Annotated in this window: 115 protein-coding genes and 1 tRNA gene (2 of these 116 running past the window's edge); 84 read left to right on the forward strand and 32 right to left on the reverse strand. The window is 56.6% G+C overall.

The features are described 5' to 3' along the window. The 7 genes from hrpA to EY643_RS07350 all read left to right on the forward strand — a co-directional run. On the forward strand, positions 1–2,065 hold the 3' portion of the coding sequence (gene hrpA / locus EY643_RS07320; protein ID WP_152661585.1) for an ATP-dependent RNA helicase HrpA. It extends 1,676 nt beyond the left edge of the window; the window shows 2,065 of its 3,741 coding nt (coding positions 1,677–3,741); its start codon lies off the left edge, out of view; it ends in the stop codon at positions 2,063–2,065. A gap of 154 nt (positions 2,066–2,219) precedes the next feature. Then, complete coding sequence (locus EY643_RS07325; RefSeq protein WP_152661586.1) at positions 2,220–2,603, forward strand: HvfA family oxazolone/thioamide-modified RiPP metallophore; 384 nt, start codon at positions 2,220–2,222, stop codon at positions 2,601–2,603. A 56-nt stretch (positions 2,604–2,659) separates the two neighbouring features. Further along, positions 2,660–3,454 (forward strand): HvfB family MNIO-type RiPP peptide maturase, encoded by a 795-nt coding sequence (locus tag EY643_RS07330; RefSeq protein WP_476729743.1) that lies wholly within the window; start codon positions 2,660–2,662, stop codon positions 3,452–3,454. Then, the gene (locus EY643_RS07335) at positions 3,451–4,206 is read left to right on the forward strand and encodes an HvfC family RiPP maturation protein (protein WP_152661588.1); all 756 of its coding nucleotides are present in this window, start codon (positions 3,451–3,453) and stop codon (positions 4,204–4,206) included. Before EY643_RS07330 ends, EY643_RS07335 begins: the two co-directional genes overlap by 4 nt. A 60-nt stretch (positions 4,207–4,266) precedes the next feature. Next, positions 4,267–4,989: an MlaA family lipoprotein gene (locus EY643_RS07340; RefSeq protein ID WP_240732853.1), complete on the forward strand. Its 723-nt coding sequence runs from the start codon at positions 4,267–4,269 to the stop codon at positions 4,987–4,989. A 79-nt stretch (positions 4,990–5,068) separates the two neighbouring features. Beyond that, on the forward strand, positions 5,069–6,283 hold the full coding sequence (locus EY643_RS07345; RefSeq protein ID WP_240732854.1) for a PP2C family protein-serine/threonine phosphatase: 1,215 nt from the start codon (positions 5,069–5,071) through the stop codon (positions 6,281–6,283). 1 nt (position 6,284) lies between these two features. Next, a complete protein-coding gene (locus EY643_RS07350) occupies positions 6,285–6,764 on the forward strand; it encodes an STAS domain-containing protein (RefSeq protein WP_152661589.1) in 480 nt (159 codons plus the stop codon). Here EY643_RS07350 and EY643_RS07355 read toward each other — a convergent pair whose 3' ends face one another. Both EY643_RS07355 and EY643_RS07360 read right to left on the reverse strand, forming a co-directional pair. After that, entirely contained in the window at positions 6,765–8,801 is a 2,037-nt protein-coding gene (locus EY643_RS07355; RefSeq protein ID WP_170287315.1) for a TonB-dependent receptor, read from the reverse strand. It lies immediately after the preceding gene. A gap of 6 nt (positions 8,802–8,807) precedes the next feature. Beyond that, positions 8,808–9,236 carry a group II truncated hemoglobin gene (locus tag EY643_RS07360; protein ID WP_152661590.1) on the reverse strand — a complete coding sequence of 143 codons (429 nt, stop codon included), beginning with the start codon at positions 9,234–9,236 and terminating at the stop codon, positions 8,808–8,810. A gap of 93 nt (positions 9,237–9,329) precedes the next feature. Between EY643_RS07360 and EY643_RS07365 the strand changes: the two genes are divergently transcribed. From EY643_RS07365 to EY643_RS07390, 6 genes are all read left to right on the forward strand, one after another. Further along, positions 9,330–10,019: a DUF6498-containing protein gene (locus tag EY643_RS07365; protein ID WP_152661591.1), complete on the forward strand. Its 690-nt coding sequence runs from the start codon at positions 9,330–9,332 to the stop codon at positions 10,017–10,019. 54 nt (positions 10,020–10,073) lie between these two features. After that, on the forward strand, positions 10,074–11,177 hold the full coding sequence (locus tag EY643_RS07370) for a phosphoribosylaminoimidazolesuccinocarboxamide synthase (protein ID WP_152661592.1): 1,104 nt from the start codon (positions 10,074–10,076) through the stop codon (positions 11,175–11,177). Between the two features lie 16 nt (positions 11,178–11,193). After that, complete coding sequence (locus tag EY643_RS07375) at positions 11,194–11,943, forward strand: sulfite exporter TauE/SafE family protein (RefSeq protein WP_152661593.1); 750 nt, start codon at positions 11,194–11,196, stop codon at positions 11,941–11,943. 114 nt (positions 11,944–12,057) lie between these two features. Then, entirely contained in the window at positions 12,058–12,864 is an 807-nt protein-coding gene (locus tag EY643_RS07380; RefSeq protein ID WP_170287316.1) for an enoyl-CoA hydratase-related protein, read from the forward strand. Between the two features lie 80 nt (positions 12,865–12,944). After that, positions 12,945–13,349, forward strand: coding sequence for a protein tyrosine phosphatase family protein (locus EY643_RS07385; RefSeq protein WP_152661595.1), 405 nt, complete (start codon positions 12,945–12,947; stop codon positions 13,347–13,349). Between the two features lie 12 nt (positions 13,350–13,361). Further along, the gene (locus EY643_RS07390; RefSeq protein WP_152661596.1) at positions 13,362–13,859 is read left to right on the forward strand and encodes a cyclic nucleotide-binding domain-containing protein; all 498 of its coding nucleotides are present in this window, start codon (positions 13,362–13,364) and stop codon (positions 13,857–13,859) included. Between the two features lies 1 nt (position 13,860). On the opposite strand, the gene EY643_RS07395 is transcribed toward EY643_RS07390, so the two are convergent. Beyond that, a complete protein-coding gene (locus tag EY643_RS07395) occupies positions 13,861–15,819 on the reverse strand; it encodes a DUF3604 domain-containing protein (RefSeq protein ID WP_152661597.1) in 1,959 nt (652 codons plus the stop codon). A gap of 102 nt (positions 15,820–15,921) precedes the next feature. Next, positions 15,922–18,198 (reverse strand): TonB-dependent receptor, encoded by a 2,277-nt coding sequence (locus EY643_RS07400; protein WP_152661598.1) that lies wholly within the window; start codon positions 18,196–18,198, stop codon positions 15,922–15,924. A gap of 93 nt (positions 18,199–18,291) precedes the next feature. On the opposite strand from EY643_RS07400, the gene EY643_RS07405 reads away from it, so the two are divergent. Together EY643_RS07405 and EY643_RS07410 are read left to right on the forward strand one after the other, a co-directional pair. Beyond that, positions 18,292–19,005: an NUDIX hydrolase gene (locus tag EY643_RS07405; protein ID WP_152661599.1), complete on the forward strand. Its 714-nt coding sequence runs from the start codon at positions 18,292–18,294 to the stop codon at positions 19,003–19,005. Position 19,006: 1 nt separating this feature from the next. Then, the gene (locus tag EY643_RS07410) at positions 19,007–19,657 is read left to right on the forward strand and encodes a cytochrome b/b6 domain-containing protein (protein WP_152661600.1); all 651 of its coding nucleotides are present in this window, start codon (positions 19,007–19,009) and stop codon (positions 19,655–19,657) included. A 21-nt stretch (positions 19,658–19,678) separates the two neighbouring features. On the opposite strand, the gene EY643_RS07415 is transcribed toward EY643_RS07410, so the two are convergent. Beyond that, positions 19,679–20,158 (reverse strand): c-type cytochrome, encoded by a 480-nt coding sequence (locus EY643_RS07415; protein ID WP_152661601.1) that lies wholly within the window; start codon positions 20,156–20,158, stop codon positions 19,679–19,681. Positions 20,159–20,354: 196 nt separating this feature from the next. Here EY643_RS07415 and EY643_RS07420 point away from each other — a divergent pair, with 196 nt between their 5' ends. Together EY643_RS07420 and EY643_RS07425 are read left to right on the forward strand one after the other, a co-directional pair. Next, positions 20,355–22,070: an FAD-dependent oxidoreductase gene (locus EY643_RS07420; RefSeq protein WP_152661602.1), complete on the forward strand. Its 1,716-nt coding sequence runs from the start codon at positions 20,355–20,357 to the stop codon at positions 22,068–22,070. A 116-nt stretch (positions 22,071–22,186) separates the two neighbouring features. Beyond that, a complete protein-coding gene (locus EY643_RS07425; RefSeq protein ID WP_152661603.1) occupies positions 22,187–22,900 on the forward strand; it encodes a formyl transferase in 714 nt (237 codons plus the stop codon). On the opposite strand, the gene EY643_RS07430 is transcribed toward EY643_RS07425, so the two are convergent. After that, entirely contained in the window at positions 22,894–23,814 is a 921-nt protein-coding gene (locus EY643_RS07430) for a hypothetical protein (RefSeq protein WP_152661604.1), read from the reverse strand. The two genes, EY643_RS07425 and EY643_RS07430, sit on opposite strands and share 7 nt — an antisense overlap. Before the next feature lie 108 nt (positions 23,815–23,922). Beyond that, positions 23,923–24,008: transfer RNA gene (locus tag EY643_RS07435), tRNA-Leu, on the reverse strand. Positions 24,009–24,185: 177 nt separating this feature from the next. Here EY643_RS07435 and EY643_RS07440 point away from each other — a divergent pair. Genes EY643_RS07440 through EY643_RS07470 form a run of 7 tightly spaced genes read left to right on the forward strand, consistent with a single transcriptional unit; the run spans position 24,186 to position 28,339 of the window. Then, positions 24,186–24,461: a hypothetical protein gene (locus tag EY643_RS07440; RefSeq protein ID WP_205743172.1), complete on the forward strand. Its 276-nt coding sequence runs from the start codon at positions 24,186–24,188 to the stop codon at positions 24,459–24,461. Positions 24,462–24,518: 57 nt separating this feature from the next. Continuing rightward, the gene (gene queA / locus EY643_RS07445) at positions 24,519–25,583 is read left to right on the forward strand and encodes a tRNA preQ1(34) S-adenosylmethionine ribosyltransferase-isomerase QueA (protein WP_152661605.1); all 1,065 of its coding nucleotides are present in this window, start codon (positions 24,519–24,521) and stop codon (positions 25,581–25,583) included. A 14-nt stretch (positions 25,584–25,597) separates the two neighbouring features. Beyond that, a complete protein-coding gene (tgt, locus tag EY643_RS07450) occupies positions 25,598–26,701 on the forward strand; it encodes a tRNA guanosine(34) transglycosylase Tgt (protein WP_205743213.1) in 1,104 nt (367 codons plus the stop codon). After that, on the forward strand, positions 26,702–27,019 hold the full coding sequence (locus tag EY643_RS07455) for a YqfO family protein (RefSeq protein ID WP_152661607.1): 318 nt from the start codon (positions 26,702–26,704) through the stop codon (positions 27,017–27,019). A gap of 2 nt (positions 27,020–27,021) precedes the next feature. Continuing rightward, positions 27,022–27,627: an NUDIX hydrolase gene (locus EY643_RS07460; protein WP_240732894.1), complete on the forward strand. Its 606-nt coding sequence runs from the start codon at positions 27,022–27,024 to the stop codon at positions 27,625–27,627. Continuing rightward, entirely contained in the window at positions 27,624–28,148 is a 525-nt protein-coding gene (locus tag EY643_RS07465; protein WP_152661609.1) for a gamma carbonic anhydrase family protein, read from the forward strand. The genes EY643_RS07460 and EY643_RS07465 overlap by 4 nt, the downstream gene beginning before the upstream one ends. Next, positions 28,145–28,339, forward strand: a complete 195-nt coding sequence (locus tag EY643_RS07470; protein WP_152661610.1) for a DUF1289 domain-containing protein — start codon at positions 28,145–28,147, stop codon at positions 28,337–28,339. Before EY643_RS07465 ends, EY643_RS07470 begins: the two co-directional genes overlap by 4 nt. On the opposite strand, the gene EY643_RS07475 is transcribed toward EY643_RS07470, so the two are convergent. Further along, entirely contained in the window at positions 28,336–29,613 is a 1,278-nt protein-coding gene (locus EY643_RS07475) for an HlyC/CorC family transporter (protein ID WP_152661611.1), read from the reverse strand. The two genes, EY643_RS07470 and EY643_RS07475, sit on opposite strands and share 4 nt — an antisense overlap. Positions 29,614–29,683: 70 nt before the next feature. Continuing rightward, positions 29,684–30,487, reverse strand: a complete 804-nt coding sequence (locus EY643_RS07480; RefSeq protein ID WP_152661612.1) for a cytochrome C assembly family protein — start codon at positions 30,485–30,487, stop codon at positions 29,684–29,686. Positions 30,488–30,621: 134 nt separating this feature from the next. Between EY643_RS07480 and ffh the strand changes: the two genes are divergently transcribed. The 11 genes from ffh to recJ all read left to right on the forward strand — a co-directional run bounded on the left by ffh (position 30,622) and on the right by recJ (position 41,861). Next, positions 30,622–32,022, forward strand: a complete 1,401-nt coding sequence (gene ffh / locus EY643_RS07485) for a signal recognition particle protein (protein WP_152661613.1) — start codon at positions 30,622–30,624, stop codon at positions 32,020–32,022. Positions 32,023–32,196: 174 nt separating this feature from the next. Further along, complete coding sequence (gene rpsP, locus EY643_RS07490) at positions 32,197–32,460, forward strand: 30S ribosomal protein S16 (protein WP_152661614.1); 264 nt, start codon at positions 32,197–32,199, stop codon at positions 32,458–32,460. 13 nt (positions 32,461–32,473) lie between these two features. After that, positions 32,474–33,037, forward strand: a complete 564-nt coding sequence (gene rimM / locus EY643_RS07495) for a ribosome maturation factor RimM (protein WP_152661615.1) — start codon at positions 32,474–32,476, stop codon at positions 33,035–33,037. Positions 33,038–33,048: 11 nt separating this feature from the next. Beyond that, the gene (trmD, locus tag EY643_RS07500) at positions 33,049–33,786 is read left to right on the forward strand and encodes a tRNA (guanosine(37)-N1)-methyltransferase TrmD (RefSeq protein ID WP_152661616.1); all 738 of its coding nucleotides are present in this window, start codon (positions 33,049–33,051) and stop codon (positions 33,784–33,786) included. A gap of 60 nt (positions 33,787–33,846) precedes the next feature. Then, a complete protein-coding gene (rplS, locus tag EY643_RS07505; RefSeq protein WP_152661617.1) occupies positions 33,847–34,200 on the forward strand; it encodes a 50S ribosomal protein L19 in 354 nt (117 codons plus the stop codon). A gap of 82 nt (positions 34,201–34,282) precedes the next feature. Continuing rightward, a complete protein-coding gene (gene xerD, locus EY643_RS07510; protein ID WP_152661618.1) occupies positions 34,283–35,188 on the forward strand; it encodes a site-specific tyrosine recombinase XerD in 906 nt (301 codons plus the stop codon). An 86-nt stretch (positions 35,189–35,274) separates the two neighbouring features. Then, complete coding sequence (locus tag EY643_RS07515) at positions 35,275–36,024, forward strand: DsbC family protein (RefSeq protein WP_152661619.1); 750 nt, start codon at positions 35,275–35,277, stop codon at positions 36,022–36,024. A 161-nt stretch (positions 36,025–36,185) separates the two neighbouring features. Next, on the forward strand, positions 36,186–37,376 hold the full coding sequence (gene alaC, locus EY643_RS07520; protein WP_152661620.1) for an alanine transaminase: 1,191 nt from the start codon (positions 36,186–36,188) through the stop codon (positions 37,374–37,376). Between the two features lie 31 nt (positions 37,377–37,407). Beyond that, positions 37,408–38,718 (forward strand): homoserine dehydrogenase, encoded by a 1,311-nt coding sequence (locus EY643_RS07525; RefSeq protein ID WP_152661621.1) that lies wholly within the window; start codon positions 37,408–37,410, stop codon positions 38,716–38,718. A 10-nt stretch (positions 38,719–38,728) separates the two neighbouring features. Further along, positions 38,729–40,126: a threonine synthase gene (thrC, locus tag EY643_RS07530; RefSeq protein WP_152661622.1), complete on the forward strand. Its 1,398-nt coding sequence runs from the start codon at positions 38,729–38,731 to the stop codon at positions 40,124–40,126. 7 nt (positions 40,127–40,133) lie between these two features. Further along, on the forward strand, positions 40,134–41,861 hold the full coding sequence (gene recJ / locus EY643_RS07535) for a single-stranded-DNA-specific exonuclease RecJ (protein ID WP_205743173.1): 1,728 nt from the start codon (positions 40,134–40,136) through the stop codon (positions 41,859–41,861). A gap of 60 nt (positions 41,862–41,921) precedes the next feature. Here the strand turns inward: recJ and EY643_RS07540 are convergent, their stop codons facing one another. Further along, complete coding sequence (locus tag EY643_RS07540; protein WP_152661623.1) at positions 41,922–43,235, reverse strand: aminotransferase; 1,314 nt, start codon at positions 43,233–43,235, stop codon at positions 41,922–41,924. A 195-nt stretch (positions 43,236–43,430) separates the two neighbouring features. Here EY643_RS07540 and cueR point away from each other — a divergent pair, with 195 nt between their 5' ends. Continuing rightward, positions 43,431–43,832: a Cu(I)-responsive transcriptional regulator gene (cueR, locus tag EY643_RS07545; protein WP_152661624.1), complete on the forward strand. Its 402-nt coding sequence runs from the start codon at positions 43,431–43,433 to the stop codon at positions 43,830–43,832. Continuing rightward, positions 43,829–44,941, forward strand: coding sequence for a permease (locus tag EY643_RS07550; RefSeq protein ID WP_152661625.1), 1,113 nt, complete (start codon positions 43,829–43,831; stop codon positions 44,939–44,941). The genes cueR and EY643_RS07550 overlap by 4 nt, the downstream gene beginning before the upstream one ends. Here EY643_RS07550 and EY643_RS07555 read toward each other — a convergent pair. Beyond that, complete coding sequence (locus EY643_RS07555) at positions 44,938–45,600, reverse strand: RluA family pseudouridine synthase (protein ID WP_152661626.1); 663 nt, start codon at positions 45,598–45,600, stop codon at positions 44,938–44,940. The genes EY643_RS07550 and EY643_RS07555 overlap by 4 nt on opposite strands. A gap of 29 nt (positions 45,601–45,629) precedes the next feature. On the opposite strand from EY643_RS07555, the gene EY643_RS07560 reads away from it, so the two are divergent. The 16 genes from EY643_RS07560 (at position 45,630) to EY643_RS07635 (ending at position 61,053) form a co-directional block, all read left to right on the forward strand. Further along, positions 45,630–46,286 (forward strand): class I SAM-dependent methyltransferase, encoded by a 657-nt coding sequence (locus EY643_RS07560; RefSeq protein ID WP_152661627.1) that lies wholly within the window; start codon positions 45,630–45,632, stop codon positions 46,284–46,286. A gap of 50 nt (positions 46,287–46,336) precedes the next feature. Further along, positions 46,337–47,284, forward strand: coding sequence for an acetyl-CoA carboxylase carboxyltransferase subunit alpha (locus tag EY643_RS07565; RefSeq protein WP_152661628.1), 948 nt, complete (start codon positions 46,337–46,339; stop codon positions 47,282–47,284). 15 nt (positions 47,285–47,299) lie between these two features. Then, entirely contained in the window at positions 47,300–48,664 is a 1,365-nt protein-coding gene (tilS, locus tag EY643_RS07570; RefSeq protein ID WP_152661629.1) for a tRNA lysidine(34) synthetase TilS, read from the forward strand. A gap of 119 nt (positions 48,665–48,783) precedes the next feature. Then, complete coding sequence (locus tag EY643_RS07575) at positions 48,784–50,427, forward strand: CTP synthase (RefSeq protein WP_152661630.1); 1,644 nt, start codon at positions 48,784–48,786, stop codon at positions 50,425–50,427. A 30-nt stretch (positions 50,428–50,457) separates the two neighbouring features. Beyond that, positions 50,458–51,309: a 3-deoxy-8-phosphooctulonate synthase gene (gene kdsA, locus EY643_RS07580; protein ID WP_152661631.1), complete on the forward strand. Its 852-nt coding sequence runs from the start codon at positions 50,458–50,460 to the stop codon at positions 51,307–51,309. Between the two features lie 20 nt (positions 51,310–51,329). Then, entirely contained in the window at positions 51,330–52,616 is a 1,287-nt protein-coding gene (gene eno / locus EY643_RS07585; protein WP_152661632.1) for a phosphopyruvate hydratase, read from the forward strand. 14 nt (positions 52,617–52,630) lie between these two features. Next, the gene (locus tag EY643_RS07590; protein ID WP_152661633.1) at positions 52,631–52,909 is read left to right on the forward strand and encodes an FtsB family cell division protein; all 279 of its coding nucleotides are present in this window, start codon (positions 52,631–52,633) and stop codon (positions 52,907–52,909) included. 3 nt (positions 52,910–52,912) lie between these two features. Next, positions 52,913–53,626 (forward strand): 2-C-methyl-D-erythritol 4-phosphate cytidylyltransferase, encoded by a 714-nt coding sequence (gene ispD / locus EY643_RS07595; RefSeq protein WP_240732855.1) that lies wholly within the window; start codon positions 52,913–52,915, stop codon positions 53,624–53,626. Then, complete coding sequence (gene ispF / locus EY643_RS07600; RefSeq protein WP_152661634.1) at positions 53,623–54,102, forward strand: 2-C-methyl-D-erythritol 2,4-cyclodiphosphate synthase; 480 nt, start codon at positions 53,623–53,625, stop codon at positions 54,100–54,102. Before ispD ends, ispF begins: the two co-directional genes overlap by 4 nt. Further along, complete coding sequence (gene truD / locus EY643_RS07605; RefSeq protein WP_152661635.1) at positions 54,099–55,109, forward strand: tRNA pseudouridine(13) synthase TruD; 1,011 nt, start codon at positions 54,099–54,101, stop codon at positions 55,107–55,109. Before ispF ends, truD begins: the two co-directional genes overlap by 4 nt. An 80-nt stretch (positions 55,110–55,189) precedes the next feature. Next, complete coding sequence (locus tag EY643_RS07610) at positions 55,190–55,822, forward strand: protein-L-isoaspartate(D-aspartate) O-methyltransferase (protein WP_420841651.1); 633 nt, start codon at positions 55,190–55,192, stop codon at positions 55,820–55,822. 2 nt (positions 55,823–55,824) lie between these two features. Beyond that, entirely contained in the window at positions 55,825–56,754 is a 930-nt protein-coding gene (locus tag EY643_RS07615; RefSeq protein ID WP_152661637.1) for a DUF368 domain-containing protein, read from the forward strand. Between the two features lie 18 nt (positions 56,755–56,772). Next, on the forward strand, positions 56,773–57,603 hold the full coding sequence (locus tag EY643_RS07620; protein ID WP_152661638.1) for a peptidoglycan DD-metalloendopeptidase family protein: 831 nt from the start codon (positions 56,773–56,775) through the stop codon (positions 57,601–57,603). 214 nt (positions 57,604–57,817) lie between these two features. Continuing rightward, positions 57,818–58,819 carry an RNA polymerase sigma factor RpoS gene (gene rpoS / locus EY643_RS07625; protein ID WP_152661639.1) on the forward strand — a complete coding sequence of 334 codons (1,002 nt, stop codon included), beginning with the start codon at positions 57,818–57,820 and terminating at the stop codon, positions 58,817–58,819. 167 nt (positions 58,820–58,986) lie between these two features. Next, complete coding sequence (locus EY643_RS07630) at positions 58,987–60,714, forward strand: FAD-dependent oxidoreductase (protein ID WP_170287317.1); 1,728 nt, start codon at positions 58,987–58,989, stop codon at positions 60,712–60,714. Between the two features lie 93 nt (positions 60,715–60,807). Next, complete coding sequence (locus tag EY643_RS07635) at positions 60,808–61,053, forward strand: HP1242/YdcH family protein (protein ID WP_152661641.1); 246 nt, start codon at positions 60,808–60,810, stop codon at positions 61,051–61,053. On the opposite strand, the gene EY643_RS07640 is transcribed toward EY643_RS07635, so the two are convergent. Both EY643_RS07640 and EY643_RS07645 read right to left on the reverse strand, forming a co-directional pair. Next, on the reverse strand, positions 61,050–62,450 hold the full coding sequence (locus EY643_RS07640; protein ID WP_240732856.1) for a sodium/proline symporter: 1,401 nt from the start codon (positions 62,448–62,450) through the stop codon (positions 61,050–61,052). The two genes, EY643_RS07635 and EY643_RS07640, sit on opposite strands and share 4 nt — an antisense overlap. Positions 62,451–62,459: 9 nt before the next feature. Continuing rightward, positions 62,460–63,575 (reverse strand): hypothetical protein, encoded by a 1,116-nt coding sequence (locus EY643_RS07645; protein ID WP_205743174.1) that lies wholly within the window; start codon positions 63,573–63,575, stop codon positions 62,460–62,462. 123 nt (positions 63,576–63,698) lie between these two features. Here EY643_RS07645 and EY643_RS07650 point away from each other — a divergent pair, with 123 nt between their 5' ends. After that, positions 63,699–64,049, forward strand: a complete 351-nt coding sequence (locus EY643_RS07650; RefSeq protein ID WP_152661642.1) for a YciI family protein — start codon at positions 63,699–63,701, stop codon at positions 64,047–64,049. A gap of 35 nt (positions 64,050–64,084) precedes the next feature. Here EY643_RS07650 and EY643_RS07655 read toward each other — a convergent pair whose 3' ends face one another. Next, on the reverse strand, positions 64,085–64,765 hold the full coding sequence (locus EY643_RS07655; protein WP_152661643.1) for a hypothetical protein: 681 nt from the start codon (positions 64,763–64,765) through the stop codon (positions 64,085–64,087). Between the two features lie 94 nt (positions 64,766–64,859). Further along, entirely contained in the window at positions 64,860–65,549 is a 690-nt protein-coding gene (locus tag EY643_RS07660) for a Crp/Fnr family transcriptional regulator (protein WP_152661644.1), read from the reverse strand. 202 nt (positions 65,550–65,751) lie between these two features. Between EY643_RS07660 and EY643_RS07665 the strand changes: the two genes are divergently transcribed. Genes EY643_RS07665 through EY643_RS07705 form a run of 9 tightly spaced genes read left to right on the forward strand, consistent with a single transcriptional unit; the run spans position 65,752 to position 73,395 of the window. Then, a complete protein-coding gene (locus tag EY643_RS07665) occupies positions 65,752–66,675 on the forward strand; it encodes a DUF1838 family protein (RefSeq protein ID WP_205743175.1) in 924 nt (307 codons plus the stop codon). Positions 66,676–66,677: 2 nt separating this feature from the next. Next, a complete protein-coding gene (locus tag EY643_RS07670) occupies positions 66,678–66,989 on the forward strand; it encodes a DUF1330 domain-containing protein (protein WP_152661645.1) in 312 nt (103 codons plus the stop codon). Then, a complete protein-coding gene (locus EY643_RS07675) occupies positions 66,986–67,465 on the forward strand; it encodes a VOC family protein (protein ID WP_152661646.1) in 480 nt (159 codons plus the stop codon). Before EY643_RS07670 ends, EY643_RS07675 begins: the two co-directional genes overlap by 4 nt. 11 nt (positions 67,466–67,476) lie before the next feature. Continuing rightward, positions 67,477–68,523: an NADP-dependent oxidoreductase gene (locus EY643_RS07680; protein WP_152661647.1), complete on the forward strand. Its 1,047-nt coding sequence runs from the start codon at positions 67,477–67,479 to the stop codon at positions 68,521–68,523. Further along, the gene (locus tag EY643_RS07685; protein WP_170287318.1) at positions 68,520–68,975 is read left to right on the forward strand and encodes a VOC family protein; all 456 of its coding nucleotides are present in this window, start codon (positions 68,520–68,522) and stop codon (positions 68,973–68,975) included. The genes EY643_RS07680 and EY643_RS07685 overlap by 4 nt, the downstream gene beginning before the upstream one ends. Positions 68,976–68,983: 8 nt before the next feature. Then, positions 68,984–70,315 (forward strand): MFS transporter, encoded by a 1,332-nt coding sequence (locus EY643_RS07690; protein WP_152661649.1) that lies wholly within the window; start codon positions 68,984–68,986, stop codon positions 70,313–70,315. Continuing rightward, positions 70,312–71,130 (forward strand): alpha/beta fold hydrolase, encoded by an 819-nt coding sequence (locus EY643_RS07695; protein ID WP_152661650.1) that lies wholly within the window; start codon positions 70,312–70,314, stop codon positions 71,128–71,130. The genes EY643_RS07690 and EY643_RS07695 overlap by 4 nt, the downstream gene beginning before the upstream one ends. Further along, on the forward strand, positions 71,123–72,166 hold the full coding sequence (locus EY643_RS07700; RefSeq protein WP_205743176.1) for a nitrilase-related carbon-nitrogen hydrolase: 1,044 nt from the start codon (positions 71,123–71,125) through the stop codon (positions 72,164–72,166). The genes EY643_RS07695 and EY643_RS07700 overlap by 8 nt, the downstream gene beginning before the upstream one ends. A 14-nt stretch (positions 72,167–72,180) precedes the next feature. Then, a complete protein-coding gene (locus tag EY643_RS07705) occupies positions 72,181–73,395 on the forward strand; it encodes an MFS transporter (protein ID WP_152661651.1) in 1,215 nt (404 codons plus the stop codon). A gap of 1 nt (position 73,396) precedes the next feature. Here EY643_RS07705 and EY643_RS07710 read toward each other — a convergent pair whose 3' ends face one another. After that, on the reverse strand, positions 73,397–73,753 hold the full coding sequence (locus EY643_RS07710; RefSeq protein ID WP_152661652.1) for a GFA family protein: 357 nt from the start codon (positions 73,751–73,753) through the stop codon (positions 73,397–73,399). Between the two features lie 396 nt (positions 73,754–74,149). Here EY643_RS07710 and EY643_RS07715 point away from each other — a divergent pair, with 396 nt between their 5' ends. Next, on the forward strand, positions 74,150–75,082 hold the full coding sequence (locus tag EY643_RS07715) for a serine hydrolase domain-containing protein (protein ID WP_205743178.1): 933 nt from the start codon (positions 74,150–74,152) through the stop codon (positions 75,080–75,082). A gap of 100 nt (positions 75,083–75,182) precedes the next feature. On the opposite strand, the gene EY643_RS07720 is transcribed toward EY643_RS07715, so the two are convergent. Beyond that, the gene (locus EY643_RS07720) at positions 75,183–75,455 is read right to left on the reverse strand and encodes a hypothetical protein (RefSeq protein WP_152661654.1); all 273 of its coding nucleotides are present in this window, start codon (positions 75,453–75,455) and stop codon (positions 75,183–75,185) included. 459 nt (positions 75,456–75,914) lie between these two features. Further along, positions 75,915–76,817, reverse strand: coding sequence for a beta-keto acid cleavage family enzyme (locus EY643_RS07725; protein WP_152661655.1), 903 nt, complete (start codon positions 76,815–76,817; stop codon positions 75,915–75,917). 209 nt (positions 76,818–77,026) lie between these two features. Here EY643_RS07725 and EY643_RS07730 point away from each other — a divergent pair, with 209 nt between their 5' ends. From EY643_RS07730 to EY643_RS07760, 8 genes are all read left to right on the forward strand, one after another. Continuing rightward, positions 77,027–77,485, forward strand: a complete 459-nt coding sequence (locus EY643_RS07730) for a hypothetical protein (RefSeq protein WP_152661656.1) — start codon at positions 77,027–77,029, stop codon at positions 77,483–77,485. A 68-nt stretch (positions 77,486–77,553) separates the two neighbouring features. Then, positions 77,554–77,925, forward strand: a complete 372-nt coding sequence (locus EY643_RS07735; RefSeq protein WP_152661657.1) for a hypothetical protein — start codon at positions 77,554–77,556, stop codon at positions 77,923–77,925. A gap of 195 nt (positions 77,926–78,120) precedes the next feature. Continuing rightward, entirely contained in the window at positions 78,121–79,377 is a 1,257-nt protein-coding gene (locus tag EY643_RS07740; protein WP_152661658.1) for a dipeptidase, read from the forward strand. 310 nt (positions 79,378–79,687) lie between these two features. Then, positions 79,688–81,193 (forward strand): hypothetical protein, encoded by a 1,506-nt coding sequence (locus EY643_RS07745; protein WP_152661659.1) that lies wholly within the window; start codon positions 79,688–79,690, stop codon positions 81,191–81,193. Positions 81,194–82,549: 1,356 nt separating this feature from the next. Next, positions 82,550–83,551 (forward strand): hypothetical protein, encoded by a 1,002-nt coding sequence (locus EY643_RS07750; RefSeq protein WP_240732857.1) that lies wholly within the window; start codon positions 82,550–82,552, stop codon positions 83,549–83,551. Positions 83,552–83,691: 140 nt separating this feature from the next. Next, positions 83,692–84,186 carry a lactoylglutathione lyase family protein gene (locus tag EY643_RS07755; RefSeq protein WP_152661660.1) on the forward strand — a complete coding sequence of 165 codons (495 nt, stop codon included), beginning with the start codon at positions 83,692–83,694 and terminating at the stop codon, positions 84,184–84,186. 122 nt (positions 84,187–84,308) lie between these two features. After that, positions 84,309–84,548 (forward strand): DUF6868 family protein, encoded by a 240-nt coding sequence (locus EY643_RS19885; protein ID WP_420841653.1) that lies wholly within the window; start codon positions 84,309–84,311, stop codon positions 84,546–84,548. A 45-nt stretch (positions 84,549–84,593) separates the two neighbouring features. Further along, positions 84,594–85,205 (forward strand): MarC family protein, encoded by a 612-nt coding sequence (locus EY643_RS07760; protein WP_152661661.1) that lies wholly within the window; start codon positions 84,594–84,596, stop codon positions 85,203–85,205. 1 nt (position 85,206) lies between these two features. Here EY643_RS07760 and EY643_RS07765 read toward each other — a convergent pair whose 3' ends face one another. Further along, positions 85,207–86,631: an aldehyde dehydrogenase family protein gene (locus EY643_RS07765; protein ID WP_152661662.1), complete on the reverse strand. Its 1,425-nt coding sequence runs from the start codon at positions 86,629–86,631 to the stop codon at positions 85,207–85,209. A gap of 151 nt (positions 86,632–86,782) precedes the next feature. Between EY643_RS07765 and EY643_RS07770 the strand changes: the two genes are divergently transcribed. The 7 genes from EY643_RS07770 to EY643_RS07800 all read left to right on the forward strand — a co-directional run bounded on the left by EY643_RS07770 (position 86,783) and on the right by EY643_RS07800 (position 95,425). Beyond that, the gene (locus EY643_RS07770) at positions 86,783–87,772 is read left to right on the forward strand and encodes a chromophore lyase CpcT/CpeT (protein WP_152661663.1); all 990 of its coding nucleotides are present in this window, start codon (positions 86,783–86,785) and stop codon (positions 87,770–87,772) included. Positions 87,773–87,777: 5 nt separating this feature from the next. After that, the gene (locus EY643_RS07775) at positions 87,778–89,340 is read left to right on the forward strand and encodes an FAD-binding oxidoreductase (RefSeq protein ID WP_152661664.1); all 1,563 of its coding nucleotides are present in this window, start codon (positions 87,778–87,780) and stop codon (positions 89,338–89,340) included. Positions 89,341–89,342: 2 nt separating this feature from the next. Further along, entirely contained in the window at positions 89,343–90,164 is an 822-nt protein-coding gene (locus EY643_RS07780) for an alpha/beta fold hydrolase (RefSeq protein WP_205743179.1), read from the forward strand. 3 nt (positions 90,165–90,167) lie between these two features. Then, positions 90,168–91,160 (forward strand): NADP-dependent oxidoreductase, encoded by a 993-nt coding sequence (locus EY643_RS07785; protein ID WP_152661665.1) that lies wholly within the window; start codon positions 90,168–90,170, stop codon positions 91,158–91,160. A 27-nt stretch (positions 91,161–91,187) separates the two neighbouring features. Then, a complete protein-coding gene (locus EY643_RS07790; protein ID WP_152661666.1) occupies positions 91,188–92,393 on the forward strand; it encodes a CaiB/BaiF CoA transferase family protein in 1,206 nt (401 codons plus the stop codon). After that, on the forward strand, positions 92,386–93,297 hold the full coding sequence (locus tag EY643_RS07795) for a hydroxymethylglutaryl-CoA lyase (protein ID WP_152661667.1): 912 nt from the start codon (positions 92,386–92,388) through the stop codon (positions 93,295–93,297). The genes EY643_RS07790 and EY643_RS07795 overlap by 8 nt, the downstream gene beginning before the upstream one ends. A 76-nt stretch (positions 93,298–93,373) precedes the next feature. After that, entirely contained in the window at positions 93,374–95,425 is a 2,052-nt protein-coding gene (locus EY643_RS07800) for a S9 family peptidase (protein WP_240732858.1), read from the forward strand. Between the two features lie 5 nt (positions 95,426–95,430). On the opposite strand, the gene EY643_RS07805 is transcribed toward EY643_RS07800, so the two are convergent. The 8 genes from EY643_RS07805 to EY643_RS07840 form a co-directional block, all read right to left on the reverse strand. Next, complete coding sequence (locus EY643_RS07805) at positions 95,431–96,273, reverse strand: TauD/TfdA dioxygenase family protein (RefSeq protein WP_152661668.1); 843 nt, start codon at positions 96,271–96,273, stop codon at positions 95,431–95,433. Between the two features lie 64 nt (positions 96,274–96,337). After that, the gene (locus EY643_RS07810) at positions 96,338–97,222 is read right to left on the reverse strand and encodes an FAD:protein FMN transferase (RefSeq protein ID WP_152661669.1); all 885 of its coding nucleotides are present in this window, start codon (positions 97,220–97,222) and stop codon (positions 96,338–96,340) included. A 3-nt stretch (positions 97,223–97,225) separates the two neighbouring features. Beyond that, on the reverse strand, positions 97,226–98,383 hold the full coding sequence (locus tag EY643_RS07815) for a DUF3570 domain-containing protein (protein ID WP_240732859.1): 1,158 nt from the start codon (positions 98,381–98,383) through the stop codon (positions 97,226–97,228). Next, the gene (locus EY643_RS19770; protein ID WP_152661670.1) at positions 98,383–98,589 is read right to left on the reverse strand and encodes a DUF4266 domain-containing protein; all 207 of its coding nucleotides are present in this window, start codon (positions 98,587–98,589) and stop codon (positions 98,383–98,385) included. Before EY643_RS19770 ends, EY643_RS07815 begins: the two co-directional genes overlap by 1 nt. Then, positions 98,586–99,086, reverse strand: coding sequence for a TlpA family protein disulfide reductase (locus EY643_RS07825; protein ID WP_152661671.1), 501 nt, complete (start codon positions 99,084–99,086; stop codon positions 98,586–98,588). Before EY643_RS07825 ends, EY643_RS19770 begins: the two co-directional genes overlap by 4 nt. Continuing rightward, positions 99,083–101,404, reverse strand: coding sequence for a monooxygenase (locus EY643_RS07830; protein WP_170287320.1), 2,322 nt, complete (start codon positions 101,402–101,404; stop codon positions 99,083–99,085). The genes EY643_RS07825 and EY643_RS07830 overlap by 4 nt, the downstream gene beginning before the upstream one ends. Before the next feature lie 211 nt (positions 101,405–101,615). Next, complete coding sequence (locus tag EY643_RS07835; protein WP_170287321.1) at positions 101,616–102,518, reverse strand: TIGR03620 family F420-dependent LLM class oxidoreductase; 903 nt, start codon at positions 102,516–102,518, stop codon at positions 101,616–101,618. 42 nt (positions 102,519–102,560) lie between these two features. Continuing rightward, a complete protein-coding gene (locus tag EY643_RS07840; RefSeq protein ID WP_152661674.1) occupies positions 102,561–104,366 on the reverse strand; it encodes an acyl-CoA dehydrogenase in 1,806 nt (601 codons plus the stop codon). Positions 104,367–104,462: 96 nt separating this feature from the next. On the opposite strand from EY643_RS07840, the gene EY643_RS07845 reads away from it, so the two are divergent. Beyond that, a complete protein-coding gene (locus EY643_RS07845; protein WP_153240960.1) occupies positions 104,463–105,284 on the forward strand; it encodes a helix-turn-helix domain-containing protein in 822 nt (273 codons plus the stop codon). Between the two features lie 27 nt (positions 105,285–105,311). Here EY643_RS07845 and EY643_RS07850 read toward each other — a convergent pair whose 3' ends face one another. Then, positions 105,312–105,755, reverse strand: a complete 444-nt coding sequence (locus tag EY643_RS07850) for an acyl-CoA thioesterase (RefSeq protein ID WP_170287322.1) — start codon at positions 105,753–105,755, stop codon at positions 105,312–105,314. Positions 105,756–105,863: 108 nt separating this feature from the next. Here EY643_RS07850 and EY643_RS07855 point away from each other — a divergent pair, with 108 nt between their 5' ends. The 4 genes from EY643_RS07855 (at position 105,864) to EY643_RS07870 (ending at position 110,986) form a co-directional block, all read left to right on the forward strand. Beyond that, positions 105,864–106,643, forward strand: coding sequence for an SDR family NAD(P)-dependent oxidoreductase (locus EY643_RS07855; protein WP_152661676.1), 780 nt, complete (start codon positions 105,864–105,866; stop codon positions 106,641–106,643). A 98-nt stretch (positions 106,644–106,741) separates the two neighbouring features. Continuing rightward, positions 106,742–108,622, forward strand: coding sequence for a DUF3604 domain-containing protein (locus EY643_RS07860; protein ID WP_152661677.1), 1,881 nt, complete (start codon positions 106,742–106,744; stop codon positions 108,620–108,622). Positions 108,623–108,700: 78 nt separating this feature from the next. After that, the gene (gene purU / locus EY643_RS07865; RefSeq protein WP_152661678.1) at positions 108,701–109,570 is read left to right on the forward strand and encodes a formyltetrahydrofolate deformylase; all 870 of its coding nucleotides are present in this window, start codon (positions 108,701–108,703) and stop codon (positions 109,568–109,570) included. A gap of 12 nt (positions 109,571–109,582) precedes the next feature. Next, positions 109,583–110,986, forward strand: coding sequence for an MBL fold metallo-hydrolase RNA specificity domain-containing protein (locus EY643_RS07870; RefSeq protein ID WP_152661679.1), 1,404 nt, complete (start codon positions 109,583–109,585; stop codon positions 110,984–110,986). A 12-nt stretch (positions 110,987–110,998) separates the two neighbouring features. Here EY643_RS07870 and EY643_RS07875 read toward each other — a convergent pair whose 3' ends face one another. The 4 genes in view from EY643_RS07875 to EY643_RS07890 are tightly spaced (at most 12 nt apart) and all read right to left on the reverse strand, a layout consistent with a single transcriptional unit that may run on beyond the window. After that, positions 110,999–111,664: an SDR family oxidoreductase gene (locus tag EY643_RS07875; RefSeq protein WP_152661680.1), complete on the reverse strand. Its 666-nt coding sequence runs from the start codon at positions 111,662–111,664 to the stop codon at positions 110,999–111,001. Between the two features lie 12 nt (positions 111,665–111,676). Further along, on the reverse strand, positions 111,677–113,413 hold the full coding sequence (locus tag EY643_RS07880; RefSeq protein ID WP_152661681.1) for an aromatic amino acid hydroxylase: 1,737 nt from the start codon (positions 113,411–113,413) through the stop codon (positions 111,677–111,679). A gap of 7 nt (positions 113,414–113,420) precedes the next feature. Further along, positions 113,421–114,059, reverse strand: a complete 639-nt coding sequence (gene maiA / locus EY643_RS07885; RefSeq protein WP_152661682.1) for a maleylacetoacetate isomerase — start codon at positions 114,057–114,059, stop codon at positions 113,421–113,423. A 4-nt stretch (positions 114,060–114,063) separates the two neighbouring features. Further along, positions 114,064–114,793, reverse strand: partial view of a fumarylacetoacetate hydrolase family protein gene (locus EY643_RS07890; RefSeq protein WP_152661683.1) — the 3' portion only. It continues 263 nt past the right edge of the window; the window shows 730 of its 993 coding nt (coding positions 264–993); its start codon lies beyond the right edge, outside the window; it ends in the stop codon at positions 114,064–114,066.

Genomic DNA, 114,793 nt, shown 5'->3' on the forward strand with positions numbered 1-114,793 from the left:
CCAGGGTGTTCATCGCGCTCTGCTGGCGGGGCTGCTAGGCAATATTGCTCAGCATCAGGAAGACAGGGAATACCTGGGCGCGCGCAATCGCAAGTTGCAGATATTCCCCGGTTCGGGTTTGTCGCGCAAACGCCCCAAGTGGATTGTGGCTGCGGAAATCGTGGAGACTAGCAAGGTTTTTGCTCGCACAGTGGCGGCTATCGATCCCCTCTGGGTGGTGGACATCAATCCCGCGCTGCTCAAGTATCATTACTACCAACCGCGCTGGCAGTCGCGCAGCGGGAGGGTGATGGCTTCGGAACGGCTCACTTTGTATGGGCTCACAATCGCGGATAAGCGCTCGGTGCATTATGGCCCGCTCGCTCCAGATGAATCTCGCGAGCTGCTTATTCGCGATGGCCTGGTGGCAGGCAAGTACCGCCAACATCCGGCATTTCTCAAGCACAACCTGCGTCTGGCACGTGAGGTAGAGGAACTGGAATCACGCACTCGTCGCCGCGACATCCTGGTGGATGAAGAAGTGATCTTTGAGTTTTACAACGAGCGCCTTCCGGACAACGCCTATACTGCCGGGCGATTGCAGTCATGGCTGAAGAAATCTCCGGAGAGAGGCGAGAGCCTGAAGCTCGCACGCGAACAATTACTGGCGCGCGACCCGGGCGGCGAGCTGGAAGACCAGTTTCCCTCGACCTTGACCTGGAACGATATGGAGTTCGCGCTCAGCTACCAGTTTGAGCCTGGCAAGGAAGCGGACGGTGTTTCGGTCACTGTGCCGGTCGCACTGCTCAATCGAGTGCCGCGGTTCCGCTTCGACTGGCTTGTTCCGGGGCTGTTGCGGGAAAAATGTATCGCCCTGGTGAAAAGCCTGCCCAAGGAGCAACGCAAGCGACTGGTGCCAGCCCCGGATTATGTCGACCGGGCACTGGCAGATCTTGTGCCGGATGACAGCGATCTGCTGATGGCACTGTCTCGCGCGATGGGACGTCTGGGTAATGTGCGTCTGGAACCGGCGGACTGGGCGGCGGAAAAGCTCGACGACTACTACAGGATGAATATCCGGGTAGTCGATGCCCAGGGGAAAATGTTGGCGCAGGGCCGCGAGCTGCAGTCCTTGATCAGCCGCTTCCGCGACGACACCCGCCAGAGTGTCGGCAAGGCAGAGACCGACTCGCCAGCGCGTATTGGACTCAAGCGCTGGGATTTTGGCGATGTCCCGCGCGAGTGGCGTTTCCGCCAGGCAGGGCAGGATATTGTGTCGTATCCGGCGCTTGTATCCGAGGGCGACAGTGCAGCGATCGAGCTGTGCGACTACCCGGCAGTGGCGCAGCAAAAGCACCGGCGTGGGGTGTTGCAGATGCTGCGTTTGCACAGCGCACAGCAGGTGAAGTATGTTCGCAAGCAATCGCTGCGCGGCAATGAATTCAACCTGGTGCTGGCGGGAGCGGGGCTGGACCGCGCGGCTCTGGCCGATGACCTGGTGGACGCAGCTTTTGCTCAAGCCATGTCCCTGGACAGTGACTTGCCCTATGGCGAGAGTGACTTCCAGGCGCGACTCAATCAGGGTAAGGGCGACGTCATCAGTCGAGCCAATGAAATCGAGGCGTCGTTACTGGCCGCTTTGAAGCCGTTGGCTGCGGCTCGGGCGAAGCTATCGTCAATCCCTACCGAGCGTTGGCCGGAGATCCGCAAGGATATCGATAGCCAGATGAAAGCACTGTTGGCCCCTGGCTTTCTGCGCGACACACCCGGCAGTTGGCTAAATCAGTATCCGCGCTATATGAAGGCGCTGCTCAACCGGGTTGAAAGGCTAAGCGGTCAGGTGGCGAAAGATCAGAAATATTGTGCCCTTATGGCGGATCTCACCGAGCCACTGACAGCGACTATGGCAATCAGGGAAGGCCTGCTTCAGGCCTGCCCGGCGGCTATGCAGTATCGATTTATGCTGGAGGAGTTTCGGGTATCTCTGTTCGCCCAGCACTTGGGAACGCGTCAGGCCGTGTCCGAGAAGCGTCTAGCTCAGCAGTGGGCGGAGGTGAAAAACTGGCTGGAAAACAACCCCCAGTGATCTATGGTTAGTGATGACTTGCAAAAAAAATGTAACAGGAATGAAACTTCCGCGTTCAAGCCAAGTCATAATCAGCACGCCACGGTGTGATAGGTGATATCGGTCTCCCTGGCGGCAACATTAAAATACTTGGATTACCACAGGGAAAATAACCATGTCACAGATTAAAAAACCTCTTGCAGCTGCTCTGGGCGCCGCGTTTCTGGCAACTGCGATCTCACCTCTGGCATCGGCCGAGGTGAACCCTTTCGCTTCTACCCAATTGAGCGGTGGCTATGACCTCGCGAGTTTTGACAAGCACAGCGAAGGCAAGTGCGGTGAAGGCAAGTGCGGTGGTGAAAAAGCCGAAGGCGAAGGCAAGTGCGGCGAAGGCAAGTGTGGCGGCGAGAAAAAAGCCGGTCATGAAGGCAAATGCGGCGAAGGCAAATGCGGTGGCGAAAAAGCTGCTGGCGAAGGTAAGTGCGGCGAAGGCAAATGCGGCGGCGACAAGAAGGCGTCCGGCGAAGGCAAATGCGGCGAAGGTAAGTGCGGCGGCTAATGCCATCGCAAGCAACAGAGTTCCGCGGTGCGGGACTCGGACTGAGGCGGGCCCTGTTGGGTCCGCTTTTGTCTATGGAGCAGGATTCGGTTGACTTCCTCGAAGTGGCACCGGAAAACTGGATCGGAGTAGGGGGCCGCTATGGCCGTCAGTTCCGCCAGATGGCTGAGCGCTATCCCGTGGTGTTGCACGGGCTCTCGCTTGATATCGGTGGTCCGGATGCCCTGGATACTGATCTGGTGACAGCTGTGCGCGGCCTGATGAATGAAATAGACGTGCCTCTCTACAGCGAGCACCTCACCTACTGCGCCGCCGAGGGGCATCTCTACGATTTACTGCCCATCCCCTTTACCGAGGAAGCGGTGCACTATGTCGCAGGCCGTGTGCGCCAGGTACAAGATATTTTGGGTGAACCCATCGCCCTGGAGAATGCCTCCTACTACGCCCAGCCCCACCGGGACATGAGCGAGGCCGAATTTATTCGCGCAGTTCTGGAAGAGAGTGGCTGCGACTTGTTGCTGGATGTAAACAACATTTACGTCAACAGCATCAACCACAATTACGATCCGATTCAATTTCTCGATTCATTGCCCCTGGAAAGGGCGCGCTACATTCATGTGGCGGGCCACTTCGACGAGGCGGATGACCTCAAGGTCGACACCCATGGAGCAGATGTGATTGATCCTGTCTGGGGCTTGTTGGCTGATGCCTACCGGCGTGTCGGGCCCTTGCCAACGTTGTTGGAACGCGATTTCAACCTTCCGCCTATCGCCGAGTTGCTGGCCGAGGTGGAGCGCGTGCGGGATACCCAACGAGAGAGTGGCTCGGCCCCTGAGGCGATCAGCGCATGACGACATCGACGCTGCGCCAGAGCCAGTTGCGCATGGCGAGTTACTTACGTGATCCGGAGAATGCGCCGGCGCCTGAGCAGGTCGAAGAGCGTCGCCTGAAAGTCTATCGCGACCTCATCTTCAACAATGTAGAGGGCTTTATCAGCGGCGGCTTTCCGGTGCTGCACAGCTTATACAGCGAACAGGATTGGGAGGGGCTGGTTCGCGGCTTCCTCGATGGGCATCGTTGCAGTTCTCCCTACTTTCTGGAAATTAGCCAGGAATTCATCCAATACCTGATGAATGAACATACCGCCAGACCCTGTGACCCTCCGTTTGTGGCTGAACTCGCCCACTACGAATGGGCAGAGTTGGCGCTGGATGTGGCTGAAGAGGAGCTGCCACCGCGAGTGGAAGTGGGTGACCTGGGCTCAGCCATGCTCATGCTTTCCCCGCTGGCCTGGGTGTTGGCCTATCAGTACCCTGTGCACCAGATCGGCCCTGGTTTTCAGCCGGAGGCCGCAGCCGAGCCCAGCTACCTTGTGGTGTACCGCAGCCGGGAAGATGAAGTGAAGTTCATTGAACTCAACGCTGCGACGGCGCGGCTACTGGAATTGATTCGCGACAACGAGCGAGAGCCTGCGAGCGCGGTTATCGGGCAGTTGGCTGGAGAGTTAGGTATGCCATTGGAAAATTTGCGCCAATTTGCACTCGATCAATTACAGCAGTTTGTGCACAGTGACGTGATTTTGGTCGCAGCTGGAGACATCTGATTTGCTTCCGTCCAAAGCCGGGCGTACCATTCTGCCTCATCGCCTAGAATTTTATTCATTATGAAACCCGCATATAGCCTGCTGTTGGCGCTGGTGCTTATGCTACCTCTCGCGTCGCTGGGCCAGGAAAAAGAGAAGAATATCGATCCTCTGGAATCGATAAACAGGCCTCTTTTCGCCATTAATAACACCCTTGATAAGTACCTGATGCGCCCGGTGGCGGTGGGGTATGACTGGGTAATGCCGACCTTCGCGAAACGAGGTGTGGGCAACATGTTTGCCAACATGTATGACTTCAACTCCGCGATTAACGGTGTCTTGCAGGGGCGATTCGCCGGCGCTGCCCAGGGTGGCGGCCGTTTTCTGATCAATAGCACCGTGGGTCTTGTGGGGCTGTTCGATGTGGCTACGCCCATGGGCATCTCTCCCTACCGCACAGATTTCGGTCACACGCTGGCAATCTGGGGGGTGGAGCAGGGCCCCTATGTGATGGTGCCATTCTTCGGCCCGCGCACCTTCCGCAGCGGTACCGGTACTATCGTCGACACCTACACGTCAGTGCCTACCTATATCGACAATGTGCCTCTGCGTAACTCGCTCTGGGCACTGGAACTTGTGGATGGCCGGGCACGCCTCCTGGCCGCGGACGAACTGCTTACCGGCGACCCCTATATCTTTGTTCGCGACGCCTATATCCAATCCCGACGGGCTTTCGTCAACGACGGTGTGGTAGAGGACAATTTCTCCGACTTCGGCAGCGAAGAAGACTGGGAAGAATTCTGACGGCCGCTCGATCCAGCGCGTCGAAAACTGTGAAATCCTGCCAAAACTGGTCTGTTGCCTGTCCCCGGTGATGGGCGTAGTGTCCACAGCAATCTCACGTAAAAAAGTCCACATGGAATCCTCCGGAACCGCCCTAGTCGTAGACCACGATGAAACCCGCGTCACCGCCCTCGCCACCCTGGTGAAAGAGTTGGGTTTTGAGCCTGTCGTTCATACCACCGCAGTTGGCGCGCGCGAGTTTCTCCACCAGCGGCCAGACCTGGATGTGATTGTTTGCGAACTGGACATGGAGGGGCTTACCTGGGATACAGCTCGTCGCTCACTCCCCGAGTTAGACGTGCAGATCCCTATTATCCTGATTAGCGACGAGGCCCGCGCGGATGCCATGATGACGGCCCTGCGCTGGGGCGCGAGTGATTTTTTTGTTCGCCCGCTGGATGATATCGAGGCCTTGGAACGGTCGTTGGGACGCTGTCGGCGGCAACGCCAGGTGCGCCGTGAACTGGAACAGTCTCGCCATAGCCTGGAGGCGGCCAATACCGAGCTGCGCGGCACCATCAAGGTGCTCGAACAGGACCAGCAGGCCGGGCGCCAGGTGCAGATGCGCATGCTGCCTTCTACCCCGATGGTGCTTGGCGACTACGTTTTCAGCCATACGGTGATTCCTTCACTCTATCTGAGCGGTGATTTCACTGACTATTTCACCGTGGGTGACCGGCATGTTACGTTTTTCATGGCGGACGTTTCCGGCCATGGCAGTTCCTCCGCGTTTGCCACTGTGCTGCTGAAGAATCTCTTTGCACGAAAGCGCTCAGATTTGCTGCGCAAAAATGATGAGACAATTTACAGCCCCGTAGCGATGCTGAAGCGGGCCAATCTTGAGCTCATGGATCTGGAAGTCGGCAAGTTCGCTACCATGGTGGTCGGCGTGATCGACACTGAGGCGAATACCCTTCGCTACAGCGTGGCAGGGCATCTGCCTCAGCCTGTACTGGTTTGCAGGGAAGGGGCCAGGTATCTGCGCGGCGAGGGCTCCGCGGTGGGTATTATGGAAGACGCTCACTACGAGGAACACCTGATCGATCTTCCCGATAGCTTTATGCTGGCCTTGTTTTCTGACGGTATTCTCGAGATCCTGCCACCGAAGAATCTGATCGAAAAAGAGAAATACTTTATCGGCGTCTTTGAGGAGACCGCCGACTCACCGGAAGAACTGGTAACACGCCTCGGCCTGGATCGGGTGGAAACCGCCCCCGATGACATCGCAGCCCTGTTTATCAGCAAGCGCGACTGAGATGGACGGAAGAATTCTCGCAGCCAGCCACGACGGTGCATATGTGATTCGTATGACCGGCGATGTGCGCTTGACCCTGTGCACCACCATCGATGAGTACTTCCAGAAAATGTTTGCCGACCCCGGCTTTACCAGTGTCTGGGTTGACCTGTGTGAGGCAGAGGGTATCGACAGTACGACTCTGGGTTTGCTCGCTAAACTCGCCATCAAAGTGCAGGATAAGTACGGTTTTCAACCCGCGATTTTTTCCTGCGAACCCGGCATCAACCGTCTGCTAAAGAGTATGGGGTTTCAGCGCCTGTTTGACCTGCGCGAGGAGTCCTGTGCCAGCCCGGAGAACATTCACGAGATTCCCCAGGTAACAGGGAGTGAAGACTCGGTGAAAGACAAGGTGATTGAAGCGCACCGTGTCCTCATGGGCCTTTCTGAAGAGAATCAGGCCAGGTTCAAAGACCTCATCGTTGCCCTCGAACGAGGCTGATTATAGCAAGCTGAAACTAAGCTCGGCGTAGATACCTCGCGGTTCTCCCACGAAATAGCGATAGCTGCCGAAGCCGAAATCGGCCCGTTCAGCGTAATCCTCATCCAGAACGTTAGTCATGCGCAGGGCGCCTGACCATCTGTCGTCGAAGCGCGAAGTCACACGTAAGTTCACCAGCTGATGGCCATCGTACTTGTGCTCATTATCAGGTTCCAGATAGTGCGAGCCCAGATAGATCCACTCCATTTCAGCGGTGCTGTCGTCACTAAAGTGCCACCCAAGGCGGGCACTGCCGGTGTGACGCGGCGCTGTATCTATGTCATTGCCCTTGATATCGCCACTGGAACCGATCAGTTCGCTAGCGCTGTCGTAGCGGTGGCGAGCGTAGGACGCTGCACCGTTGAAATACCAGTTTTCAGCGAAGGCGTAGTCCAGTGATACTTCCACGCCCTGGTGTTCGGTGCTGGCTCCGCTCACGTTCTGGCGGTCTGCATCCTGGAAAATCACATCATCTTTTGCCATGTGATACACAGAAGCGCTGTACTCGAGCTTCTCGAAAGCGATACCGCGCAGGCCAATTTCTATACTGTCGAGTTCTTCCTGATCGAGATCCGCAACTTGCTGGCCCGATTGCAGGCGATAGAGCTCGTTGGCCTGAGGCGCGCGGAAACCCCTGGCGAGGCGCAGATAGGCGCTGTGATCGTCGCGCCACTGGTAATTAGCCCCTGCATTTAATGACAGGCCGGTGAAGTCATCGTCGCGGTCAGCGGGGCGGTAGAAGCGGCAGGCGCTTGCCTCCGGGGCACAAGCAGAGCCGTCTCCCGTGCGATTGTCATAGTCATAGCCGTTGTATTCCAGGCGCGCACCGGCAGAAAGTTCGAGGCGTCCCTGAGTCCAGCTACCCTGGCTGAACAGCGCTGCGGTGAGTGCGTCTACCTGGTAGTCATAATGTACCCCAGCGGGCTGATTAGGGCTGAATTCTTCAGCCTGGGTTTCCTTGAGCCACCCGTCGGTGTAGTCCAGATCAACCCCGTATGCCCAGCGCCAGCGGTCGAAATCGCTGTGCACGGCAGCCTGTAGGCCGAGGCTGGTATGGCCGTTTTCCTCTCCCGGCTGCCAGGGCAGGAAGTGCATCAGGAATTCCATCTCGTTGTCGCGCAGGTAAGGGGTGAGTGTCAGGGTGCTGTTCGCGTCCAGCACTTTGCTCATCCGACTGTACGCGCGCAGTGAGCGTGCATCCCTGTAGGCTTCGGGATTGGGGTTGGTGTCCTTGAGATCCTCGTCCTCATAGGCTTTGTAGCCAGTGATGAACCCCGCCGTTTCCTGATTCAGGTTGGCGTAGTCAATGACTGTGGTGATATTCCAATCCTGACCACTGTAGTCATCTCGCAAGCTGAGCTTCTGTTGGTCGAAACCTGAGTCGTCTTTGTAGCCGCCGTCGCTGGTGCCGTTGAAGCTGACACCGACACGGTGCGCTCCAAACCCGCCAGCGTAGCGGTACTTGCCGCGATAGTAGTCGTGCGGCCCGGCCTCCAGGCTGACGTTGTGTTCGTCTTCCGTCGGTGCTTTGCTGAGTATGTTGATCACGCCGTGCATGGCATTGGAGCCAAAGAGCGCGGTGCCGGGCCCCTTGATCACTTCGATCGCGCCGGCTTGTTCAGTGTTGGCATCGAACAGCTGGTTTACATTGCAGAAACCCGGGGCACGCAGCCCGATATTGTCTGCAGCCATATAGAACGCGCCGCAGCTGCCCGCGCCGGTGAGTACCGGAGAACGCAGTGATGTGAGGCTTTCCTGACCGTTGCCACGGCTGATCCAGGCGCCTGGGACACGTTGCATTAACTCGTTGATGTGGACCTGGCCGGTGAGCGCGATAGAGTCACTGTCGATTTTGTCCCAGCTGAGCGGCAGCAGTGCCGCCGGCTCTTCGATGCGTGTTGCTGTGACCAGTACCTGTTCTTCGACGAGTTCCTGAGCGCTCCCAAGGGCGGGCATGCAGAGCAGCGCAACTGCGAGCCGCGGTAAGTGGTTTTTCATAGGATCTCAGTGTGAAGCAATAATATTGGGATCAGAGGCCGCGGCTGCCGGGCCCTCGCGGTTGCGCACGGCGTCTGCCACGCGAAACATCGGTTCTTTGAGCATTTGCGTCAGCGCTTCCGAGGCCCCGGTGCGCTCTAGTGCCAGGTCCATACAGTGCAACCATTGGTCTCGTTCTTCCGGCCCGATATGGTAGGGCTCGTGCGGGTCTGTCATGCAGACAGTGCCGTGTTTGTCGGCATAGAGCGGTGGCCCGCCCATCCAGCCAATCAGATACTCAGCGAGTTTTTCCTTCATCGGTGCCAGGTCTGCGGCGTGCATGGCGCGCAGGCTGGCCAGTTCTGGTAACTCATCCATGATGTCGTAAAAGGCGCCGGTAAGTTCGCGGATGCCGGGTTCTCCCATGATCTGGAATGGGGTTTGAGCTTGGTTCATTGTGGTTCTTCCTTCCGGGCCGTGGAAAGCATGGCCCTTGTTGCGCTATTTTAACCCGTACCACGGCACTGTGTTAGACCCCTCGGAGCATAGATGAGCCTGTTTGAATCAGAGAATGATTACTATTTTGGACGGCGCCGGCAAATCAGCCTTATAGCGCTTGTTCTTGTGAACTTGCTGCCGCTGGCCGGCGTTCTCTGGTTTTCCTGGGATGCGGCGGCTTTGATGCTGCTCTATTGGGCAGAGAATCTCATTCTGGGTTTCTACACCTTGAGTAAAATGCTGGTGGTTTCACCTGTTGGCGGTTTGTTCAGCGGTACGTTTTTTCTGATTCACTATGGCGGGTTCTGTGGTGTTCACGGGATGTTTATTCTGCTGTTCATGTTCGAAGGCGATTTTTCGCCGTTTCCTGGCAACGCCGAAACATGGCCCCTGTTCTTTGTGTTCCCCCAGATTCTGTTCAATGTGACTCGCGAGGTGTTTGCCATCGCGCCGGCCCAGTGGGTGTTGGCATTTACAGCGCTCTTTATCAGTCATGGCATTTCTTTTGTGTTCAACTTCCTGATGGGCCCCGAGCGAGAGTTGGCGAACACCAAAGCCCTGATGGGCGAGCCATACGGCCGTATCGTGGTATTGCATATTGCCATCATTGTCGGTGGTATGGGCACAATGGCACTGGGTGAACCCCTGCTAATGTTGTTGGTTCTGGTGGGTTTGAAACTGGCCATGGATGTCGGCTTACACCTGAGAACCCATCGCAAGGCCTCGCCGCATCCGGTTTAGCTCTGGTAGAATTGCAGCCCGCAGTAACTTTCATATAACGGGTGGATATACGTCTTGAGTCTCGCTCAATCAGTCATGGCTGTTAACAACGATCTTCCGATTCGCACAGGCGCGCCCGTGCATAGCGGCAAGGTTCGCTCCGTGTATTGGCTCACCGCTGACGACAGTGCTCGGCTTGTCAGCGAGCGCAGCTACGATGTGCCTGCAGATGCACCACTGGCCATTATGGTTATCTCTGACCGTATCTCTGCCTTCGATTGCATCTGGCAGGGCGAGGGCGGTATGGCTGGCGTGCCCGGCAAGGGCGCGGCGTTGAATGCGATTTCCAACCATTGGTTTGAGTGCTTCCGACAACAGGGCTTGGCAGACAGCCACATTCTCGAAATTCCCCATCCGCTGGTCTGGATCGTGCAAAAGGCCAGACCGGTGATGATTGAAGCCATCGCTCGTCAGTACATTACTGGCTCTATGTGGCGTTCCTATGCCAATGGTGAGCGCGAGTTTTGCGGAATCCAAATTCCCGATGGTCTGGAGAAAGACCAGAAATTGCCAGAGTTGCTGATCACGCCCTCGACCAAGGGGATCCTCGAGGGTATTCCAGGTGTGCCCGCTGTGGACGATGTGAATATCACGCGCGCCGATATTGAGCGGAATTTCGAGGCGTTCAATCTGCGTTCTGCCGCAGACGTCGATCTCTATGAGAAGTTGCTGACAGAGGGTTTCAACTTGATCAGCGCCAAGCTGGCGGCCCTTGATCAGATCTTCGTCGACACCAAGTTTGAGTTTGGCTATGTCACTGACAAGGCAGGGAACGAGAAGCTGATCTACATGGATGAAGTGGGCACGCCTGATTCATCTCGTATCTGGGACGGCCCGGCGCAACGTGAGGGGCGAGTGGTCGAAAATTCCAAGGAAGGCTTCCGTCAATTGCTGCTTAATCACTTCTCCGATCCGGATATTCTACTTAACAAGGACCGTATGCCGGAGCGTATTGCGCTGGCTGCCGACAACGAGTTGCCGGCAGACGTGCTGATGCAGGTGTCTGCAACCTATACTGGGATTGCCGAGAAAATCGTGGGCCAGCCCATCGAGATTTCTGCCAATCCCAAAGCTGAAATTATCAGCGTTCTGCGCGACGAGTTTGGCCTGATCGAATGATCCTGACACTGTTGCGATGCTGACCGACCCCACTTTCTATCTGGTCAGCATTCCGGCAGTGCTGCTTTACGGAATTTCCAAGGGCGGCTTTGGTGGGTCCGTTGCCGTACTATCGGTGCCCCTGATGGCACTGCTTATGCCGCCGACCCAGGCCGCCGCAATCATGCTGCCTATTCTCGTGGTCATGGATTTTCTCGTGGTGCGCACCTACTGGGGGCATTTCGACCGGCAGGCACTGAAGTTGCTCCTGCCTGGCGCTATTGTCGGAATATTGCTCGGCTACCTCACCGCGGATGCCATGAATGACGACTACATGAGAATCATGGTTGGGGGGATATCGCTGGTCTTTGGGCTGCAGAGTCTCGTTGCCTTGAAAACCGGTGTCCAGCGGGGCCACAACGCGATTGCTGGCAGCCTGTTCGGCTCTGTCGCTGGTTTCACCAGTTTCAGCATTCATGCCGGCGGCCCGCCCTTTACCATGTACTTGATGCCCAAGGGTTTGCACCCTCTGCTTTTTGCTGGAACCGCAGGGATTTTTTTCGCCGTGGTCAATGTAGTGAAGCTTGTTCCCTATGCCTATCTCGGGCAGTTTAGCAGTGACAACCTCCTGTATTCGCTGGTGTTGGTGCCGTTGGCGCCGTTGGGCGTGCGGGTCGGGCACTATCTCGTCAAACGCTCAGAGCCCGGCCTGTACTATCGCGTGATCAGCTTCTTTCTGCTTGTGGTCGGCGGCAAGCTTTTGTGGGAAGGCATTACCGGCCTTTAGGCCATTTGGCGCAGAGTACTTTTTCTCAAGGGCAGAAGAATTGGCCCCGTTAGGCATGGCGCGGCACTCACTCTGGGCCTAATGTGTGTTGCAACTGACGTCAGGAACACCACCATGAGCGCTATTCTTTTCGAGAAACGCGGCCATCAGGCCTGGATCACACTCAATCGCCCCGAGGCAAAAAACACCCTTAACGGCGAGGCCTTCGTCGGCCTGGCAGATGCCTGGGACGAGGTGCGCGCAGATGACAATATACGTGTTGCGGTGGTTACCGCAGCAGGCGAGCAGGACTTTTGCTGCGGCGGCGATCTCGGTGATGTCATTCCTTTGTGGACAGGTACCCGCGAAGCGGCAACGCCTCTGGAGGAACGGCTCAAAAATGATCCGCTCATTTCGGATAAGGTCATGCTCAAGGGTGAACCGCTGTATAAACCGGTGATTTCTGCGATTAACGGCCGAGCTCTCGGTGGCGGTACCGAACTTGTTCAAGCGACGGATATTCGGCTTGCTGCCGATCACGCGCAGTTCGGCCTACCCGAGCCCAAGTTGGGTATCGTCCCAGGTGCCGGTTCCATGGTGCGGCTCACCAGGCAGTTGCCCTGGGCGCATGCGATGAAAATTCTTCTAGGGGGCGCCCCGGTCTCCGCGCAGGAGGCGTTGGCAATGGGGCTTGTGTCAGAGGTGCTTCCCATCGGCGAGTTGCTGGCGAGGGCGGAGCACTATGCCGAGGTTGTCAGCGCCCAGGCGCCCCTCGCGCTGCAGGCAATCAAGCGCACAGCGTTGGAGACACACACTCAGCCCTGGGCCGAGGCCTTCCAGTTTGAAATGGGGCAGGCGGCCGAGGTGATGATGAGCAAGGATGCGCGGGAGGGTACTAAAGCGTTCCGCGAAAAACGTACCCCGGACTTCAAGGGGCAGTAGGGTTTTTGCCAGGCAGGCTCCTGTCGCGCGACTAGCGCTGTACTCCTGCCTCTGCTATAACGCCTCCAACGGAGGTACGAATGAACGTATACAAACTTTCCCAGACGATCGGCGTGGCGGGGCAGATTCGCCCAGAAATTGTTCCCCAGATTGCAGAGGCAGGGTATAAGGTCCTGATCAACAATCGGCCCGATGGTGAGGAACCCGGCCAGCCGAGCAGTGCCGAGATCGCTGCAGCGGCCGAAGCGGCGGGGCTTGAGTATCATTATATGCCGGTCACCGCGATGGATTTCCCAGGCTCAAGCGTCGAGCAGATGGCGGATTTTTTCGATGACGAAGACCGGCCTGTGTTCGCATTTTGCAGAACCGGCACGCGCTGCACCAATTTGTGGGTGGTGACCCGCGATAGCGATGACCAGGACTCAGCTGCTGCGCATGCTCGTGGCATCGGTTTTGACCTGGGCATGGCGGCTCGGGTTATCTAGGACAGCGCTGGCGTGGACGTCCGTTCCGGAGCTGAAATTCTTGAGCAATTCGGGCTCGCCTACTTTCAGGAACTCGCGACCTTTGGCGCCCTGTCTGACGCCGCAATAGAAACCCTGCTCACCCAGGGCGAAATTCATTTTCTTGCCAAAGGCGAGAAAGTGGAGCGCTTCGGAGAGCCCGCCGAGGACTTTCAGGTAGTTCTCACGGGAAAGACCGCGTTCTACAAGCGCGGTGATACCTGTGAGGTGCTTACCCGCTACTTCTGCCCTGGCGATCAATTGGGTTTCGACCTGATGATCGGTTTGATTCCGCACAACGGTACCGATGTCGCAGTGGAGGACACACTGTGGCTCACCATCGACAAGGCACTGTTCTCACGCATGCACGCGGAGCATCCGGCGGATTTCGGGTTGCTGATGATCAATCTTTCGCGGGAATTGTCCCGCGAGATAGCGATTCTTGAGGACGTGTTAGTGGGTGCCGGTGAAGACACCCAGGTGGCGGGCTAGTTCAGCTTGCCGGGGTGTACCAGATAGGCGAACTCCACGCGCGCTCCTGAATGACCTTCTTGTGATCTGCTGAGCAGCAATTCTGAAGCCCTTCGGGGACCGATGCCGGGTCATCGCAACGTACACCTGCATCTGCACATATCTGCTGGCTCCAGCGACAGGTAGGGTTCTCCAGAACGCGGGTGTAATAGAACGATTGTGCCTCCGGGTTGAAATCATCGTCTTGCCAGACGCTGCATAATTGGGCGTGTCCAGAGCCACTGGTTTCGCAGGTGTTGATGTCAACGGCTGCATCGTTATCGCCCCCGGCGACGTCCAGAACTTTCTCGTGTAGTTCCCCGTCTTCATACCAGCCCTTGATTAACTGCAGTCGCTGCAGCGGCATACCCGGGTATTCTTCAGTGCCCGCGTCGGCTACGGCCGAGACGATGAAGCGTGGTGAGGTGTTGCCGGCGGCAGGGCTCTTCAGGTCGCCTCCCATGGGTACACCGCCATTGTAGCCCTGGGCGACCATGTCAGGTGCGCCACAGGCGTCCTCCGGGTAATCCCAGCCGCCGAAGAAACGCAGAATCGGGCGGGTGCCGCTGGTGGCGTAGGCCTCGCGTCGTTGCATGGCTGCGAACAAGGAATCCCGGGTGTTCTCCTCTGCGTAGAGGACAGCAAGGCCCCCGGGGCCGTACTCCAATTCGTCCGGCAGACCAACCGGTACACCGTCGCCAGCGCCCATGCCCGCGCCACCGTGGCCAGGATGATTTTTTTCCATCGCCAGGCCAGGCGCGGCGATATGGGTATCGGTGCTGGACACCAGGCCAAACTTGAAGCTGTTGACGCCGAGTTCTTCTTGCTGCTGTAAACCTTTCTTGAGCGCGTAGCGGAGGAAGTTCGACTGCTCTGGCGGTTTGGTGACCGGGCGATCTTCCTCGGGGGCAAGGTTTGCTATTAGCTCCATGGGCTTTCCGCCGGGGGTGCCGGAGTCTTTCCCGCCAAAGGTGTCGTAGTTGAGTTTTTCGAAATCGCAGTATTCGTCTTCGGACCACACCGGCAATCGGCTGTCACATTCGGAAGAACCTTTGTGCTGCATCACTTCGAACAGAGTGTTCCAGCGAGCGCGACGCTGTGCTTCGGCCCGGCTGACTGGCCCCTCTGGCACCGTAGAGTTTTCCACTCTTGCGGTTTCGAACATGAGGCCACCGCTCAGGTTGGAGTTGTGCGGAATCACGACCGCGTCACAGCCCGGCTTGTCCAACAGACACTCTTTGTCGAGGTAGTCCCATAGATCCACCTGCGACGGTGATTCGATCCAGGACAAAGCGCGATCGGGGACAATGTCATTTTTGAAGACCACGTTGTGGTGCAGGTTCTGGCCCGAGCCTACGGATGCCGTCCATTCATAGGCGACAAAGCTGGTGAAGCTGCAGTCCGAGCTTCGGTCGTAGGCGTCCTCGGCGGCCTGTTGCACATCCAACCAGGTATTGGCTGCTTGTTGCATGCATATTTCATTGTCGTCACCACACATGCCCCAGCGGAACTTGGCGCTTAGGCCGGTCGCAGCAAGTGTCGCAAATGTTGTGCTGGGTATGTAGCGATGCAGCATACATACGGGGTGCCAGTAGCCGGGGGAACCCTCGACATTGCACATACGCATCTCACCCATAAATTCTGAGTGATCGGTGACTGCAGTGAAGTCCAGAGGGCGGTCGATCTGGATCTGGCGCAATGGTTGATTGTTTTCGTCATAGGGTTTGATACCCAGGGGTTCGCCCTTGGCAAAGCGATAAGCCGCGTCGGGTTTGTTGCGGGTGTCCTGAGAGCGAGCGTCGAATGACCAGGCGGTGTGCACATGAGTGTCGCCGAAGTGTGGGCGGCGAAGTGGATCGTGATTGTCGCAGGGTTGCGCGATTGCGCCTTGTGCAGAGATCGAGAGCAGAAAGGCACTGGCGATTGTGGCGTGGAGGCGCATAGAATTTACCGAACGTCGCTTATGGTTATTGAAGGCACAGGGTTCCAGTTTTCGCCGCGTTTGGCAAAGTCATCGGTATTGCAAGTTGGACCCGGACGAAAATTAGTACGAGTAGCTTATATCGAGGCCCCAGCTCCGTGGTTCACCCCAGTAAATGGCGCGGCTTGCATGCGGCAGGTTGTCGATTGAGAAAGTGACATACTCTTCGTCCAGCGCATTTTTCAGCCACGCTGAAACGGTCAGTTCGCCGGCAGGCATGGGAATTGAGTTTAGAGAGAGCCGCGCTCCGAGCAGCGAATAGGCATCCATGCGTAAATTGGCATCCTGCTTCTTGCGCGCGTCAACGTAACTTCCGTTCAAGTGCAGCGCCCATTCGCCCCAGCCGGTTTGTGCAAGGCGGTAATCTACACCAAAACTGGCGCTGTTGTTGGGCGCGTTGTCGAAGTAGAAGGAGCGTGCTGCGCCGGTGAAGGGATCTGAGATGTCATCGATGTCGGTGTCGAGATAGGCGTAACTGAGCCGAGCGAGAAGATTGGCGCTCAGGAAAGTAGTGAGCTCGAGCTCCACGCCAGACAGTTTGGCGCTGCCGCTATTGAAAACCCGCGTATCCGAAATGCTGTTGGGCAGCAGAAAGTTGAGCTGCATGTCCTCAATGTCGGAGTAAAACAAAGCCGCGTTGAGGCGCAGGGCGCGCTCCAGCCACTCGGCTTTCACACCGACCTCTGCTGTGCGATTGATCTCTTCATCGAAGCCCTCAGCGAAATATTCCGGGCTGGGGTCGCGGGTGTTGAAGCCGCCGCTTTTGTAGGCTTCGACCAGCTTGCCATAGAGCCGGGTGTTGTCGTTCCAATCGTATTCAGCGATGAAGCTGAAAGCGTGATTATCGAAGTCTTCTTCTGCCGTTGAGGCAAAGTCGATACTCTCGAAGGGGCCGAGAACGAAGTCGCCGAAGTCGACATAATTGTCCTGCCTGAACAGGCGGGAGGCCTCCCGTTTATCGCGCGAGTAGCGCCAGCCGACTGATAAATGCCAGCGCTCGCTTAACGGCCAGGTGGCCTGGCTATATACCGCCATAGCGCGGTTTTCGATGCGGTTGTCCTCGGCTCGAATGTTTACCGCCAGGGCCTCGTCACCCGTCTCGATGATCGGGAAGCTGAATATGTGGTGCAGGGGGAACCAGTTTTCGCGTGCTTCTTCGGTAAAATAGTAGAGCCCGGCAACGACATCCACGCCTTGCCACTGGCCGAGCAGCTGTAGTTCCTGCGAGAATTGATCCTGTTCTATCCGCGTGCGCACACTGTTGTATTGCTGGAGATCATTGCCCAGCGAGATGGCGGAAAAGTCTACCCGGTACTCCTCACTGGCACCGCTGGCAAAATCGATATAGCTGAGGTCTTCCAGCTCGCGCCAGGCCGTGATCGACTTAAGTGTGAACAGGGGTAGTTCCCAGCGCAGGGAGATGGCGTGACCTTCGATATCGGTGTCTGTGGGCAGTAGCGGCACACTGGTGGCGAGTGCTTCGAGACGCTTATCGCTATAGGTGACAAAGCGTTGTGAACTGAGAATGGCCGCGTCGGCGGGGGTTCCGGACGGCACACCCGGGGTCACGGCCTGGGGCGTATAGTTGAAGGTCTCCAGGCGGGATTTGTCCCAGCTGTAGTTCAGGTCTATTGTCTCGTTCGCTTGCCAGCGCCAGTCAAATCGATAGGCCTCACCACGATAGTCGCCAAAACCACCACCGGGGCCGTTGTTGTCGATGAAGCCGTCCTCGCGGTGGCCCAGTGCCGCCAATTTGATGGCGTGTTGCTCGCCCAATGGCAGGTTGATGCTGGCCTTGGCAAAGCGTCGGTCACGGTCGCCTGTGCCGAGCTCTGCGTTCATGGCAAGGGCCTGAGAATCCGGGCGCGTGGTGATCATATTCAATGCGCCACCGGTGGTGTTGCGACCATAGAGCGTGCCCTGGGGGCCACGCAATACCTCTATTCGCTCCAGGTCAGCGACGTCGGTAGCAAGCCCGGTAGAGCGCGCCAGATAGACGCCATCCAGGTAGACGCCCACGGCGGGGTCCTGGGTGATCTGGACGTCGGTAATGCCGAGGCCTCGAATAAACAAACGCAGGGTTTGCTGGCTGGAGGGGAACCGATCTATCACGAAGTTGGGCACCTGGGCCTGGATGTCGTCCACGCCGCTGATGCCGAGATTGCGAAGTGAATCCTGCTGAAATGTCACCAGCGAGAGCGGCGTCTCCTGGGCGGACTGCTCGATAAATTGTGCAGTGACGATAACTTCTTCGAGCGCCGGTTGCGGCAAGCCGGCCACAGCGGCGGGCGAGGTGGTTAGTACGGTCAATCCAAGGCTGAGGGCGGTGGCCAGTCGCATACGCTGATTCTTATAGTGATGGCAGGCACTTTAGCACAGCGCTGTGGCCAGCTGGTACACTGTCTCGGCTCTGCGACCAAGGATCCATGCAGTATGAATCAAGGCCCCGAAATTCGACCCGCCAGCACTGTTATTCTTCTACGCGATAGTAATGAGGGTATTGAGACTCTGTTGCTCAAGCGCAATAAGGCGCTGGTCTTTGCCGGCGGTTTCTGGGTATTTCCTGGCGGCAGCCTGGACCCGGAAGATCTGGCGCATGCCGGCGGTGACCAGGAGGCGGCATCCCGCATAGCGGCGGCGAGGGAGGCGCACGAAGAGTGTGGCCAGCAACCTCTGCCTGAAGACATGATTCTGCTCAGTCACTGGACCACACCTGAGGCCGAACCTCGGCGCTTCGCCACCTGGATCTATGCTGCGCCTTTGCGCAACGATGAGGAGGTAAAAATTGACGGCGGAGAGATCCACGACCATCGCTGGCTAACGGTGAGCACCGCCTTGGAAGAGCACCGCCACGGGAACCTGGCGATGCTCCCTCCCACCTGGATGACGTTGATCACAGTCGGGCGATACACCAATGTCGCAGAGTTTATTGAGGGGGAACGCGAGAGCCCGGTTCCCTATGTACTGCCGGTACTCTGTTCGCACGAGGACAAAATGGTCGCACTCTATCAGGGGGATGCTGGCTATGACGCTGCAGACCCTTCCCAGCAAGGGGCTCGTCATCGCGCCCAGTGGCGTGACGATGGCTGGGACTATGCCTACGAAGGTGTGAGCGACGAGTTTCCACCTCTGCTTGAGCAGGTCTGATATGCATCCACTATGGGATATTCCAACCCGGCTGTTTCACTGGTCTGTGGTCATTCTGCTTGGTGTCGCCTGGTGGAGCGGTGAGAACGAGCGTCTGGATATTCACGAATGGGTGGGCCTGACCCTGATCACTCTGGTTGGCTTTCGCCTTATCTGGGGGGTTGTCGGCAGTGTTCACTCGCGATTCAGTGACTTTGTCACCGGGCCAGGCAAGATTCTTGCGTATTTAAAAGGGGAGGGGAGCCCTACACCCGGCCACAACCCGCTCGGCGCGTGGTCTGTGCTGGCCCTGCTGGCGCTGATTCTGCTGCAGGCGGTGAGTGGACTGTTCAACACCGACGATATTTTCTATAACGGCCCCCTTTATTACGCGGTGGACAGTGATATTCGGGACACCATGGGCGCCATTCATGAGTGGGCTTTCACTGTCCTGCAGGGCCTCGTGGCCTTGCATATTGCGGTTGTTCTCTACCATCAGTTGGTGAAGAAAGACGGCATGATTCGCGCGATGTTTACTGGAGTTGCGCCACAGCGCAGCGGGCAGAAGGCCCCCGTGGCCTGGTGGTGGGCACTGATCGCGGTCGCGATAGTGGCGGGCGCATTGTGGTGGGGGCTCGAGCAGGCGCCCGGCCCCCCGCCGTCCCTCTGGTGAGGGAGCGGCTTCAGCCCGGTTTCAGTACAGGTATTCCTTGGACTTGTACTCGTCGTGACAGCTTTTGCAGCTCTTGCCTGCAGCACCGGCTGCTGCGCCGATCGCTTTTTTGTCACCTGACTCAGCGGCAGTAGAAAGCGATGCCAGGGCTTCGCGCATGTCGTTCAGCTTGGCCGTGAAATCGTCCTTATTCTCCCAGATTCCGGGTTTGGCGCGAGTCGTGCCCTTGTCCGTGCCGGGGGCAAATGCGCGGCCTACGTCCATGCTGCCCAGTGCGCCCAGTTCCGATGCGAACATTTTGACCTTGGCATCGTCCCACTCCATTTCACCTTTGAGCATCTTGCCGATAGGGCCGAAGTTCATGGCAACGAGGTTGAAGTAGGATTGGCGATATGCCTGCATGGGCTCATCGGTATCCATGTGGGCCGTCACCTGAACGGATGCGGCTAATACGGTAGCGCCGGCGACGGCGAGTAGGGTGTTGCGAGCGGTACGTTTCATTGAAGTTTCCCTGTCTGAGTGGAAGCGATGATCCAGTGTATGCAATTCCAACACCAGCGGGCAAGATATCTATAGTTGAACCGCAGCCTTCACAGCGACCAACAATTTAAACCTGTCCTACTAAAAGCTAGCTTGCCCCTCATTGCCAGCGCCGCGCTGGGATACCATGGCGCTATTACCAGATGAGGAATGTGCAATGAGCACAGAACAGCAGTGGGATCACAGTTTTGATGTTGTGGTCGTAGGTTCCGGCAATGGCGGCATGACCGCCGCGCTCTGTACCTATGAAATGGGTACCGAAGATGTGCTCGTGATTGAAAAGGCGGATCTCTACGGTGGCACCAGCTCGATATCCGGTGGTGGTGTGTGGATTCCTGGCAACCGCTACGCGCGCGAAGCGGGCGCGGAGGATTCCGCGGCCAAGGCCAAGACCTACCTGCGCCAGCTGATCACCGAAGAGGCAGTGCCCGAATACCAGCTGGACGCTTTCCTGGAAAATGGCCCCAAAATGGTCGACTTTCTGCATGAGCGCACCAGGGTGCGCTACGAGACGCTGGAGCACTACCCCGACTACTACACCAATCTTGATGGTGCGATGGACGGTCACCGTTCCATGGAGCCCACCACGTTTGATGCCAGTGAGTTGGGCGACGAGTGGCGCAATCTTCGGCGCACTCACCCGATGATGCACATCGGTGGACGTATCGGTATTACCCAGGTCGAGGCCGCAGTATTTGTCGGCCAACAGCCGGGTTGGATGAAGATGGCTGGCAAACTCATGCTGGACTACATTCTCGATATCCCCTGGCGCCTGAAAGACAAGTTCCACCGCAGGCTGGCGACGGGCTGTGCGGGCGTGGCCCGCCTGCGCGCCTCCATGCAGGACCGCGATATGCCGCTGTGGCTGGGCACCAGTATGAAGAGCCTGATTCAGGAAGATGGCCGCGTGGTCGGCATGGAAGTAGAGCGAGAGGGCAAGATTCTCCGTATTCAGGCGCGCAAAGGTGTGGTGCTCGCAGCCGGTGGCTTTGAGCACAACCAGGAAATGCGTGAGAAGTACTTGCCCACACCCACTGATCACAACTGGAGTGCGGGCACCCTGGATAACACCGGCGACGCTCATCAGGAGGGCTTGCGCCTCGGTGCCAAAATGCATCGGCTGAACGAGGCCTGGTGGTGCAATACGATTTCCCCGCCGGGCGAGGAAATTCCGCGCCTGAGCATTATGGAGAAGTCCTACCCGGGTTCTATTGTTGTGAATCCGGCAGGCGAGCGCTTCAGCAATGAATCCCAGAATTACATGACGTTCCAGTTGGAGACTTTTGCCAAGCACACGGTAGAGAACCCGACCTATCCAACCTGGCAGGTATTCGATGCCGATTTTCGGGCCAAGTACTTTGTCGGCCCGATCTATACCAGCCAGCTAATGCCCGATTTTCTGGTGCCGTGGAAGCGCTATGAAGAAGAGAACTTCATGGCAAAGGCCGATACCATTCGCGAACTCGCGGCGAAGATCTCCGTTGATGCTGACGGCCTCGAGAAAACCGTGGCAAAAATGAATCAGTACGCCAGCGCGGGGGTGGACGATGAACTGCATCGGGGGGAATCAGCCTACGACCGCTATTATGGCGACCCCCGAAATGAACCGAACCCCTGCCTTGGGCCCGTCAAGAAAGCACCTTATTACGCTGTGCGCGTAGACCCGGGCGATTTCGGTACCCAGGGCGGTATGGTGATTACGGCCAATGCTGAAGTGGTTCACGAGGACGGTACAGTCATCCAGGGACTTTACGCCTGTGGTAACTGCAGCGCGCCGACGTTGCCATGCTATCCCGGCCCTGGTTCGACCCTGGGCCCGTCCATGACCTTTGGCTATCAGGCCGCCAAAGCGATCACCGGCTACACGGATTGAGTGCAACGCCGCGTTGAATCGCAGATCAGTTCACCGTTAGAAACGCCTCCATAGAGGCGTTTTTTATGCCTTTTGAATGTATGCTTGAGCATTCGAAAAGCCAAGGATCTTACGCGATGAAATTAGTGATTCTTTCGAATCATGATGTTGCCAGCTACCATGCGCTCAGCCTGTTGCTGCCGCGTCTGCAAGAGCACGAAATACAGCTGATGCTTTCATCAGCGGTGGGAGGCAAGAAGCGTCGAGCCCAGCCGCTGGAAGATCTCAAAGCCATCGAGCAAGACATCAGTTTCGATGCCCTGAAGCCTTTGATCGCCGGTGAAGCGATAGTTGAGAATGCAATCAATGCTGAAGCCGCGGTCGCGAACATGCAGGCGCTGGCCCCCGACCTGATCATCTCTATTCGCTATGGCGGAATCCTGAAAAATGACATTATCAGCATACCCCGCTGTGGTGTGATTAACCTGCACTCGGGGAAATTACCCGAGTATCGCGGAGTGATGGCTACGTTCTGGGCCATGTTGAATGGCGAGAATGAGATAACAGCGACACTGCACTATATTAGTGACGGCACCATTGATACCGGGGGTGTGATTGCTGAGGCTGCCGTGGCAGTTAACTATCAGGCCTCGTATCTGGAGAATGTGCTCAGCGTCTATCCGGGTGGCTGCAAGCTGATTTGTGATGCGGTGGAAGCCTTTGCCCGAGGTGAGGCCCTGGAGGGCAAGATCCAGCAGGGAGACGGTGGTTATTACACGTTTCCTGAAGAAAGTGACCTGGCGGCGTTTTCAGCCAAAGGTCTCAGCTTGTTTACTGCCGAGACTCAGTAGTTGTAGTTGAATACCAGGCTAAGTCCGTTGGCGTCTTCGCCCACCAGGACCAGCACGCCGGCTGCGTAGCGGTCTATGCCCAGCGACATCCCCGCCTCAAAGTAGTGATTGAAACCGAGTTCGTCGCGGTTTTCGCCCAGAAAGTGAGTGCTGCCCAGATGCCCGATCAGATAAACAGGGCGGCCGCTCTCGAGGTGGTGAATGTTCCGGCTGACATCGAGAAGGAAAATCGCCGCACCACTGTCGTCGGCAAAGCCGGCGAATTCGTCGGACTCACTAAAGCTGTCGATATAGCTGTAGGTCAGGTGGGCAACGCCCTTCACCCGGTACGGGCCGTGATTCTCGTCGTAGCGCAACGCCCCGTGGGCTCTGTATAGCGCGGCATCGGTCTCCCAGTTGAAAAGTTTGCCATTGGCTATGGGCAGAATTACCTCCTCATAGAGTGGCTCCGAGAATGAAGTTTCATTTTCGAGGCGAGCCCAACCAACGCTGGCGCCGCCTGAGAGGGAAAATCCATTGCTGAATGGGAAGACCAGACCGGCCTCCAGCAGGCCATTGTAACTCGTCCATTCGGACTCGATCTCGGAGGGCAGGTCGGGAAAGAGCGCCACTTCGCCTTCCAGTGAATAGACCGCGTACCCGGCACTGGCCTGCAAGTACCAGCGCGTATCTTTACCCGCAATGTCGAACTCCTGATAGTAGGGAATGTGCAGGGCGTTCAGGTCATTGTCAGTGACATAGTCTTCACCGGAATCAATATCTACTCCCGAGACTGAAATCTCTGGCTGGGCTACGACGCTGAGCAAGTGGGCATAGCCGCCACCCAGTTGCTTGACGTCCGTTAGCTGGGCATAGCTGTGCTGTGCCGCGATTAGCGCCGCAACAGTTGCGGTAATGTGGATTATTCTGCGCATGGTGTGCACGAAAGTGTGCCTTGGTAGTGACGGGGCATTCCGTGGTTAGGCTAGCAGACAGATACGGCCATATCTATAGGCGAGAAGATGGCAAAGCATATTTCAAAGTGGTACCGGAGGCCGGACTCGAACCGGCACGCTGTTTAGGCGGGGGATTTTGAATCCCCTGTGTCTACCAATTTCACCACTCCGGCACAGAGCAGAATGAAGCCGCAGAAGCGGGCCTCGTTGGAGAGCGCGGGATTATAACAAGCAGCCTCCACAGCGCAATATTTTTCCTGTAGAATCCGCGCCAGCTCTTTCGGGAGCGCCTTATATATTGAATCAGCCCCCATTGGGGCGATCTGAGTACCTCTTGAGGAGAAAAGAGCATGGCCATGAAACTGGTTAAAAAGACTGCTGAATACAGCATTTTCAAGCGCGCTGACGACCGTTACGCGGTTAAAGACGCCGCCAAGAATGCTGTGAACGGCGAAGAGAAGGTCAAGATCCTGTTGGCTGAAGAGCTGATCAAGGTAACTTTGCCTGCAGCGCCCGCAGAAGAGGAAGCCGCCGAAGAAGAGGCTCCCGCCGAGGAAGCCGCTGCGGCAGAAGAAGCGCCTGCTGAGGAAGCGGCCGCAGAAGAGGACGCAGGCGAGAAGGAGTAAGCTTCTCCGGTGTTCTACAGAAAGCCGGCCCAGCGCCGGCTTTTTCGTCTATAGCCTATGTTACGCAGCGATTTTCATTTCGAGCTCCCCGAGGAGCTGATAGCCCAGTACCCGCTTTCTGAGCGCAGTGCCAGCCGTCTGCTGTGCCTGGACGGAGCCAGTGGCGCGATCGTGCACCGCCAGTTCAGCGACCTGCTTGACTTACTCCAGCCCGGCGATTTGCTGGTATTTAATGACACTCGCGTTATCCCTGCACGCCTCTGGGGTCAGAAGGAAACGGGCGGCAAACTGGAAATTCTGGTGGAGCGCCTCACCGGCACCCACACGGCGCTGGCCCATATTCGCTGCAGTAAGTCGCCCAAGCCGGGCACCCGTATTCAGCTCTCGGCAGAGCCCGGCGCGGAGCCCTGTGGTCTGGAGCTCGAGGTGACCGGGCGTGACGATGCCCTGTTTGTGATTTCCAGTGAGGGCGGTCCCGCGCTGTCTGAAATCATGAACGAGGTGGGGCATATGCCATTGCCGCCGTATATTGAGCGCAGTGACGAGGCTTCCGACCAGGAGCGCTACCAAACCGTATTTGCCGCCCGGGAGGGCGCTGTGGCCGCGCCTACCGCGGGCTTGCACTTCACCGAAGCCCTGCTGGCAAAGGCGGCGGCAAAGGGCGTGCAAAGCTGCACAGTGACCCTGCATGTTGGCGCGGGTACGTTCCAGCCGGTGCGGGCGGACAATATCCTGGATCACAAGATGCACTCGGAGTACATCGAGGTGAATGAGGCTGCCTGCGAAGCGGTGCGAGCAGCGCGCGCAAGAGGCGGGCGAGTGGTCGCAGTAGGCACGACTGCCGTGCGCTCGCTGGAGTCTGCAAGCGTCTCTGGTCAGATTGAGCCGTTTACTGGCGATACTGATATTTTCATTTACCCCGGCTACGACTTTCGCAGTGTCGACGCTGTGATCACCAACTTTCATCTTCCGGAATCCACACTGCTAATGCTGGTGAGTGCCTTCGCAAGCCGGGAGCATATAATGGCGGCCTACGCCGAGGCTGTGGCGCAGCGCTATCGCTTCTTCAGCTATGGCGACGCCATGTTTATCACTGCAGGGAAACAACAGGAATCCGCATGAGCAGAGAGTGTCACATGCAGTTTGAACGCCTCGGCGATGACGGCGATGCCCGCCGCGGCAGGCTCACGTTCCCTCGCGGCAGTGTCGAAACCCCCGCCTTTATGCCGGTGGGCACCTACGGCACCGTCAAGGGGATGCTGCCTCGTGATATCCACGACATCGGCGCTGAAATCATTCTCGGCAATACGTTCCACCTGTGGCTGCGTCCGGGCACAGATATCATCGAACAGCATGGCGATCTTCACGATTTCATGGCCTGGGATGGCCCGATCCTGACAGACTCCGGTGGCTTCCAGGTCTTTAGCCTGGGGGATATGCGCAAGATCACCGAGGACGGCGTGAAATTCCAGTCGCCTGTAGATGGTTCCAAGGTTTTTCTCGACCCAGAAACATCGATGGAGATCCAGCGCAAGCTGGGCTCGGATATCGTCATGATTTTCGACGAGTGCACGCCTTATCCTGCCACAGTGGATGAGGCGCGCGATTCCATGGAGTTGTCATTGCGCTGGGCAGAGCGCAGCAAGCGCGCCCATGGCGAAAGCAATGCGGCACTGTTCGGTATCGTGCAGGGCGGCATGTACCCAGATCTTCGGGTTGAATCTCTTAAGGGGCTGACCGACATCGGGTTTGATGGCTATGCCATCGGTGGCCTTTCTGTGGGTGAGCCGAAAGACGAGATGATGCATGTACTGGAAGCGATGCAGCCGATTATGCCAACTGATAAGCCCCGCTATCTGATGGGGGTGGGCACCCCGGCCGATCTGCTGGAAGGTGTTCGCCGCGGCGTGGATATGTTCGATTGCGTCATGCCCACCCGCAATGCACGCAATGGCAATCTGTTTACGTCGCGTGGCCAGCTCAAACTGCGCAACGCGCGGCACAAAACCAGTACGCTGCCGCTCGACGAGGAGTGCAGTTGTTATACCTGCCAGAATTTCAGCCGCGCTTATTTGAATCACCTCGACAAGTGCAATGAAATTTTGGGTTCCCAACTGAATACGATTCACAACCTGCACTACTATCAGCAGCATATGAAGGGTATTCGCACAGCGATCGAGAACCAGTCACTGGACGAGTTTGCGGCCAACTACTATGACGAGCAGGCCCGGGGCGTTTAGGTGTACAAGCTCGCGTTTTATGTGCCTGAATCGCATCTGGAATCTGTTAAAGCCGCTGCTTTTGCTGCCGGCGCCGGGCGCATCGGCGATTACGATCACTGTTGCTGGCAGGTGCTGGGTGAAGGTCAGTTCAGGCCTTTGCAGGGTGCGAACCCCTTTATTGGTGAGCAGGGAGCCGTAGAGAAGGTCGCCGAGTATCGGGTCGAAATGGTATGTGCAGATGACTGCGCTCGTGCTGCGGTCGAGGCAATGGTCGCAGCCCATCCCTATGAAGAGCCCGCGTGGGATCTGATTGCAATGGCGGAGTTGCCGGCGTGACTATGATCGCTCCGGAACTGGCGCGGCTCGAAGCGCATCTGCCGCTTGACGGCCTGAGCTGGGATCCACAGCCTGGCCGCTATCCCGAAGCAGCGGTACTTGTGCCGTTAACTGATGAGAAAGAGCCACGTGTATTGCTTGGCCGTCGCGGCCGCCACTTGAAAACCCACCCTGGAGAGGTCGCTTTTCCTGGTGGCAAGCGCGAGAATGAAGACGCCTCGCCCTGGGTGACGGCAAAGCGCGAGGCCTATGAAGAGGTCGGCATTGTCGATTCCCAGGTGCACCCGATGGGTGAGCTGGCGCCCATGTTGACCCGAACAAATTTTGAAGTTCATCCGTGCATCGCGCGTATTCCGACCGAGCTTGATCTGGTAGTGGATACCCGCGAATTCGATTCCGTTTTTTACCAGCCCCTCAAGGTTTTCGCTGATACCTCGCGACTTCAGACACTGGAGTTGCAAGTGGATGACAAAACCTACTACACACCGCGATTTATCATCGATGGTGACGAGATATGGGGCGTTACCGCCGCAATCCTTGCCGTGGTGGCCAGTACGGCTTACCAGGTGCCTTTGGAGATGCGCAGAGGTTGGAGTACAGAACCATGAAATACCGTCTTGGCGACAAGCAAGTACAACTGCGTGGCGATGGGCATTTTATCGCCCCTAATGCCGCTGTGATCGGCGACGTAACCCTGGAGGACAAGGCCAGCGTGTGGTTCAGTTGCGTTTTGCGCGGCGATGCTGACCGCATTGAGGTCGGTGCCCGCACGAATATACAGGACGGCACTGTGATTCACGCCGACCCGGGCTTTCCCGCGATCATTGGCGCGGATGTGACGGTGGGGCACAACGCCATGATTCACGGCTGCACGATTGGCGACGGCACCCTGGTGGGTATCAATGCGGTGGTGCTCAATGGGGCGAAGATTGGCAAGGGCTGCTTGATCGGCGCCAACGCTCTGGTGACCGAGGGCAGTGATATCCCCGACGGCTCCATGGTGTTGGGTTCACCGGCAAAGATAGTGCGCCAGCTGGATGAGGAAACCCAGCTGATGCTGCGCCACAATGCGGACCACTATGTGGGCAATGCCCAGCGCTTCAGCGAAACCCTGGAGGAGCAGGCGTGAACAATAAAGAACCACAATCCCCCTGTGTCTCTATTTGTGTGCTGGATGATGGCGATATCTGCGCGGGCTGCTATCGCAGTGCGAGGGAAATTACTGACTGGGCAATGTTGGACGCTGACGGCAAGCGCGCCGTTCTGATAAAAGCCAATGAGCGCCGCGAGGAGATGTCCGGCGGGATCAAGCTGCTCTAGTCTTCGCCAAGTTCCGGGGCAGCGAGAATTCTCGCCCTTACGGCCTGCACCACGTTGTCTTCCAGCTCCAGAATCTCAAACTGATAACGGCCAACGGATAGCCCGGCGTTGGCGTCGGGGAAACCTTCCAGAATTTCCAGTATCAGCCCTGACAGTGTTTTCGGGCCATCAGTGGGCAGTTCCCATTCCAGCGATTTGTTCACATCGCGAATACTCGCATTGCCGGCAATGATGTAACTACCGTCCCGTTGGGGGAAAATGGTGTCGTCCTCTTCCGACTGGTTGGAGGTAAATTCGCCGACAATTTCTTCCAGGATATCTTCCAGCGCCACCAGGCCAATCACTTCGCCGTATTCGTCCACCACCACGCCCAGGCGATGTTTCTTTTGTTGAAAGTTGAGTAGCTGGGTGTGTAGCGGTGTGCTTTCGGGTACGAAATAGGGCTTTTCTGTCTCTCTCTCAAGCGCGGCTCTATCCAGGCCGTGTACATCGATCACCCTGCTGATATTGCGCATGTGCAGCATGCCGACAATATTGTTGATGTCTTCGCGCCAGACCGGCACACGGGTGTGCGAGCTGTTCTGGATGCGGCGCAGAATGTCCTCGTCACTGTCATCCAGATCGATGCCGTAGACATCGTTGCGCGGCACCATGATGTCGTCCAGCCTGACCTCTTCGAGATCCAGAATGTTAAGTAACATGCCTCGATGGCGGGCGGGGATCAGCTGGCCGGCGTCGGTGACAATGGTGCGCAGCTCGTCTGAGGAGAGGTGCTCGTCGTGCTGCTTTTTCGGGTCGAAGCCCAGCATGTGCAGCAGGCCATTGGTGAACCAGTTCACCAGGGCGACAATCGGATAGACTATTTTCAGCAGAGGCAGCAGGATCACGCTCGCGGGAAAGGCGATCTTTTCCGGGTGCAGTGCTGCAATGGTTTTGGGTGTGATTTCGGCGAAGATCAGGATAACCAGGGTCAGCAGCCCGGTGGCAATAAAGATACCCGCATCGCCCCAGAGCCGAATGGCAATCACCGTGGCGATCGCAGATGCGAATATGTTGACCAGATTGTTGCCGATCAAAATCAGCCCGATCAGGCGATCGGGCCGCTCGAGCAATTTTGCCGCGCGCGTCGCGCCACGGTGCTTGTTCTTCTGCAGGTGTTTCAGCCGGTAACGGTTCAAAGACATCATGCCGGTCTCTGAACTGGAGAAAAAACCTGAAAGGAGAATAAGTGCAGCGAGTATCGAGAAGAGGATACCCAGCGGTGCTTCGTTCAAGGCGGGGGCGAACCTTTATGGTGTCTGAGGGCGTATCTTGAAGAAAAAGGCGAGGCGGCGCAAGGCTGCTCTAGCCTCGCTGCAACACCAGCTCCAGGACCAGTTTCGAACCGAAGAAGGCGAGCATCAGCATGACGAAGCCTGCTAGCGTCAGGCGCACGGCGGTCTGTGCCCGCCAACCCAGTTGGTGGTGACCCCATAGCAAGGTGGTGAAAAGCAGCCAGGCAACAATAGTCAGCACTGTTTTGTGCACCAGCGACTGGGCGAACAGGTCGTCTACAAAAATGAAACCGGAGACGATCGCGGCTGTGAGCAACAACACGCCTACGAAGAGCAGCTCGAACAGCATGGTTTCCATCAACTGCAGGGGTGGCAGCAACTGCACAATACCTTGAGTGCGGCGGTGCCGGAGCTGGTAGTCCTGCACGGCTACCAGGGCCGCCTGGGCCGCTGCCAGGGTGAATATGGCGTACGCCAGAATGGACGTGCTTATGTGGAGCAGCATGCCGCTGGAAAGGTCAGAGGACAGTGCGCTGGTATCGGGGGCAAAGGTAGAAACCAGCATTGACATGGCCGATAGCGGAAACAGAAAGACCAGCAGGCTCTGCAGCGGCCGGCGCAGCATCAAGAGTGCACAGGTGATGTTGATGACCAGAAAGATAAGGGCCGAGATCTTGTAGAAGCCCAGACTGACACCGTCCGGGCCATTGATGCTCCCCCAGGCAACCACTGCATGGGCCAGCATTGCGACCAGGCCAAGGCCCAGCACGGCTCCGCTGAGGCCTTCGCGGCGCTGGAAGATGTGCAGCAAATGCAGGCCAGTGGCGGCCAGATACAGCAGTGCGGCGAGCAGGGCGAGAGCAGTGATGGGCATCGGTTTGGGGGTTAGGCCGAGGTGACGTATACTTCGCCCCTTTGTACCGAAGTGTCTCCCCATAAGCAATAGCGATGGGGTAGTTCGACTTCAGTAATCACCAAGATTTCAGCTGTATTTAAAGAGTACCCTCAATGTTTCAGAGCCTCAGCGATCGCCTGTCCAATAGCCTGCGTACGATTACCGGCAAGGCCACCCTGACCGAAGATAATATCCAGGACACCTTGCGTGAAGTGCGCATGGCCCTGCTGGAAGCGGATGTCGCGCTCCCTGTGGTCAAGGATTTTGTAGATTCCGTGAAGCAGCGCGCCCTCGGCCAGGAGGTGATGAAGAGTCTGAGCCCCGGTCAGGCATTCCTGAAAATTGTCCAGGCCGAACTCGAAGCGGTGATGGGTACTGCCAATGAGGCGCTCAATCTGGCTACCCAGCCTCCCGCCGTTATTCTGATGGCAGGTCTGCAGGGCGCGGGTAAGACTACGTCCGCTGCCAAGCTCGCGAAACACCTCGCCGAGCGGGAGAAGAAAAAGGTGACTGTGGTTTCCGCTGACGTGTATCGCCCGGCCGCGATCAAGCAGCTTGAAACCCTGGCCGCCGAAGTGGGTGCCGATTTCTTCCCCTCGGACCCGTCACAGAAGCCAGTGGACATCGCCAATGCGGCCATGGCCCATGCGCGCAAGTCCTTTTCGGATGTGCTGATCGTCGATACGGCCGGCCGCCTTGCGGTAGATCAGGACATGATGGCAGAGATCGCCGAGTTGCATAAAGCGGTCGATCCCATCGAGACGCTGTTTGTGGTCGACGCTATGACGGGCCAGGACGCGGCCAATACTGCCAAGGCTTTCGGTGAGACCCTGCCACTGACCGGTGTGATTCTGACCAAGGTTGATGCCGATTCACGAGGTGGCGCCGCGCTCTCGGTGCGCTCCGTCACCGGTAAGCCCATCAAGTTCCTTGGGGTAGGGGAGAAGACTGACGCGCTAGACCCGTTCCACCCGGATCGCCTGGCCTCGCGTATTCTCGGTATGGGCGACGTGATGTCGCTGATCGAAGAGGCCGAGCAGAAGGTCGACAAGGAAAAAGCCGCCAAGCTCGCTCGCAAGGTCAAGAAAGGCCAGAAATTCGATCTGGAGGATTTCCGCGACCAGTTGCAGCAGATGAATAACATGGGCGGCATCACCGGTATGCTCGACAAGTTGCCCGGCATGGGCAATATGGCCCAGATGGCGCAGCAGAATCTCGATATGAAGCAGTTCGCTCGGATGGAGGCGATGATCAACTCCATGACGCCCGGCGAACGACGCAAGCCAGAGCTGATCCAGGGCGGCCGTAAGCGCCGGATCTGCAAAGGCTCAGGCACCCAGGTTCAGGACCTCAATCGCCTGCTGAAGCAGCACAAGCAGATGCAGAAAATGATGAAGAAAATGAAGGGCGGCGGCATGCAGAAGATGATGCGTGGTATGGGCGGTATGATGGGCGGCCCCGGCGGCGGCATGCCTCCGGGCATGGGCGGCGGCATGCCTCCCGGCTTTAAATAGCCGCGCCTACGTAAGCCTCGGAAATACCTAATAAAATTCCTGTAAAAGGGGGTTACATTCCCCCTCTGTTTTCCGTATGATACGCCACCTTTCCGGCCCGTGTGTCGGTATTTGTCGTGGGTGGGTGGCCTAAATCGGGTCAAATCACCTTTAAAATCAAGGAATTAAGATCACATGGTTACTATTCGTCTTGCACGTGGCGGCTCTAAAAAACGCCCTTTCTACCACATGACCGTGACTGACAGCCGCAATGCGCGCAACGGTCGCTTCATCGAGCGTGTTGGCTTCTTCAACCCTATCGCCCGTGGCCAGGAAGAGCGCCTGCGCGTCGACGCCGACCGTATCGCATACTGGCAGGGTCAGGGCGCACAGCTCTCTGAGCGCGTAGCCAAGCTGGTTAAGGACGCTGCTGCGGCGGACACTGCTGTAGCGGCTTGATCCCCGCATCGGCATGAGTGACCCCGGCGCCAATGCGCTAACGGCCGGTAAGATTACCGGCCCGTACGGCGTGAAGGGCTGGGTGAAAATTCACTCGTTTACCGATCCCGAGGAAAATCTCTTCAGGTTCGGTGCCTGGCAGCTCGAGCGTCGCGGCTCACTGGAAACAGTTGAGTTCGACGAGTGGAAGCGTCATGGCAAGGGCATGGTTGCCCATATCGCCGGGGTCGATGACCGCACCGTGGCGGAGTCCTTCAAGGGACTGCAAATTGTGGTGGAGGCCAATAGCCTCCCCAGCCTGGAAGAGGGCGACTTCTACTGGCACCAGCTGCAGGGTTTGCAGGTTTGGGGTCGGGAGCCGCGCGCTACCACGGATGAGCCCGATAAGGATCGCGTGCTACTTGGCACCGTCGATTACCTTATCGAAACCGGCGCCAATGATGTGCTGGTAGTCAAGGCCAGCGAAAGCAGCATTGACGACAGGGAGCGGCTCATTCCCTATCTGCCCGGAGATGTGGTCAGCCGGGTAAGCCTGGAACAGGGCGTTGTCGAGGTCGATTGGTACCTCGAGGAATAGGGTGAGTAACATTGCATATAGCACTGGTTAGCCTGTTCCCGGAAATGTTTGAAGCTGTCACGGGCCACGGTGTCACGGGCAGGGCGGTGACGCAGGGGCTGGTGCAGATCAGCCACAGCAATCCGCGGGATTACACCACCGATAAACACCGCACGGTGGACGACAGACCCTACGGCGGCGGCCCGGGTATGTTGATGAAGATAGACCCCCTGCAGCAGGCGATAGCCGCTGCGCGGGAAGCGACGGGAGACAGTGCCAGAGTGATCTACCTGTCGCCCCAGGGGCAGCGCCTGGACCACGGCAAAGCTGTGGCACTCTCCCAGGAGAAAGCGCTGATCCTGGTCGCCGGCCGTTACGAGGGCGTGGATGAACGCCTGATCGAAGCGGAAGTGGATGAAGAAGTATCCATCGGTGATTATGTATTAAGCGGTGGCGAGCTCGCCGCCATGGTGGTCATCGACGCGGTGACACGCCACTTGCCCGGTGTGTTGGGGCACGAGCTGTCAGCTCAGGAGGATTCCTATGCAGACGGTTTGTTGGATTGCCCACACTACACCCGGCCCGAAGAGTACCAGGGTAAGCCGGTACCGGAAGTATTACTCAGCGGCAATCACGCGTTGATTCGCCGCTGGCGCCTGAAGCAGGCACTGGGCAGGACGTATGAACGTCGTCCGGATTTGCTCGAAGGCAGGGCCAGCACGGCCGAGGAAGAAGAATTGTTGGCGGAGTATCTCCGCGAACGGGAATGAACATTTATTTTAAAATCCGCTAGCTGTGAAGCTACGATTGTTAATCAACAGGAGCGCGCCATGAGCACCAACAAGATCATTTCTCAGCTTGAAGCTGAACAGATGCAGAAAGAGCTGCCAGAATTTTCCCCGGGTGACACCGTGGTAGTTCAGGTAAAAGTAAAGGAAGGTAGCCGCGAGCGTCTGCAGGCCTTCGAAGGTGTTGTTATCGCCAAGCGTAACCGTGCCCTGAACTCTGCTTTCACTGTTCGCAAGATCTCCCACGGCGTAGGCGTAGAGCGTACTTTCCAGACTTACAGCCCTCTGGTAGACAGCATTGAAGTCAAGCGTCGTGGCGACGTTCGCCAGGCCAAGCTGTACTACTTGCGTGAGCTGTCTGGTAAGGCTGCTCGCATCAAGGAAAAGCTGTCCTAAGCTTCGTCCCTTCAGCAGTATCCGAAAGCGGCTCCCTGAGCCGCTTTTTTTATGCCTGACAGAATCGTGATAACTTAACTGAATGACAACGCAGCTGCTGGAACACCCCGAAATCGAACGCTACATCGACGCCATGTGGATGGAGAAGGGGTTGAGCGACAACACCCTAAGTTCGTATCGCCGCGACCTGAGGCAGTTCAACGACTGGCTGGTGAAGAATAAGGAGAGCACTATTATCCGGGCTGACCGGTCTGAGTTGCAGGCCTATCTCGGCGCACGGCTGGAGCAGGGCCAGTCGCAGCGGTCTACCGCGCGGTTTATGTCCTGTGCCCGCGGCTTCTACAAGTATTTACTTCGAGAGGGGCGGGTTCAGCTTGATCCGACGCTCGATGTCGACAGCCCCAAGTTGGGCCGGCCGCTACCCAAATCCATCTCAGAAGCCCAGGTCGACAAACTGCTGGAGGCGCCGGACCTCGATTTACCGCTGGAATTTCGTGACCGGACGATGTTGGAGCTGTTGTACGCCTGCGGTCTGCGGGTGACAGAGCTCACCAGCTTGCAGGTGACACAGGTGAGCCTTAATCAAGGTGTGGTGCGGGTGTTTGGCAAGGGAAGTAAGGAGCGGCTTGTGCCCATGGGTGAAGAGGCATTGAGTTGGTTGCAGCGATATATGGCCGGCCCGCGCGGTGAACTGCTCAAGGGAATTCCGTCGGATGTGGTGTTTCCTAGCAAAAGAGGGCGCCAGATGACTCGCCAGACCTTCTGGTATCGTATTAAAATCTACGCCCAGCGCGCCGGTATTCGCCAGGCACTGTCTCCCCACACGCTGCGCCACGCATTTGCTACCCACCTGCTGAACCATGGTGCGGACTTGCGGGTCGTGCAGATGCTGTTGGGGCACAGCGACCTGACTACTACCCAGATATACACCCACGTGGCCAAACAGCGGATGCAGGAACTGCATGCCGAGCATCATCCACGGGGTTGAGGAACTTTTTACACACGCCGTGCTCCAAGAGCCGGGAACTGTGCGTCGGCCAGGGTAGGCCGCTGCTGATTTATTGAGGAATAGAGATGTTGAACCGATTGTACAAAACCGCCGTGATCGCTTTTTTTGCTGTCATGGCACCGCTGGCGAGCGCCGGCACTGTAGTGGATAAGGCAACCTTTGAGCGAATCAGTGCTGCGATGAGCAGCACCGCGATGGGGCTGACTGTCAGCACTGTGAGCACCAGCGACGTCAAGGGCATGTACGAGGTCCAGTTCGAAAATGGGCCAATGGTCTACGCCACGAATGACGGCAAGCACTTCCTGTTGGGCGACCTGTTTCAGGTCGATAATGGCCAGTTCGTCAATCTCACAGAGAAGCGCCGCGACGGGGAGCGTCTGGCCCAGATGGCAGCTCTGGACGAGGGTGAAATGATCGTTTTTGCCCCGGAAGGCGAAGTGAAGGGTGAGATCACCGTGTTTACGGACACCACCTGCTTTTACTGTCAGAAGCTGCACAAAGAAGTGCCGGAGCTTAACAAGCACGGCGTACGGGTGCGCTACCTGGCCTTCCCGCGCGGTGGCGCAGACTCCGCTGGCTATCGCCAGTTGGTGGGTGCCTGGTGTGCGGACAATCCGCAGGAAGCGCTGACAGCACTGAAAAACAAGGAACCCGTGCCGGTCCAGCAGTGTGATCCCAACCCCATTGACGAGCAATATAGCCTTGGTCAGCAGATGGGCGTGCGTGGCACTCCAGCCATCATCACGGACACCGGTCAGATGATCCCAGGCTATCAGTCTGCCGACAAACTTCTGGTGACGCTGGGCGTCGAATAAGCCTTGCCGCCCTGCACGCGAAATGTGCAGGGCATCCCCTTGTTTTAGCGGGTTTTGGTAATTCCCCGCGTTGACATCCCCCCTGTGAAAACGTACTGTTTCTGACCCCCATTTCCGTCAGTTCTCAGCCCCGCTGGGCTGCATTGTAAGAGTTAGAAATCGTGGACGAACAATTTCGGCGAATTTCGCGCCTCCCCCCCTATGTGTTCAACATTATTGGTGAGTTGAAGCAGCAGGCGCGAGCGGCGGGCGAAGACATTATTGATTTTGGCATGGGTAACCCCGACCAGCCCACGCCTGACCACATCGTCGATAAGATGGTGGAGACTGCCCAGCGCGGCGATACGCATCGCTACTCCCAGTCCAAGGGTATTCCACGCCTGCGTAAGGCCATTTGTGACTGGTACAAGCGCCGCTACGACGTGGACCTGAATCCTGAGACTGAAGCGATCGTCACTCTGGGCTCGAAAGAAGGCCTGGCTCATCTGGCGCTGGCGACCACCGGCCCGGGCGATGCGATTCTGGTGCCCAATCCTTCATATCCTATCCACCCGTATGGCTTTGTGATTTCCGGTGCGGATATTCGTCATGTACCCATGGGACGCGACGAGGAAGAGTTTTTCGACGAGTTGGTAAAGGCTATTCACAACAGCTGGCCCCGACCCAAGATGCTGGTGCTCAATTTTCCCTCCAACCCAACCGCCGCCTGCGTCGAACTGGAGTTTTTTGAGCGCATAGTCGCGATTGCCAAGGAGCACAATATCTGGGTGGTCCAAGATCTGGCATATGCCGACCTGTGCTACGACGGGTATCAGGCACCTTCCATTCTTCAGGTTGAAGGGGCGATGGACGTTGCGGTTGAGTTTTACAGCATGTCCAAGAGCTACAACATGCCAGGTTGGCGGGTGGGTTTTTGCTGTGGCAACCAGGCGCTGGTGGGCGCACTGGCACGCATCAAATCCTATCTCGACTACGGCATGTTCACACCTATCCAGGTGGCGGCGATTGCCGCGCTGGAAGGCGACCAGTCTTGTGTCAGCGAAATCAACGCCATGTATAAATCGCGCCGCGATGTGTTGTGCGATGGCCTGAACGCGGCTGGTTGGGCGGTGACTCCGCCACGCGCCACAATGTTCGTGTGGGCAAAAATACCCGAGTTTTATAGCGACCTGGACTCTATCGAGTTCAGTAAGAAACTGCTCAAGGACGCCAAGGTGGCGGTCTCGCCCGGCGTTGGTTTCGGTGAATACGGTGAAGGCTATGTCCGTTTCGGCCTTATCGAAAATGAACACCGCACACGCCAGGCCATTCGCAGTATTAAACGCATGATCAAGAACGACGGTTTCGCCTGAGGCGAGCCGCAGCTTTGGAGAATATAGCAGCATGAGTAAGCCAGTCAGGGTCGGAATCTGTGGCCTGGGCACCGTCGGTAGCGGCACCTTCAATGTCCTCACTCGCAATGCCGAGTCCATTGCGGCTCGCGCCCAGGGTGCGGTCGAAATTTCCATGGTCGGTGCGCGTCGTGACAATCCGGATTGTGAACTCGGCAGCACCCGGCTCAGTCGCGATATTTTCGATGTCGTACGCGACCCCGAAGTGGATATTGTGGTGGAGCTGATTGGTGGCACCACGGTCGCCAAAGATCTTATGACCGAGGCGTTACAGAACGGCAAGCACGTGGTCACGGCCAACAAGGCACTGATCGCCGAATTCGGCAATGAGCTGTTTGCGCTGGCTGAACAAAACAATGTAGTGATCCGCTATGAGGCCGCAGTCGCCGGCGGTATCCCTATTATCAAAGCTCTGCGTGAGGGCCTCGCGGGCAATCGCATCGAGTGGCTGGCAGGTATTATCAACGGCACCGGTAACTTTATTCTCAGCGAAATGCGCGAGAAGGGCAGGGACTTTGCCGACGTGCTGGCCGAGGCTCAGGCACTGGGTTACGCCGAGGCTGATCCGACTTTTGATGTCGAGGGTATCGATGCGGCGCACAAGCTGGTGATCCTGGCGTCCCTCGCTTTTGGCATGCCGCTGCAGTTCTCTTCAGTGTTTGCTGAGGGCATTACCAAGCTAACCCCGCAGGACGTGGAATACGCCGAGGAACTCGGTTATCGCATCAAGCACCTGGGTGTGGCCAAACAGAACGGTGAGGGCGTGGAGTTGCGCGTGCATCCCACATTGATTCCCGAAGCGCGTTTGCTGGCTAACGTCAATGGGGTCAAGAATGCTGTGCTGGTGGAAGGCGACGCAGTAGGGCCCACGTTGTATTACGGTGCTGGTGCAGGCGCCGAGCCGACGGCCTCGGCGGTTGTCGCAGACATTGTTGATCTGGCTCGAGAGTTGAGTGCAGGGCAGCAGTGTCGCGTACCTGCTCTCGGCTATGTCACCAGCGAATTGAAGGACCTTCCCATTGTGCCTATGGCCCGTGTAACCACGGCCTGGTATCTGCGTATGGAAGCGGAAGACAAGCCCGGCGTACTGTCGGAAATTGCGAGCATATTCAGCGAACAGGGGATCAGTATTGAAGCCCTGATTCAGAAGGCGCCGGCCGAGGGCGAGACCCGCGTACCTCTTATTATGCTGACCAACAAGGCGATACAGGGCAACGTTGATACCGCGGTGGCGGCTATCGAGTCTCTGGAATCCATCTCTGGTGAAGTGACCCGTATCCGCGTAGAAGCGCTGGACGGTTGAGGAAACTATCGTGAAGTACATCAGCACCCGGGGTCAGGCCCCGGCACTCAATTTTGAAGACGTTCTGCTCACAGGCCTCGCTGCTGACGGCGGCCTCTATATTCCGGAGACGCTGCCTACATTCAGCGCCGAAGAAATTGCGGCGATGGCCGAGCTTGATTACCCCCAGTTGGCACAGAAAATCATCGCCCCCTTTGTGGGCGACTGTATTCCAGAGGCAGACCTGCAGGAAATCCTCCAGGATACCTACGCCGATTTCCGTCACGATGCGGTCGCACCCATGGTGCAGATTGACAGCAACCAGTGGGTGCTGGAATTGTTTCACGGTCCGACCCTGGCGTTTAAGGATTTCGCACTGCAATTGCTGGGCCGCCTGCTGGACTATGTGCTTGAACGCAAGCACCAGAAAGTCGTGATCATGGGCGCCACATCGGGCGACACAGGTTCCGCAGCGATCGAAGGCTGCAAACGCTGCAACAATATCGATATCTTTATCCTGCATCCGCATGGGCGCGTGTCTGATGTACAGCGCAAGCAGATGACGACCGTTGCCGGCGATAACATCCACAACCTCGCGGTGCAGGGCAATTTCGACGACTGCCAGGCGATGGTTAAGGCCAGCTTTAACGACCGCAGCTTCTTGCCGGAAGACCGTAGCCTGGTGGCGGTAAACTCCATCAACTGGGCGCGGATCATGGCCCAGATCGTCTACTACTTTTACTCTGCCGTGGCGCTGGGTGCGCCTGCACGTAAAGTGGCGTTCTCGGTGCCGACTGGAAACTTCGGTGATATTTTCGCGGGCTACCTGGCGCACAAAATGGGCCTGCCGGTTGAACGGCTGATCATTGCTACCAACCGCAATGACGTTCTTCATCGGGTCATGACCAGCGGTAGCTATGGCCGTCAGCCACTGGAACACTCCCTGTCTCCGAGCATGGACATTACTGTTTCCAGCAATTTTGAACGCCTTCTGTTCGACCTGTATCAGCGTGATGGCGCTGCGATTGCCGGCCTGATGAGCGATTTCGATAACGGCGATGTTCATTTCAACGATGAAGCCATGGCGGCGGCTCGCGAGCTGTTTTCCAGCCAGCGCGTCAGTGACGAAGAAACCTGTGCGCAGATGGCCGCTACCTGGGACAGCTGCGAATACATGCTCGACCCTCATAGCGCCATCGGCGTCAAGGCAGCTGCGGATGCCGACGTACCTGCCGGTGTGCCGGTGATTACCCTCGCCACAGCACACCCGGCCAAATTCCCCGGGGCTGTCGCCGAGGCAGGGCTGGATGACGAACCGTTCTTGCCACATCACCTGCGCGACCTGTTCGATCGTCCCGAGCGCTGCGAGGTACTGCCCAATGAACTCGGCGCAGTGCAGGCCTTCGTCGCGGAAAACCTGAACGCCTGAGTGGCGCGTGGATAGAATCATTCGCCGGCGCGAACTCGCTGCCAAACCAGAACTGGAGGTCGCCGGCCTCCACCCACTGCTCGCTCGCGTCTACCGTGGCCGAGGCATCGCCAGCGCTGACGAGTTGGAGCTGGACCTCTCCCGGCTTATTCCCCCGGCAAAACTAACCAATGCCGATCGTGCAGCAGTGTTACTGGCCGATGCCATTGAGCAGCGTCAGAGCATTCTCATTGTCGGCGATTACGATGCGGATGGCGCAACAAGCACGGCTTTGGCATTGAGCGCCTTGCGCGATTTTGGCGCAGCGGATGCGTCTTATCTTGTCCCGAACCGTTTTGAGTACGGCTATGGGCTCAGCCGGGAAATTGTCGACCTGGCACTCAAGGGTAAAAGGCCCGATCTGATCGTCACCGTGGACAACGGTATTTCCAGTATCGACGGTGTTGCGGCTTGTCGCGATGCGGGGGTCAGGACCTTGATCACCGACCATCACCTGGCCGGTAGTGAATTACCTGATGCCGACGTGATCGTGAACCCGAACCAACCCGGTTGCGACTTTCCCAGTAAGAACCTCGCCGGCGTGGGCGTGATCTTCTACATTATGCTGGCCCTTCGCGCTGAGCTGCGTGCGCGCGGCTGGTTCGAGAGCCGTCAGGAGCCTAACCTGGGTCGCCTGACGGACCTGGTTGCCCTTGGCACGGTCGCCGACGTTGTGCCGCTGGACCAGAACAATCGGATACTTGTCGCTACCGGCCTGCAGCGGATTCGCACGGGTCAGGCCCGCCCGGGCATTCTCGCGCTACTCGAAGTCGCCTCGCGTTCGCGCGGCTCGGTAGTTGCATCTGACCTCGGCTTTGCAGTTGGGCCCCGCATCAATGCAGCGGGACGGCTCGACGACATCTCGGTGGGTATAGAATGTCTACTCCAGCCAGACCAGGTTGGCGCCCGCCGATTGGCGGCGGAACTCCACCAGAAAAACCAGGATCGCCGCCTGATAGAGCAGGATATGCAGGAGCAGGCGTTACAGCTACTACAGCGTCTGCCACTGGAAGAAGAGGGCGTTCCCGTGGCAATGACGTTGTACCGCGGCGATTGGCACCAGGGCGTTATCGGTATCCTCGCATCCCGGATAAAGGATCGGCTGCATCGTCCTACCATCGCTTTTGCCAACGGTGATGCTGGTGAGATTAAAGGCTCGGCGCGGTCTATCCAGGGTATTCATATTCGCGACATCCTCGATGCGGTGGCGACGCGGCATCCCGGCATGATTCGCAAGTTTGGTGGTCATGCCATGGCCGCCGGGCTCACGATTTCCGCAGATGCCTACGAGGATTTTGATCGAGCGTTTGTCGAGGAAGTGGGGCGCCACGCGGAAGACGTGCACCTGCAGGCGCTGGTTGAATCAGACGGTGAGTTGAGTGCGGGCGAGTTCGATCTGGGACTTGCCGAAGCCTTGCGCTATGCGGGTCCCTGGGGGCAGCATTTCTCTGAGCCGGTGTTCGACGGCACGTTCCGGATTGTGCATCAGCGCTTAGTGGGTGAGAAACACCTGAAACTGGTGCTGTCGCCACTGGGCAGCGACCAGTTACTCGATGCGATAGCCTTTAATATCGATCTGGACGAGTGGCCCAGTGAGAGCGTTGAGTCAGTCGAGTTGGCCTACAGGCTGGATGTGAATGAATTCCGGGGGCGCAAAACCGTGCAGCTCATGGTGGAGCATATCAAGGCACTCTAGCGGTCGGGTGGTGCAGTGGCTGGGAGCGCATGCCGCGCCCGCAACCACAGTAGCCCCGGGTTATAAGCACTGCTCCAGTGACAGGGTCAGCTTGTCGACCATTTCGTCAATCTGGTCCTGGGTGATAATCAGCGGCGGGCACATCGCGATGGTGTTGCCGGCGACATTGCGCACTATGAGGCCATTGTCTTCACAGGCTTTGGTCACTCGCTTGGCCAGATTTACCGCCGGGGTGCGACTGGCGCGATCCTCTACCAGCTCGATAGCGCCCAAGAGCCCTTCGCCACGGATTTCGCCAATTTGCTCAAAGCGTGCCAACATGGACAGCTTGAGCTGCATATACGCGCCGACATCGCGGGCGTTGTCATACAGGCCGTCGCGTTCGTAAATCTCCAGCGTTTTTAGCGCTGCAGCACATCCCACCGGGTGGCCCGAATAGGTGAAGCCATGGCCGAAGACACCTACTTCGTTGCTGGCCTCAACCATGGGCTCGTACATGTCGCCACTGATGACCGACGCGCTGATTGGGAAGTAGGCCGATGACAACTGCTTGGCAAAGGTCATCAAGGCGGGCTTCTGAATATTCATGGTTTCACAGCCGAACAGATTGCCGGTGCGACCGAACGCGGTGATGACTTCATCGGCCCAGAACATAATGTCGTATCTATTCAGTACTTCCTGGATTTTTTCGTAGTAACCGGGGGGCGGCACAATCACGCCGCTGGCGCCAGTAATTGGCTCGGCGATAAAGGCCGCGATGGTGTCCGGGCCCTCACGCAAAATGAGTTGCTCCAGGTTGTTCGCCAGACGAGTGCCGAAATCTGCAGCGCACTCGTCGCCCTGAACTCCGCGATAGTAGTGCGGAGAATCCGTGCGCAGGATGCCCAGTGCGTCCACGGGCGCATCGAAGTGAGCCAGGCTGGCGGGCAGGCTTGTCAGAGCACCGGCAGCGACGGTGACACCGTGGTATGCGCTTTCGCGGGTGATGATTTTGCGCTTCTCGGGCTTGCCGATGGCATTGAAGTAGTAGCGCAGCATTTTGATATGGCTGTCGTTCGCGTCGGAGCCTGAGTTGCCGAAGAACACCTTGGCGTTTTCCACTGGCACCATGGCCGCGAGCTTGTCGGCCAGGTCCATCGCTGGTTGATGGGTTTTGCCGCCAAAGTTGTGCGCGAAAGACAGTGTGCCCAACTGATCACTGATCGTATCAATCAGTTCCTTATTGCCGTAACCGAGACCGGTGCACCAGAGCCCGGCGAGGCCCTCGAGATACTGCTTGCCGTTATTGTCGTAGACGTAAACACCTTCACCGCGTTCGAATTTTAGCTGTTCTGTCGCTGTGAGATTTGTCGTGGGGTAGATAACTGCTGACATCGCGTGCGTTCCTGTCTGTTGGCTTCGTTTCAAAGGGGGGGTCGATGTGAGGATTGTAATGGTCCTACTTCTTTGGAATCCAGCGAATACCCCCATGGGGTTGGAGGAAAGTGAAGTTTCTTGACCTTCCAGTGGCTGGAAGGTTTAGATTGGCATATATCGGTGGGCAAAATGCCCGAAGCCAGGGAGATCGCCATGAAAATTTCACAGGCAGCCAGCCAGAGCGGGCTGAGCAGCAAAACAATACGCTATTACGAGGAGATCGGCCTTATCGGCCCGGCGCTGCGCGGTGAGAACGGCTACCGCCATTATGAGCCGGCCGCAGTAGAGGAATTACAGTTTCTGGCCCGTGCCAGGGATGTGGGCTTCGACCTCGATGAGTGCCGTGAATTGCTCAATCTTCATCGGGATAGCGGGCGCCAGAGCATACACGCCAAATCACTGGTACTGGAAAAAAGCGAAAAACTTCAGGGGCGTATTGAGCGCCTGCAAGCCATGCAGGATGTGTTGCAGGATATGGCGAGTCGGTGCCACGGCGATGAGGGCCCTGAGTGCGCCATCCTGGACGACCTCGCCGGCGGGGAGGGCAGGGCATGAGCGAGACCACAAGTGGCGGAAGCTGCTGTCACAGCGATGTTGATGCCGATACCCATGCACACTCCCATGCAGAGGCTGCTGCAGACAGTTGCTGTGAGACCCCTGCCCGAAGGGATTATTTTTTCTGGGTCTGCCTGCTCGTTGTGGGCATCGCTTATCCCCTTGGTGCGATGAATCAGCATGACCACGACAGTGTTGTCGGCGTTTTCACCGGAGGCGTTTACGAATTGTTCAATGCCATGTGGTGGGGCATCGCCCTGGGCATTATTTTTGTCGGCCTGTTGAGCCGTATCCCTCGGGAAATGGTGATGGGCGTGCTGGGTCGCGATGCGGGAGTCCGAGGCCTGTTCCGTGCCACCCTTGCGGGTGTGTTTCTCGACCTTTGCAGTCACGGCATTCTCGCAGTGGGCATGAAACTATACGAGCGCGGTGCCAGCACCGGTCAGGTGATGGCTTTTCTCCTCGCAAGCCCATGGAATTCATTTTCTCTGACGCTGATCCTGTTCGGCCTGATTGGCGTGGGCTGGACCCTACTGTTTATTTTGCTCTCTCTGGTCATCGGAGTTATCACGGGCCTGATCTTTGACGGACTGACGCGCAAAGGCACGCTGCCCTCAAATCCCTGGCGCGAGGAGTTGGGTGAAGAGCGACCGCTGGGGGAAATGTGGGCCGAGATGCGCCAGTCCATGAGCCTTTCGGCTACAGGCACCGCGGATATTCTGCGGGAGGGCTTTGTCGGCTCCCGGGTGGTCATTCGATGGTCGCTGTTTGGCCTGATTCTCGCTGGCCTGATTCGGGCGCTGGTGCCGGAAGATGCATTTGCTACCTGGTTCGGGGCGACTTTCGCCGGCCTGTGGTTGACACTGCTGGCCACCACCATCATTGAGGTGTGCTCGGAAGGTTCTACACCAATTGCCGCGGACCTGATGAATCGGGCTCAGGCACCGGGCAATGCGTTTACCTTTCTGATGGCGGGTGTTGCAACGGACTACACCGAGGTCATGTCGATCAAAGACACGACCAAGTCCTGGAAAATCGCCTTGTTCCTGCCCCTGATTACGGTGCCTCAGGTCATGGTCATTGGCTTCGTCCTGAACCAGTTCGCCTAGAAGTCCGGGGGCGATTCTCGCTCCAGCCACTCGCCGGTGGTGGGGTGCTCGAAGCCCAGGGTTGTGGCGTGAAGCATTAGCCTGTCGGCCATTTTGAGCGCTTCCTCGTGGGCATACATATCACACCCGAGTATCGGGTGGCCCAGTTCTCGCATGTGAATTCGCAGCTGGTGTGAACGGCCGGTGACCGGCATTAGCAGCATGCGGGTCCGATCCCCCTGGCGCTCCATTACTCGATAGCGAGTGAGAGCGTGCTTACCCCGCTCGTGGTCGATCATTTGTAGCGGGCGGTTTTCCCAGTCGCAGCGAATCGGCAGCTCGATCTCGCCCTCATCCTGTGGCACGGCGCCGTAGACCACAGCCACATAGGTCTTTGCGACTTTGCGTTCCTGAAACTGGCGGCTGATATGCGCATGGGTCGGTTTGTTCAGCGGGATTACCATGATGCCCGAGGTATCAAGATCCAGGCGGTGCACGATAGAGGCGCTGGGGTAGTGCTCTTGCAGTCGGGTGATCAGGCAGTCTTTGTTTAGCGGATGGCGGCCGGGAATGCTCAGCAGCAGGTCGGGTTTGCGCACCAGTAGCAGGTCGTCATCCTCGTAAAGGATGCGTGTTTCCTCCTGGGTATGAGGAACAATGTAGGGGGGTAATTCGGACATGGCGCGTAGTGTAAGTATAATCCGCCGTCATGTCGCCCAGCCGTGAAAATCTCGATAACCGCCTGCGGGAAATTCTGCCCAGTGCTCATCTGGAAGTTTTGCCTCTGCCTGATGCGCAGGAGATAAAACTCTTGCTCCTGGCGCAGGACTACCCCCAGCAGGCACTCAGCGCCGATGAAATGCGCGCAGTGATGGATAACCCGCTGTACTGGGTTTTTTGCTGGGCCTCGGGGCAGGTGCTGGCACGCTATATCCTGGACCACCCAGAGGAAGTTCGCGGCAAGCGGGTGATGGACTTTGGCTGTGGTTCAGGCGTTGTTGCCGTGGCGGCGGCCAGGGCAGGGGCCCGGGAGGTAGTTGCTTGTGATGTTGATCCACTGGCAATCGAAGCCACGCGCTATAACGCTGCGCTCAATGATGTTGCGCTGGTGCTGGCGGATGATTACTTCGACGTGATGGGGGATATCGACCTTATCATCGTCGCTGACGTGCTCTACGACAGCGAAAACTTCCCCTGGTTGGGGCGATTTGTTGAACGTGCGCCGCGTGTGTTGATTGCCGACTCGCGCGTCAAGAACTTCAATCACCCGCCGTACCGGGCTATCGATCGCCGTGACAGCTGTACGATTCCTGACCTTGATGAATCGGCAGAATTCCGCGATGTGCGTATCTATCTGGCCGGGTAGAAATTCGGTACACTGTCGCCAGCTAAAAAGATGCAGGACATGCCCGCGACATGAACCCCAATTATCTGGAATTTGAACAACCCATCGCCGAGCTCGAGGTCAAGATCGAAGAGCTGCAACTGGTGGGCTCCGACGCCGATATCAATATCAGTGAGGAGATTGATACTCTGCGGGAGAAGAGCACCAAGCTCACCGAGAAGATCTACTCCAACCTGAGTTCATGGGATATCGTCAAAGTGGCGCGTCACCCGCTGCGCCCCTACAGCCTGGACTACATTCCGCGTATTTTTACTGAGTTCGATGAGCTACACGGCGATCGCCGCTTTGGCGACGACAATGCCATCGTAGGCGGTATAGCACGCCTCGAGGGCAAGCCAGTGATGGTGATCGGCCAGGAGAAAGGCAGGGCCGTCAAGGATAAGGTCATGCGCAATTTCGGCATGCCCAAGCCCGAGGGCTATCGCAAGGCGCTGCGCCTGATGGAGATGGCCGAGCGCTTCAAGATGCCGGTTGTCACCCTGATCGATACTCCGGGAGCCTACCCGGGTATTGATTCAGAAGAACGCGGTATTTCTGAGTCGATCGCCCAGAACCTGGCGGTGATGTCTCGCCTATCTACGCCTATTATCTGCGTGGTCATCGGGGAAGGATCCTCCGGTGGTGCACTGGGTATTGGTGTGGGTGACCACCTCGTGATGCTCCAGTATTCCACCTATTTCGTGATCTCTCCGGAAGGTTGCGCGAATATTATCTGGAAGGATTCCTCGCACGCGTCGGATGCGGCACAGGCCATGGGTGTTACCTCTTCCGTACTGGAAGAATTGGGCATCGTGGACGCAACCATCCCTGAACCCCTCGGTGGGGCACATCGCGATGTCGACCTGATGGCCGAGCGAATTCGCGCTCACCTTGTGACCCAGTTGGATTCGCTGCAGTCACTTCCCCTCGAAGATCTGTTGGCCAAGCGCTACGAGCGCTTGATGTCCTACGGCAACTAACCGGGCCGGGCGAGCATGTCCCGGGCCCTGGATCACAGCGCGCTAGACGCCACCCTCGGCGAATTTCTCGACGCCCCTCACTGGTATGTTGCCTTTAGTGGGGGCAGTGACTCCACTGCTTTGCTACACCTTATTCGCGAATGGAGACGCACTCGCGATACCGCACCGCCGCTCACCGCACTTCATGTCAATCACGGTCTGCAGCAAGGGGCCGGCGAATGGCAGAATCACTGTGCCTGGATATGTCGATTCCTGGATGTGCATTTCGAGGCGCTGGAGGCGGACGTGGACCCGGACGGAAAAGGCCTCGAAGCGGCTGCTCGTGAAGCACGCTATGCGCTGCTGGAAGCGACGCTGGAGCCCGGCGCCGTGGTGTTCTTTGGCCACCACCAGGACGACCAGGTGGAGACCCTGTTTCTGCGTTTGTTGCGCGGAGCCGGTGTTGATGGCCTTGCGGCGATGCCCGCCCGGCGCAAGCTGGGTAGGGGCGAACTGAGTCGGCCGCTATTGGATGTTCCGCGTTCCGCTCTCGATCAATACACGGAGCGGCACGGCCTCAGCTGTATCGAGGATCCCAGCAATAGCGACATATCACTGGATCGCAATTACCTCAGAGCCGAAGTCATGCCTCTGCTCGAAACCCGCTGGCCTGGCTATCGCAAAACGGTAACCCGGGCGGCCGACCATATGGCTGAGGTTGCTGGCTGGCTGCGGGAAACCGAGGTCACTCCACAGACGCAGTTCAGTGTTCTGGGTGATCCGGGGCTGGCCCTGCAGTCGCTGCTGGGTGAAGACGAGGCCGAGTCTGCCCGCCTGTTGCGCGCCTGGTTGAAAGGAGGAGGGTATCTTGCCCCGGGCAAAATCCCGTTACAGGAATTTTTGCGCCAACTTCGCCAGCTAGGCAAGGGTGCTGAGGATGCAGCGCCCCGTCTCGACTGTGGCAACTACTGCTTGCAGCGCTTCCAGGACGGTGTGTACATATTGCCTCCGGAGCACGAAGTGGACGATGAATTGCCTGCACTGGCGCCGGGCGAGTCTCTGGACTTGTCGGGTATCGGTGAAATTGGGCTGGAACGGGCCGCGGACCAGGGGCTCTGGCTGGCACTCGATGAACACCCCGAGCTGCGCTTGCGCGCGGGTGGAGAGCGCTGCCGCCCGGTCAGTCGCCGCCGTAGTGCGAGTTTGAAGAAAATCCTCCAGGAGGAGGGGGTTCCGCCCTGGTGGCGCAACCGCGTGCCACTGTTGGTGCTGGACGAGGTAATCCTCGCGATTGGTGCGCTTGGGCCCTGTGACAGCGAACGCTGGGGCGCAGAGGGAGAAGAGGAAGAGGCATCTTGGCAATTGTACTGGAAACCCGCCGTGGCCCCGGGATTCGATTGAGCTGTCGCAGCCTTTCTGGTAGTCTGGCTTCCCATCTTTTTGCAGTATTTCCTTCGCGCCTATCAGGCCCGGGAGGAGAGGCTGTGTTTCCGGATTTACAGCGTACTTAAAGGCTTTTCATGACGCGTTACGTCTTCGTCACTGGTGGTGTGGTTTCCTCTTTGGGCAAGGGGATCGCAGCGGCCTCTCTGGCAGCTGTCCTCGAGGCACGTGGCCTCAAGGTCACCCTGCTCAAGCTTGACCCCTACATCAATGTCGACCCTGGCACTATGAGCCCCTTCCAGCACGGCGAGGTATTCGTCACCGAGGATGGTGCTGAAACCGACCTCGACCTGGGGCATTACGAACGGTTTACCCGCACCACCATGCGCAAGACCAACAATTTCACCACCGGTCGCGTGTATAACGAGGTGCTGCGTAAAGAGCGTCGTGGCGACTACCTGGGCGGGACAGTGCAGGTGATTCCGCACATCACGGACGAAATCAAGCGCCGTGTGATCATGGGTGCCGGTGACGCCGATGTGGCCCTGGTTGAAATCGGCGGCACAGTGGGTGACATTGAGGGGCTGCCCTTCCTGGAAGCGGCGCGCCAGCTCAAGGCTGAAATGGGGCCAACACGCGCCCTGCTAATGCACCTGACCCTGGTGCCGTATATTCGCACTGCCGGCGAGATCAAGACCAAGCCTACCCAGCACTCGGTGAAAGAACTGCGTGCCCTGGGCCTTCAGCCGGATATTTTGTTGTGCCGCTGTTCGGTGGATATCGAAGAGAGCGCGCGCAAGAAGATCTCACTCTTTACCAATGTGGAAGAGCGAGCGGTGATCCCCCTGATCGATGCCGATTCCGTTTATCGCATTCCTGGCATGCTGCAGGACTTCGGCCTGGACGATTTCGTTACCGAACGATTCGGTCTCGACTGTGGCCAGGCGGATCTATCCGATTGGGACGACGTGCTGGATCGCGAGTTCTCCAAGACCGGCGGTGAAGTGCGCGTGGCCATGGTTGGCAAATACATGGACCTGCTGGATGCCTACAAGTCCTTGAATGAATCCCTGTCCCACGCCGGCCTGCAGACCAGAGCGAAAGTGAAGATCGATTACATCGACGCTGAGGATATCGAGAAAGATGGCACCGGCGTGCTCGAGGGGGTCGACGCTATCCTGGTTCCCGGTGGCTTCGGCGATCGCGGTTTTGAAGGCAAGATCACCGCAGCGAAATTTGCCCGCGAAAATGGTATCCCCTACCTTGGTATCTGCCTGGGCATGCACGTCGCGCTGGTGGAATACGCGCGCAATGTCTGCGGACTTGAAGGCGCCCACTCAACTGAAATGGATGCGGGCACACCGCACCCGATTGTCGGCCTTATTACTGAGTGGATGAACGCTGATGGCAGTACTGAACAGCGCACAGAGACATCTGATCTCGGCGGCACCATGCGCCTGGGAGCACAGCCCTGTCATCTGGACGAGGGCACCAAGGTGCGCGAAATTTACGGCGCCGAGACTGTCGAAGAACGCCATCGTCACCGCTATGAGGTGAACAATAATTACCTCGATCAACTGCGTGCAGCAGGTCTTACCGTAGGTGGTTGGTCTGCCGACCGCTCGCTGGTAGAAATGATCGAGTTACCGGATCATCCCTGGTACGTGGCGTGTCAGTTCCATCCTGAATTCACGTCTAGCCCTCGCGGCGGACACCCGCTGTTTACCAGCTATATCGATGCTGCGCTCGCCCACGCCCACACACGGGACGGCGACAACTAAGGGGCCTTGCCCCACTCAAGAGGAAATGCCGTGAGCGATCAGACCGTTACCCTCGGGGACATCCGCTTTAGCAACGATGCGCCGTTTGTACTGCTGGGCGGTGTCAATGTGCTCGAAAGCAGGGACTTTGCCCTCTCGGTGGCAGAGCACTACGTCGAGGTGTGCCGTCAACTGGACATCCCCCTGGTATTCAAGGCGTCGTTCGACAAGGCCAACCGCTCCTCTATTCACTCTTTTCGCGGGCCCGGCCTCGAAGAAGGTTTGTCTATTCTCGCCGAGGTTAAATCCACCTTCGGCGTGCCACTGATTGCAGATGTGCACACTCCGGAGCAGGCAGCACCCGCGGCCGAGGTGCTCGACATCATTCAACTGCCTGCTTTCCTGGCGCGGCAGACCGACCTGGTCAGTGCGATGGCAGCGACCGGCTCAGTGATTAACGTCAAGAAGCCCCAGTTTCTCAGTCCCTCACAGATGGCCAATATCGTCGATAAATTTGGCGAGTGCGGTAATAACCGGATTCTGTTGTGTGAGCGCGGGAGCAACTTCGGTTACGACAATCTTGTGGTCGACATGCTCGGCTTTGGGGTTATGAAGCAAACCTGTGGTAACGCGCCACTGATTTTCGATGTGACTCACGCCTTGCAGTGCCGCGACCCGGGCGGCGCCGCTTCCGGTGGTCGCCGCGGTCAGGTGGCCGAATTGGCGCGCGCCGGCATGGCAACAGGCCTGGCGGGCCTGTTCCTCGAGGCACACCCGAATCCCGACGAAGCACTTTGTGACGGTCCCAGCGCACTGCCGCTGGACCAGCTTGCCCCTTTCCTTTCCCAGGTAAAAGCGGTCGATGACCTTGTGAAGTCACTGCCCACCCTGCAGATCGATTAGAAAATACGGAGTTTAACCCTATGAGTAACATCGCAAAAATTCAGGCCTTTGAAGTGATGGATTCCCGCGGGAACCCCACGGTGATGGCTGAAGTCACCCTAGAATCCGGCCACGTAGGTTCTGCCTGCGCACCTTCTGGTGCATCAACTGGCTCCCGTGAGGCGCTTGAACTGCGCGACGGTGATTCTCGTCGCTACCTAGGTAAAGGCGTGCTAAAGGCTGTCGATTTCGTCAATGGTCCTATCGCTGCGATGCTCAAGGGTTCTGATGCCGCGGACCAGCGCGCGCTGGATGCGCAAATGATTGAAGGTGACGGGACCGAGAACAAGGAAACTTTTGGTGCCAATGCTATCCTCGCCGTATCTCTGGCCGCAGCCAAGGCCGCGGCAGCGGACAGGAACATACCCCTCTACCAGCACATCGCCGATATCAACGGCACTAGCGATTTCACCATGCCGGTACCGATGATGAACATTCTCAACGGCGGCGAGCATGCAGATAACAATGTCGATATTCAGGAGTTCATGGTGCAGCCTGTCGCAGCTCCCACGTTCGCCGAAGGCCTGCGTGCAGGCGCCGAAATTTTCCATAATCTCAAGAAGGTGCTCTCCGGTCGCGGTTTGAACACGGCCGTTGGTGACGAGGGTGGCTTTGCGCCTAATCTGCCCTCTAACGAGGCGGCCCTGGAAGTCATCGCTGAAGCTACCGAGCTTGCCGGTTACAAACTGGGTACCGACATTACCCTGGCGCTGGATTGCGCTGCATCGGAGTTTTATAAGAACGGTGTTTACGATCTGGCAGGCGAGGGCAAGCAGTTTGACAGTGCGGGTTTCGGCGACTATCTCGCTAACCTCGCCGCTGCTCACCCAATCATCTCAATTGAAGATGGCCTCGACGAATCTGACTGGGACGGTTGGAAGTTGTTGACCGAGAAAATTGGCGACAAGGTACAGTTGGTAGGCGACGACCTGTTTGTGACCAATACGAAAATCCTGCAGGAGGGCATCGACAGAAATATCGCCAACTCCATCCTGATTAAATTCAACCAGATTGGTTCCTTGACTGAGACTCTGGATGCCATTGCTATGGCCAAGGCCGCTGGATACACCGCGGTCATTTCGCATCGCTCCGGCGAAACCGAAGACACCACGATTGCCGACCTGGCGGTAGCCACCGCTGCAGGCCAGATCAAGACCGGCTCCCTTTGTCGCTCTGATCGCGTTGCCAAGTACAACCGCTTGCTGCGTATCGAAGCGGAGCTGGGTGGTCGCGCTCCCTACCGCGGCCTTGCGGAATTCAAGCGCTAGGCAGGCATAAGCCCTTGCGCTGGCTCTTCGGCATCCTGCTTGTTCTCCTGGTGGTCCTGCAGTATCGACTCTGGATCGCCGAGGGGAGCCTGGCCGAGCAGCAGCGTTTGAAGCGTCAGGTGGACGACTTCACCCGCGAGAACAGCGCCTTGCGTGACCGCAACGCCGTGCTGGAGCGGGAAGTTCTGGAACTGCAAACCGGCAACGACGGTGTAGAGCAGCGCGCACGAGAGCAATTGAACCTTGTTCGCGACGGCGAAACCTTCTACCAGATGGAAGACGAGGACAAGTAGCGCGTGCCTGCGTCCAACTGCCACGCTGTTATCCCTGCCGCCGGTATTGGCGCGCGCATGGGGGGTGACACGCCGAAACAATATCTTGAAGTAGCCGGCCTGAGCCTGCTCGAGCACAGCCTTGCGGCCCTGTTGGCTGCACCTTCCATTGCGTCCGTCACGATAGCGCTCCATCCGCAGGATGGCAGAGCCGCGGATATCCCGCTGCTGCAGGACCCGCGAGTGCACACTGTGATCGGTGGCGACGAACGTGCCGATTCGGTGTTGGCAGCTCTCCAGGATCTCGCTAATCGGGCATCCACTGATTGCTGGGTATTGGTCCACGATGCGGCGCGCCCCGGGCTTGCGCCTGGCGACGTCGAGCGCCTTGTCGATGCAGTGACAGCCCGGCAGCGCGGTGGGATTCTAGCGGAACCGGTGGTCGACACAGTGAAGCGCAGCGATTCCAACGGCTGCGTGGCGGCCACCCTTGACCGAACTGAATTATGGCGAGCCCAGACACCGCAGATGTTTCCTCTCGGCGAGTTGATTGCCGCGATGTCCGGAGCCCTGAAGGAGGGCCTCACGGTGACTGACGAAGCATCTGCAATGGAATTAGCGGGTCAGCCAGTGCAGCTGGTGGCGGGAGCAGCGGCGAATTTGAAAGTGACTGTTCCGGCGGACCTGGAATTGGTCGCCTGGTATCTCGACCGCCGGGCCAAAGGGGAAGAAGAATGAGAATTGGCCACGGCTACGATGTACACAAATTTGGTGCCGGCGATAGCATTGTTCTCGGTGGGGTTGTTATTCCCCACCCACGAGGTTTGCTCGCACACTCCGATGGCGACGTTCTCATACACGCGATCTGTGACGCACTGCTAGGGGCCATCGCCAGTGGCGATATTGGTAGCCACTTTCCCGATACCGATCCCGCGAATGCGGATATCGATTCACGTGTGCTTTTGCGCCGGGTGGTGGGATTGGTCGCTGAAGCTGGCTATGCGCTGGCGAACCTGGATAGCACTATCATTGCCGAGGCGCCTAAAATGCGGCCCTACATAGACAGCATGCGCGTCAACCTGGCACACGATCTGAATGTTGCCGTGGGCCAGGTGAATGTAAAAGCGACGACTACCGAGAAGCTCGGATTTGCTGGCCGCGAAGAGGGCATCGCAGCCCACGCTATTGTGCTGCTGGAATCCGCGCGGGTATGAGTGGAGCGCTGCCGCGTGCACATGGGCCAGCTGTGGCTCACGCCAGGTTCAAGAGCAGGCCAGAAGATTTCCGCGTCTATGAGGAGTTGGGTTTTGAACCGGGCGGGGAGGGCGAGCATGTTTTCCTGCATCTGGAAAAGTGCCAGCTGAATACGCCGGACCTCGCTCAGCGCATCTCCTCTCTTAGCGGGATTCACCCCAAGGACATCAGCTACAGCGGCATGAAGGACAGGCAGGCAGTTACCCGCCAGTGGTTCAGTGTGCGCATGGCGGGCAAGACTGAGCCCGACTGGCAATCGCTGGCTGAGGAGGGCGTGGTTGAGGTGTTGGCAGTGACGCGGCACCAGCGCAAACTCAAGCGTGGAGTGCATCGCGGGAATCGTTTCAGGATTGTGCTGCGGGAGCTTCAGGGCGATCGCGATGAAATCGTGGCACGGCTGGACACCCTGCGAGCACAGGGGGCACCCAATTATTTTGGCGAGCAGCGATTTGGCCGCGAGGGATCAACCCTGGCACAGGCAAGGGGCTGGTCGCAGCGTGGCGCCCGACGGATCTCGCGCAACAAGCGCAGTCTGTATTTTTCTGCGCTACGCAGTCATCTTTTCAATCTCGCGCTTGCCAGCCGCGTCGCGCGAGATAGTTGGAACCGCATAGAAGTTGGCGATACCTGCATGCTGCAGGGCACGCGCAGTCTGTTCACCTGTGAAGCAATGGATGCGAGTATTGAACAGCGCGCCGCCACTGGTGATCTCCATCCAGGCTTGCCGATGTGGGGGCGGGGTGGGCCCGCGTGCTACCTGGGGGAGGGCGCCGCGCTGGCTGAAGAGCAAGCTGTCTGCAAATTTTTGGAAGAGGCGGGCCTGGAGCTGGCATGGCGCCCGGCGAGGCTGATCGCGGATGACTTTTGTTGGCAGTTTTGTGATGATGACGTATTGCAACTGGACTTCCGTCTGGGGGTTGGCAGCTACGCGACGGCGCTGCTGGCGGAACTGTTGTACGAGTCATAATCCCGCTGGGAAAAACAAACAATAACGGGACAATCGGAGTGGTATCAGGAGTGAGCAGGCTAGACCTCAAGGGGATTGGTATGACGTCGCAGCGCACGCGCGAGCGGCTCATCCAGCGACTGGTCGACCAGGGAATCAGTGACCAGCGGGTATTGGATGTCATGGCGATAACGCCGCGGCACCTCTTCCTTGATGAGGCCATGGCGCATCGGGCTTATGAAGACGTAGCCCTGCCGATTGGTTTTCAGCAGACCCTGTCCCAGCCCTATATTGTTGGCCGTATGACGGAGTTACTGCTCGAGGGTGGTACTCCCGAGCGCGTGCTCGAGATTGGCACGGGTTCCGGATATCAGACCGCCATCCTGGCGCAGCTTGTCGGTGAGCTGTACAGCGTCGAGCGAATCAAACCACTGCAGCAAAAGGCGCGCCAGCGAATGCGCCAACTCAAATTGCGCAATGTCCATATGAATCACGCTGACGGCGGCATGGGCTGGGCGGAGCGGGGGCCTTTTGATGGGATCCTGGCTGCAGCCGCCCCCGAGCGAATCCCGGAAGAACTATTGCGTCAACTCGCTCCCGGCGGCCGTTTGGTTATGCCCGTCGGTGGCGCTACCCAGCATCTGCAGATCGTGGACCGCACCAACGAGGGTTTCGAGACAACGATCGTTGAAGAGGTGCGGTTTGTTCCGCTTCGCCCCGGGACTGTGAGGTAGTTTTGACGTCCCTCGGCATCTACCTTCGTGGCGTACTAATGGGCGCCGCCGACATCGTTCCAGGCGTTTCCGGCGGAACAATGGCCTTCATCACCGGTATCTACGATCGACTGCTAGGTTCTATACGCTCGGTTGATATTGCTTTCGTGAGGAAAGTTCTGGCGCTGGATATACGCGGTGCATGGGAGCACGTCAATGGCGGCTTTCTGCTGGCCCTGTTGCTGGGTATCGCCACGAGTATCGTGACTCTGTCGCGTGTTATTTCCTGGGTTCTCGAGCATCACCCGGTGCCACTCTGGGCCTTCTTCTTTGGCCTTATTCTAGCGTCCTCCCTGGTCCTGGTGCGGCATGTGCCCGCCTGGAATGTTGCGCGTCTGGTGTGCCTCTTCACGGGTATAGCGGTGGCTGCGACCATCGCGCTTGCCCCTATGATCAATCTGGATATTGGCTTGCCCGGTGTATTTTTTGCCGGTTTCCTGGCGATTTGCGCCATGATCCTGCCGGGGATCTCCGGCAGCTTTATCCTGGTGTTGCTGGGTATGTATGGCCCGACTCTGCTCGCAGTGAAAGAGTTTGATGTGAGCTATCTACTGGTGTTGATAGCGGGCGCTGTGTGCGGCCTGCTGGTGTTTTCACGGCTGCTCCATTGGCTGTTGCAGCGCTTTCACGACGGTACAATGGCGCTGCTGACGGGATTCCTGTTTGGTTCGCTGCTGGTGGTATGGCCGTGGAAAAGGGTCCTGCTGTGGGTGGATAGCAGCAGCGGTTCGCTAAAGCCCGCGCAGCAGGCACCTGTGCTACCCGATGCTTTTCTTGTTCACACCGGCACTGAACCACAAGTGGGTTTGTGCATCGCAATGATGGTGGTTGGTTTTACGCTGGTCTGGTTTGTCGAACGGCGCTGGGGCCAGGAGGCCGGCGCCAGTCCTTAGGGGCTGCGCAGGAGGAGGATGAAGATTTATCGAGTCGCCATCTACAGCCTTCTCTGCACGCTGCTCGCCGCCTGTGGCGGCAGCCCGCCGGCGCCGGTAGAAGATCGCAGTCGATATGGCGGTAGTTCGAATAATTACAGCGGCTATGTGGTCCAACGGGGCGATACACTCTACTCGATCGCGTTTCGCTATGGTCTGGATTATCGGCGTCTCGCTGCAGCGAACAATGTGCCAGCTCCTTATACAATCTATCCGGGGCAGCGACTGAAGCTCGCCGAAGCGGACCCGGCGGTGGCTAAATCCTCGACTCGTCGCACCACGACGAGTTCCAGTACACCAACACAGGCGGCACCCAAAGCGGTCACCAAGCCCGCAGCGCAACCGGTCACTCCCCCTGTCGCGAAAACTCCCACCCCTGCTGTCACAAAGCCTTCATCCAAGCCTGCTACAACTTCCTCATCTGGAACGGCGGGTACGGGCCCAGTGAAAAGCTGGCGCTGGCCTTCGGAAGGGAAGCTCGTGAGGAAGTATTCCTCGACGGTGCACAAGGGGATAGATATTGGCGGTAAAGCCGGTGACCCGGTTGTAGCGGTGGCCGGCGGCGTAGTGGTTTATGCCGGCACGGGTATTGTCGGGCTCGGTGAACTGCTAATCGTCAAACACAATGATGTTTACCTGAGCGCCTATGGCCACAACCGACGATTGCTGGTGGCCGAGGGCAATACTGTCCGTGCAGGGCAGAAGATTGCGGAAAAAGGGAGCAGTGGCACCGATTCGGTCCGGCTGCATTTCGAGATCCGCAAAGAGGGTAAACCGATCGATCCCCTGCGTCTCCTGCCTCGTCGTTAGACCGATTTCGTGGTCAAAATCCCAGAAAGTTAGCACATGCAATTCTTTGCATAGTTGCTTGTATTTGCCGAACGGCCTGCGGTAGTCTGTTCGGCCCGGCGGGATAACTCGGTCAGAAAGACCCACAACAAAAGAGGTTACTGCCATGGAATTGGAAACGGCTACACGCTCGAAACGGATTTCAAAGAAGGCGAGTGCTTCATCAGGGGCCAAGATGAGCAGTACGGCAAAAGCTGGGAAGCAACCCGCTTCCAAGGCGAAAAAGGCGACTAAATCGGCTGCCAGGTCGGAGAGCGCCAAACCGAAAGCGGTGCCGCCAGTAGCGGTAGAAGATCAGGATGCTTTTGTAGAGGCAAAGGCTCGCACCGCTCGTAAAGTCGACAAGTCGCTCGACGCCACCCAGCTGTATCTCAATGAAATTGGTTACTCCCCGCTGCTGACTGCAGACGAGGAGAAGTTCTACGCGCGCCTGGCTCGCAGTGGCGATGATTCTGGCCGCAAGCGAATGATCGAGAGCAATCTGCGACTGGTGGTAAAGATCTCTCGCCGCTACATCAACCGCGGCCTGACCCTGCTGGATCTGATCGAAGAGGGCAACCTCGGCCTGATACGCGCGGTGGAGAAGTTTGACCCGGAGCGAGGCTTCAGGTTCTCAACCTACGCTACCTGGTGGATCCGCCAGACGATTGAGCGGGCCATCATGAATCAGACCCGCACCATCCGGTTGCCGATTCATGTGGTGAAAGAGCTGAATGTCTACCTGCGTGCTGCGCGCGAGCTGACCCAGAAGCTTGACCACGAGCCCACCGCAGAAGAAATTGCCGACATGCTCGACAAGCCTGCAGCTGATGTGAAGCGTCTGCTTCGCCTCAATGAGCGGGTGACCTCGGTCGATACGCCTGTTGGGCCTGACTCTGATAAAACTGTCGTCGACACGATTGCCGATGCTCACGAAACCGATCCCTCTGAGCTTCTGCAGGATTCTGATATCAAGGACAGTATTGCGGCGTGGCTGGACGAGTTGTCAGAGAAGCAGCGCGAGGTGGTATCGCGTCGTTTCGGATTGCGCGGCTATGAAAGCAGCACACTCGAGGAGGTAGGCCGAGAGATTGGCCTCACCCGCGAGCGCGTGCGCCAGATCCAGGTTGAAGCGCTCAAACGGCTTCGCGGCATCATGGAAAATCAAGGTCTCTCGGGCGAATCGCTTTTTAGCTAGAGACCACCTGCAACACGGCACTCCTCATATGCGCGGCTTCGGCCGCGCTATTTGTTTCGGCATTTTATCCGTCCCCTCATCGATCCAGCGCGATTGATTTAACGCAATCGCGTTGTTCAAACCCTCTGCTAATGTTTGTCGCTCAGGCCCCTCCAGGAAATGTGTTCATGTCAGCTTTCTCTATCGGATTGCGCAGCCTCTTTGCAGTTGTCCTGGTCGCTGGTAGTAGTGTGGTCGCCGCGGCACAGGATCTCCCCACCGTGGTGATAGTGGGAGCCGGGCTGGCGGGGCTCAATAGCGCCATGTTACTGGAGGATCAGGGCTTTGATGTCACCGTGTTAGAGGCCCGTGACCGGATCGGAGGAAGGTTATTTACGTTGGACCAGGTTGCCGGCAAGCCAGAAGCCGGCGGCAATATGATTGGCGCCAGCTACGCCCGCGTGATCGACCGATCCCGGCAGCTTGGTTTGCAACTTGTGCCATCTGCACAATTAGCGGGCGGCCCCGCTGCGATGGAATACCATGTCGGCGGAGAATTTATTTCCCCGGCCGCCTGGGCAGGCTCTCCCCTGAATCCTTACCCTGAGAGCCTCAAGCGCGTCCCTCCCGGTAGCGCCATGATGGCCGTGCTGCGAGACAATCCGCTCAAGACACCCGCCGACTGGCGCAGTGCAAACGCCGCTCAGTTTGATACGCCAATTGGGCAAAAGTTGGACGCACTTGGCTTTGATGAGCGAGCCAAACAACTGGCTGGCCACGCCAATAGTTATGGCAACTCGCTCGATGACACCTCGTTGCTGGCGATGTATCGGATCATGGCCGTGTACACCATGGCCCGCGGATTGCCCGGAGGCAGTGTGGCAGTTGCGGGCGGGAATCAGCGTCTGCCGGAGGCCATGGCGGCTTCACTTGCTGGGCAGGTACTCACAGGAAAGTGGGTCACCCACATCAGCAGGGATGACAAGAGAGTCACACTGGAGACCGCAGACGGCGAGACGTACGAGGCTGACTATGCCCTCATCACGGTGCCGCTGCCGGCACTGCGCAACATTGTGATATCCCCGGCGTTGCCCGATGCGCAGCGTGAGGCCATTGAAACGCTGGATTATGCCAAGACTTTGCAGGCTTTTTTCACAGTGGAGGGCGAATACTGGGGCCAACACACTCCCAGCGTTTGGACTGATACCGCAGCCGAACGATTGTTTGCTACCGCGGATGCTGATGGCAAGGTGAGTAATATCACCTTGTGGACAACCGGCAATGAGGCACTGGCGTTCGGTGCTCTGGAGGGAGCCACACAGCAGCAAGCGCTTTACCAGGCGGTGTACGACGTCTTTCCCGCGGCCAAGGGCAAAGTGACGCTGCGCGAAGTGCGCGACTGGAGCAACGACAAACTGGCAGGGGGCAGTTGGCTACGATGGCAGCCCGGCCAGATTGGGGCGTATGCCGACGTACTTGCCGCGCCAGCGGGGCGGCTTTTCTTTGCGGGTGAACACACCGCTATCGTTAATACGGGTATGGAGGGCGCAATGGAGTCAGGTGAGCGGGCGGTCGGTGAATTGATGGGCCTGCACCAATCTTCAACAAAGCAGTCACTGGCGGGGGAGGACCTCTTTGTCTACTGCCAGGGGTGCCATTCCCTGACTGTGGGGGAACCACACAAGTTAGGTCCGAACCTGTCTGGTTTCTATGGGCGAGCGATCGCAAGCCGAGAAGGCTACGCCTACTCAAAAGCCCTGGCGGGTACTGACGGGTCGTGGGACCGGGAGTCCCTGCAAAACTGGCTTAATGATCCGCAGAAAATGGCGCCGGGCAACCGTATGATTTACGCCAATCCGTTTGATCAGGAGCAGTTGGAAATCTTGCTGGACTACCTTGAAACGGCCGGCCGCTGAGGCGCTGCCAGATTGCCGGTCCAGGCTGGATCCTTGTGCTAAGCTAATTTATTCCTGCCCCATAAACTGGTCTTTGAGGCCGAGGAGAAGCTTATGCTAGGTGAAGTACACTCATTGAATAACGATTTTCCTGAATTGGCTGCGGTGATACAGCAGCTTCTGGATACCGACCATCTATTTGTCGCCGATAACAAACAGTACACCGCCCTGGACAAAGAAATTCGCAGCCTCGAAATGCGCGGAGGCCCCATCGATGATATGGCCATGCACCAGCTGAAGCACGACCGGGCCGAGCTGAAGGATTCACTCTACCAACGCCTGGTTGCTGCCCAGTCTTAAACAGGTCTGTGCAGCAGAAGGACGCTCAGCCCAAGGGCAAAAGGAATTGTCCGTTCAGCGATGTCGCCGGGTGTGTTCGGTAAGAGGTAAAACACGACTGCGGCGACAAAGCCTGTGGCAATCGCGGGTAGTATTCGACTTTCTGGCAGTGTCAGACCCATAGCCCGACAGACAATGGTTGGGCCAAGTGCCGAACCGATCGCTACCCAGGCAAACAATACCCGTTGGAAAATTGTGGATGGCAAGTAGATCGCCACGGCCACCGCCATGATCGAAATTACCGCGATCACCAGGCGAGACAGCAGTAGCGCACGCAGCTGATAGCGACGGGTAATACCCATGTCGTGAGCCACGGTGGTTCCGCACACCAGCAGCATGCTATCGGCCGTGGACATGATGGCAGAGAGCACCGCAGCGAGTAGTACAGCACCCAGTGCCGATGGAAACAGCGCCTCGTTCACAGCAAAAAATACCTGCTCTGGATTCTCCAGTTCCGGCACCAGCAAACGGCCGCAAAGACCCAGTAAGAACATGCCGAAGAATACGATGGCATACCAGCCGGTAGCGATAACCTGGCCCTGGCGCAGCGCACGCTTGTCACGCAGTGCCATAAACCGGGCAGCGAGGTGAGGCTGGCCGAAGGAGGAAATCCCGATGGCCAGCGAGCCGATAAGCATGCCGAGCAATGTCAGGCCTGCTGCACCGCCACTGAGAGACATGAAGTTTTCATTTGTGCTTTCTTGCAGAGCACCGTAGAACTCGATGGGGCCGCCCAGGTGAACTATGGCGGCAACCGGAAGTAGCACGGCGGTGATAATCATCAGTAGACCCTGAATCGTATCGGTGACCGATACTGCCCAGAACCCGCCCAGCAGGGTGTAGATCATTATGATCGCGCCGCCCAGGGCGATACTCTCCGCGCTGCCCATGGCAAACGTAGAGGCGAACGTATTGCCCGCTCCCTGGAACTGGGAGGCGACATAGACAACAAAGCTGACCAGAATGATAAGCGAAGCGAGAGTGATTATGCGCTGGCGCTGAGGGCCTGTGGTGCCCAGAGCGATAAATTCAGTCGCAGAGAGTACACGCTCTTCGCCGGCGATATGCATGATGCGCGGTGCCAGTACGAACCACGAGATCCCGCAGCCGAGTACTGCTCCCAATGCCACCCAGAAAGTCGACAGCCCGAGCGCGAAGGCCAGTCCACTCATTCCGAGCAGTGTCCAGGCAGATGCAGCACTGGCGGAGTAGCTGACCGCAGCAACCCAGGGGCCCAGCTGGCGTCCGGCCAGAAAAAAGTCCTGCTCCGATTGCACCCGACGTTGGGCCCAGAAGCCGATGAGCACCAGCATGATCTTGTAGCCGACCAGTGTGGTGAGAACGACGGTACTGTTCACGCGATGGCCTCAGTTATTGACGGGGGTAAAGTTGAGTTCGGTCACAGGCGCCTGTCTGGCGCGTTTGCGCTTGATGACCTGCCAGGTTGAACCGTCCGGACCGTGAAGGACGAAACTACTCTCGCCGAACTCGTTGTCCTGAATGGGGGTGATCGTGAGTTCTTGCTCTGTCGCCAGTGCGTGAACCTGCGCGAGTTCAGGTGTCCATAAAGTGTGCATTGTGATGCCCTCGTAACCCATGCGCTGCTCAGTGGAACGGTCCCGAACATGATTGCGGTCGCGAGCGACGAAAAATTTCAGTTTGCCGGAGATATCATTGGGCGAGACAAAGCCCACGTACCAATGGGATGTACCCGCGGCCATATCAAAAACTGCCTTAGGGCCCGGCTGCCATTCTCCGTCGAGCGTGGCGGGTGCTTCCTGCCGTAGTCCGAATACGCTCTCGTAGTAGTCTGTCACAGCCTCAATATCGCCATCGATGATGAAATCGTGGTGCGTAAATTCACTGGTTTGCAGTGGAGAGTGCTCTCCGATCGTCCCGTAGCCGGGGATAGAATAGCCGTAGCGCTGATAGAAAACGTGGTTGAACTGTTCGCCGTAGACCGCCATCTCTCGCACACCGACCCGTCGCTGCAGTACATTCAGTGGCCCCTTGTCGGTCATGCTGTACAGGTCGTCGTAGACCGGGGACGTGGCGAACCAGGGTTCACCGGATGCGCGCGCGTCCTGGAAAATGTCGTGCAGGCGAAAAATGTCCCGGGTCCGCATGACCGCCAGGCGCTGGCCGACAGTTTCAGCCGGCGCAAAGCCTACGCCTGGGCCTAGGCCATTTTGCCACTCGATAATTCGCAGCAAGCCATGGGCATCGATATCGCCATTCTGCATGCGGATAACATTGGCGGCACTATCCACCCCGTAGAGTTGTCTCGCGCGATCTGCGCTGAGAGTTGTGCTCTCCTTTTTGCTGAAGCCGAACTGTTCGAAATAGAGGCTTGTGGCTTGCGCATCGCTGGTGCCGACAACGACTTCATAGACACCCGAGATGCCAGTGTCAGGTTGGGCGGCAGCCAGGCTGGCAAAGGTCACAGCGAAGCTTAGAGTGAGACGCATGGCGAGGGCTTTCATCAATTTTTTCCGCCTGTATGATGGTGGCTGACTTTATAACACACGGGCGGATTGGTAATGCCCTGTAAGTGAAGTCACTGGTCCATTTGTTAGCATGAGCTATGTTAAAGCCGGATAACAAAAATGGGGAGTTCGTGGCTGATGCTGGAGCAGAAAATGCCGTTCTATCTTTTTTATTGTCGTGACATAGAAGATCGAGAAGAGGCTGCACAAATTCGTCGAGAGCTGCTTCCTGACCACCTCGGTTACATGGAGCAAAATATGGAGTGCTATGCGGTCGCCGGCCCCAATCGGGATCAGGATGCTGCGTATCGCTCCAGTACCTTTGTCGTCAAGGCGGGTACCTTTGCCGAGGCCGATGCGCTGATGCAGCGCGACCCCTATGTTGAGGGTGGGCTTTATCGCGAAATCCTCAATGTTGAATTCGTGCCGATGGCGGGCGACTGGGTTGGCGGCGCCGCCTGGAAAATATAACCAGGGCCCAGGTTACTGGGCCCGGTCAACATTGCCTAAAACGGCTTGGTCGCACCGAGGAACGCGACAGAAAGAATCCCGATCCAGTAGCAGTAGGCCAGCTTGCGGCCGAACGCGAGCGACTTTTCCAGCTTGTCTTCCGATGCCTGATCACCCGGGTTTTCTGCCAGTACCCGAAACAGCTCGGTCCATTCGCGCATGATAAAGCGCAGCAGTAAGCCGATTACCAGCAGCCCGGAAAAAATCAGAATCTTGGCGGAGAACCACATCTGTCCCTTGCCTGCATTGAACGGGCCATAGCCCATCAGCGAGGCGATCGCAGCGATCGCGATAATCGGAATGATTGCGTAGCGAATGCGCTCGTCGAGAATGGTGAGCTTGATACCGAGGTCTGTCTCACGTTTGAAAAATGCCGCCCAACACAGGGCCAGCCAGGCAAAGTAGAACACCCAGACTGTAGCGAGGAACATGCCACCGTAGGGCTGTACGCCCCAGTAGTAACCCATGTGAAAGCCCAGTGGGAAGAGGGCAATAATGCCGGTGCGGGCCAGGATGTCGATCCGGTAGGCGGTTTCCATATGCCTGCGACGCTCGTCCATCGACAAGTTGCGGTCTATCACATTCCTTGAGGTCTGGAAGACTCCCCACTCTCCACCCAGCCAATAGACCATAGCGACGATGTGAAACCACCTGAGTACGGCCAATGTTGTCAGCATGCTGGCGCTCCTTGAGTTTATTTGTGAGCCGAACCTTAGCAGTGGCAGCTAAATTCGCATTACCAAAAATCAATCCTGATCGGGCTGAATAGGGTCAGTCGACTTCCGCCAGCTCATCGAGTTGTTCCTGGTTTTCGACGATCACACTGTGGTGGTCGGGGGTGGATATCACGCCTTCCTTGCGCAATCGTGAAAAGGCACGACTCGTGGTCTCCAGAGTGAGGCCGAGGTAGTCGCCGATGTCCGAGCGGTTCATTGGCAGGGCGAGTGGCTGGCGGCTATCTGAGTTGTGTTCTCGCAACTGTAACTGGTGAATGAGAAACGCGAGGCGTTCGTGGGCGCGTTTCTGTCCTATCGCAAACAAGTGGTCGAGCAGGCCAGCCAGTACCAGGTTGTTGATCTTGGCCAGGTTCTCCTTGAGGGTGGGGATGTGGTCGCAGGCGTCTTCAAAGCGCTGCCGGGGGAACCGAAGAACGGTTCCTGGCTCCAGCGCCGTGGCGCTGTAGAGGTAATTGTCGGTGGCGGTAAAGCCGAGATAGTCGCCGCGGCGCAGGAAGTCGATGACCTGGCGGCGTCCATTGAGAGCGCTGCGCTCCACCAGAATCATGCCGGAGCAGGGCAGAAACACCGCGTCCGCCGCATCAAACTGGCGCAGGATGGTTTCTCCAGCGCGGACTGAGACCACTTGGGCCAGCGCGAGTACAGCGCTGACTTCTTCTTCGCTCAGGCCGCTGCCGACGTCACACTCGGCAAGTATTCGCTGGTACTGGATATCCGTGCTCATGTAGTCAGTGTCATTCGCAGAAGAGTGGCAAAGTGTACCGTGTTCGGCGGCAATGGTCAGGGCGTGTCCCGGGAGTGGCTCAGGCGCGCTCGAAGTGCCGAACTTGATCCAAATGATATAATGTTATTATTATATAACATATGTGCCGGTCAGACCCGGTCAAATGTATTTCAGACCATTCTCCCTCCTGAGGATCACCACAGTGACTAAGACAATGAAAAAAACAGGCTATACCCGCTTCGCGCTGGCACTTCTCGGTTTCATGACGCTCGCCGCGCCCGTGTCTGCCGAAATCGACATGACGTCGCGCGAGGGCGTGATTGCGGTCAATCGCAAGATTCAGTGCTCGATGATCGACAATGTCGAGACAACCTATGTCTGGCACGGCCAGGGCTTTTCGCGACGCACCGGTGAACGTGACAAGCTTCTGTTCAAGCTGTTGGGCATGAATGTGCGCCAGTGCGTCACAGTGAAGAACGATAAAGGCGAGGAGGGCTATCGCCTGGTCTCGCGTGAAATCATGCTCTATCTCGATCCCAAGAGCGGCGAGTTGATGGATAGCTGGGAAAACCCCTGGACCGGTGAGACGCTGGACGTAATCCACGTTGCCAACGACCCGGTGAATCAGCGACCTTCCTTCGGCTATGGTCGCGATGGCAAGGTGGCCAAGCTGCCGATCCGCAAGGTGGGCGATTACTGGCAGATGAACGCAGAGATTCCACTGTTCTACCACAATGTTCTCGGTGGTGATTACCAGAAATACGTTGGCGGGACTTACCACGCGACGGAAATTTTCGATTTCTACGGCATGTATGACGAGCTCGTTAGCGACGACAACACCCATGTCAATCCGGGCGTAGCCTGGGTGCGCATCTCCAGCTGGCTTCCCTGGATGGAAATGAATGGCCGCGAGGGTGGCCTTTACTTTAATGCGCAGGGCGCCAAGCTGGAATCCTGGAATGACCTGCCCAAGCTGATGAAAGATCAGATTGCCAAGAACTATCCTGAGTACACCAATGCGCCTGCTGGCGATGACAAGCGTCCGAATGAAACTTCCTGGACGTATTTCAAGAAAATCTTCGATGAACGTAACGAAGGTAAATCCGCGCCCAAGGGCGGCCACTGATTGTGGCAGCCTACATGATCATCCTGGCCCAGGTGCATGACCGTGAGAAATTTATCTCCGGTTATGCAGCCGAGGCCGCGAAACTCGTCGACAAGGCGGGTGGGAAATATGTGCTGCGCGCTCCCGGAGCAGTTTGCCTCGAGGGCAGTGTGGGAAACGGCCGTTCGGTTGTTATTTCCCAATGGCCGGATGTTGCGACCGCCCAGGCGTTCTGGGATTCGCCGGAATATCAGGAAGTAGCGAAACTCAGAGAGGGCATCTGCGACGTTGAAGTGGTCGTCGTGGAAGCACCTTTAATCGGAGGTGATGAGTGAACAATATCATTAAGCGCACCACTCTGATGGTGCGTGATATGGATAAATCGCTCGCCTGGTACCAGAACGTGCTGGGCATGGACGTATACTACGACAAACCATTCACGCTCTCTGGTGAAGGTTTGGCAGCAGGCAAAGCCGGCGACTTGATTCGCCTGGTAATCCTGAAATGTGAACACCCCGAGATCGGAATGATTGGTCTGATGCAGTGGGTAGACCCGGTGATGGAAGCACCGCCAGTACCGACAGAAGTTACCTTCGGTTTGCCCACATTTGTGGTGGGTAGCGATGACAGTCGTGAGGCTGTGCGACAGGCAGAGTTGCTCGGCACTCGTGTGCATTCACAACCGCACGAGTGGTCCACCGAAGGTGCAGACGGCAATATGAAGCACTTTATCGGTTGCTCACTGTTTGACCCCGATGGTCATTTCTTTGAGCTCAATCAGCTTGAGCGAATCGAGCCCAAGGCAGGCTGAGGCATTTCCGGGTGAACGAGCAGCGCAATTGCCAGTGGCGGGTCGCTGCCCGGCCCGAAGGTAATGTCAAACCCACTGACTTTCAGTATGCAGAAGAACCCATTCCCGAGATCGGGGATGGGGAATTCCTGCTGCGCACACTTTATCTGGGCCTGCGGCCTGTTATGCGTATGTACATGAGTGGTGTCTCTGCTGCCGGAGAAGATCCACTCGCCCTTGGCGATGTGATTCACGGCCGGGGAGTGGCCCAGGTTGTGGCCTCGCGCCATCCTGATTTTAGCCCCGGCGAAGTGGTCCATGGCCAGTTGGGTTGGCAGACGTGGAAGGCGAGCAGCGGCAGCGAACAGGAGCGCTTTATCAAGATGGACTACCCGGATCTCAGTGCTGCGCTCGGCGTAGGGGTGCTGGGTATGAATGGCTACAGCGCCTGGGGTGGGTTGATGCAGTGCGGTAAACCACAGCGCGGCGACGTGCTGGTGGTGTCTGCTGCGGCGGGCGGTGTCGGAAGTACGGTGGTGCAAATGGGTAAGGCGCTGGGTTGCACAGTGATCGGCATTGCCGGCGGCCCTGAAAAATGCGCGTTGGTGAAATCTCTGGGGGCCGACGAGGTTATCGACTATAAGAGCGATGACGTCGCGCACCAACTCACTGCCTGTTGCCCACAAGGTATTGATGTCTACTTCGACAACGTGGGCGGCGAAACGCTGGTTGCCTGCCTCGATCGCCTGGCAATGAACGCACGGGTAGTGCTGTGTGGCTCTATTAGTGAGTACACCCGCGACGAGCCTTTCGGGCTCACCAACTACACGCGTTTGCGGCGAGTGAATGCCAGCATGAATGGCTTTTTCGTTTACAACTTCCAACCCCTGTTTCCACAGGCTACTGCGGAACTGGCTGATCTTGTGCGCAGCGGACAGTTAAAGCCGGTGCAGGATGTCGTCGAGGGCTTTAACGCTATGCCGGACGCTCTTGCGCGTTTGTACGATGGGCGCAACGTAGGCGTGCAGATATGCCGTGTGCGCAATGAAGAAAATGAATGGGCCGGAGCGTCGCGATGAGTGATACAGGTATCCGCTTTCAGCGGGCAAATTTTGTGGTGTCTGACCTGGAGCGTTCACTGACGTTCTATCGCGACATTCTTGGCATGGAAGTGAACTACCAGAAACAATCTGCCGCGGATTCCTACTCTTATGATGTCTTCGAAATTGATCGTGCCGCGGTTATGAATTTCGCGGTACTGGCGACATCGGATCAACCGCGAGTGATGGCGCTTACAGAGTTGAAGGGCATCGAACTGCCGCCGGTGCCCGCTCCCAGGCGCGCTGCTATTGTACTCGATGTGGCTGATATAGACGGTGTTGTCGCAGCATCGAAACACGCGGGCTTGCATGTGTACGAAGAAGATCACCTGGTAACGAATGATGGTCGCGAGGGTAGGGAGGTTGGCATTGTCGACTTCGATGACAACCTGGTGGTGATCTATCACATTACCAAAGCTGCTGCGGAGTAGAACGCTACATGCAACAGACCTCAGCTGCACCTCAGGAACGTCTCTCCGGCCCTGCTCTTGTCTACGGCTGGTATACCGTGGTCCTGCTCACGCTGGCTTATATTCTTTCCTTTGTCGATCGCTACATACTGGGTTTGTTGATCGGTCCGATAAAGGCTGATCTGGGCCTATCCGACACCCAGATCGGACTACTGTTGGGACCAGCGTTTGCTGTGTTCTATGTATTGATGGGGCTGCCGCTGGGTTGGTTGGCTGACCGCGGCAGGCGGACCTGGATAGTCGGTGCGGGAATTATTCTCTGGTCGGCTGCGACGGCCTGGTGTGGCCTCGCTAAGAACTTTGTCCAACTTGGCCTTGCGCGTATCAGTGTCGGTATTGGCGAAGCCACTCTGAGCCCATGTGCACTCTCGATGATTGCTGATCGCTTTCCCGAGGAACAGCGGGGCAAACCCGTGGCGTTCTACTCTGCAGCACTGTCTGTGGGTGCGGGTGTGGCCTCACTCGTTGGCGCCAGTGTGCTAGCGTGGACTGGAACTCACGACACGTTTAACTTGCCGGTGTTCGGCGAGCTAGCGCCCTGGCAGGTGACCTTCCTTATTGTGGCCGCGCCCGGTTTTCCGCTGGCGATCATGATGCTGACCTTAAAGGAACCGATGCGCCAATCGTCTGCGCTCACTGCTGATGGCGAAGCGGCTTCAATGGGGCAAGCGCTGGGCGAAGTAGGACGAAACTGGAAGGCCTATGTGGGGCTGGTATCCATGGTTTGCGCCATGACCGTGGTTGCGTATAGCCAGGGTTGGTTGGCAGCGATGTTCGACCGCACTTTCGGTTGGGAGACATCGAAATATGCACTGTATAACGGCATTGGCCTGTTGATCGTGGGGCCACTGACGGTGAGCTTTACCGGTTGGTACTCAGACCGAATGTACACCGCAGGCAAGACCGATGCTTCTTTGCGTATGGTGATGGCCGGGCTGGTACTGCTGTTGTTGACAGGTGTTGCGGGCCCGTTGATGCCGACCGCCTGGACGGCATTCGGTGTGTTGGTCACCAATAATATTGGCATCTCGATGTTGTCCGCGGCCGCACCAGTGGCGCTGTTGAATATCACACCTGGTGCTATCCGTGGTCAGGTAGTTGCCCTTTACTATATTACCATCAGCGTTGCTGGCCTTATGCTTGGCCCTACAATGGTTGGCGTGCTGAACGATGTCGCCTTTGGTGAGGCGGGTATTCGTTATTCGCTGGCGGTGGTGCCTGTTGTGATCGGTCTGCCTGTCGTATTGATGTTGATGCCGATCCGCAAAGCCTATCTACAGCGTCTGGAGACTTTACAATGATTCGCGCTGCGTATGCCGAGATTCCCACCGGCCAGGTCCACTACCGTGAATGGATTCCGGAAAAGGAGGCGAGGCGCCCCTTGCTGTGCCTGCATCCTGCGCCGTTTAGCAGCGCATTCTTCACAACAGCCATGCCTGCGCTAGGAGAGGCGCGGCGAATCATTGCGCCGGACTATCCCGGTTATGGCAGTTCCTCACCTTGTGGCGAAGCACCGTCTATTGAAGACTATGCTGCGAGCATACTGCAGTTTCTGGTTTGTCTTGAGCTTGATGGCCCGGTGGATGTGCTTGGCTTTCATACTGGCTGTCTGGTTGGTGCCGAAATGCAATTGCAAAGTGTCGATGCTATAGGCGCACTGGTGCTTGTAGATGTGCCCTATTTTCTGGGTGAGGTTCAGGAAAGAATGAGCGCGCAGGCTGGAGCGCCGCTGAAGTTGACAACCGAGTTGGAGAGTATTGCCAGCCTGTGGCAAAGCGGTATTGCCGTTAAAGCACCGCTGATGGGTATGGACCGTGCCGTCGAACTCCTCGCAGAACAATTGCGCGCTCACCCCAATGCACATCTCGCGTTCAAAGCTGCATTCACTTATCCCTGTGAGGAGCGTTTTGCACGCTTGCCAGGTCCTGCAGCGATTATTGCAACAAAGTCGATGTTGTCTGACGTAACGGCTGAGGCTGCCAGGGCAGCTGCCGCATCTGCGCTTTTTATCAAGGCGGATGACATAACCCGGGGTGTATTTGAAGAGGGTGCGCCGCAAATAGCTGCTAGAATCGATGCAGCACTGACGCAATTGGAGGATCAGAAGGGTGAGTGAAACAGGTGTTTTTCAGGCTCTGGGGCTGCAGGTCAATTGCGAGGCTGTGAATATGTTGTCGGTGGACGACGCGCGCGCATCGATGTTCGAGACAATCGCTCGGATCGATGGCCTGATCGCTGGCAGCCAGGGCTTCCTGCGTAGCTTTGTAGGTATGCCTACAACGCTGGTCGTTCTGCCGGAGTATTTTCTTACCAGTTTTCCGTTAGGAGAATCCATTGAAGCCTGGCAAGCCAAGGCGTGTATCGAGATCGGTGGTCCAGAGTACGAAAAACTTGGCGAGGTAGCGCAAAAGCACGGCATCTATCTCTCGGGTAACGCGTATGAGCTGGACCCGCACTTCACCAACCTCTATTTTCAGACCAGTTTTATTATTGACCCTTGCGGCGATGTCGTCCTGCGTTACCGTCGGCTCGTGTCTATGTTCGCACCGACGCCCCACGACGTGCTAGACCAATACCTGGATGCGTACGGAGAAGACAGTCTTTTTCCTGTTGCTGAGACTGATATCGGCCGCCTTGCCTGTGTCGCATCGGAAGAAATTCTCTATCCTGAACTCACTCGTGCCCACGCCCTGCGTGGCGCCGAGATCATATGCCACTCGTCCAGTGAAGTGGGCAGTCCTCAGGATACCCCCAAGAATATCGCCAAACGCGCGCGGGCCTATGAAAATGGCGTTTACGTCGTTTCTGCCAATAGTGCGGGTATTAACCAGATACCGTTTCCGGCCCAGTCCACCAACCATCACTCTCAGGTGGTGAACTACCTTGGGGCCATTCTTGGTGAGGCGGGGTCTGGAGAGAGCATGTGTGGAAACGGCGAGGTTGATCTGAACGCGCTGCGGCGCAGCAGGCGCAAGGCCGGTATGACCAACTGTCTGGCTCGCCAGCGTCTGGAGTTGTTCTCCCGCGTGTACACAGGCGACCCGGTATATCCGGCTAATTCACTGGCGGGCGTAGAGACGGTTGAACGGAGCCACTTTCAGGGCACCTTGCAGCATACGATTCACGATTTAGCCGAACGCGGCATCATTTAGATAGAGCAGCTTTTATGAGCGAAAAGAGCAAGCAAGCTTTCCCCTGGGTCATCGCCATTCTGGCATCGCTGGTGCTGATGGTCAGCAATGGCATGAGCATATCCGGCCTGTCCGTTTTCGATGAGTCCCTGCTGAATGAATTTGGCTGGAACCGTGGCGAATTGAAGTTTCGCGACATGATTACGCTTGGAGTAACTGGCCTTGCGGCACCGTTCCTGGGTGTGTTGTTGGATCGCTACGGCGTGCGGGCCTGTATGATCGTCGGCTGGGTGTTGCTGGGGGGCGCTTACTATCTCTATTCCTCTATCAACAGCCTCGGCGACATGTATCTGGTTCACGTCATCCTCGGGTTTGTTCTGGTTCTGTGTGGTCTTAACGCGGGTGTGATTCTGGTCTCTAACTGGTTCGTGGAAAAGCGTGGCACAGCGATCGGTATCGCGCTGGTCGGCACCAGCCTCGGCGGAGCGATCTTTCCCCAGTACGGCACTGCGATGATTGAAGCTGTGGGTTGGCGCGATGCCTATATGAGTGAGATGGTGTTTCCGGTGGTGCTATTGCTGCTGACGATATTCGTCATCCGCTCCAAACCTTCTGACAAAGGCATGGTGGCGTATGGCGCCAGCGCGGACGCGACCACATCACCCGCCGACGAGGGAATGGAGTACGGTGCTGCGCTTAAAACGGTAAGTTTCTGGGCGCTGGCGACTATCGCGTGTACCACGTTCTATTCTGTACTTGGGGTTCAAGCGCACATCTTCCTGCACATGCGCGACATGGAATTCGATGTGGCTACAGCAACCAACGCCATCTCCATTTTCTTCCTGTGCGCGCTGGTGGGCAAATTTGTGTTCGGCCTGGTGGCGGACTCGATCGGCCCAAAGAAGGTATTTTACGTGAACATTGCGGTGATGTTGATTGGCGCAGTGGCCCTGGCTTCGATGAAGCCTGCAATGTTGTGGGGAGCTGTTGTCCTGTTTGGTTTGGGTTGGGGCGGGGTGTACACAGTGCTGCAGCTTTCCGCGATAGAATGTTTTGGATTGAAATCCGCTGGGAAGATTCTCGGTACGATCACAGTGCTTGATGCCATCGGCGGTGGCCTCGGGATCTGGCTAACCGGTGTTATGTACGCCAGTGCGCAGAGCTATCAGCTGCCGTTTACGATTTTCTGTGGCCTGATCCTTGTTGCTCTGCTGGCGATCACCCAGGTGCGTTATCCCGATAAGGGCTGAGTCAGTCCAGCCACTTCCAGGTCTCGGCGCCATCGAAGCGTCGAGCCGGGAGTGACTCCACCAGCTCTCTAGGCGCCATGCGCATATTGACGCCCACTCGGGCATCAGGTTTGCCGTCGGTGCCTACATAGTGCGTTGTGCAGCCACAGTGCCCGCAGCTGTGTAGTGTCAGCGTGCGGTCTCCCTGCAGGTAATTCAGTAATTCTGTGTCTGCACTGATATCCACCTGATCCAACGTATAGTAAGCCCATAGGGCACCGATTCGGTGGCACATCGAGCAGTTACAGCTCGTTAGTGTTTCTGGTGCAGTGGGTATTTCCACAGTCACTTGGCCGCAGTGGCAACTGGTTTTTATCATTCTCAGTGTCCTTTGGTGCTTGAGTTGGGTGGCATTAGTATAATCGCCTTTCAAGAACCCGTACCTGCCTTTGGAGGCCCTGGTGAAGAAATTTGTGAACCCTGTTTTGTTCGCTCTATTTCTCGGCACCCTTCCTGCGCAGGCGGCACCCGATCCAGTTTTCGAGCCTGTCGGCGTTTGACTACGACTTGATGCGAGTATGTGTGACGGACGGTTTTTGCTGCTGGGAATTCACCGAGGTATTCTAAAGGCAGGCCATTAGCAGGAGCGTTGTTTCAAATGAATAGTACTGGACGTATCTCTATCGGGATTTTTTCGCTGCTCTGTATGGCGGTTGCTATGACAAGCTGGGCGAACCCGGGGGAGGGTGCTACGCCTCGAATAACGGCTTCCAACATGGCGACTGTACTTGAATCGCTGGAGCAGGAGAGTGGCTTCTCAGGCGTGGTTTTTCTGCAGCTTGACGGCAGTGTTATTCACGAAGCGGCCTACGGCAGTGCCGGTACCGCCACGGGCGGCCCCATTCAGCTCGACACCATATTTGGTATCGGCTCGCGCCCTATAGACTTTACCAGTGCAGCCATCTATCGGTTGGCGCATCTCGGTGAACTCAAACTCGACGATTACATCACTGATTATTTCGAGGACGTTCCCGATGATAAGTTGGACGTGACTCTCCGTCACCTGATGACGGGACGTTCGGGGTTGCCCGATTTCCACGGGTTGCCCACTGATCCCGACCAGGATCTAACATGGATTGACAGGTACTCTGCTGAGCGGCGGATTCTCTCTCAGCAACTACTCTTCGCTCCCGGGGAGGGCGAAGCACATTCACATTCAGCCTTCGGGCTTCTTGCCAGTGTGATAGAACGCGTCAGTGGCGAAACATATCTGGAATTTCTTACGAATCATTTTTTTGCACCTGCGGGAATGACGCGCAGCGGTGAATACGGTTCCTGGGGTGGGCACGATCGCGCCGATTTTGCGTTAGGCGGTGGACCTAGTGTCGTGGGGGAGCCAAATATACCGCCAAATTGGGGCAAAACGTCCTGGTTGATCAAGGGCAGCGGCGGAATGTATTCCACGCTGGGCGATTTGCGAAAGTTCTATGCGTTTATTCGCGCCAGCGATGTGTTGGGGCCTGAATACACCCAGGCGTTCAACGCGCCTTCAGTAAATATGGACGGTTCCGAGCGAGGTTTTGAACTGTTCAGCGCCCGCGATGAGGACGGCAGTGATCAAATGTTTCTGTTGGTCAATATGGAGAGCCAGAGCAATCTGTTCGTTAATGTCGGAGAGGCGCTAGCGGATATCGTGATGAAAAACTGAGTAGACGTACTGTCTTAAGGCCGTCCCTGATCAGGTGCCCAGCCTCGAAGGCTGGGGCGATATCGCAATCTGTCGACCGAGGGTGCAGGTGCGAGCAGGACTATCCGAAGAAACTGGATGCTTTGGCCTTTATTTCTTCGGCTTTGTCTTCTCCCGCCTCTGCCAGCTCTTTAAGGTAGGCCTGGCCTTCTGCCAGTTTCTCCTTTATCTCATTTGCCTGGCTAAGGAGTTCTTCTTCAAGATCGGCCCCGGCGAGGTCAGCTTCAGCCTGGGCCTTTTTGGCTTTGGCGTTGGCGTGAGCGGCCTCTAGCTGTTCGTCATAGACGGCTAACTGCTTTTCAATTTTCTCTTTTAAAAGATCAATGAGGCTCACGAAAATCTCCTTGGGATGTTAGGGTGGGTGCAAATCATACCCCAATATGCTTATCTACTACGTCCCATTACCTATTTTTCTTGGCTTGGGACTGAAACCTCTACTACTTCACACCGGATTGATAGGGCTATTTGGCAATGCTCTAAGCAGTGTTCATGATGGGCACTGGGAAAGAGTTACCAAGCAGCGACGAGCGGAAATAGCGAGAAGGGAGCGGGATAAACGCTACAAATACCGTCGAGTAAAAGACCCCAAACTTCCAAAAAATTGGTGAGACTATTAAGGGGTTAGATTGGTGGAGGCGGCATAGTGCTTATCCAAAAGAGAGAGCAGAGTGAAAATTTTGTGGGTCAAGACCGGTTGACCGCCTGGGAGTAGACTACAAAATTGCCGTGATTCTAATCATGGTTCCGGCTGTGATGTTAACTGGTAGACAGAGCATTCTTTGTATGTTGCTTTCTAGGGCGCGAAAGGTACGGGGTAGGTAGGCAATGCGAGAATTTCCGCGGCCTGGGCGGGTGAAGCGATAGGCCTGCCCAGTTTTTCGGCCAATACCACTAACTCTTCGACCAGTTCTACGTTCGATGGCTGGCCGTTACCTGCATATGGTTCCAATCCAACCTGGACATGACCACCGCGAAGTATGGCCTCTTCAGCGATGCCACAGCCAACGCAGTCATCGCCAAAACTGGAAACAAGCCAGGGTAGATCACATTCGCCGAGCATACCCAGGTAGGCGTCCAAACTGGCAGCAGTAGGAGGCATTCCGAAAGGCAGGTCATCCGACGCAAAATAAAATTTGAGAATGCCGCCCGGCGGAAGCTTCCCTGCCCGATAGTAAGCGAGCACAAATTTAAGAAATCCCGGCTCGAAAATCGAAATACTGAGCCCGATATTCAGTCGTCTACAGGCCTCCACGTAATAGCGAGAGTCATTCATGTCATTGCGGTACAACATGTCGCTCGGTGCGAACAGGCCGTCTTCATCCAATACAGACAGATTGAAAGTTCCCGGGTCACATAATCCCTGTGCCAATAATCCTTCTTCTGCCATGCGCTCTACATGCCTATAACGAGTCTCTACTGTTACCCCTTCTTGGCCAACCGGCATAGTCGGCGTGAGAATCGCATCGGGACGTTCTCTGAGCAGTAATCGCCAAGGTCTGGCATAACGCTCGTAATCGAGTTCACCACTACCCCCGAAGATTGATTCGTCAGTGTGATTGTGAATGAGTGCAGCTCCCGCCTCCATGCAGGATAGTGCATCGGTGACAATCTCCTCATCGCTGTAAGGTACATTTGGGTTTGTAGCCTTACTGGTGGCACCGTTTAGTGATGATTCAATGATCAGGGGTGTAGTCATAGCGACTCTCTTGGTGTCCGGTAGATGGAGAGATAGCTTCTATCGAGTGACGCGGTTGACGCGCCTGTTCAACTATTAACCAGCTGCGATTTCGGTGCTAACTCCGATGTTCACATTCGAATTATATCCGACCTTTCCAGTTTCCGCTTTCGCCTAATAGAGCACATAGGTCTATGCTTGGTGGGGTTCTGACATCTTGGAGATGAACGATGAATTGGGAAGCAATCGGGGCGCTGGCTGAACTACTTGCCGCCGTCGGTGGGATAGCTGCTGTTGTCTATCTAGCAGTGCAGATTAGACTGAATACCAGAGCCGTTCGCTCTTCCAGTATCGATTCGTGGGTTACTGCCATAGCTTTAGGCAATGATGCTATGGCTTCTACGGATGAATTTATTGATAGAGCAACGCAGAAATACGCTGAGCTTAGTCCGCATCAACGAATCATGTATCACAGGGCTCTGGCCCAGAATACAAATGCGATGGAGGCCCTCTATTTCCATTACGTCAATGGCGTGGTCGATGAGACTTTCTTGAAAGCTAAGATGAAGCCGATGAAGTCGATATTTCGGTCACCCGGGGCGAGTGAATGGTGGTCCAAGAAAGGGGTCTATATGTATGACCCTCGTTACATTCAATATGTAGACGATCTGCTACATACAGATCCATGAGGACAGCTTTCGCCTGATAGCAGCCATGGGTCTATCCTTGTTGAGGGAATCAAATCAAGGAGAGAGAAATGAGTGAGTATGAACTGCTGGATTTAATGACCAGCATGGAAGCGCACATGGCCACCCAGTTCTCGCTTTATCTTTCAGTAGTTTCTGCTTATCTCGTCGTTGCCTATCTGGTTGGTATGAATCTGTCTCGTGCGCAGATGGTGATTGCGAGCGCGCTTATGATTTTTGCAGCTGGCGGACAGACATGGGCGTTACATGCGTCTCTCGGACGGGTCCAAGAATACTTGCTCCTGAAATCTGAACTATCCCCACTGACTGAATACGAGCGAAACTTTGCAACACATTCCTACATCTGGATAGGAATTTTGGCGGCCGGTATTCTGGCTTCATTGTATTTTATGTGGAGTGTCCGACACCCCAATGAAGATTGACCGGCCCAGGTGAAAGCGGTCATTAGGTGGGACCGCTAGTCACTGTGCTTTAATTCCAGCCCTTGGGTGGCGCTAGCGCGAGACTACAGGGACAGATGAGTGATAGGCTTTGGTCAACGTCCGCTTTTTTCGCCCATAGCGGACGCCAATAAACTCAGCGTAAATTTTTGCTCGACTATGCAGTAGAAATGTAGGATGACACGCAACCCCATATTGTTTGGATTGACATTCCTGGCGTCGTTTAGCGTTGGGGCTCATGAAATCGGTCATGAACACGAGCACGTGGAGGGCGGCTGGAACGCCAAGGCCGGGTTCGTTTCCGAATCTGACATGACCGCCAGGCTCTACAACACCCGCGGAAAGTCGGAACAAGAGATCATTGAGCGGGCGATGTGGCTTGCAGATCAGTACGACCTTAAACGTACACCCGAGCAGATTGAACGAGCAGCCAAAGCGCGTGGCAAGTATGCTGATGCCATCGCTATCAACTCGATTCTACCGGCCTCGGTAGGAATCATCGGCAATACTTACGAATCATTCTCTCGCGGGGTGAAACGCAATCTTGCTGCTGGCATGACGCTGGCGTCTGCTACTGTCTACGCCTTTCCCGCCGCCATACCAGAAGGCAAGACTGCTTACGATGTTATCTCTGCATCAGATGAAGTGCTTCGAGACCAAAACATGGTCAAAGTGGATACTACAGGCGACATTCGGAAGGCCAAAGCCAACAACCAAATGGCGATTATGTACAACACCCAAGGTGCTGACTATGTGGCTGCCGACACCGTACACCACGCAAGAATGTCATATGAGCACGGCATTCGGACCATGAACTTTACCTACAACAATAACAATATGCTCGCCGGTGGCGGAACGCTCCAGGATTCAGGCCTGACTGAACTGGGCAAGCAGTGGGTGAAAGATGCCCAAGCTGCCGGTATCGTTGTCGACGTATCCCACTCCTCCAATCAGTCTGCCATTGATGCTGCGTCTGTGGCGACCAAACCCATCATCGCGTCCCACTCAAACTCCATGGCCGTCTGGGATATCTCCAGGAATATGTCTGACGAAGCAATAAGGGCTGTTGCTTCGACCGGAGGTGTGGTTTGCCCAACTGGAGTCGGTATTTTCCTCAACGAGGATGCGGACGCTTCTCCGGAGCGTTTTATTGAACATGTCGTGTATATAGCCGAACTAATTGGAAGGGACCGGCTCTGCTTTTCAACAGATTACGTTCATAACATCCTCGACTACTACACGCGCGATATTGGTAATACTGATGTGTATCCTCCCGAACTGGGCTTTGGAGCCCCAGCTAGCAATATTGCCGCTGAGCACATCTGGGACGTAGCAGCGATTCTTGAAGACGAATATGGCTGGACTGAAAAGGAAGTTCGCGGCTTTCTTGGAGAAAACCTGATGCGGGTCTACGAAGCAAACTGGAGCAAGTAGCCGGTATTAGGCGATTTTGGCAATGTCCGCTCTTGGCCCCAAAGCGGACATTCGACTACCAGCGATGAATGTCCCCATTGAGGTGAAAGCGGACATTAGATAGTACCGCTAGCCAATGGGGGTTAGTTCCGGCCGCTGGTGGCGTCTGCTTCCGCATATTTACAGACTTCGAATCCCAGTTGGACAAATTTGAAGTTTGGTACTAGCTTACCTTTTAAGTGCTTTTTTAAGTGCTTTTTTAAGTGCTGTTTTAAGTGCTTTCGAGCACCGAAATCAAATAAATCGTGTAAATATTCAAGGAAGAATAGATATGAGAATACTGATCGGAATAAGCACAGGTCTGCTGTGCTTGGCATCTACTTTGGCGTTCGCCAAATCCCCCACTCACTGCTATGTCTCTGGTGAAACCAGCGGCAGCAAGCCTAGCCACGCGTATGGCAGCAAGCAAAACCCTTATGGCTCACTCGGCGAAGTCCAGGCTGACCCTGATTGTGTAGTTATCAATGTGCTGTATTCCGAAACGCCTCTCGATGGAGGTATCGTCCTAAAGGATGGTCAGGAGTTGGTCGGCATCAAAGGCAAGAAGGGCAAGAAGGGCAAGAAGGGCAAGAAGGACGCGCTGCCTGTCATAACAAATTCCACGACGGCACTGGGTGGTGCCGGAATTATTTTGGCGAAGGACAGTAAAGTAAAACACATTCATGTTCGTGATACGTATTCCAGCGGAATCTTAGGCTTCCCGGATGTAAATGCGAATATTGGCGGCAAACTGGTACTTCAGGGTGTTCACGTTACTGGGGCTAACCAATCTCAACAGTTCAACCCGCTCACCAATTCAACATCCCCGAGCATCTTGTTAGGCTTTCAGGAAGCTACCGACCTCACTATAAAAAATAGCAATGTCGGTGAGGCGGATACTCCCTCCATCGTTGTTGCTCAACTGGACGGGCATGGAAAAATCCGAATCAGTAATACTCGTGTTTACGATCAGGGGCACGTGCCCGATGGCGGTAGCGAGTACTCTGCAGGCATTTCCTTGAATGGATTGGGAGAATCATCCGTTGACATAGAAGTCCTCAATACCTCCGTTTCAAATATTGGTCACGAAGTAGTATCAAACTCAGACGGTTTACTTATGATCCACCAAGGAAACGGGTCAATGACGGCCAAGGTCGATGGCTACCGGTACTCAAATCCTGAGGGAAGAGGCGCTCAGCGCAGTTCTACAGGAATAGAGATGGGCTGCATCTACGGAACAGGTTGCAGATTTAGTGGCACTGTGACTGATAGTGTTATCACCGATGCGTTCTTGGCAGGTATTCAGGTAATTGACTTTTACGGTGCTGTACCCGGAACTGACAATACTGTAATTGTAGACATTCGAGACAATGAAATCAGCGGGTCAAGAGCTGGTATTTACTTGGGGGCGGATAATCTAAATGGGACGCGCCAATGGAATGTAGTGAATAACATTATCAGCGACCCCGTACTCTATGGAATGCTGATTCTTGCATTCGAATCCAACTTGGCAGAAGTCTATATCGAAGGCAATACTGTCCAGAACGCTGGGGATAGCGGCTTGGTATTTGTCGGCAATTCTGCAGGCATTACACAGTTCGACGCTGGATTAGGTGGACTAGGTAGTGAAGGTAATAATCGAATAATCAATAGTGCAGTTAACGACATTGTTGCTGAGGGTGTCCCTGTTTCAGCGGCCAATAATTGGTGGGGGAGCGAAGCCGGACCAACCTCCGTTCTAGAGATATTTGGCGGTACTGTTGATGTGGACCCGTTTTTGGAATCGGACCCACAATAACTTTCTCTTGAAAACGTCCGCTTTGATCTCAAGGCGGACATTAGATAGGACCGCTAGCCATTGGGGGGTTGGTTCCAGCCCCTGGTGGCGCTTGCACGAGACTTCAGGGACGGATGAGTGATACGCTTTGGTCAACGTCCGCTTTCGTCCACAAAGCTGCCATCAGCTTTCCATCTACGATGGTCGCTGTCGCATAGCTCAAGACGATCTCACGTCAAACTAAACATCCGAACTCAACAGGCGAGGGCTCAATCCATAAAATGTTGATCTCACACGAACATAAGTTCATATACATTAAGACTCATAAGACAGCTAGCACGAGCATTGAAGGCTTGTAGGAGAAATTTTGCACCCCCCCAGGCTTTAAGTTCAAACACAAGCAAGCGGAAATTATATCTGAATACGGCTATGTCGCTGGTAGAGCAGGCGGGGAATCCTCAAGCGATATCCTTGGCGCTCATGCTTCGGCGAACGAAATTAGGTCGTACGTTGGACCTCATGTATTCGATGAGTACACAAAGATCTATATGGTAAGAAACCCCTATGACAAAGTGATTTCTTGGTTTTGGCACGTCATGCCAAGAAATACGCGAGAAAGACTAGCCCGTGATTTTATTGAAACCAGATTCTTATTCAGAAATTGGATCAAAATGCGGCCTATGCTACCGATAGATCGAAAATTTTATCTCGTCAATGGCGAGAAATTCAACGCGGAAAAAATCCATTACGAATCGTTAGATGAAGACGTGCCAATACTCGTCCAAAAACTCGGCCTTTCGATTGACATGTCAGCGATGCCAATATGGAAAACTGCGTCAAGATTTCATCGTGAACGAACGATCGACGATTATTATGATTGATATGCCATAAATTTAGTGAACAACTATTTTTCGTATGACTTCAATAATTTTGAATACGACCGGATAGCGCCAAAGAATTTTACCCCTCCCCAGCCCAACAATTGGGCCAAGATTTGGGCACATCTACCTCCATCGGTTCGCCGATGCTGTTCGAAAACTTGATCTTGGGCCGACTAAGATAGCGCCTTCGCACTGCAACTTTTATTAACTTAGTCGGATCTCGCAAAATATACCCAAGGAACTAGTAGCCTGCTTCGAAGTCTTCGCAGAATTCATTCTACAAAAAGCGTCCACAGCCTCGAAGCCGACCTCCACAATAGCCTGAATCACCCGCTGCAACCGTCCCCGATGAGGTGAAAACGGACGCTAGCGAAAAATTGGAATGTACTATCGTTAGGGTGCTCCAAGCGCTAGAAATGTCGATGTAGGCACGCAGGAACCTGAGAGCTAAGTGTTCTACACTGGTTTCTACAAAGGAACCAGGTGAAGAGCTCAAATGACAATACCTTACCTCCATATGGAGCCATTTCTTGCCGCCGACGAAGCGCAAGCGATGCTCTCAATCGCTGAATCTTTTGGTAGTTTCGGTACATATGCCGACGAAGCAACGAGTGACTCCCTGGGAGAGAACCTGCCGCAACGCTTCGACGTGGGTATCAACTACGTAGACAAGGGACTGACAGGGGAGGGCAATACCGATTCGCTTGAGGTAGCTGCTAGTCGAACCAACTATTTTCGCGAGACCTACGCATATGGTCTGGATACTAAAGCAGCTGGCATAGAGCAGTTTATGGCGCACCCGGCATTTTCAACGAATGCACGGGAAATCTCAGGGTGTGACAACATTGTGCCCGCCATAGTCTATGCGAACATTCTGATACCCGGCCAAGAGTTGGCGATACATACAGACGTTCCCGAATTTCGAGGATTGAACCGTAAAACCACACCTCAATGGCTGTTGGTGGTGATGCTTCACTCAGGGCTTTTCAACCGCTACCGGATACCGATTCTGACATGCGTTTCCTGGTTCGGAGGCGCCAGGGGCGGCGCTTTCACATTTTATCCTGACGGAGTGAGTGGTGACCGGGCGTCGATCGAAGCACACCATAATTCCGCCATTATGGTCGACACGGATAACGTTTTTCATGGGGTAGAGCGCGTCAACAATGTTTCTCCGGATCTGCCGATCATCGGCCAGAAAACGCGCTTGTATTTCTGTGGTGAAAATAAATGGGAGTTGCGTGAATCGGATGAAGTGCTCGCTGAATTTGACTGGTCCCAGCTACGCTACTCGATATCGTGGAAAGGATATTGCTTCGCTAATGATGAAGCTCAAGCGATCTGGCGCGAGAACGCTGAAAATCTTGATGTTGATACCGTTTTGGCGGCGCTGGAAGCTGCCCTTCGCGAGCGAGGCGCACTCAACGGCAGCAGGCCAGAACCGAGCGAATTCGCACAGTTGCTTGTCAGCACCTTCGTGCGCTTCCCCAATAGTTGAGGCTCCGCCTCTGTTTCGAAAATAAACACCTAAAGCAAGAGTGGACGGATGGTTTTAGCCTATGAACGGATAGTGGTCTAAGATGTTCTTAGTGTCCGCTTGCCGCCCAAAGAAATTCAACCTCTATTAAGGGATTAGCTATGAGTACATATCCAAGAACGTTTTCGCATATTGGAATTTCCGTTCCTGATGTTGAGAAAGCCGCCAAGTTTTACAGTGATGTCATGGGCTGGTATCACATCATGGAGCCAACAGTGATTACGGAAGAATCGGAGACGCCAATAGGCCAGATGTGTATAGATGTCTTCGGCTCTGGCTGGGGATCATTCAAAATCGCGCACATGTCGACCGGTGACAAGATTGGCGTCGAGATGTTCGAGTTCAAAAACAATGAAGCTCCGAAAGACTTCGAATACTGGAAGACAAGCACTTTCCACTTTTGCGTGCAGGATCCGGATATTGAAGGGCTGGTAGCAAAAATTGTCGAGCATGGCGGTAAGCAGCGGATGCCTATCCGCGAATATTACCCTGGGGAAAAGCCCTACAGGATGTGCTACGTCGAAGATCCGTTTGGACTCATTTTCGAGGTTTATTCACATAGCTATGAACTCACCTATTCGCAGGGAGCATATTGAACAGCTAGAAGTTCGCTTGGCGTGGCTCCTTCGGGAGCCTATGCCTAGTGTTAGTAGTGAGCAGTATCTTGAACACAGATTGAGCTGTTAGATTTCAGGTAGAGGAGGTATGGATGGATGCTATGGCTACAGCGACTACTTTTCTGGGTTGGTATACCATCATCAATCTAGGAATCTATAGCCTCACCGCTATCGCACTGACATTGTTCAGAAGTAAAATTAAGGGTATACACGCTAAACTGACTTCTGTGCCTATTGAGCAATTGGACGAGTTGTACTTCAGTTACTTGGCTAACTTCAAACTAGCAATAATTTTTCTTTCTCTGTCACCTTATCTCGCACTTAAAATTATGGGTGGCTGAGTATCGGTCCATCTGCCTTAAACGAGTTTCACGCAAAATCACCTTATGATTGATATTGTTGCGACCTTTATCACCTTCTTCGCGGTGGTTGACCCCATCGGGACAGTGCCCGTCTTTATCGCAGTCACTCACCCGTTTAGTGACAAAGACAAGCGGCGCATTGCACTGAAGGCCACGCTGGCGGCGGCGGGCGTACTTTTGTTCTTTGTCATCGCAGGTGAAATGATTCTGTCTGCAATGTCGATTCCACTTTCCGCTTTCCAGATAGCCGGCGGTATCGTGTTATTTTTATTCGCGTTGACGATGATTTTCGGCGAGAGCAAACCGGACGAAGAGCTTCGCCTGGCGAAGAATCACAACGAAACTGCGATATTCCCGTTGGCGGTGCCATCAATTGCCAGCCCAGGTGCAATGTTGGCCGCCGTGTTGCTTACCGAAAATACGCTTTACAGTGTTGCAGAGCAGGCTCAGACATACGCTGTATTGTTGGCTGTACTATCTCTTACCTGCGTTTTGATGCTGCTTGCAGGTCCTATCAATCGGCTTATTGGTAGTAGTGGTGCCAGTGTCGTGAGCCGCGTAATGGGTTTGATTCTTTCTGCGGTAGCAATGACCAATCTTTTGGCCGGAATAGAGTCTTACTTTTCGCTGGGCTGACTCAGGGCATCAGCGATTCATCAAATACGGCCATGGTCGCGGGTTTGTCTCGTTGAATCATGATCGCCCGCGTCTTCAGGAAGCGCAGCAAACCCTGATCTCCCATACGTGACGGCCCCATCCCGGAGTGCTTGAAACTCTGTTTCTCCACGTCGTGAATCAGTGCTGTCATGCTGGCATCGTTGATGCCCACGGCTCCCACTTGTAACTGGCTCGCCACAGTAATCGCATGGTCTTCATTTCCGAAGACGGAACCAGACAGGCCGAACTGGCTGTCATTGGCCATGGCGACGGCCTGTTCATCACTATCGAAGGGAAGGATGGGGATGAGTGGGCCGAAGGTTTCTTCGTGCATCAACAGCATGTCCGTTGAGATATTCGTCAGCACAGTAGGGCGCTGCCAGGCGCCACCTCCCACATCCTCGGGCATCCCCCCGCAGTGCATGACAGCGCCCTTGTCGAGTGCGTCCTGTAATTGGGCTGCAACCTTGTCAGCCTGCAAACCAAAAATGTAGGGCGGTAATTGGCCGCTATGAATGTCGGGGCCATTAAACTGCAGTGCCTGGGCGCGCTCACAGATCTTTGCCACAAAGCTATCGCAGACACTGGCGTGTACAAATACGCGCTCGAGAGACATGCAGGCCTGTCCATTGGAACCGGCCGCGCTGCGCAGGATCGCATCGGCAGCGATATCGAGGTCTGCGTCGGCCAGCACGATGGCCGGGTCCTTGCCGCCCAGTTCGAGACAGGTGGGAATGAAGTTCTCAGCACAGCGCACGGCCACTTTTCGCCCCGTGCCCACCGAGCCGGTAAAGCAGAGCATGTCCACGTTGTCGACCACGGCGCCGCCGGTTTCACCAGCACCCACCACGACATGGAATACAGCGGCGAGTTCGGGCACAGCATCGATGGTCTTTTGGAGTACCGGAGCGAAACGGGAGGTGATCTCAGACGGCTTCAATAGCACAGCGCAGCCCGCAGCGAGTGCGGGAATCGCGTCTACCAGGGAAAGCGTCAGGGGGAAATTCCACGGGCTAATCACGCCTACAAGCCCTACCGGGACCCCCTGTAGTAAGTAGCCTACATTGGCCGCATTGCCTGAGCGAGCCTCGGGTGGAGGAGCCAGTAGGGCGGGCGCCTGTTCAATCCAGTAGCGAATGCGGCGAACCATGCCGTCCACCTCCAGCGCGGATACCGAGCGGCGCCCGGTGTCTGCGGTCACCGCGGCGAACAGTTCCTCGCGGTGGGTCTCCATGGACACTGCCCAGGCCTCCAGCGCTGCCAGGCGCGAGTCGAGGTCGGCGGCCCAGCTCGCCTGGCCCAGTGCCAGCCGCGCTGCGATGGCACTGACTTCATCTGCACTCGTGGCCGTAAATTGGTAGTCGAGCGCGCCGGTGCGCGGGTTTCTAGCGTCGATCTTGTTCATTTTGCGTCCTGAAACGTCTGGTCCTGCGGTATGGGATGGATCAAATGTTATATTGACATATCTTTCGGTCAAGTTATAGTTTTAGGCCCCCGGTAGGCCGCTATGTTACGTGGTTTGGGCGCCTGCCATTGCACAGCACAGAGGACCTTCCATGCCCCGTTTCATGCGCCTGATTTCCGCCACTTTAACGGCGATTATTCTTCTTTCCGCGGCCATGTCAGCCAGCGCAATGTCTGAGGCAGACGAATTTGCCCTGTTCCTCGATTGGTTTGAGGGCGAATACGACAATCACGAGCAGGTCTGGCAGCAGGAGGTCGATGAGGTCGCGGAGGACGATCGCCTAGAACACATCCATCACCGTTTTGTTGCTGTTGATGCGCCAGCCATAGGTGACAATGTCTTTTTCGTTATCCAGACGATGGATGACGACATGAACAAGGTCTACCGTCAGCGCATCTATGACTTCACCATCGATCAAGAGGAGGGCGCCATCAAGCTGGTGATCTATCGCATGTCCGATGAGGAAAAGTATCGCAACACCTGGCAAGACACTTCCCTGATCAAAGACATTACGATGGATGAAGTAAGCACCCTGGCAGGGTGTGAAGTCTTCTGGAAGCACAACGGTGAATTCTTCGATGGCTATATGAAGGACAAGGCCTGCCACTTCTTCTCCAAGCGTTCCAACAAGGAAATTTACATCACTGACACGCTCCGGCTGACCGACAGTGAAATATGGATATCTGATAAGGCGTTTGACGCTGAAGGCAATAAAATTTTTGGTCGGGATGTGCCGCACAAGAATCGCAAGGTGCGAAAATTCGAAGCCTGGATGGCGGTGAAAAAGAACAAGGTCGATCCCAGCTATGAAGGCGACGATATGTTCTTCAACAGCAAAGTGATCATGCATAACGAAGGCCATACCGTGCAGATCACGGATGACGAAGGTGAGCCGACAGGTTATTCCGTGCAGCTCGCACAATTGACCTACCAGAACACGAAAACCGCCATACTCAAGCTCGGCGTCATTGAAGACAGTAGCGGTGATACGCTGGTGTACACATGGGCGTCCACAGGCTCCGATCGAATTGGTATCAATTTGCGCTGGCTGCAGGCGGGACTGACCGCCGTCGAGGAATAGCGTTCATGCGCGAGCAACTGCTGCAATTACTGGGTGATGAGGCTGTCTCCGAAGAGGACAGCCGGCGCGAACTGTTTAGCCAGGATGTTTTCCGGGAAGGGGCGTTGGCAGCGTTTGTCGCGGCGCCAGGCACTGTTGAGGAACTGCAGGCGCTAGTCACTTTGGCGGCCGACCATGGTTATGCCCTCGTACCCCGTGGCGGCGCCATGAGCTATACAGACGGTATTGTTCCCGTGCGTGAGCGCAGTGTTGTCGTTGATATGTCGCGCTTAAATCGCGTGCTCGAGATCAATGAGGAAGATATGACAGTGACGGTGGAGGCGGGCTGTAGTTGGTCTGATCTCTATGAGGCACTTAAGCCCAAAGGGCTGCGCACGCCATATTGGGGAACACTTTCAGGCATTAAGGCGACAGTAGGCGGGAGTCTCTCCCAGAACAGTATCTTTTGGGGCTCCGGTCAGTATGGTACCGCGGCAGACAATGTGATTGGGATAGACGTGGTGCTCGCGGATGGCTCACTCCTGCAAACAGGTTCCGCCGGGCAAAAGAATTCAAGCGCCTTCATGCGGCAGTTCGGCCCCGATCTCACCGGGCTGTTCACCTGTGATTGTTCTGCCCTGGGCATCAAGGCACGCATCACGCTTCCTCTGGTGCCAGAGCGCAAGCACAAACGGTTTATTTCGGGCTCGTTCGGCAGCTTCGTCGATATGCAGAGAGGCATGAGCGAAGTTTCGCGTTCTGAGCTGGCCAGCGAATGTTTTGGGTTCGACCCCTACCTGCAGGGCCAGCGTATGCGCAGGGAAAGTCTTGCCAAGGACGTGAAAGCGCTCACAGGAGTGATGAAGTCAGCGGGCGGCATTGGTAAAGCGCTTAAAGAGGGCGCGCGAGTGGCACTGGCGGGTCGCAATTTTATCGACGAGCAGGATTGGTCTGTGCACTACGTCGTCGAGGATTTCAGCGAGGCAGGCGCCCAGGCGCGCGAAGAGGCGCTGTTAGATATTATTCGCGCAGCTGACGGCAAACTCGTCGAAAACACGATCCCCAAAGTACTCAACAGTCACCCCTTTGGCCCGGTCAACAATATGGTGGGCCCTGAGGGGGAGCGCTGGGTACCTGTGCACGCCCTGGTGCCACACAGTAAAGCGCTGCAGGTATATGAGTTGACCGAAAGCGTGTTTGCCGAGCACGCGCAAGCCATCGAAAAATTCAACATCGGCGTGGGTTACCTGCTCGCCGTGGTCTCCACCTCAGTGTTTGTGCTCGAACCGGTATTTTTCTGGCCGGACGAACTGAAAGCCTTGCATCGAGATAGCGTCGAGCCCGCGCATTTCAAGAAACTGAAGGGTTTCCCTGAAAACCTGGAGGCGCGCGCCGCGGTGACCACTATTCGCAAGCAACTGATAGCCGCATATACCGAGCTTGGTACCTCCCACCTGCAGTTGGGTAAGTCGTACAACTACCAGCAGGGGTTGCGGCCGGAAAATCAGGCGCTTATGCAATCACTGAAGGCGACACTGGACCCCAATGGCATTATGAATCCGGGTGTACTCGGTTTCGGCGAGGCCTGAGCTTGTTCCGCGGCTATCTGACACTGGGCAGCGGTAGGCAGGTGCACTACCGCAGAAGCGGCACCGGTTTTCCGCTGGTGATGCTGCATCCTTCGCCATTGTCCTCAGCTTTCCTTGAACCCTTGATCCGCTTTCTGGCGGATGACTTTGACGTTATCGCGCTCGATACACCTGGCTATGGCGACAGTGACCCACTGCCTGCTGCAGCTGACAATCTGGAGCCCTATGTGGCGGTTATCGGCGAAGTGCTGGCCCAGTTGGGGGATAATCGTTTTTTGCTTTATGGCAATGCCACCGGCGCGCAGTTGGCCGTAGAATCAGCCAAATTGTTTCCGCAGGTAGTGGCGGGGGTGGTGCTGGAAAATGCAGCTGCCTTTTCCGATATCGAGCGCGAGGAGATTATGGATGGCTACTTTCCTGATCTCACGCCGCAGGAAGATGGCTCGCATATCGAACTGGCCTGGAAGATTGCGCGTCAGACATTCCAGTATTTCCCCTGGTATGACACGTCTGACGCTGCGCGCATTGCCGATGCAGAGCCGCCACGCGCGCTGGTTGAGGCCACGGTAAACGCTTATCTCAAGGCCGGCCCCGATTACGCACGTGCTTATCGTTTGGCTTTTGCCAATGAGCGGCCCGAGCAGTTGGCAGCGGTTACCGTACCGACCAGAGTAATGATGTGGCAGGATGCATTGCTCCTCGCCTACGGCGAGCGTCTGCGCCACGCAGGTCTGCCGAAGAATATCGAGTTTGTAGACGCTGCTGAGGGCATTGAGGCGCGTTATATCGCGCTGCGTGAGGCGTTTCTCAGTTTTGAAAGGTAGAGCATGAAAACGACACAGGTTCAGTTGGCCAGCACGCCTGAGGGCACGCCCACAGAAGACAATTTTTCCCTGGTAGAGGTAGAGCTGCCATCGCTCGGCGAGAGCGAAGTACTGTGCGAAACCCAGTACCTTTCTCTGGACCCCTATATGCGCAGTCAGATCTCCGGGCGGCATCTGTCCGGCGCGGTCAATCCCGGACAGGGAATGAGCGGCGAGACCATCGCGCGGGTGCTTGAATCTCGTAGTGAGGCTTTTGCCGAAGGCGATCTTGTGCGTGTGATGGGCGGTTGGCAGACCCACTCGATCCACGCTGCCACAGAGGTAGCCCCCGTGCCATCGGGTGACGTTCCGGCCTCCTATTTTCTTTCCGCCCTGGGTATGCCGGGCTTGACTGCCTACGCGGGCCTCATCTGGCAGGCCAAGCCCCAGGCGGGCGAGACGGTCCTGATTCCGGCAGCTACGGGCGGTGTAGGCGCCGTTGCCGGGCAGCTTGCCAAGAGCCACGGGTGCCGGGTCATCGGGATAGCGGGCGGTGCGGAAAAGTGCAGGATCGCCACCGAAGAGCTTGGCTATGATGCCTGTATTGATCGCCTCGCGGGAGATGTCGGTGAACAGCTCGATGCGTTGAGCCCTGATGGCGTGGACGTATTTTTCGATCTGGTGGGCGGCGAACTACTGCATCAGGTGTCGCAGCGTCTAAAAGTCGGCGCACGTGTCATCCTCTGTGGCATGATCGCTGAATACAATGCAAAGGAACGCATGCCGGGCCCGCCGCCGGCGCTGTGGATTATCGCGCGGGCGACGGTCTACGGCCTGGTTGTTTATGATTTCGAATCTCGTCGTCAGGAATTCGTCGATGCGGTCGCACCGCTGATTGATGCCGGAACCTTGCTTGTGCCGGAAGATATGGTTGAGGGGCTCGCCAATGCGCCGGCCCTGTTCTGCAGGCTGATGCGCGGCGAAAACCGCGGCAAGGCTGTGGTCAAAGTCGCTTAATAAGCTGCATTACTAAGGAGTTTTCAGATGTCTAACGCCGCAAGGCCCCTCGAAGGTATTCGCGTTATTGAAATGGGCCAGTTGTTGGCCGGCCCGTTCACCGGCACCATTCTCGGTTACTTCGGTGCTGAGGTGATCAAGGTAGAGCCTCCCACTGGCGACCCTGTGCGCGGCTGGCGCCTGCTCGATGACAACGGCCTCGCATACTGGTGGCGTAGCCTAGGCCGCAACAAGAAGAGTGTCACTCTCGATCTGAAGTCCGAGCGCGGCCAACAGCTTGCCAAGGAATTGATTACCACGGCCGATGTTGTGGTGGAGAACTTCCGCCCGGGGATGATGGAAAAGTGGGGCATTGGCCCGGATACAATGAAGACCGTGAACCCAGGCCTTATCTATGCCCGGATTTCTGGTTACGGCCAGGATGGCCCCTATTCTTCCAAGCCCGGCTACGCCTCTGTGACTGAGGGTTTTGGTGGATTCCGCTATATCAACGGGGAAGAGGGTAAGCCGCCAATTCGGACCAATATCAGTATGGGCGATACTCTTTCTGCGATTCACGCAGCCCTGGGTATTGCCCTGGCGATTATCCAGCGCTCCAAACCCGGTGGCGAAGGCCAGGTTATCGACGTAGCCCTGTATGAATCCATTTTCAACCTGATGGAGGGTATTGTGCCTGAGTACGATGGCGCCGGCGCTGTGCGTGGTCCGTCTGGCACGACTGTGACAGGCATCGTGCCGACTAACACTTACCTGTGTGATGACGGCAAGCATGTAGTAATCGGCGGCAATGGCGATTCCATCTATAAACGCCTGATGGCAGTGGCGGGGCGGTCGGACCTCGGGGAACACCCTGAGATGGCCGACAACGCAGGCAGGGTTAAGCATCAGGCGGAAATCGACGGTGCTCTGGCGGACTGGTGTGCCGGGCACAGCTCCAAGCACATTATCTCCGTGCTGGAAGAAGCGCGGGTGCCGGTAGGTCCTATCTATAGCGTTGAAGATATGGTGGCCGACGAACACTACAACGCCCGCGGTATGTTCGAGTCCGTTGAGATCGATGGCAAGCCGCTTAAAATTCCAGCGATCCTGCCGAAAATGCAGGGCACTCCTGGCCGCACAGACTGGGCGGGGGGCGACATCGGCAGCCACAATGACGAGGTACTTAAAGGTATTCTCGAGTTGGGCGATGATGAGATGGCGAAGCTGAAGGAAGAGGGCATTATCGGTGGTTGAGAGCGTAGTTTTTACCGATGTCGGGCCGCGTGATGGCCTCCAGAACCAGCCCAGGATTCTCACCGTGGGTGAACGGCTCGCGCTGATCGAATCCATCGCAGATGCCGGGGTTAGAAATATCGAAGTAGGCAGTTTTGTTTCACCCCGGGCCGTGCCTGCAATGGCAGGAACAGACGAGCTGGTAGGCCGTTTGCCTACCGATGATGGCGTGCATTACAGCGCCTTGATTCCCAATCGCAAAGGTTACGAACTAGCTCGCGATGCAGGTGTGCGCACCGTAAATATGGTGCTTTACTCCAGCGAGGGGATGGCCCAGCGCAATGTAAAAATGAGTATTGCCGAGGCGGAAGACGCCACCGCTCAGATTCTTGAAATGGCCAGGAATGACGGTGTGTCAGTGGTTGCCGCCATCGCGACTGCGTTTTGCTGCCCCTTCGACGGCCCGACTGACCCAGGTGTCGTGAAAGACATCGTGCGTCGATTTATGGCTACCGATATTGAGCAGCTTGTACTGGCCGATACCATTGGCGCAGCCCATCCCCTGGAAGTGCGCAGCATCACCGCCGACCTCGTAGCGGAACACGGTGCTGATCGATTGGGTTGCCATTTTCATGACACACGGGCAATGGGTCTCGCGCTGGTGTTTGCCGCTCTGGAATCCGGCATCTACCGTTTTGATGCGTCGATCGGCGGCCTGGGCGGTTGCCCCTTTGCGCCGGGAGCCAGTGGAAATGTGGCCAGTGAAGACGTGGTGATGATGCTGGAGCAGATGGGCGTCGATACAGGCATAGACCTGGAAGCTCTGCTGCGAGCCTCAGATCTCTCCGAAAAGCTAACCGGTACCGCTCCGGGCGGTCGCGCTAAACCCTGGCTGGGGCCCTGGTTGGAAAAGCAGAAGGCCTGATCTCAAAACGCCGGCATTTGCCGGCATTTTTCTTTATAATTCGCCGCTTTTCTACTCCCTGGCAAGGACGATCTTTGTGAACACATTACCCAGATTACTGGCTGGCGCCGCGGCGCTGCTCCTAACCCTTAACGCACAGGCATCAGCGCTTTCGCCGCTGCAGCCCGAAGACATATTCCAGCTGCAGCAGGCCACCAGTCCAGTGGTCGACGGTAGCGGAAAGCGAATTTTTTATCTGCGCCAATCCATGGATATTATGAAGGACCAGCGCCGTACCAATGTGTGGATGATTGGTAGCGATGGGGAACAACATCGGCCAATCACGTCCGGCGCGATGAACGCGAGCTCACTCACAATTGCCGCGGACGATAATCGCTTGGCATGGGTGGCGCGAGACGATGCCGGAGCGCAGATATTTATGCACTGGCTGGACAGTGGTCACAGTGCGCAACTTACCCGGCTGCCGGCATCGCCCGGTAATCTGTCCTTCTCGCCTGATGGCAACTGGATCAGCTTTACCATGAAGGTCCCAGCCGCGCCGGAAACGATGGGTACATTGCCTGCTGCACCCAAGGGTGCTGAGTGGGCGCCGCCGCCTACAGTTGTGGACAAGCCGGTTTTTCGCTCAGACGGCGTCGGTGAGCTACGCCCCGGGTTTACGCATGTATTTCTTGTGTCCACCGAGGGTGGCAGTGTTCGGCAGCTGACTTCGGGAGATTACAATTTCGGTTCGAGCCTCAGCTGGAGCAAAGACAGCCAGGCCTTGTTTCTCTCCACCAACCTGGCGGAGGACTGGCGCTACCAGCCCCGCGAGTCGGACATCTACCGTCTGGATATCGCATCAGGAGAGCTTACTTCACTGACGGATCGAAGCGGCCCTGACGGATCTGCCAGGGTCTCACCTGATGGGCGTGCGCTTGCCTATCTTGGTTACGATGACACCGGCCTGGCTGCAGATCACAATCGCCTTTATGTCATGGATTTGGCGAGCGGTGAATCGCGCCAGTTACTGGATGATCTCGACCGTGGCATTAACGCGGTGCGCTGGTCTACTAACAGCAAGCGTCTTTATATTAGTTATGACGACAAGGGCGACACGGTTCTCGCCAGTACCGACCTTTCAGGCAGACTAAAGGTCATCACTAGAGATATGGCTAGTGTCGCCTTTGGCCGGCCTTATTCCGGCGGCCAGTTCGCTGTCGGAGGTAGAGACGTAATCGCCTATACCGTGGGTGCACCTTATTCACCGGCGGAACTGGCCAGCGGCAGAGGGAGCGAGGCGGGTACGCAGATCACCCATTTCAATAGCAACCTGCTTGAAAGTCGCGAGTTGGGCAAGGTCGAAGAGATTTGGGTGGAGTCATCGGCAGATGGCCTGGCGATTCAGGGCTGGATCGTGAAGCCGCCAGGGTTTGATCCCGCCAAGAAGTATCCGTTGATTCTGGAGATTCACGGCGGCCCCTCCACAGCCTACGGCCCGCACTTTTCTGCTGAAGTGCAGCTCTATGCGGCGGCCGGTTATGTAGTGCTGTACGCCAATCCTCGTGGCAGCACCAGTTACGGCCAGGCTTTTGTCGATGAGATTCACCACAATTACCCCAGCAAAGACTACGACGATCTCATGTCTGCGGTTGATGGTGTGCTGGCCAAGGGCTATGTGGACGAAGAACAGCTGTATGTGACCGGTGGCAGTGGCGGGGGCACACTGACGGCGTGGATCGTTGGCAAAACTGACCGCTTCCGCGCAGCGGTTGTAGCTAAGCCAGTCATCAACTGGACCAGTTTCGTGCTGACTGCGGATAATACGCCCTTCTTTGCGCGCTACTGGTTTGGCGAAATGCCCTGGGAAAATAACGAGGCCTACTGGAAACGTTCGCCATTGTCGTTGGTGGGTAACGTGACCACGCCCACCATGTTGCTCACGGGGCAGTCTGACTGGCGAACGCCAATGTGGGAAACGGAACAGTACTACAGCGCCTTAAAGCTAAGCGGTGTGGATACAGCTATTGTCAGAATTCCTGGTGCGTCTCACAGTATTGCCAGACGGCCCAGCCAGTTGCTGGGTAAGGTTGCTGCGATTCTCGCGTGGTTCGAGCGGTACAGCCCGGAACAGCAGGCTGCTGAATAAAGGCTCTAGCTGTTGATCGTAATCCTGTGCAGCTCTCGCCGGTGGCCTTCATAGCCACCGGTGGCGCAGTGCAGGACGCTGCGATTGTCCCACATCACCAACATGTCCGGTTCCCACTGGTGGCGATAGATAAATTCTTCGCGCTTCTGCCACTCTGACAGTTCCACCAATAGCGGCATGGCATCCTCGTCGCTCATACCCTCGAAACCCACGATATAGGAAAACACGCCGCTGAAAATTGCGGGTATCCCGGTTTCCGGATGCTCTAGGAACAGGGGGTGAGGCTGGCGTTCATAGGCCTCGTCAGAAATTTCTATGGCCATGCTGCCCTGGGATTTCGGGTCGGCGTAAATCCCTGTGGGTGAATAGCCGAATTCGGCTGAGTGAATGGCTGTGAGGCCTTCAAGTTTTGCCCTCAGCTCACTGGGCATTTTTTCGAGCGCCAGTTGCTGGTTGGCAAAGAGGGTGTCTCCGCCGATGGGCGGTATATCGAGGCTGTACAGGAGCGTGGCCGCTGGCGGATCTTTCTGGAAGCTCCAATCAGAGTGGAACACCTCGGCAAAGATTGGCCCTGTTTCATCGGCCTCTCGTTTGACGGCTGCGATGTGTTTGCGCCCCGCAATAGGACGGAAAAAAGTGTCATTGCCGAAGTGACCAAAGTTGAGCGCGAAATGCTCAAAGTCGTCGCTGGTCAATTTCTGGCCGGGGAAACTCAGTACGTGGTAATGGAGCCAGGCCTGGCGCAGGTCGGCCACGCACTCGGCATCGAGTGGGCGGGACAGGTCGACACCGGTTACCGTGGCGCCACAGGCCTGGCCGCTGCTCTTTATACTTAGGGTATTGGTCATGGCAGTACCTTAGATAGAAATATAATCATAGCAGAGGCTCTTGGTGTTTCTACGTCCATCTCCTCTACCGATAGACACGCTGTTGTCTGTCCACAGCGATCCACGTTAAACCCAGCTGCCGCAGCCAGGCTAGCCCATCAGCCTCGCTTTGCAAAAGGGCTATGGTGGCAGCGCTGCCTGCTACCAGGCATTGTGGGGCTACCACTGACGCTGCGATCAAGCCTTTGACGGGCCAACCGCTGTGCGGGTCGAGGATGTGGCCCAGGCGCTCTCCATTGATATCAATGCCACGCTCATAATCGCCGGAAGAGGCTATGGCAGCATCCATCAGTTCAATGCTGGCCATAGCACCTGTGCCCCGCGGGTCGCGGATAGCCACTCGCCACGGTGTGCCGTCTGCTTGTGGTCCTATAGCGAGCATATCACCGCCGAGATCCGTCAGGGCGTGATGTATGTCATGAGCGCGCAGAACAGCAGCGACGCTGTCACAGGCGTACTCTTTGACAACTCCGCCGAGGTCCAACTCCATGCCTGCTCGGGGCAGATAGACACTGCGCTCACTGCGCTCCACCTTGTCCCACCCCACCAGCGGGAGCAGGGCATCCAGTTGCTCCTGTGAGGGTACGACTGACTGTTTGAAATCCCAGGCCTGGCGCAGCACGCCTGAGCTGATATCAAACAGGCCATCGCTCTCGCGCCAGACAGTGTCAGCGTAGTTGAGCAGTGTATGAGTTTCGGCGTCGACGACGGTCGCTGTGCCGCTTCCGGCGCCGCGGTTGATGGCCGTGAGCAGGGAGTCCTCGCGATAGCGGCTGTATCTGGATTCAAGCCGTTCAACTTCGGCTACCGCTGCAGCGACAGCTTTTTCCGCCAGGGCTTCAGAGGGACTGTCGATACGCAGTCGACAGGGGCCGCCCATGGCAGTGAAACTGTGCTCAAGGCGCAGCATGAATTAGCGGAAACGGTAGTCGAAACCGATGCTGCCGCGCCAGAAATCCACCAGGCCGGGGGATTCTTCACCGCTGTAGATGCCCCAGTCGTGGTCGCTCTGGTAGCGTTCTGCGGTAGCGCTAAGGGTCCAATCGCCGAACGTATAGCGGGCCCGCAGACCGCCGCTGAGCGCTCCGAATGCGGACAGGCGGTAATCGTCGGCGTAGTAGCGATCGCTGGTGTCAGTGACGTTGCTAAAGAATTCTGCTTCGTCCTGGCTGTAGTAGCGCAGGAAAGGTATCAGGCGCACGCTGCGCCCCAGATTTTGGTGCCAGGCGAACTCTAGCGTGTGGGCCTCAACTTCCCAGTCATCGCTGAAATAGCGATAGTCGACATGCAGAGCTGCGCCGGGTCCGTCGAAGTAGTGACGGTAGCCGCCGCTGAGGGTCCACTCGCGCCGGGTGTCCGGACGCAGGTCGTTCAGCTTGTAGGGGTCGGTTAGAAAACCGTCGCGGTAGGTGTAACTGAGGCCGAAGCGCATGAGGGCGCGTTTACTGACGATGCGCGATACACCTAGCCAGGCTGAGCGTATGTCTTTCTCGTCCTTGAGTGTATTGGTGGGAATGCTGCCTTGAGTCGGTTCAATGTCATCGGCGCTGGCGCTGATCGCCGCGCTGTAAGTTGTCAGGCCGTCTTCACTGTTCAGGCTGCCGTCGAGGCTGATCGAATCGGACTCGTAGTCGTCTTCGTCTGACCGCGTGTAATTGAAACCCGCATTACCCCGGTCATAGAAGTAGCGGGTGGTCACACTGATGTCGGTTCGGGTGTCTTCGATGCTCGCACCGCTCATCACAACCTTGGACTCGCCCTCGGCACTCTGGCCAACGAACCAGGGCGAGGCGCCGCTCATGTCTTCCCACTGAACATCCAGGGCAAATGACCAGCTCTCGGCCACCGGCGCCAGCATGTGGAACTGGACGACGTCGATGTCGTAGCGCTCGCTGCTGGGGCCGAAAACATTGCTGGATGAAATGTCATCTTCTTTGTACTTGCTGTAGCGCAGGCCAGCCTCGGTGAACTCAGGTGGGGCGTCTGCCTGTGCGCCCTGGTAGGCGGGAAGAAGCAGGGCGCTGGAGGTCAGCGCTGCGAGGGCGGAGCGATCTTTGCGCGGCTGCCCCATCAGTTGCATCCACAACCGCCACCGGCGGCACCGTTACCCCCGGAGGCGGCTTCTTTACTGCTGTGATTCTGGGCGCGCAGCTGGTCTTCCATCAGGTCGTCCTGCCACTGCATCTCGCTCTTTGCGAGCGTGCCTCGTTCCCAGGGTTCGACGGTTTCACAACCCGCCAGCAGTGCGAGTAGCAGAATGGGGAATACACGCTTCAAGAGGACTCTCCGAGTAGCTTTATGATTTCCTCGCGCAGCCGCGCGCCATCGCCCTTGCGAAAGCCTTGATGAACCCGATTTATCACGCCATCGCGGCCGATCAGATAGGCCGTGGGCATGCCAAGGATGCCCCAGGATGCTGGCGACTCGCCTTGCGGGTCCCAGACGATGGGATAGGAGACAGGCACTTGCTGGAGGAATTCGAGAGCATCGTCGACGTCTTCGTCAACACTCACGGCGAGGACTTCAAACCCTTGCGGGCCAAACTCTTGTCGCAGGGCCTCCAGCTGCGGGAACGATAGCCGACAGGGACCGCACCAGGAGGCCCAGAAGTCGAGATAGACGACTTTTCCGCGGAGGTCTGCCAGGGCTGTCTGGCTCCCGTCCAGAGGCAGGGTAGGGTAGGACAGCGGCAGGGCTTCGTCGCCGCTTTTCACCGCGGCAGATACTGGGGCGCCGAGGCAACAAATCAGGGCCAGCAACAAGGCTCTTATCAACGCTCAATCTCCAGCTGCAATATCGTCCAGGAATTGAAGCCGTGGTTGTGCAAGTGGTATTCGATCTCCGCGCCTTGCGGGGCATCGAACTCGACCGGGATCCGCAGGTCGAATATCTGCGCGTCGGCGGGAATGTCCACCGTCGCTTCCCACAGTAAATTTCCGTCTATGCTGATCGCCACGTGTCCCTGCGCGGCCTCGGCGGCACGCAGGTCGCCGTGCCACAGCACCAGATGCACCGTGTCGCCTGATTGCAATGCAGACAGGCTAGGTTGTACCAGGGACAGATAGTTGCAGTAACCGGTTTCTACTTCCAGTGCATCGCCTTCTGCGTAGTAGCTGTTGGCGGGGCAGTTGATTTCAGTGGGTCGATGATCGGGGAACGCATCCTGCCCAGCGGTTTGAGGCGTCCAGGCGTTGACCTCCGTCAGCCGCAGGCGCGCTTCGGCAAAGTCTTCCACCACCTCGATCTCTACCTCGCGCTCTATGCCAAGTGCATGATGATCGGCGCCGCGCAGGCTGAGGCGCAGGGTATGTATCCCTGGCTCGATATCGGCGGGCAGCTCGTAGTAATAGAGCGGGTCCCAGGCAGTAAGGTGCTCGGCGTCATCGTCGTCAGTATTCAGGTAGAGGTGATAGTGGCCTTCATATACTGAACTGTGATCGTCGTTGGCGTCAGTGTGCATGGATGTCATATGCATACTGGCGTCGTCGTGGTTGTGTTCGCCGGGGTCGTGGAGAGAGAAATTGTTCAGGACCAGCTGCAGTGGCACAAGGTCGCCCGGTACGAACTGCTGCCGATAGCTGGGAGATTCAATGCGTACATTCACCTGGGGGGTGTAATCGTAGCCGTCCTGTGGTGCCGTCATCATGACTGACATCAGGCACATCTCGTCCTGGGTGCCATCGCCCCAGTCCACGTCGCTGGTTTGTAACTGCTCGCCGTTCACAAATTCCTGGTTTGCCTGGCTGTTGTCCCAGTAGCACTCCAGGCGAATCGTGTCGCCCGGATTTACCAGTACTTCCCGATCGAAGTTGAAGGTGCTCTGCCAATTGAAGTCCCAGTCACGGATGTCCAGCAACACCTGTTCAGTGCCGTCTGATCGAATCAGGGTTGTTCTCCCACTCTTGCCCAGGTTGTGCATGTGCAGGAAGCCCTGGTGAATGACCCAGGGGTCGAAACCGGTGAGGCCTATCTCGCTTCCAAAGATGCTGCTCAGGGCGCCGGTGGGGACTTCCCAGGAGTGATGGACATTGGGGTCGCCTGCGGGGATATGCATTACCCCATCCTGCAGCCAGCTTGGATTGGTGAGCAGGAACGAGTGCGCGGGTCGCTCAACTTCATCTGATGTCGCCACCAGAATGTCCGATTGATCTGGTGCGGGCTCGGTAGCGAGCGTGTTGTAGTGCATCTGCACGACCATCACCGAGCCGGGCTTGACGCCGATGCCGGTGTTGCGTGGTTGTGGCTCACGCCCTGCACCGGGGACCCAGCCGCCGATCTGGCGGGGCAGGGGCGCGCCGCTCACACCGCCTGCGCCGAGGCAGTACCAGCCAGGATGCCCGTCCTCGCCGCCGGCGGCGTAGTAAAGGTCAGCGTCTTCCGGTTCGGCGATAGAAACGATCACGTGGTGCACCTGGGCGACCACATCTGGCCTTACGTCAACCGCAGTGACATAGGTGAACTCGTCTTCAGGCCAGGGGATAGCAAAGCAGCGGTGGTCATCCGGCAGCAGCGTGGGGGTATAGGCCTGGGGCAACTGTAGCTCAATGTTGAAGTTGACTGATTCCTGTACGGGCAATTCCGGAGCCACGTAATCTGCAGGGTCGCCTTCGGGCATGTCGCTTTTCAGCCAGCGCGTCAGCGCATACTTCTCGGCATCGTCCAGGTTTCGTTCATGTTTGAACGGTGTGTACCCTGCCGTCGGCGGCCAGGGCGGCATGGTGCCGTTGTCGATAGAGAACGCGGCCGCTGCAGCGACACCGCGCACATCTTGCAGGCTTTCTAGCGGAAAAGGAGCAATGCCGTCTGTTTCGTGACACTGAACGCAGCGCCGTTCGAGAATGGAGCGAATGTCGCGGTGATAAGTAAACTGTGACACGGGCAGAGCGGGCGCGTCGTCAGGGCTTCCCAGCGGCGCACCCTCATTGAGCCACTCCAGCAAAAGCGCACCCTCGGTCTCGGTGTGATGTGCGTAGCCCACTGGTGGCATGGTGTCTGCTTCGACAACATAGATCATGGCCGAGAGCTTGGCTTCTACCTGTGCGTGCGTTTCCAGAGGGAAGGGCGCTTCGCCACCATCGCGATGGCAGGACACGCAGTACCGTTCCAGCAAGGGTTTCGCAGTGCTGTAGTAGGTGATGGCGGGGGGCGCCCCCGTTTTTTGTGCACCGCTGTTTTCAGCTGGCGGGGGATTGCTACCGGAGCCGCCGCCCCCACCGCAACCGGCGAGAACGAGGCAAAACAACAAACTTATATTTTTATGTGTTCGCATAACACATGAAATATACCACGGTGTGCTGTCAGGGTCAGCCCGCCATTGCGGTATTGGTCGCCGGCGCGAAGGCCTCGATGGCCGCCGGATCGAAGCCTAATTCACCGTCCGGACGCAGGGGCTGAATGCAGACATGGTCGGCGCCATTGTTCCAGTGCTCTTCAAGCCGCTGGGTGATAGCGGCCTCGTCACCCCAGGCCACGATGGCGTCCACCAGTCGGTCACTGCCGCCGTCTTCGAAGTCGGCTTCGGTGAAACCAAGCGTCAGCAGGTTGTTGCGATAGTTGGGCAGGGCAAGATACATGGACATCGCTTTGCGGGAGACTGCCCTGGCTTTTTGCGGGTCGGTTTCCAGCAGTACTTTTTGTTCCGGAGCCAGAAAGTTTTCCGGCCCGAGAATTTCTCGCGCCCGCGCCGTATGGTCGGGTGTGACAAAATAGGGGTGAGCGCCGTCGGCTTTGGAGCCTGCGAGACCGAGCATTTTTTCCCGCAGAGCCGCCAGTACCAGATAGCCCTGCTTGGCAGGTTGAGGCCCGAGATAAAGGGCCTCCTCCATGCGCTCGAGATAGTTGCGCATGGTAGTCAGCGGCTTGCCGTACTCGTGTTGGCGTATGCCGCTGACGAGGTCTCCGTGAGAGACACCTATCCCCAGTATCAGTCGTCCACCGCTCAATTCATCGATGGAATTTCTCGCCGCCTTCATCGCCATTGCGTCGCGGGCGTAGAGATTGGCAATACCGGTTGCCAGATGGATTTCTTCGGTAGCCAGTGCGAGCGCCGACAGTGTCACGAAGGGGTCCCGGCCCACCGCTTCGGGAACCCATATCGCACCGTAGCCCAATTTTTCTGCCTGCTGGCCAAATGTAGCGATGTCGTCGAAGCTGTAGTTTTCCAATGGGCACCAGATGCCCAGCTTTGCGATGTCGGGTTTGCTCACAACGTGTATCTCACTGTCTATGGGTGGGTCCCAGATACTAAATCAGAACCACCCCACTTGCATGTCGTAACTCGTGGTGTCTACGTTGGCTACGATGTCTGCCCAGTGTTTGGTCTCGGGCAGTTCGATGCGGAAGAAGTATTGCATCGCCTGCAGTTTGCCTCGATAGAAATGCTCATCTGCTTCGTGCGGTTGAGCGGCGAGCGCTGCATCAGCAACAATCGCCTGCTTCAGCCATAGCCAGGCGATAACGACATGGCCGAACAGATCCAGATACTTCACTGAGTTGGAGAACACGGCATCGATGTTCTGTGACTGGGTTGCCGTCAGCACGGTTTCAGTGGTGTGTTTGAGGGTCGCGATGGTATCGGCCAGTTGCTCAGCGTAGCCGGCAAGTGCCTGAGATTGTTTCGCTTCGTCGATGGTCTTCTGCATTTCGTTAAGGCAGGCGGTGTAACCGGCAAAGCCGTTCATGGTCACTTTGCGGCCGAGGAGGTCCAGCGACTGGATGCCCGTAGTGCCCTCGTGGATGGGATTCAGGCGATTGTCTCGGTAGAACATTTCCACCGGGTGTTCGTTGATATAGCCCGCTCCGCCCAGCACCTGGATAGCGTAGTAATTGGCTTTAGGGCCATACTCGGACGGCCACGACTTGATAATCGGGGTCAGGAAGTCGAGCAGCGTGTGTGCCGCCTGCCGCTCTTCTTCGGTTGCCGCGGTCTTCTCATCGTCGACCAGCCTGCTGCCATACATACATAAGGCCAATGCGCCCTCGCTGTAGGCCTTCTGGGTGAGCAGCATGCGACGAATGTCCGGGTGTTCAATAATGTTGACCGGGCTGGAGTGAGGGTCTTTTTCAGACAACAGCCGCCCCTGGGGGCGGTCCTTGGCATAATCCAGTGAGTACTGATATCCGGCGACACCAATGGTGGCGGCAGAGGATCCCACCATGATGCGTGCTTCATTCATCATGTGGAACATATACGACAGCCCCTTGTTTTCCTCGCCAACCAGGTAGCCAATAGCCCCGTCCTGTTCGCCGAAGTTGAGTGCAGTGGAGGTTTGTGCGCGACCGCCCATTTTGTGGAACAGTCCGGCCAGAGCGACTTCGTTGCGAGCGCCCAGGGATCCATCATCGTTAACCAGGAACTTGGGCACTATGAACAGCGAAATGCCTTTCACACCCTTCGGTGCACCTTTCACTCTGGCCAGTACGAGATGAACGATATTTTCAGTCAACTCGTGATCGCCGCCGGAGATGTAAATTTTGTTGCCGGAGACGCGATAGCTGCCATCTTCGTCTTTCGTTGCCGAGGTGGTCAGGTCGGCCAGGCCTGAACCCGCGCCGGGTTCGGTCATCGCCATAGTGCCTGCGAAGCGGCCTTCTCGCATGGGTAAGACCCATTTCTCGATCTGTTCGGCGCTGCCGTGGGCTTCCACGAGATTGGCATTCGCCGTCGTCAGTGCGGTATAGCCAGTAGCCACGCCACCGGCAGCCACCAGGTAGGAACTGGCGGCATTGGCCACGATAGCGGGCAGCTGCATGCCGCCGGTCTCATAACTGGCAGTGGGGGACGCCAGTCCGGACTGGATAATCGCCTCGACCCCGGTCTTGATGTCGGGAATCATGTGAACCTTCTCGCCATCGAAAGTGGGCTCCTGGTTGTCCGCCTTCATACGAAACGGCAGCAACACTTTTTCCGCGACTGTCTTGGCGGTGTTCAAAGTGGCGTCGAAGGTTTCGCGGTTGTGATCTGCAAACTGCGTGCGCTCGGTCAGGGCCTCTGCATCGAATAATTCGTACAGCAAGAATTCAAGGTCGCGGTCGTTCATCAGGGGAGCAGGCATGGTTTACCTCATGGTTAGTCAGCGCTTCAGGACGCCTATTGTGGCTAAACCGGGGCAGAGATAACATGACACCCGATGTCTAGTTCACCTCATAATATGACCAATGAACATACGTTTGGGCCGTTGCTCAGGTTTTGGCGTGGTGTTTTCAACTTAAACCAGGAAACGCTGGCCTCGCAGCTCGATTCTTCCCCCCGCCATATTAGCCGGCTGGAGAATGGTCGATCGCTGCCGAGCAAATCCCTTGTAATGAGCATCGCTCGCGAGTTGGGCTTGGGGGAACGCGATACCAATCATCTACTCATGTCGGCTGGTTTCACACCGCTGGTCGAAAAAGTGGATTTCTATGCGCCGGAGATGCGCTGGCTGCGCAAGGCGATGACCCTCTCGCTGCGGGCGCTTGATCCGTATCCTGCCACGCTCGTTGATGGCGCCGGGAACATCCTGATGGTCAACCGGGGCTGGATTGGCTTTTACCGCAATGAGATCCCGCCGGAAATACTGGCTGCGGTGACGAATCACTTCGACTTCCTGCTGAATCACCAGAGTGGAATGATGAGTGGCTGGGAAGACACGCTCTCGGTCATCATGATGTCATTGCAGCAGGCGGCGCTCATGCGAGGCAACCCGGAGAGCCAGCAGATGCTGGACCGCTTGATAGCCTCGCCCAATGTGCCGCCAGATTGGCGTCAACGCGGTGCCAGGCTTGAACCGATGGCGAGTTACAGGGTGCAGATTAACGTGAACGGTTCACCCCAGCCATTTTTCAGCGTTAGCCAGACTGTGGGTGCCATGGGCCCCAACGCCTATGTCTCAGAGCCGGCCTTAACGCTGAACACCTTGTATCCGGAAGACGAGTCCCTTGATTTATCGTCTTTGCTGGATCAGGACCTGGAGCATCCACTGCTGTTTTACTGATGAGTGCTCCGGGCTTGCAGTGACAATTCAGATGGTCTGAACGTTATTCTTTCTGATGCGCTGCAGAAAAGTATCCGGCACTTCGATGACTTTCCCTGCTGCATAGTCGAAAAATAGCAGCGTGGTGGCGATACGTGCCATCTCGCGCTCTAGCGACAGATTGTTGATCTGGTAAATAAACTCGAAGCTTCTTCTGCCGAAATTTCTCGCCGCGAGTTTAACCTCTAGTGAATCTCCATATTTGGCCTCGGAGATATACTCGACCTCGGAGTGAGCCATGATCAGCCCGGCGTCTTCGAATGCCGTGGCGTCGGCATACCCGAGGTGTTTTATAAAGCGCAGCTGGGCTTCCATGGCGATGGGCAAGAAGCGGTCTGCACCCAGGTGATTGGCAGAATTGACATCGGAATAGAGGACCTCGTATTCGGTGGCGAAGATGAACTGATCGGGAAGATCTATGGTTTTGCGCATGAAGTTCTCTGGTCGAAAGGTTGGCATCGGCGGTAAAAACCGCAATTATAGTGTGAAACTGGTAAAGATAAATGTCTCCAATCAATCCACCCACAAAAGGAAATCATCATGCCACGCGTAAATCTGCAGGGTAGTTCATCCATTGTCACCGGCGGTGCCTCGGGCATCGGCGAGGCCTGCGCACGTCAACTCGCTGAGGCCGGCTCGAAGGTTGTCATCGCCGATCTCAACGAAGAGAAAGGTAGCCAGGTTGCCAGCGAGATCGGCGGTGTGTTCGTCAAGTGCGACGTGACCAAGACCGAAGACGCTGATGCAGCTGTCGCCGCGGCCACAGAATTGGGCCCGCTACGTGCCTGTGTAAACTCGGCAGGCCTTGGTGCCCCGGGCCGTACCATCAATCGCGATAACGAGCCGCTCGATCTGGATAAGTTCAGCTTCGTAATCAAGGTAAACCTGATTGGTACCTTTAATGTTTTGAGCCGTGCCGCCGCAGCGATGGCCCAAACCGAGGCGATGGACGAAGATGGCAGCCGTGGCGCTATCGTTAATCTGGCGTCCTGTGCAGCCTTTGACGGGCAGATTGGCCAGGCTTCTTACTCCGCCTCCAAAGGCGGTGTTGTCGGCATGACCTTGCCCATTGCCCGCGATCTCAGTGTCTCGGGAATTCGGGTGAATACAGTCGCCCCTGGCCTGATAGATACACCAATCTACGGCGAAGGCGAGCACGCCGAGGCATTCAAGGCCCACCTCGGTCAATCAGTGCTTTTCCCGAAACGTCTGGGACACGGCGAAGAACTCGCTTTTGCCGTCATGGAGTGTATAACCAATCCCTACATGAATGCTGAAGTGATTCGCATGGACGGCGGTATCCGCATGCCTCCAAAATAGGCCAGCTGATGAAGGCAGGGGGGTATCAATAGCCATACTGTTGGAATCGAGCCTTAAGGTATGATTCAGGGATAAAGATAACGTCCTGTGATGAAGCCATGAAAGCAATTCGAATCCTGCTGTGTAGTGTGATCTCCCTCCTGTTGGCTGGGCCTGTGCTGGCGCAGGAAAGTCGCCAGTTACTGTTTGGCGACACCCACTTGCATACGTCCTATTCCATGGACGCCTACCTCAATGGCAACAACACCGCCGACCCGGATACGGCGTACCGATACGCCCGGGGCCTGCCGGTTATTCACCCGTATCATCGCGCAAGGGTGCGCATTCAAACCCCGTTGGACTTCCTGGTCGTCTCCGACCACGCAGAGATGATGGGAGTCCTGCGGGCGATTCATACCGATAGCGCCGAGCTTGAGGACATGGGGTGGTGGGGTAACACCAAGCGCTGGTTCGCGTTGAAAGGCATGATTTGGGCAGTCGAAAGTGGCGACGGTGGTGCCGTACTGAATTCCTTCCTGCCTGGCAAGATTGATCTCGCTGGCAAAGACCCGGTGGAACACGCGTCCATTACCCGCGGCGTGGCCAGCCCGTTCGGCGACACTGCGGCGATGGAGACCACGGCCTGGCACGCGGTGATTGATGCGGCCGAGGCACACAATGAGCCGGGTGTCTTCACGGCTATCACCGGTTGGGAGTGGAGTTCCATTCCCGGGGGTGCCAACTTGCACCGCATTGTGTTTACGCCAGACGACGCCGACATAGCGCGTCAGTTTTTGCCCTATGGTTCGGACGTGAGTGAATATCCACAGGATCTGTGGCAATGGCTTGAGGATACCCAGGCGGCCACCGGCGCGCGTTTTATTGCGATGCCGCACAATTCCAATGTGTCCAAGGGATTTATGTACGATCGTAAAACCCTGACCCAGGAGCCGATTACTCGGGAGTATGCCGCGCGACGGTTGCGCTGGGAGCCTATCTCCGAAATCACCCAGATCAAGGGTGACTCTGAAACTCACCCGACACTCTCGCCAAATGACGAGTTTGCGGAGTACGAAACCTTTGCCTACAACCTGCAGAGCGAATACCAGGCCTACGAGGCGCGGGAAGGTGACTACATGCGCTCCGCCTTGAAGACGGGGTTGGTATTGGAGAGTGAGACAGGGGTTAATCCATACCAGTTCGGCATTATCGGCTCTACCGATTCGCACTCCGGCCTCGCGTCCGCCGAAGAGGCCAATTTCTGGGGCAAGTTTGCCCAGGACTCTGTCCCTGAGCGAAAGCTTGTAGGCGACCTTGTCGGCAGTAACGGCAGCAATGGCTGGAGTATGTCTGCCGCAGGCCTTGCAGCGGTGTGGGCCGACGAGAACACGCGTGACGGTATCTTTGATGCATTCCAGCGCAAAGAGGTTTACGCCACCACAGGTACGCGCCTCAAGGTACGTATGTTTGCCGGCTGGGAATTTTCCGAAGAGGACCTGCAGTCCGAGGCATTCGCTGAGCGAGGCTATGCCGGCGGCGTTCCCATGGGCGGTGTGCTCACAGGCTCCGATGGCGCCGCCCCGCGTTTCATTATCAGGGCTGAGAAAGATCCTGTGGGGGCCAACCTGGACCGCATTCAGGTGGTGAAGGGTTGGCTGGATGCGGGGGGCGAGACCCATGAGCAGGTTTACAATGTAGTCTGGGCGGGTGAACGCGTATTGGGAGCTGACGGCCGGCTGACGGCTGTGGGCAATACTGTGGACCTGAGCACCGGCGCCTATTCCAACACGATTGGCGCGCCGGCGCTTTCTGCCTATTGGCAAGACCCGGACTTTGACCCAGGCCTGAGCGCTTTTTACTACGTCCGCGTCCTTGAGATTCCAACGCCCAGGCACTCCTTGCTTGATAGCATCGCTTTGAAGGCCGAGCACTGGGACGAGCGCGACGCTACCATTCAGGAGCGGGCCTACACCTCTGCTGTGTGGATTGATCCACGTTAGGATTACCAAGAATAGCGCTGTCGCAGGCCACAGCCTGGCGTAAGATTGTCAGCACATTAGACTGCTGACGTATACCTCATGACCAAGGCCTCCGATTCTTCACGTTCCTATGTGCTGTCATTTCAGTGCCCCGACCAGATCGGGGTGGTGGCGCGCTCCACCGGTTTGTTCTATGACGTTGGTGCCTTCATTACCGAGGTGTCGAATTACTCTGATCCGGTCAGCGACACATTCCATATGCGCTGTGTTTTCGATGACCGCCAGATGACTGTGTCACTGGCTGAATTTCGTGAGCGGTTCCAGGTCGTAGCTGATGACTTCGGTATGGACTACCACCTGCGAGCGAGTGATGAATTACCCCGTTTGCTACTCGCGGTCTCCAAGTACGATCACTGCCTGAACGTGCTCCTCAACAAATGGAAAGCCGGTGCGCTTCCCGCCCAGATAGTGGGTGTGGTGAGTAATCATCCGGATTGCCAGTCGATGACCGAATGGTACGGTTTGCCTTATTACCATCTGCCAATCACTCCCGAAACCAAGCCGGAGCAGGAGGCGCAGATATTGGCAGTGATGGAAGCGCTCGATGTGGACCTGCTGGTGCTCGCCCGTTACATGCAGATCCTGTCGAATGATCTATGTAATAGCCTCGCTGGGCGGGCGATCAATATACATCACTCTTTCTTGCCGGGTTTTAAAGGCGCCAGGCCCTACCATCAGGCTTATGAGCGTGGGGTGAAGGTGATTGGCGCTACCGCGCACTATGTGACGTCAGACCTGGACGAGGGCCCCATTATTGTTCAGGAAGTGCGAGCAATCGATCACGAGGTATCGATCGAGCATATGGTGCACCTGGGGCACGATATTGAAGCGACAGCCCTGTCTCATGCGGTGCGTCTACACTGTGAGGAACGGGTGCAGCTGAACGGACAGCGCACTGTGATTCTCTAGGAGTTTTAGTCAATGGCAACGATCACTTTTCTCGGTGCGGCTCAAGAGGTGACCGGATCCTGCCATTTGCTGGAGTCACCCGCTGTGGGACGTGTATTGCTCGACTGCGGAATGCACCAGGGCGGGGATGCAGTGGAGCGTATCCAGGATGAGGAGTTCGTGTTTGATCCCGCGACGATTGATGCAGTTTTACTATCGCATGCTCATCTGGATCACAGCGGCATGCTGCCCCGGCTGTACCACGAGGGTTTTCGTGGAGATGTAATTTGCAACGGGGCAACGGCTGAGTTGCTGCACGTGATGCTGCATGATTCAGTGGGCCTGTATCTGCGAGACCTCGAGCGCACGAACCTGCGCAATGCACGCCGCGGGCGTCCCGCCATTGAGCCCGTGTACAACCAGGATGATGTCAATGGCGTTCTGGGCTTGTGTCGCGGTTATCGTTTTGGTGAGCGCAATTCACTGGGGCAGGGCGGCACGGTAGTGTTTCACGATGCTGGTCACATCCTCGGCTCCTCGATCATCGAAGTGCTGATCAATGAGGGGGACGAACCCCGTACTCTGGTGTTCTCGGGAGATCTTGGCAAGAAAGACTCTGTGCTGATGAACGCGCCAGCAAAATTGCAGCACGCCGATGTGGTGTTGATGGAAAGTACATACGGTGATCGTGAACACCGTGGCGAGCAGGATTCATTGCTGCAGTTACGCGATATTCTTCAGCAAACCTGGAAGCGCGGTGGCAGTGTGATGATCCCTGCCTTCGCTGTGGGCCGTACCCAGGACATTCTGTTTCACCTGGGCTGCCTGGCGCAGCAGGGCGAGCTCGATCCCTGGGAAGTGTTCCTCGACAGTCCTATGGCGATAGATGTCACCAAAATCTATGATCGCTGGCTGGATCTGCTCGACGGCGATGAAGTCCGTCATCTTAGTGACGCGCAAAAAACTTCCCTCGAGACATTCGTGCCCACGCTCAATCTCGCCGTGAGTACGGAGGAATCGATGGCGATCAATCGCATCAAGGGCGGTGCAATAATTATAGCCGGCAGTGGTATGTGCACCGGCGGTCGTATCCGTCACCACTTTAAGCAGCGCATCTGGGATGACCGAAATACCATTATATTTACAGGGTTTCAGGCGCAGGGCACGCTCGGCCGTATCCTTGTGGAAGGTGTCAATCGCATCAAACTGTTTGGTGAGGAATATGTCGTCAAGGCGAGAATCGAAACCCTGGGTGGTCTCTCCGCACACGCGGGGCAGAGTGGCCTAATCGAGTGGATCGGCGGCTTTGAACCGGCGCCGAGAACGGTTCTGGTACATGGTGAGGTTCGCTCGCAGGAGGCACTGCGGTTAAAGTTGGCAGACAAGCTTCAACTGCAGGCGGAAATCCCGCGCAGGGGGGAAAGCATTACTTTCTGAATCACTCGAGCCTCACGCCAGGCCCTTTACTGGAAGCAGGGCTCCATGCACTGCACTCGCCGCGTCCGAGGCGAGGAAACACATGACTTCGGCCAGTTTTTCCGGTGTTACCCAGGAGCTGAAATCAGCATCCGGCATGCCTTCCCGATTCGGCGGCGTATCGATGATGCTTGGGAGTACCGCATTGACGTTGATACCGTCAGCTTTCAATTCTTCCGAGAGGCTCTCGGTAAGGCGCATGACCGAGGACTTTGCGCAGCCGTAGGCACTCATGCCTGCTTGACCGGACAAGGCTCCCAGCGCACCCACATTCACGATGGCGCCTCTTTGCTGCTTCAGCACAGGCACTGCCGCCATCACCGTATTGCGCAGGGTTTCCACGTTAATGCGGAACATCCAGTCCCATTGCTCGTCACTGGCTTCGGCAGCCTCCATGCCCATGGCGAAGCCACCGGCAATATTGAGTACGGCGTCGAAACTACCGAGGCTGGAAATGACTTCGCGGGTAGCATCTCGGTTGAGCAGGTCAACCTGGTGGTAGCTGCCACCCGGGATCTCGGCCGATTCAACGATGTCCAGCCCAATCACTTCGGCTCCGTGATTGCGGGCGACTGATGCGGCCGCCTTGCCCAGAGATCCCGCAGCGCCAGTGATCACCAAGCGTTTGTTCTCAAGCATGTGAGTATTGCCTTATGCAGATTGTGCGAATGGGTATTCTGGATCAATTGCCAGCGCAGTCAACTCCCGCAGGGAGGGATGGGTGTCACCTAGCTCGCGCAGTTCAATATACAGGCGCTTCCTCAGCGAATCACTGGCAATATCGAGCATCTCGGCGCGTAGTAGCCACTCTTCAGGATAGTTGGCTAGAGCAGCGTTAAGTGCCTCCTGTGCGTCCGGTCCTTCGCTGCTCTCACCATTGCGCAGTTGATCGACCAGGGCATAGCAGGCCATGAGTTGCTCATCCTGTTTAGTGCTCAGTGTTTCGGTGCGTGGTGTGGGTTTGTAAAGCTGCAGCGCTGTGCGGTCTGCCACGCCGCCATACACGGATTCAATAGCGGAGCCCGCGGCCAGATCATAGTTGCCCCAGGCCGGATCGAACAACACATTGCCTGCCAGGTCGCGCACGGTACAGTCGCTAAAGCTCAGGATCAGGTTGCGTTGGTTCTGGCGAAATACCTGCTCGAGCTTTCCTTCGACGGTGATACCGGAGAGATACTCGAGGCGCGCCAGCTTACCTATTTCAATATTATGGGCAGCGAGTTCGTCAATAGTGTATTCCGACAGGCAGCGGCTGAAATCCTTGATGTGACCAATCGGTGAGCCGAAGCCTTCACCGTGGTAGGCAACGCCGTGGCCGAAAATTTCACTGTCACCGTAGGCAAGTTGGGTCGGTCCTGTTGTGCGCAAGTAAGTAGCGTTGCCTACGGCGTCGCACAGGACCTCGGAAAATACCCCGCTCACCTGCATGCCGCTGTCATACCGTGCGGTGCAGATACTGGCAGCCGCAATGGCGGTGCGCAGCGACGCGGCTCCGCCGCGCTTGAAGCACATTGATTCGGCGAATTCTTCCAGTACCTGACTGAGATGCTTGCAACTTTTGGTGACGAAAAGCTGTGGCTGCTCGCGCGTAATGTCGTAGGGCGTTTTCACCGCATCCACAGTGAGAGGCAGTTTTTGCACTGCTTTGTCATTGAGGCAATGGCGGCTTTCGCCGAGAGAAGAGAGTATACCGGCGCCGAAAATACGGTAGTCCTCAGGTTCGCCTACCAGACCATACTCCACGGTCCACCAGTGCAGGCGAGTGAGAAGGGCGGCTTCGGATGGTGGCTGCTCGGAATTGGCAAGGCGTTCCAGTTCCGCTTCGGCGTCGGCGATCTCCTGCTCAGAGCTGCTAGAGCACTCTTTGAGGATAGAGAGCCGGCGGATGGCTTCGTACTGCTCGAGGTCTTCACGGGTTGCCACGGCTTTCATGCCGACTTCGCCAAAACGTTGGAGAAATTCCGAGTAATCGATATCCACAATAAAGGGTGCGTGGCCGGCGGATTCATGGACTATGTCAGGCGCAGGGGTGTAGAACACATGCTCCACACTGCGCATGTCCAGTGCTATCACCAATACCTTCAGGGCCTGGAACTCCATGAAGATCGCCGGGGGAATGAATCCATCCACGACAACGGCTCTCCAGCCCAGTTGTGCCAGGCATTCGTTCATCTCTTCGATGGAGGGAATGTGGTCCAGGGCAATACCCGTGCGCGCGAGTCCGTCCAGGTAAACAGGGTGCGCAGAGTCTGCCAGTTGCAGCGTGAGGTGTTTCATTACGAATCGCCATACCGCCTGGTCGCGGGGCGTGTAGCGGCCGTACTCCTGCTTTTTTACAAAAGGTCGCAGGTGAGCGGGCAAGCTATCGATGATGTCTTGCTGGACCATGCTGACTCTAACCAGGGTAGTCCGGCTGCTGTTCCGGGGCAGCCGTGGAAAATGCCGGATGTTTGTTGCAGGCATCAACCACTCGCTGGATATTCGGGTAAGCGTCCAGCGATACTTTGAAGCGGCGGGCGTTGTAGACCTGGGGAACCAGAAATATATCGCCCATCCCGGGTGTTGAGCCGAAGCAGAATTCAGTGCCGGACTCAGCCAGGGCAGACTCCACGGCGACAAAGCCTCGCTCCATCCAGTGGGCCTGCCATCGTTGGATGGATTCTGTGGTGGCGTCATGCTGGCTGACGAGATAATTGTTCACACCCATATTGCACAGTGGCTGGATCTCGCTGCAGACGGTCGTCACCATCGCCCGTACCCTGGCTCGTTCCAGCGGAGCGGTTGGGTACAGCGGAGGTTCGGGGTGTGTTTCCTCCAGCCACTCACACAGCGCCAGTGATTGGCCAATAACCTCTCCGGGCGCCAGTTCCAACGCGGGTACCAGTTTAAGTGGATTGATCTCCCGGTAGTGGGCAGACGCCTGGTCGCCATCCAATAAGTTGATGGCCACATAGTCGTAGTCAATTTCCTTCAACGCGAGTGCGATGCGCACGCGATAAGAGCAGGAGGAGCGGTAGTAGGAATAGAGCTTCAAGGTGTCATTTCTCCGGTGGTTGGTAGTGAGTAACTACCTGATCGATCTTACCGAATATTGTAGTACCGTTCGCGTCCAGCATGTCGATTTCCACTCGATCACCGAAGCTCATGAACGGTGTTGTGGCCGCCCCGGTAGCGATGATCTCGAGGCAGCGCACTTCCGCCAGACAGCATGAGCCTTGCTCGCTGCCTACATTGGATACTGTGCCCGAGCCGATGACCGTGCCGGCCATGAGCGATCGGGATTTCGCGCAATGGGCAATGAGAGTGGGGAAGTCAAAGGTCATGTCCTGTCCTGCATCGGGTGCGCCTATCAGCTTCCCATTGAGGCTGGCACGCAGGGGCAGGTGGAGTCTGGCGCCATCCCAGGCGTCACCCAACTCGTCGGGCGTAGCCAGAACCGGCGTAAAACTGGTCCAGGGTTTGGACTGGTAGAAACCGAATTGCTTGCCTAGTTCTGCGGGTATCAGATTCCGCAGTGATACATCATTCACCAGCCCGATCAGGCGGATATGGTCACGAGCGAGCTCAGGGCTGGAACCGGCTGGCACGTCGTCTGTGATCACCACAACCTCGGCTTCGAAGTCGATGCCCCATGCCTCGCTTTCTACATCGATGTCGTCGTGGGGACCGATAAATGCATCCGACGCTCCCATATATACCAGCGGATCTGTCCAGAAAGATTCGGGTAATTCGGCACCGCGAGCCTTGCGCACCAGTTCTACATGGGTC

Source organism: Halioglobus maricola (assembly GCF_009388985.1).
GTDB classification, from domain to species: domain Bacteria; phylum Pseudomonadota; class Gammaproteobacteria; order Pseudomonadales; family Halieaceae; genus Halioglobus; species Halioglobus maricola.

Excerpts from the sequence above, each read along its gene's own strand:
- rpoS (WP_152661639.1), top strand. The coding sequence starts at position 57,818 with ATGAGCAGTACGGCAAAAGCTGGGAAGCAACCCGCTTCCAAGGCGAAA.
- cueR (WP_152661624.1), top strand. The coding sequence starts at position 43,431 with ATGAAAATTTCACAGGCAGCCAGCCAGAGCGGGCTGAGCAGCAAAACA.
- truD (WP_152661635.1), top strand. The coding sequence starts at position 54,099 with ATGAGTGGAGCGCTGCCGCGTGCACATGGGCCAGCTGTGGCTCACGCC.
- EY643_RS07740 (WP_152661658.1), top strand. The coding sequence starts at position 78,121 with ATGACACGCAACCCCATATTGTTTGGATTGACATTCCTGGCGTCGTTT.
- EY643_RS07710 (WP_152661652.1), bottom strand. The coding sequence starts at position 73,753 with ATGATAAAAACCAGTTGCCACTGCGGCCAAGTGACTGTGGAAATACCC.
- queA (WP_152661605.1), top strand. The coding sequence starts at position 24,519 with ATGTTACGCAGCGATTTTCATTTCGAGCTCCCCGAGGAGCTGATAGCC.
- EY643_RS07785 (WP_152661665.1), top strand. The coding sequence starts at position 90,168 with ATGAAAACGACACAGGTTCAGTTGGCCAGCACGCCTGAGGGCACGCCC.
- EY643_RS07355 (WP_170287315.1), bottom strand. The coding sequence starts at position 8,801 with ATGAAAAACCACTTACCGCGGCTCGCAGTTGCGCTGCTCTGCATGCCC.
- EY643_RS07415 (WP_152661601.1), bottom strand. The coding sequence starts at position 20,158 with ATGAAACGTACCGCTCGCAACACCCTACTCGCCGTCGCCGGCGCTACC.
- EY643_RS07425 (WP_152661603.1), top strand. The coding sequence starts at position 22,187 with ATGAAATTAGTGATTCTTTCGAATCATGATGTTGCCAGCTACCATGCG.
- EY643_RS07755 (WP_152661660.1), top strand. The coding sequence starts at position 83,692 with ATGAGTACATATCCAAGAACGTTTTCGCATATTGGAATTTCCGTTCCT.
- EY643_RS07350 (WP_152661589.1), top strand. The coding sequence starts at position 6,285 with ATGGACGGAAGAATTCTCGCAGCCAGCCACGACGGTGCATATGTGATT.
- tilS (WP_152661629.1), top strand. The coding sequence starts at position 47,300 with ATGTCCCGGGCCCTGGATCACAGCGCGCTAGACGCCACCCTCGGCGAA.
- EY643_RS07480 (WP_152661612.1), bottom strand. The coding sequence starts at position 30,487 with ATGCCCATCACTGCTCTCGCCCTGCTCGCCGCACTGCTGTATCTGGCC.
- EY643_RS07870 (WP_152661679.1), top strand. The coding sequence starts at position 109,583 with ATGGCAACGATCACTTTTCTCGGTGCGGCTCAAGAGGTGACCGGATCC.
- EY643_RS07730 (WP_152661656.1), top strand. The coding sequence starts at position 77,027 with ATGAATTGGGAAGCAATCGGGGCGCTGGCTGAACTACTTGCCGCCGTC.
- ispF (WP_152661634.1), top strand. The coding sequence starts at position 53,623 with ATGAGAATTGGCCACGGCTACGATGTACACAAATTTGGTGCCGGCGAT.
- rimM (WP_152661615.1), top strand. The coding sequence starts at position 32,474 with ATGAGTGACCCCGGCGCCAATGCGCTAACGGCCGGTAAGATTACCGGC.
- EY643_RS07340 (WP_240732853.1), top strand. The coding sequence starts at position 4,267 with ATGAAACCCGCATATAGCCTGCTGTTGGCGCTGGTGCTTATGCTACCT.
- EY643_RS07815 (WP_240732859.1), bottom strand. The coding sequence starts at position 98,383 with ATGGGGCAGCCGCGCAAAGATCGCTCCGCCCTCGCAGCGCTGACCTCC.
- EY643_RS07790 (WP_152661666.1), top strand. The coding sequence starts at position 91,188 with ATGTCTAACGCCGCAAGGCCCCTCGAAGGTATTCGCGTTATTGAAATG.
- EY643_RS07775 (WP_152661664.1), top strand. The coding sequence starts at position 87,778 with ATGCGCGAGCAACTGCTGCAATTACTGGGTGATGAGGCTGTCTCCGAA.
- xerD (WP_152661618.1), top strand. The coding sequence starts at position 34,283 with ATGACAACGCAGCTGCTGGAACACCCCGAAATCGAACGCTACATCGAC.
- EY643_RS07650 (WP_152661642.1), top strand. The coding sequence starts at position 63,699 with ATGGGGAGTTCGTGGCTGATGCTGGAGCAGAAAATGCCGTTCTATCTT.
- EY643_RS07550 (WP_152661625.1), top strand. The coding sequence starts at position 43,829 with ATGAGCGAGACCACAAGTGGCGGAAGCTGCTGTCACAGCGATGTTGAT.
- eno (WP_152661632.1), top strand. The coding sequence starts at position 51,330 with ATGAGTAACATCGCAAAAATTCAGGCCTTTGAAGTGATGGATTCCCGC.
- EY643_RS07380 (WP_170287316.1), top strand. The coding sequence starts at position 12,058 with ATGAGCGCTATTCTTTTCGAGAAACGCGGCCATCAGGCCTGGATCACA.
- EY643_RS07860 (WP_152661677.1), top strand. The coding sequence starts at position 106,742 with ATGAAAGCAATTCGAATCCTGCTGTGTAGTGTGATCTCCCTCCTGTTG.
- EY643_RS07460 (WP_240732894.1), top strand. The coding sequence starts at position 27,022 with ATGATCGCTCCGGAACTGGCGCGGCTCGAAGCGCATCTGCCGCTTGAC.
- EY643_RS07765 (WP_152661662.1), bottom strand. The coding sequence starts at position 86,631 with ATGAACAAGATCGACGCTAGAAACCCGCGCACCGGCGCGCTCGACTAC.
- rplS (WP_152661617.1), top strand. The coding sequence starts at position 33,847 with ATGAGCACCAACAAGATCATTTCTCAGCTTGAAGCTGAACAGATGCAG.
- EY643_RS07325 (WP_152661586.1), top strand. The coding sequence starts at position 2,220 with ATGTCACAGATTAAAAAACCTCTTGCAGCTGCTCTGGGCGCCGCGTTT.
- EY643_RS07880 (WP_152661681.1), bottom strand. The coding sequence starts at position 113,413 with ATGGTCCAGCAAGACATCATCGATAGCTTGCCCGCTCACCTGCGACCT.
- EY643_RS07875 (WP_152661680.1), bottom strand. The coding sequence starts at position 111,664 with ATGCTTGAGAACAAACGCTTGGTGATCACTGGCGCTGCGGGATCTCTG.
- EY643_RS07565 (WP_152661628.1), top strand. The coding sequence starts at position 46,337 with ATGAACCCCAATTATCTGGAATTTGAACAACCCATCGCCGAGCTCGAG.
- ffh (WP_152661613.1), top strand. The coding sequence starts at position 30,622 with ATGTTTCAGAGCCTCAGCGATCGCCTGTCCAATAGCCTGCGTACGATT.
- EY643_RS07725 (WP_152661655.1), bottom strand. The coding sequence starts at position 76,817 with ATGACTACACCCCTGATCATTGAATCATCACTAAACGGTGCCACCAGT.
- tgt (WP_205743213.1), top strand. The coding sequence starts at position 25,598 with ATGCAGTTTGAACGCCTCGGCGATGACGGCGATGCCCGCCGCGGCAGG.
- EY643_RS07560 (WP_152661627.1), top strand. The coding sequence starts at position 45,630 with ATGTCGCCCAGCCGTGAAAATCTCGATAACCGCCTGCGGGAAATTCTG.
- EY643_RS07385 (WP_152661595.1), top strand. The coding sequence starts at position 12,945 with ATGAACGTATACAAACTTTCCCAGACGATCGGCGTGGCGGGGCAGATT.
- EY643_RS07555 (WP_152661626.1), bottom strand. The coding sequence starts at position 45,600 with ATGTCCGAATTACCCCCCTACATTGTTCCTCATACCCAGGAGGAAACA.
- EY643_RS07465 (WP_152661609.1), top strand. The coding sequence starts at position 27,624 with ATGAAATACCGTCTTGGCGACAAGCAAGTACAACTGCGTGGCGATGGG.
- EY643_RS07420 (WP_152661602.1), top strand. The coding sequence starts at position 20,355 with ATGAGCACAGAACAGCAGTGGGATCACAGTTTTGATGTTGTGGTCGTA.
- EY643_RS07335 (WP_152661588.1), top strand. The coding sequence starts at position 3,451 with ATGACGACATCGACGCTGCGCCAGAGCCAGTTGCGCATGGCGAGTTAC.
- EY643_RS07810 (WP_152661669.1), bottom strand. The coding sequence starts at position 97,222 with ATGCTGCGCCTTGAGCACAGTTTCACTGCCATGGGCGGCCCCTGTCGA.
- EY643_RS07690 (WP_152661649.1), top strand. The coding sequence starts at position 68,984 with ATGCAACAGACCTCAGCTGCACCTCAGGAACGTCTCTCCGGCCCTGCT.
- EY643_RS07540 (WP_152661623.1), bottom strand. The coding sequence starts at position 43,235 with ATGTCAGCAGTTATCTACCCCACGACAAATCTCACAGCGACAGAACAG.
- EY643_RS07400 (WP_152661598.1), bottom strand. The coding sequence starts at position 18,198 with ATGCGACTGGCCACCGCCCTCAGCCTTGGATTGACCGTACTAACCACC.
- EY643_RS07760 (WP_152661661.1), top strand. The coding sequence starts at position 84,594 with ATGATTGATATTGTTGCGACCTTTATCACCTTCTTCGCGGTGGTTGAC.
- EY643_RS07410 (WP_152661600.1), top strand. The coding sequence starts at position 19,007 with ATGCATCCACTATGGGATATTCCAACCCGGCTGTTTCACTGGTCTGTG.
- EY643_RS07855 (WP_152661676.1), top strand. The coding sequence starts at position 105,864 with ATGCCACGCGTAAATCTGCAGGGTAGTTCATCCATTGTCACCGGCGGT.
- EY643_RS07655 (WP_152661643.1), bottom strand. The coding sequence starts at position 64,765 with ATGCTGACAACATTGGCCGTACTCAGGTGGTTTCACATCGTCGCTATG.
- EY643_RS07405 (WP_152661599.1), top strand. The coding sequence starts at position 18,292 with ATGAATCAAGGCCCCGAAATTCGACCCGCCAGCACTGTTATTCTTCTA.
- EY643_RS19885 (WP_420841653.1), top strand. The coding sequence starts at position 84,309 with ATGGCTACAGCGACTACTTTTCTGGGTTGGTATACCATCATCAATCTA.
- EY643_RS07515 (WP_152661619.1), top strand. The coding sequence starts at position 35,275 with ATGTTGAACCGATTGTACAAAACCGCCGTGATCGCTTTTTTTGCTGTC.
- EY643_RS07840 (WP_152661674.1), bottom strand. The coding sequence starts at position 104,366 with ATGCCTGCTCCCCTGATGAACGACCGCGACCTTGAATTCTTGCTGTAC.
- EY643_RS07695 (WP_152661650.1), top strand. The coding sequence starts at position 70,312 with ATGATTCGCGCTGCGTATGCCGAGATTCCCACCGGCCAGGTCCACTAC.
- EY643_RS07745 (WP_152661659.1), top strand. The coding sequence starts at position 79,688 with ATGAGAATACTGATCGGAATAAGCACAGGTCTGCTGTGCTTGGCATCT.
- EY643_RS07440 (WP_205743172.1), top strand. The coding sequence starts at position 24,186 with ATGGCCATGAAACTGGTTAAAAAGACTGCTGAATACAGCATTTTCAAG.
- EY643_RS07850 (WP_170287322.1), bottom strand. The coding sequence starts at position 105,755 with ATGCGCAAAACCATAGATCTTCCCGATCAGTTCATCTTCGCCACCGAA.
- EY643_RS07620 (WP_152661638.1), top strand. The coding sequence starts at position 56,773 with ATGAAGATTTATCGAGTCGCCATCTACAGCCTTCTCTGCACGCTGCTC.
- EY643_RS07630 (WP_170287317.1), top strand. The coding sequence starts at position 58,987 with ATGTCAGCTTTCTCTATCGGATTGCGCAGCCTCTTTGCAGTTGTCCTG.
- EY643_RS07525 (WP_152661621.1), top strand. The coding sequence starts at position 37,408 with ATGAGTAAGCCAGTCAGGGTCGGAATCTGTGGCCTGGGCACCGTCGGT.
- EY643_RS07770 (WP_152661663.1), top strand. The coding sequence starts at position 86,783 with ATGCCCCGTTTCATGCGCCTGATTTCCGCCACTTTAACGGCGATTATT.
- EY643_RS07705 (WP_152661651.1), top strand. The coding sequence starts at position 72,181 with ATGAGCGAAAAGAGCAAGCAAGCTTTCCCCTGGGTCATCGCCATTCTG.
- EY643_RS07685 (WP_170287318.1), top strand. The coding sequence starts at position 68,520 with ATGAGTGATACAGGTATCCGCTTTCAGCGGGCAAATTTTGTGGTGTCT.
- EY643_RS07845 (WP_153240960.1), top strand. The coding sequence starts at position 104,463 with ATGACCAATGAACATACGTTTGGGCCGTTGCTCAGGTTTTGGCGTGGT.
- EY643_RS07360 (WP_152661590.1), bottom strand. The coding sequence starts at position 9,236 with ATGAACCAAGCTCAAACCCCATTCCAGATCATGGGAGAACCCGGCATC.
- EY643_RS07375 (WP_152661593.1), top strand. The coding sequence starts at position 11,194 with ATGCTGACCGACCCCACTTTCTATCTGGTCAGCATTCCGGCAGTGCTG.
- purU (WP_152661678.1), top strand. The coding sequence starts at position 108,701 with ATGACCAAGGCCTCCGATTCTTCACGTTCCTATGTGCTGTCATTTCAG.
- EY643_RS07365 (WP_152661591.1), top strand. The coding sequence starts at position 9,330 with ATGAGCCTGTTTGAATCAGAGAATGATTACTATTTTGGACGGCGCCGG.
- EY643_RS07805 (WP_152661668.1), bottom strand. The coding sequence starts at position 96,273 with ATGACCAATACCCTAAGTATAAAGAGCAGCGGCCAGGCCTGTGGCGCC.
- EY643_RS07430 (WP_152661604.1), bottom strand. The coding sequence starts at position 23,814 with ATGCGCAGAATAATCCACATTACCGCAACTGTTGCGGCGCTAATCGCG.
- EY643_RS07750 (WP_240732857.1), top strand. The coding sequence starts at position 82,550 with ATGACAATACCTTACCTCCATATGGAGCCATTTCTTGCCGCCGACGAA.
- EY643_RS07660 (WP_152661644.1), bottom strand. The coding sequence starts at position 65,549 with ATGAGCACGGATATCCAGTACCAGCGAATACTTGCCGAGTGTGACGTC.
- EY643_RS07715 (WP_205743178.1), top strand. The coding sequence starts at position 74,150 with ATGGCGACTGTACTTGAATCGCTGGAGCAGGAGAGTGGCTTCTCAGGC.
- EY643_RS07735 (WP_152661657.1), top strand. The coding sequence starts at position 77,554 with ATGAGTGAGTATGAACTGCTGGATTTAATGACCAGCATGGAAGCGCAC.
- EY643_RS07610 (WP_420841651.1), top strand. The coding sequence starts at position 55,190 with ATGACGTCGCAGCGCACGCGCGAGCGGCTCATCCAGCGACTGGTCGAC.
- EY643_RS07575 (WP_152661630.1), top strand. The coding sequence starts at position 48,784 with ATGACGCGTTACGTCTTCGTCACTGGTGGTGTGGTTTCCTCTTTGGGC.
- EY643_RS07395 (WP_152661597.1), bottom strand. The coding sequence starts at position 15,819 with ATGCGCCTCCACGCCACAATCGCCAGTGCCTTTCTGCTCTCGATCTCT.
- EY643_RS07635 (WP_152661641.1), top strand. The coding sequence starts at position 60,808 with ATGCTAGGTGAAGTACACTCATTGAATAACGATTTTCCTGAATTGGCT.
- rpsP (WP_152661614.1), top strand. The coding sequence starts at position 32,197 with ATGGTTACTATTCGTCTTGCACGTGGCGGCTCTAAAAAACGCCCTTTC.
- EY643_RS07645 (WP_205743174.1), bottom strand. The coding sequence starts at position 63,575 with ATGAAAGCCCTCGCCATGCGTCTCACTCTAAGCTTCGCTGTGACCTTT.